Below are 115,343 nucleotides of genomic sequence, written 5' to 3' on the forward strand. Positions count from 1 at the left end.
AGCGTGCGCCCCGGCGTCGGCATCGAGGTGACGCGCGAGCCGGTCGGCGTCGTCGGCATCATCACGCCGTGGAACTTCCCGATCGCCATCCCCGCCTGGAAGATCGCCCCGGCGCTCGCCTACGGCAACACCGTGGTGTTCAAGCCGGCCGAGCTGGTGCCCGGCTGCGCCTGGGCCATCGTCGACATTCTCCACCGGGCCGGCCTGCCGAAGGGCGTGCTCAACCTCGTCATGGGCAAGGGCTCGGTGGTCGGCCAGGCGATGCTGGACAGCCCCGACGTCACCGCGCAGACCTTCACCGGCTCGGTCGCGACCGGCAAGCGCGTCGCCGCGGCCTGTGTCGAGCATATGCGCAAGTTCCAGCTCGAGATGGGCGGCAAGAACCCGCTGGTGGTGCTCGACGACGCCGACCTCGCCGTCGCCGTCGACTGCGCCGTCAACGGCGCCTTCTTCTCGACCGGCCAGCGCTGCACCGCCTCGTCGCGCCTCATCGTGACGGAGGGCATCCACGACCGCTTCGTCGCCGCCGTGACGGAGAAGCTGAAAGGCCTCGTCGTCGACGACGCGCTGAAGGCCGGCACCCACATCGGCCCGGTGGTCGACCCGAACCAGCTCGCGCAGGATCAGGATTACGTCGAGATCGGCCGGAAAGAGGGCGCGACGCTCGCCTTCGGCGGCGAGCGGCTGAACCGCGAGACGCCCGGCTTCTACCTGCAGCCGGCCCTCTTCACCGAGGCGACCAACGCGATGCGGATCTCGCGCGAGGAGATCTTCGGGCCCGTCGCGAGCGTGATCCGGGTCAAGGACTACGACGAGGCGCTGCAGCTTGCCAACGACACGCCGTTCGGCCTCTCGTCGGGCATCTGCACGACCAGCCTGAAGTACTCCACGCACTTCCGGCGCAATGCCGAGGCCGGCATGGTGATGGTGAACCTCCCCACCGCCGGCGTCGACTTCCACGTCCCCTTCGGCGGCCGCAAGGGCTCGAGCTTCGGCTCGCGCGAGCAGGGCCGCTATGCCGCGGAGTTCTTCACCACCGTGAAGACCGCCTATACGGCCGCAGGGTGAGCGACATGGCTGCGAGCGCTCCCGTCTACGCCCGCTACCCGGGCCTTGAAGGCAAGCCGGTGCTGATTTCCGGCGGCGCCACCGGCATCGGGGCGGCGATCGTCCGCGCCTTTGCCGCCGAGGGCGCGCGGGTCGGCTTCGTCGACCTCGCGGCGGCGGAAGGCGAGGCGCTCGCGGCCGAACTCGAGGCGGGCGGCGCGACCGTCCGCTTCGCCGCCTGCGACATCACCGATACCGACGCCTACAAGGCCGCGATTGCGGCGATCGAGGCGGCACACGGGCCGACGCTCGTGCTGCTCAACAACGCCGCCAGCGACACGCGGCACGACTGGGCGACGGCGACGCCGGCGTACTTCGACGGCCGCATCGCCGTGAACCTGCGCCATGCCTTCTTCGCCATCCAGGCGGTGGCGCCGGGCATGATCGCGGCGGGCGGCGGCGCGATCGTCAACTTCGGCTCGGTCGGCTGGATGATGGCGACGGGCGGCTACCCGGCCTATGCGGCCTCCAAGGCCGCGACGCACGGCCTGACCCGCTCGTTCGCCCGCGACCTCGGCAAGCACGGCATCCGCGTCAACACGCTGGTGCCGGGCTGGGTGATGACGCAGCGCCAGCTCGACCTCTGGGTCGACGACTCGGCCAACGAACTGATCGACCGCAGCCAATGCCTCGCCGGCCGCGTGCTGCCGGAGGACATCGCCCGCATGGCGCTGTTCCTCGGCTCGGACGATGCCCGGATGTGTTCGGCGCAGAATTTCGTCGTGGACGGCGGCTGGGTCTGACGCCGCCGCGGAACGTGCCGCCGGCGCGGGAAACGCCGATCCGGCCAGGAATGGGGATGCAGGGATGAGCTTCGTCAAGGCGGCCTGGCCGCGTGCGCTGCGATCGCAGGAATGGTTCGGCGGCACCGGCAAGAACGCGATCATGCATCGCTCCTGGATGAAGAACCAGGGACTGCCCGCCGACACCTTCGACGGGCGGCCGATCATCGGCATCTGCAACACGTGGTCGGAACTGACCCCGTGCAACGCCCACCTGCGCGACATCGCCGAGCGGGTGAAGCGCGGCGTCTACGAGGCGGGCGGCTTCCCGGTCGAGTTCCCCGTGTTCTCCTGCGGCGAGAGCACCCTCAGGCCCACCGCGATGATGTTCCGCAACCTTGCCGCCATGGACGCCGAGGAATCGATCCGCGCCAATCCGATCGACGGCGTGGTGCTGCTCGCCGGCTGCGACAAGACCACGCCGTCGCTGATGATGGGCGCCGCCAGCGTCGACATCCCGGCGATCGTCGTCTCCGGCGGCCCGATGTTGAACGGCAAGTGGCGCGGCAAGGACGTTGGCTCCGGCACGGCGATCTGGCAGTTCTCCGAGATGGTGAAGTCCGGCGAGATGACGCTGGAGGAGTTCATGGACGCCGAGCAGGGCATGGCCCGCTCCGCCGGCTCCTGCATGACGATGGGCACCGCCTCGACGATGGCCTCGATGGCCGAGGCGCTCGGCATGACGCTGCCGGGCAACGCGGCGATCCCCGCCGTCGACGCGCGCCGCCGTGTGCTGGCGCAGATGTCGGGCCGCCGCATCGTCGACATGGTGAAGGACGACCTGAAGCCCTCCGACGTGCTGACTCGGCAGGCTTTCGAGAACGCGATCCGCGTCAACGGCGCGATCGGCGGCTCGACCAATGCCGTGCTGCACCTCCTCGCGCTCGCCGGCCGCATCGGCATCGACCTGACGCTGGACGACTGGGACCGCCTCGGCCGCGACGTGCCGACCATTCTCAACCTGCAGCCGTCGGGCAAGCACCTGATGGAAGAGTTCTACTACGCCGGCGGCTTGCCGGTGGTGATGCGGGCGGTGGGCGACCTCGGCCTCTTGCACAAGGACGCGCTCGCCGTCACCGGCGCGCCGATCTGGGACGGGGTCAAGGACGTCGTCAACTACGACGACGACGTGATCCTGCCGCCCGAGAAGGCACTGACCAAGTCCGGCGGTATCGCCGTGCTCACCGGCAATCTCGCCCCGAAGGGCGCGGTGCTGAAGCCCTCCGCTGCGTCGGAACACCTGATGGTGCATCGCGGCCGCGCGGTCGTCTTCGACAGCATCGAGGACTACCACGCCCGGGTGAACGACGAGGCGCTCGACATCGACGCGAGCTGCATCATGGTGCTGAAGTACTGCGGCCCGAAGGGCTACCCGGGCATGGCCGAGGTCGGCAACATGGGCCTGCCGGCGAAAGTGCTGAAGACCGGCGTCAAGGACATGATCCGCATCTCGGATGCGCGCATGTCCGGCACGGCCTATGGCACCGTGATCCTGCACACCGCGCCGGAAGCCGCCGACGGCGGCCCGCTGGCGATCGTCGAGACCGGCGATTTCATCGAGGTCGACGTGCCGGCGCGCCGGCTGACGCTCGACCTGCCGCAGGCCGAGATCGACCGCCGGCTGGCGGCCTGGGTGTCGCCGGTGCCGAAACCCGTGGGCGGTTATGCCGAGCTCTACGTCAGCCGGGTGACGCAGGCCGACCAGGGCGCCGACCTCGATTTCCTCGTCGGCTGCCGCGGCAGCGCGGTCACGCGCGATTCGCACTGAGCCGCCGGCACGCCGGCCTTAGACCGGTGTTTGCGGCTACCGCAATGCAACCGGCGCCGGCCGCGGCGCCGAAGCCGGCGAAACGGCCGTCGCCTCGGCTGAAAGCCGGGATTTCCGCTGTTTCCAAAGCGTCATTTTCGCTTTCTCCCCTCCGGCACAGATGATATAGAGGCGGCGCTTCGGACCGGTCGCCACGCGGCCGGCCCTTGGCGGCTCGGCCTCGCGGGCGTGGTGGAACTGGTAGACACGCTGGATTTAGGTTCCAGTGGCGCAAGTCGTGGGGGTTCAAATCCCTCCGCCCGCACCAAGTCCGCCCCGCGTGGCGCCGCGCGACGTCCGAATGGCCGGTTTCCCAGCGAAACGGCGGCCATCGGCCCGTCGCCGCGCCGGAACCGTGCCGCTTCCGAGATTTGCGCATGAGCCGAAACGGCCGGACGCCGCGTCGCGCACGGTTCAGGACAGGGACGAAAGAACAATCGATGCAGGTCAACGAGAAAGTTTCCGACGGACTGAAGCGCGAACTCGAGATCGTGGTGCCCGCCAGCGAACTGGCGAGCCGTCTCGACAAGACGCTCGAGGACCTCAAGGGCCGCGTCCAGCTCAAGGGCTTCCGTCCCGGCAAGGTGCCGCTCGCCCACGTCCGCAAGCTCTACGGCAAGTCGGCCATGGCCGACATCGTCAACACCGCAATCGGTGATTCGAGCCGCAAGGCTCTGGAAGACCGCAACGAGAAGGCGGCGATCCAGCCGTCGATCGACCTGTCGGACGACAAGGCGACGGCCGTGATCGAGGGCGGCGCGGATCTCGCCTTCACCGTCACCTATGAAGTGATCCCGGACTTCGAGATCGCCTCGGTCGACGGCATCACCATCGAGCGCCCGATCGCCGACGTCGCCGACTCGGAGATCGACGAGCAGCTGAAGCAGATCGCCGAAGGCTCGCGCGAGTTCGAGCCGCGCGAAGACGGCGTCGCCGCCGAAAACGGCGACCGGCTGACGCTGTCCTACGTCGGCAAGCTCGGCGACGAGCCCTTCGAGGGCGGCAGCGACGACCGCGCCTATCTCGTGCTCGGCTCCAACCGCTTCATCCCCGGCTTCGAGGAGCAGCTCGTCGGCGCCAAGGTCGGCGACAAGAAGACGCTCAACGTGACGTTCCCGGCCGAGTACCCGGCCCCGAACCTCGCCGGCCAGGAAGTCACCTTCGACGTCGAGATCTTCGAGGTTTCGGCCCCGGGTGAGCTCGTGCTCGACGACGCCTTCGCCAGCAACCTCGGCATCGAGTCGATGGAGAAGCTAAAGGAGCTGATCCGCGGCCAGATCCAGAGCCAGTACGGCCAGCAGACGCGCCAGAAGGTCAAGCGCCAGCTGCTCGACGCGCTCGACGGGCTCTATTCCTTCGAGCTGCCGCCGACGCTGGTGCAGCAGGAGTTCGACATCATCTGGCGGCAGGTGACCACCGAAATGGCCCAGTCCGGCAAGACCTTCGAGCAGGAAGAGACCACCGAGGAGCAGACCCGCGCCGACTACATGAAGATCGCGGAGCGCCGCGTGCGCCTCGGCCTCGTGCTGTCGAAGATCGGCGAGGAGGCCGGCGTCAAGGTCAACGAGCAGGAGCTGCAGCGCGCGCTGATCGAGCGGGCCCGCCAGTTCCCCGGCCAGGAGCGCGAGGTCGTCGAGTTCTACCGCAAGGACGCCCAGGCGCTCGCCTCGCTGCAGGCGCCGGTGTTCGAGGAAAAGGTCGTCGACCACCTGCTGACCCTCGTCACGGTGAACGACAAGACCGTCGCCAAGGACGAGCTGTTCGCCGAGGAAACCGACGACATCGCCGCCTGATCGGCAACTGATTTGAAATCCGGGAAGGGCCGGGCGGCGACGCCCGGCCCTTTTTGTTGGATCCGTTCATTTTCGCGGCATCGGCCCGTCCGATCGCCCAAGGCGGTCGTCGGACATGTTGTCGCACCCCGCCGGCGCATGATCTAACTCCCAAAATCCTCGCCGGCCTGGTGCCGGCGTCTGAACGGGAGCCTTGAACGATGCAGATCGGAATTGTAGGTCTCGGCCGGATGGGCGGCAATATCGCCCGGCGGCTGCAGCGCGGGGGTCATGCGCCGGTGGTGTTCGACCGGTCGAGCGAGGCGACCGAGGCGCTCGCCGCCGAGGACATGGCACCCGCCGCCGGGCTGGCGGACATGGTGGCGAAGCTCGCGCGGCCGCGGGCGGTCTGGCTCATGCTGCCCGAGGGCGATGTCACGGAGACCGCCGTCGCGGAACTCGGCGAATTGCTCGATCCCGACGACGTCGTCATCGACGGCGGCAACACCTTCTGGAAGCACGACATTCGCCGCGCCGCCACCCTGCGTGAGAAGGGCATCCACTACATGGACGTCGGCACGTCCGGCGGCGTCTGGGGCCTCGAGCGCGGCTACTGCCTGATGGTCGGCGGCGACACCGCGATCTTCGCCCGGCTGGAGCCGATCTTCGAGACGCTGGCGCCCGGCTATGGCGAGGTCGCGCGCACCAGCACCCGCAAGCTCGCCGACGACCGCGCCGCGCGCGGCTACATCCACGCCGGCCCGGCCGGGGCGGGGCACTTCGTCAAGATGGTCCACAACGGCATCGAATACGGCCTGATGCAGGCCTACGCCGAGGGCTTCGACATCCTCTATCGCCGCGGCTCCGCCGACCTGCCCGAGAACGAGCGCTACGACTTCGAGGTCGCCGACATCGCCGAGGTCTGGCGCCGCGGCAGCGTCGTCTCGTCGTGGCTGCTCGACCTCACCGCCGAGGCGCTCGGCGGCGACGGCCGGCTCGAGGGCTTCCGCGGCGCGGTGCCGGACAGCGGCGAGGGGCGCTGGACGATCGAGGCGGCAATCCAGGAGGCGGTGCCGACGCCGGTGCTCGCGGCCTCGCTGTTCGCGCGTTTCCGCTCGCGCGACGAGCACACCTTCGCCGACCGGCTGCTCTCGGCGATGCGTTTCGGCTTCGGCGGTCACATCGAACGGCCGAAGTGAGCCCGGCGCACCGGACCGCGCCGGCGCGCTACAGCGCCAGCGCGGCGGTGTTCTTCACCTCTTCCATCACCGGATAGGTGTGCGTTTCGCGCACACCCGGCAGCGCCATCAGCACGTCGGAGAGAAACGCGCGATAATCCTCCATCGTGCCGACGCGCGCCTTGACGAGGTAGTCGAAACCGCCTGCAATCATGTGGCATTCGAGCACCTGCGGCGCCCGGGCGATCGCGGCGGCGAAGGTGGAGAACACTTCCGGCGTCATGCGATCGAGCTTGATCTCGACGAAGACAAGCAGGGCGCGGTTGAGCTTCGCCGGGTCGAGGCGGGCGGAATAGCCGAGGATGTAGCCCTCGCGCGTCAGCCGCTTCACCCGCTCGGCGGTGGCCGTCGGCGACAGGCCGACGGTGTCGGCGAGGTCGAGGTTGGTGATGCGGCCGTCGGCCTGCAGCGCCAGCAGGATCCGCCGGTCGATGCGGTCGAGGTCGACGACGGCAACGGCGTCGGACGGGGAGGTCATGCGGGGCGGGCCTTTCACTGACAGAAATTTGGAGTAAAGCGACTATCGCGGCCAAACCTGCCTCCTGCAAGATTTTACGCGGCATTTTGCGTCATCTTTGGCGAAACGCATGATCAGAAGACAGGTATTGTAGCGAAATCATCCAGCCTCACATTGCGCGGAGCGTCCATGTCGTCGCCCACTCCCTCGCTGTTCAAGCCGCTCGCGCCCGAGCCCAGGCCGGCCTTCACCGCGGCCTATGCGCCGCCGGACGAGGAGGTCGTGGCGGCCCTGCTCGCCGACGTCGGTATTGCGACGAGCGAGCAGCACGCCCGGGTCGACGCCGCGGCGATCCGCACCATCAACGGCATTCGCGCCCGCCAGTCGGCACTCGGCGGCGTCGAGGATTTTCTCCACGCCTACAGCCTCTCGACCAAGGAGGGGCTCGCGGTGATGGTGCTCGCCGAGGCGCTGCTCCGCGTGCCGGATGGGGCGACAGCCGACCGGCTGATCGAGGACAAGCTCGCCGCAGCGCAGTTCGACGGCTCCCGGAAATCCGGTGACCCGCTGCTGGTCTCGGCGTCCGCCTGGGCGCTCGGCATCACCACGCGCATCGTGCAGCCGGGCGAAACGCCGGACGGCGTGATCTCCGGCCTCGTCAAGCGCCTCGGCCTGCCGGCCGTGCGCACCGCGACGCGCCAGGCGATGCGGGTGATGGGGCACCAGTTCGTGCTCGGCGAGACGATCGAGGCGGCGCTGTCGCGCGCCCGGTCGCTGGAGGGCAAGGGCTACCGGCACTCCTACGACATGCTGGGGGAGGGCGCGCGTACCGCCCTCGATGCCGAGCGCTACTTCCTGTCGTATTCCAAAGCGATCGACGCGATCGGCCGCTCGGCCGGCAACGCCGCGCTGCCGAACCGGCCGGGCATCTCGATCAAGCTCTCCGCGCTGCATCCGCGCTATGAGATCGTCAAGCTCGACCGCCTGCAGCGCGAACTCTGCCCGCGCCTGCTCGATCTCGCCCGCGCCGCCAAGGCCTACGACCTCAACCTCACCGTCGATGCGGAGGAGGCGGACCGGCTCGCCCTGTCGCTGGAGATCATCGGCGCCGTCGCGGCCGATCCGAGCCTCAAGGGCTGGGATGGTTTTGGCCTCGCCGTCCAGGCCTACCAGAAGCGCGCGGTGCACGTCGTCGACTGGGTGCGCGACCTCGGCGCCGGCCTCGACCGCCGCTTCATGGTCCGCCTGGTCAAGGGCGCCTACTGGGATACCGAGGTGAAGCGGGCGCAGGAGCGCGGGCTGGACGATTTTCCCGTCTTCACCCGCAAGGCGGCGACCGACCTCTCCTATCTCGCCGCGGCGAAGCGGCTGCTCGACGCGCGGCCGCGCATCTTCCCGCAGTTCGCCACCCACAACGCGCTCTCGGTCGCCGAGGTGATCGAGATGGCCGGCGGACACGGCGCCGACAAGGCGAGCTTCGAGTTCCAGCGCCTGCACGGCATGGGCGAGGCGCTCTACCGCCAGGTGACGGAGAGCGACGGCCACCCTTGCCGCATCTATGCCCCCGTCGGCGGCCACCGCGACCTGCTCGCCTATCTGGTGCGACGCCTGCTCGAAAACGGCGCCAATTCGTCCTTCGTCGCCGGCGTCGGCGATCCCAATGTCGCGGTCGCGAGCCTGATCCGCCGGCCGCAGGAGGTGCTGGACGGCGGTCGCCATGCGCGGCACGGGGCAATTCCTAAGCCGGCTCATATCTTTGCCCCGCGCCTCAATTCACGCGGCGTCGAACTCGGCGACGACGCGGCGCGGACCGCGTTTTTTGCCGCCATCGCCGCCGCCGAAGCGCCGGGCCAGCCGGCAGCGCCGCTGATTTCGGGCCAGCCCGCGCCGGGTCGCCGCCGCTCCGTCGTCAGCCCGGCCGACGGGCGCACCGAGGTCGGCGTCGTCATCGAGGCGAGCGCCGAGACCGCCACGGCGGCGATCGCGGCGGCCCGTGCGGCGTTCCCCGCCTGGGCCGCGACACCCGCCGCCACCCGCGCCGCCGCGCTGGAGCGCGCGGCCGACCTGATGGAGGCGCGCCGCGAGCGCCTGATCGCGCTGCTCGCCGCCGAGGCCGGCAAGACGCTGGTCGACGGTCTCGCCGAGGTGCGTGAGGCGGTGGACTTCTGCCGCTACTACGCCGCCGAGGCGCTGCGCCTGTTCGGCGCCGACGCGCATCTGCCCGGCCCGACCGGCGAAGACAACCGCCTCTGCCACCGCGGCCGCGGCGTCTTCGTCGCGATCAGCCCGTGGAATTTCCCGCTGGCGATCTTCATGGGGCAAGTGACCGCGGCGCTCGCCGCCGGCAACACCGTCGTCGCCAAGCCCGCCGAACAGACCCCGCTGATCGCGGCCGAGGGCGTGCGCATCCTGCACGAGGCCGGCGTCCCGGCGGGCGCGCTGGCGCTGGTGCCCGGCGACGGCGCCGTCGGCGCCGCCCTGACCGCCGATCCGTCCATCGCCGGCGTCGTCTTCACCGGATCGACCGAGACGGCCTGGGCGATCAACCGGACGCTGGCGAACAAGCGCGGCCCGATCGTGCCGCTGATCGCGGAAACCGGCGGGCTCAACGCCATGCTGGTCGACGCGACCGCGCTCGGCGAGCAGGTCGCCGACGACGTCGTGCTGTCGGCGTTCCGCTCGGCCGGCCAGCGCTGCTCGGCGCTGCGGCTGCTGTTCCTGCAGGAGGACGTCGCCGACCACATGCTGGCGCTGATCGCCGGCGCCGCCGCGGAACTCACCGTCGGCGACCCGGCCGATCCGGCGACCGACGTCGGCCCGATCATCGACCTTGAGGCCAAGGCCGGCATCGACGCCCACGTCGACGCCGCCCGCACCGCCGGCCGCGTCCGCTTCGAAGGACGTCTGCCGGGCGGCACGCTCGCCCGCGGCACGTATGTCGCGCCGACCATCATCGAGCTCGCCGCGGCCAAGGACCTCGACCGCGAGGTGTTCGGTCCCGTGCTGCACGTCGTGCGCTGGAAGTCGAACGGGCTCGACCGGGTGCTCGACGACATCGCCGCCAGCGGCTACGGCCTCACCCTCGGCGTCCACTCGCGCATCGACGGCACGGTGAAGCGCGTCGTCGACCGGCTCGCCGTCGGCAATGTCTACGTCAACCGCAACATGATCGGCGCCGTGGTCGGCTCGCAGCCCTTCGGCGGGTCCGGCCTCTCCGGCACCGGCCCGAAGGCCGGTGGCCCGCTCTATCTCACCCGCTTCGCGCAGGAGCAGGTGGTCTCGGTCAACACCGCGGCCGCCGGCGGCAACGCGACGCTGATCGCGATGGGCGAGGAGTAGAGCGCACTGTGGGCGAGGGCTCAGCCCTGCCGCACGATCGTGCCGCTCATGTTGACGAGGATCCGCGCGGCGGTGATCGCCGAGAGGCCGCCGACGTCGTTGGGTGGATAGAGCTCGACGATGTCGCAGCCGACGATCTGCCGACGCGTGCCCGCGCCGGCGATCAGGTCGATCACCTGGGTATAGGTGAGGCCGCCCGGCGTACGCGCGCCGACGCCCGGCATGAAGCCGGGGTCGAGGCCGTCGCAGTCGAGCGTGACGACCACCCGCGCGCCCTCGGGGATATGCCGCAAGGCGGCCTCGACGCCGCCGGCGTGCACCTCGCGGGCGGTGACGAGGCGGCTGCCGAAGGCTTGTGCGTCGGCGATCTCGGCGTCGCGGGCGCTGCCGACGCTGCGCAGGCCGACCTGCACCATGCCGGCGACGTGCTTCATCTCGCTCGCCCGCCGCATCGGGCTCGAATAGCCGAGCCGTTCGCCGTGCACCTCGTCGCGCCAGTCGAGGTGCGCGTCGATCTGCAGGATCCAGATCGGCCCGTGCTTGGCGAACGCCTCGAGGAAGGGGATCGGCACCGAGTCGTCGCCGCCGAGGAGGATCGGCACCGCGGATCCCGCCAGCACCTCGCGCGTCTTCGCCGCGATCCGGTCCCGGTTGCCCGCATTGTCGCCCATCGTCGTCGGCACGTCGTCGGCGTCGACGCAGCAGATCGGCCCGCCCGCGAACAGCGGCCCGCCGAGATCGAAATCCCAGTTGCCCACGAGACCCGCATCGGCCTCGCTCGCCGCCCGGATCGCACTCGGCGCCAGCGCCAGGTCGCTGCTGTCCTTGCCGGGATAGGTGGTGCCGTGCCCGGCACCGAAGATCACCACACGGGGAGGATCGCCCGCGGCGAGGCGATCGGGGAAGCCGAGGAAGCTGGGCGAGGCGGTCATGGCGGTCCTTCGGATCTTGGAAGCGCAGCGAGTGTCGTCGAAGGGACGTGCGATTTGAAGATGGAAACCGGGAGGGACGAAGCAGCGGTCGTCATGGTCCGCGCAGGCGGGCCATCCACGAAGGCCCCACGGGTGGCCGTGCGCCGCGCCCGCTTCTGAACGAAGGATGGACAATCCATCGGAGCCGCGGTTCATGCGAGGCTGCGGGTCGTGGATGGTGCGCCTGCGCGGACCAAACGAGTGTTGTGCAGGCTTCGCTACGCCCGGTTCACATTCTTCCCGTTTCGTTCACCGCGACATGACAATTTCGCGCACGGCCATCGATCGGGGTGCTGCGGACTTGGCGTCTGGACCGCGGGTCGCGTAGACTCCTTCCGTCATGTCGATCTGGACCCGCCTTTCCGAACTCCTCGCCCGCCTGCCGGCCGTCACCGCCGTCAGTGGCTTCATCGACCATATCGTCACGCTGGTGCGCGAGACCTTCAGCGGCGAGACCCGGCGCGAGGTGGCCTTCACCGTGTCGATGATCGCGCTGGTCGCCAAGATGGCGAAGGCCGACGGCGTCGTCAGCGAGGACGAGGTCGAGATCGTCAAGAAGCTGTTCGTCGTGCCCGACGCGGAACGGCGCAACGTCGCGCGGCTGTTCAATCTCGCCAAGCAGGATGTCGCCGGCTTCGACCTCTATGCGGAGCGGATCGCCGCGATGCATACCGACGATCCGGCGATGCTGGAGAACATCCTCGACGGCCTGTTCATGATCGCCGCCTCGGACGGCGTCGTGCACGAGCGCGAGCTCGCCTTCCTCGAGGAGGTCGGCCGCATCTTCAGGATCTCGGAAGGCGCCTTCATGCGCACGCTCGCCCGCCACGTGCGGGCCGACGCCTCCGATCCCTACGTGATCCTCGGCATTCCCCGCGGCACCCATCCCGACGACATCAAGCGGCACTACCGTCGCCTCGTCGGCGAAACCCACCCGGACCGGCTGATCGGCCGCGGCGTGCCGGCCGAGTGCGTCCGCATGGCGACCGACCGCCTCGCGCGGCTCAACGGCGCCTATGAGCGGATCGAGCGGGAATTCGCCGTCTGATGGTCGATCCGTTCGACCTCGCCGTCGAGGAGCGGCCGTCGCCCAACCACGGGCCGCGGCCGGACGGCGCCGCCATCGAGCTCGTGATCCTGCACTATACCGGCATGCCGTCCGGGGAGGGCGCGCTGGCCTGGCTGTGCGACCCGCGCTCGCAGGTCTCGTCGCATTACTTCGTCCATGCCGACGGGCGACTGGTGCAGATGGTGCCGGAGGAGCGCCGCGCTTGGCACGCCGGCATCTCCAACTGGCACGGCAAGGCCGATATCAACTCGCGTTCGATCGGCATCGAGATCGAAAATCCGGGCCATGAACACGGTTACGCCGAATTTCCGCAGCCGCAGGTCGAGGCGGTGATCGCGCTCGTGCGCTCGATCATGCTGCGGCGCACCATTTTTCCACAGGCGGTCCTCGCCCATTCCGACGTCGCCCCCCTGCGCAAGCAGGATCCGGGTGAAAAATTTCCATGGGACCGGCTCGCCGCCGCGGGCGTCGGATTATGGGTGCCGCCGGCCCCGATCCGGGGCGGCCGCTTCTTCCAGCGCGGCGATCGCGGGCAGCCGGTCGAGGCACTGCAGGCGATGCTCGCTCTCTATGGCTATGGCCTTGAGCCGACGGGAGATTTCGACGAACTCACCGAGGCGGTGGTAACGGCCTTCCAGCGCCATTTCAGGCCCGAGCGCGTCGACGGCATCGCCGACGTTTCGACCATCGAGACACTCGCCGCGCTGCTGCGCCAGCTGCCACGCTTTGCCTGACGTCGGTGCAGTGCAGCGTCCCGCCTTGGAACGGCCGGGTCTGCTCCGTTTTTCTGCCATCATTGCGCATACAATCTCGCGCCCTTCCAAGTATTAACGAAATATAAATCCACACTCTTGGCGTTCGTTCTGCAACGCCTAGATCCGGGTCGTATTCCCGCCCGATTTTCTGTCCAGTAAGGCCGCCTCGTTATTGGATAGAGGACGGGCAATACGAAATGTGGGTGAAGACAAGGTCCTGCTCGGCGGCGTTGGCTGCTGTCATTCTGGTTGGAACGTCGATCGGCGTTCAGGCAGCGGAAACGGAGACGAAGGACAAGGTGCCCGCGGCCGAGGCCGCCGCCGAGAAGGCCGATGAGCGGCCGGTCGGCATCCTCGGCATGATCCGCGAGGCGAATGCCCGCAAGGAAGCCGAGACCACCGCTGCCCCGGAGGCGAAAGCCGAAGCCGTGGCCGAATCGGCGCCCAAGGCGAAGACTGCCAAGGCCAAGCGCCGGACCACCAAGGCGGCGAACGCCGGCGAGGTCGAGACCACCGGGTCGATCGCCCCGCCGCAGCGCACCGCCCGCAACGAGCACCGCGGCAAGTCCTACATCAAGTCGCTGATCCGCAAGCACGCCATCGAGAAGGGCGTGCCGGTGGAGTTCGCCGAGGCCGTCGTCATGGTCGAGAGCAACTTCAACCCGAAGGCACGCAGCCCGGCCGGCGCGGTCGGCCTGATGCAGATCATCCCGTCCACGGCCCGCGGGCTCGGCTACCGCGGTTCGGCCGCCGGGCTCTACGACCTCGAGACCAACATCCATTGGGGCATGACCTATCTCGCCGGCGCCTATGACCGGGCCGGCGGCGACACCTGCGGCGCCGTGCTGCGCTACAACGCCGGGCATTTCGCGACCCGCATGACCCGTGGCGTCCGCGCCTATTGCGCCAAGGTCAACCGCTACGTCGCATCGCTCTGAGAGACCGCCGCCGTTCGGCCTTGACGGCCGGGCGGTGGCGCTGTCTAACCGGCCCGCCAGCCGGTCGGACGACCGCCCTGACGAGACGCGAAAGCGTGTCCGGGAGGAAAGTCCGGGCTCCACGGAAACACGGTGCCGGGTAACGCCCGGCGGGGGCGACCCCAGGGAAAGTGCCACAGAGATCGAACCGCCCCGGGTCCGCCCGGGGTAAGGGTGAAAAGGTGGGGTAAGAGCCCACCGCGCTGCCGGCAACGGTGGCGGCATGGCAAACCCCACCGGGAGCAAAACCGAATAGGGGCGGCGCGGGCGCTTTTCAGGCGCCCAGTTCGTTTCCGAGCCAGTCGCCCGGGTGGGTTGCACGAGGCGTCCGGTAACGGGCGTCCCAGATGAATGGTCGTCGGACGGGGAAACCCGTCGCACAGAACCCGGCTTACAGACCGGCTGGCATTTTCCTTCGTTTCCCCGCACACCGCCGCCCATGCCCCCGATCCGCCTTGATGCGGGGCCATCGTCGGTTCAGCTCCGGTTCAGCTTGGCGCCGCTAGGATCCGTTCAACGCTGGAGGTCAGCGGCGATCGGATGAGCGGCCGGCGGGCCCGGGATCGCGAGGAGAAACGAAAATGGTCATGGTCATGATGTCGAAGGCGGCCGGACGCCGCGTGGTGCGTGGGGTGTCTTCGCTGCTCGTCGTCGCGCTTGCCGCGACCGGCATGTCGCTGGTGAGCGCCCCCTTGACGGTGTCCAGCGCCGAGGCGCGCGACCAGTGGCGCCGCTACCCCGATCAGCACCGCTATTACGACAACCGCCGCTACAACCACCGCCGCCACTACGACAGCGGCGCGGTCGTGGGTGCGGGCGTGGCCGGCCTCGCGGTCGGGGCGCTGCTCGGCACCGCGCTCGCGGCTCCGCCGCGCTATGCGCCGCCGCCCGTGACCTACGTCGCGCCGCCGCCGCCGCCGGTCTATTACGAAGCCCCGCCCGTCTATTACCAGGCGCCGCCGGTGGTCTACAGCTCCGCGCCGCCGGCCGGCGGCTACCCGGCCTATTCGGCCGGCTGGTACAGCTACTGCGAGTCGCGCTACCGCTCGTTCGACCCGCAGTCCGGGACCTTCGTCGGCTACGACGGCATGCGGCACTTCTGCCAGTAAACCGGGTATCGCCGCGCCGCATCCGGCGCCCCGCCCATCCCGATCGACGTCCATAACCGCCCCCGGGGAGCTTTCCCGGGGTTTTTTTTTACCGTCTGGACGGTTCAGCTTGGGTTCAGGTTGGAACTCCTAGGCTGCCGGCACGTTGTCGTCACAAGGCTCGGACCGTAAGGCCGGGGCGAGACGACGGGGAAAGAAACGAGCTGCAAGGAGGCCAACAATGGCTCAGGCAATCAATGGTACCGCTGCGACCCGGACGGGTGGACGGCGTATACTCTCGACGATGCTTGCCGCCGTGATCGCGGCGACCAGCCTCACCGTCGTGACCGTTCCGGTGACGGCGACGCAGGCCGAAGCGCGCGAGCGTCACAATGGCTACTGGAAGAAGCGTCCGCGTCATGTTCAGCGCCGCGACGATTTCCGGCGCCCGTTCTTCGCGGATCGCCGCGGTGACCGCTATCACGACCGCCGCCACTATTACCGTCGCCACAACAACAATGGCGCCATGATCGGTGCCGGCATTGCCGGCCTCGCCGCAGGCGCGATCATCGGCGGTGCGTTGGCACAGCCCGGCTATTCGCCGCCGCGGGTGACCTACAACAGCGCCCCCGCTGCAGGTGGCTATGCGCCCGGCAGCCAGGGCTGGTACCGCTACTGCAGCTCGAAGTACCGCTCGTTCGACCCGCAGTCGGGCACCTACATGGGCTACGACGGCTACCGTCACTACTGCCAGTAACCAACTGGCTCTAATCGCAAAAAACCCCGGCCACTGGCCGGGGTTTTCGTTTGCGTGGCGATCTTGGAACGCGTCAGCCGGCTTTCAGCAGCACATGCTTCTTGCGGCCGAACGACAGTTTGATCACCCGGTCGGCGTTGAGGTCGGCGGCAGTGAGCGTCGCTCGGGCGTCCGTCACCGCTGCGTCGTTCACCTTCAGCGCGCCGCCGTCGAGCGCCCGGCGAGCCTCGCCGTTCGAGGCGACGAGCCCGGCGCGCACGAAGGCGGTGAGAACCCCGAGCCCGGCCTCGAGATCGCCCGCGGCGATCGCCACCGTCGGCAGGTCGCTGCCGAGGGCGCCTTCCTCAAAGGTCCGGCGCGCGGTCTCGGCGGCGGCCTCTGCGGCCTCGCGGCCGTGCAGCAGCGCGGTAATCTCGCCGGCCAGCACCTTCTTCGCCTCGTTGATCTCAGCGCCCCCCAGCGCCGCGAGCCGGGCGACCTCGGACAGCGGCAACGTCGTGTAGAGCTTCAGGAAGCGCTCCACGTCGGCGTCCTCGGTGTTGCGCCAGTACTGCCAGAAGTCGTAGGGGCTAAGCTGGTCGGCATTGAGCCAGACCGCTCCGTTCGCCGTCTTGCCCATCTTGGCGCCCGACGAGGTGGTGAGCAGCGGCGAGGTGAGGGCGTAGAGCGACACGTCGTGCATGCGTCGGCCGAGGTCGATGCCGTTGATGATGTTGCCCCACTGATCGGAGCCGCCCATCTGCAGCACGCAGCCGAGCCGCCGGTTGAGCTCGACGAAGTCGTAGGCCTGCAGGATCATGTAGTTGAATTCGAGGAACGACAGCGACTGCTCGCGGTCGAGCCGCAGCTTCACCGAATCGAACGCCAGCATGCGGTTGACCGAGAAGTGCCGGCCGACGTCGCGCAGGAACTCGAGGTAGTTGATGCCGAGCAGCCAGTCGGCGTTGTTGACCATCAGCGCCTTGCCGCCGTCGAAGTCGAGGTAGCGGGCAAAGCAGCGCCGGATGCCGACGAGGTTCCGCTCGATGTCCTCAGGCGTCAGCAGCTTGCGCGCCTCGTCCTTGAACGAGGGATCACCGACCATCGAGGTGCCGCCGCCCATCAGCGCGATCGGCTTGTGGCCGGTCTGCTGCATCCAGTGCAGCATCATGATCTGGATCAGCGACCCGGCGTGCAGGCTGGGCGCCGTGGCGTCGAAGCCGATATACGCGGTGATCGGACCCTTCAGCGCCGCCGCGTCGAGACCTTCCGGATCGGAGATCTGATGGACGAAACCGCGCTCCGACAGGACGCGCAGGAAATCCGACTTGAACCCGCTCATGACACCTTGTTCCCTTGAGGTCGCCGGGCAACCGCGCGGCGTGGCGCGTCCTTAGCAGAGACGCGCAGGAAATTCACCGGGGAAGGAGCCACCGATGCATCGCGACGAGGCAAGGACTGCCGATTCGGCCGGGCGCGTGCTCGAGAAGCCCGTCTGGGCGCTCGGCCTGATGAGCGGCACCTCGATGGACGGCGTCGACGCGGCGCTGCTTCTCACCGATGGGCTGACCGTCACCGACATCGGCCCGACGCTGTTCCGCCCCTACGCCGGGGACGAGCGCGCCGCGATCGCCGCGGCGCTGCCGGCCGCGCGCGACGTGCTGGCGCGCACCGACCGTCCTGAGCCGATCGCCGCGGCGGAGCACGTCGTGACCGAGGCGCACATCGCCGTGGTCGCCGACCTCGTCGCCGCGGCGGCGCGCGCGGGCATCACCGCCGACGTCATCGGGTTCCACGGCCAGACCGTGTTCCATGCGCCCGAGCGCGGCCTCACCGTGCAGATCGGCGACGGCCAGCGCCTCGCGGCCGCATCCGGGCTGCAGGTCGTCTACGACCTGCGCGCCGCGGACGTCGCGGCGGGCGGGCAGGGGGCGCCGCTGGTGCCGATCTTCCACCGCGCCCTCGTCGCCCGCGCCGACCTGCCGCTGCCCGTCGCCGTGCTCAACGTCGGCGGCGTCGCCAACGTCACCTTTCTCGGTGACGCCGACGCGTTGTTCGCCTTCGATACCGGACCCGGCAACGCCCTGATGGACGACCTCCTGCGCCGCCGGGCCGGCCTCGGCTACGACGACGGCGGCCGGATCGCGGCCGGCGGCCGGGTCGACGAGGCCGTGCTCGCCGATCTGATGGAGCATCCCTTTTTCGCCGAGCCGTTCCCGAAATCCCTCGACCGCGACGCCTTTTCGCCGGATGCGGTCGAAAAGCTGCAAACCCCCGACGCGCTGGCGACGCTCGCCGCCTTCACGGCGGCGTCGGTCGCGGCCGGGATCAGGCTGCTGCCCAGCCCGCCGCAAACGATCGTCGTCGCGGGCGGCGGCGCGCGAAATCCGGTGCTGGTGGCGATGATCGCGGCGAGAAGCGGGATCCGGACGGTAACAGCCGACAGCGTCGGCATCGCGGGGGATTTCGTCGAAGCCCAGGCCTTCGGCTACCTCGCCGCGCGGCGCCTGGCCGGGCTGCCGGTGACGTTTCCGGGGACGACGGGGGTCATGGTGCCGACGGTGGGCGGAGTGATCGCGCATCCGTGAGGGGGAGGATGGGGCGTACCCCTCATCCGGCCTTCGGCCACCTTCTCCCGCGAGGGGAGAAGGGAACTTGGCAGCGATTTTCGATGAGGCTTCCGAGGCGCGGTCGGTGACCATGCACCGAACCCGCCGCGACCCCTTCTCCCCTTGCGGGAGAAGGTGGCCGAAGGTCGGATGAGGGGTGCGGCGCTTCCGCCGCCCCCGGACCCCGGCTTACGCCGACACCATCGCCAGGCGCCGATCCACGTAGTTGCCGCAGATGTCGATCAACTCGTCGAGCTGCTTTTCGAAGAAGTGGTTGGTCTGCGGCAGCGTGCGCTGCTCGATGACGATGCCCTTCTGGGTCTTCAGCTTGTCGACCAGCGTCTGCACGTCCTTCGGCGGCGCCACCTTGTCGGAATCGCCGTGCACGATCAGGCCCGACGAGGGGCAGGGCGCGAGGAAGGAGAAGTCGTGCAGGTTGGCCGGCGGGGCGACCGAGATAAAGCCCTCGATCTCCGGCCGGCGCATCAGCAGCTGCATGCCGATCCAGGCCCCGAACGAGAAGCCCGCCACCCAGCACGAGCGGGCGTCGGGATGCACGCCCTGCACCCAGTCGAGCGCCGAGGCGGCATCGGAGAGTTCGCCCGAGCCATGGTCGAACACGCCCTGGCTGCGGCCGACGCCGCGGAAATTGAACCGCAGCACCGCGAAGCCGCGCTCCTTGAACATGTAGAACAGGCGATAGGTGATCGCGTTGTTCATGGTTCCGCCGAACTGCGGATGTGGATGCAGGATCATCGCGATCGGGGCGTTGCGGCGGGTGGCCGGCTGAAAGCGGCCTTCGAGGCGGCCGGCAGGGCCATTGAAGATGACTTCGGGCATCGTTCTCTTCGGTGCTCGTGTGTCGGCCCGATGGCCCGCGGGGCCGGCCGCAGCACGGGGAAATGCTTAGCCCTCGCCTTGACTCGGCGACGGCCGTTGCCTAAAAGTTCTTTAGAACAATTCGAAACTGGAGCGCCAGTTCACCGACGGCTCGACTGCCGTTGCAGGAACGGGAAACTCCGGAACCGAATTGCGTGTTCGTCCCGCACATGCGGCGTGGCCGGGCCGCGCGTCAAGAAAAATCGATCCGGGGTCCGGGCCGGTTCGTACCGAGTTTGCCGACACCGGACCGGCATCGATCGTGTAGATGTGGTCGTTGCGCGGCAAGACAAGTCAGCCGCGCAAACGATCCCGGGAAGCTTCGGCCGCCGACTGCTGCGGCCATCGATTGCGGAGAACCATGCCAGAGCCGCGGCTATACCTCGATCACAACGCCGGTGCCCCGCTGCGCGACTGCGCGCGGGCGGCGATGATCGACGCGCTCGGCCGGGCCGGAAATCCGTCCTCCGTGCACGGCGAGGGGCGTCTCGCCCGCGCCACCGTCGCCGCGGCGCGGCGCGCGGTCGCCGGCCTCGTCGGCGCGGCGCCCGCCACGGTCACCTTCACCTCCGGCGGCTCCGAGGCGGCGGCGACCTTGCTGACGCCGGACTGGAGCTATGCCGGCAAGCCTGTCCGCTTCGACCGCCTGCTGGTCTCCGCGATCGAGCACGCCGCCGTCCTCAAGGGCGGCCGCTTCGCGCCCGCCGCCGTCGAGCAGGTCGCGGTCGACCGGGCCGGCCGGCTCGACCTCGCCGCCCTCGGCAGCCGGCTCGCGGCCGCGTCGGAGGCGGGCGAGCGGGTGCTGGTCGCGCTGATGCTCGCGAACAACGAGACGGGCGTCATCCAGCCGGTCGCCGAAGCGGCGGCCCTGGTGCACGCCGCCGGCGGACTGCTGGTCTGCGACGCGGTGCAGGCGGCGGGCAGGATCCCGGTCGACCTCGGCGCACTCGGCGCGGACGCGCTGCTGCTGTCCGCTCACAAGTTCGGCGGGCCCCAGGGCGCCGGCGCGATCGTGCGGGCGTCCGAACTCTGGAGCTTCGCGCCGCTCGTCACCGGCGGCGGCCAGGAAACCTACGCCCGGGCCGGCACCGAGAACGTCGCCGCGATCGCCGGCTTCGGCGCGGCAGCGACGGCCGCCGCCGCAGAAGTGGCGACGGACGGCTGGGACGGGCGCCGCGAACGGCTGGAGGCGGCGGTGCTCACTGCGACGCCGGATGCGGTCGTTTTTGGGGCGGGCGCCGAGCGGCTGCCGAACACGCTCTGTTTCGGCGTTTCGGGCCTCGGCGCCGAAAAGGCGACGATCGCTTTCGACCTCGCCGGGATCGCGGTGTCGTCCGGCTCGGCCTGCTCGTCGGGCAAGGTCGGCCCGTCGCACGTGCTTGCGGCGATGGGCTTCGATCACGATATGGCGAGGAGCGGCATCAGGGTGAGCTTCGGTCTGTCGACGACGGACGCGGATCTTGAGCGGTTCCTCGTGGTCTGGCGCCGGATCGGTGCCGACTTCTCCCGCTCCGCCGCCCCCGGCAATGGAGATATGAGCCCGCGGACTGGCGTTCGCGCGGCCTGAGTGTCATTTGAGTTCTGGAAATCCCGCGGTCCTTGAAACCGCCTCGGATGGAGTAACAAAATGCCTGCGGTTCAGGAGACGATTGCAACCGTCTCGGCCATCGACGTCGACAAGTACAAGTACGGCTTCACGACCGAGATCGAGTCCGAACGCGCCCCCAAGGGCCTCGACGAAAGCACGGTGCGCTACATCTCGGCCAAGAAGGGCGAGCCCGAGTGGCTGCTCGAATGGCGGCTCGACGCTTATCGGCGCTGGCTGACCATGACCGAGCCGACCTGGGCCCGCGTCGACTATCCGCAGATCGACTTCCAGGATCTCTACTACTATTCCGCGCCGAAGAAGACGGCTGGCCCGTCGAGCCTCGACGAGGTCGACCCCGAGCTGCTGGCGACCTATGCGAAGCTCGGTATTCCGCTGCGCGAGCAGGAAATCCTCGCCGGTGTCGAGAACGGCCAGCGCCAGGTCGCCGTCGACGCGGTGTTCGACAGCGTCTCCGTCGTCACCACTTTCCGCGCCGAGCTCGCCAAGCACGGCGTGATCTTCTGCTCGTTCTCCGAAGCGGTGCGCGAGTACCCTGAGCTCGTGAAGCAGTACCTCGGCTCGGTCGTCCCGACCTCGGACAACTTCTACGCGACGCTGAATTCGGCCGTCTTCTCGGACGGGTCGTTCGTCTACATCCCGAAGGGCGTCCGCTGCCCGATGGAGCTGTCGACCTACTTCCGCATCAACGAGAAGAACACTGGCCAGTTCGAGCGCACGCTGATCATCGCCGACGAGGGCTCCTACGTCTCCTACCTCGAAGGCTGCACCGCGCCGACGCGCGACGAGAACCAGTTGCATGCGGCCGTGGTCGAGCTCGTCGCCCTGAAGGACGCCGAGATCAAGTACTCGACCGTGCAGAACTGGTACCCGGGCGACAAGAACGGCAAGGGCGGCATCTACAACTTCGTGACGAAGCGCGGCGACTGCCGCGGCGACAGCGCGAAGATCTCGTGGACGCAGGTCGAGACCGGCTCGGCGATCACCTGGAAGTACCCGAGCTGCATCCTGCGCGGCGACAATTCGGTCGGCGAGTTCTATTCGATCGCCATCTCGAACGGCCGCCAGCAGGTCGACAGCGGCACCAAGATGATCCACCTCGGCAAGAACACCCGCTCGCGGATCATCTCGAAGGGCATCTCGGCCGGCCACTCGAACAACACCTATCGCGGCCTCGTCTCGGCGAACCGCAAGGCGACCAACGCGCGCAACTTCACCCAGTGCGACAGCCTGCTGATCGGCGAAAACTGCGGTGCACATACCGTGCCGTATATCGAGAGCCGCAACTCCTCCGCGGTGTTCGAGCACGAGGCGACCACGTCGAAGATCTCCGACGACCAGATGTTCTACTGCACCTCGCGCGGGCTCTCCGAGGAGGACGCCGTGGCGCTGATCGTCAACGGCTTCGTCAAGGACGTGCTGCAGCATCTGCCGATGGAGTTCATGGTCGAGACTCAGAAGCTGATCGGCATCAGCCTCGAGGGGAGCGTCGGCTGACGGCCGACGCATGGGGGCCGGCGCCGAGTTCAGGCGTCCGATGATGTGGTCATGGTCCGCGAAGGCGGACCATCCACGAAAGCCCCTCGGCAAGTCCGTCCCGGCCGAAACCTGGTGAACCTCGTGGATGGTCCGCCTGCGCGGACCATGACGTCCAGGACACAATGATTGACCACGGCCTCCGCCCTGGCGCGTCGAGGCCTCTGAACGGAAAGAAGACCCATGCTCGAAATCAAGAACCTGCACGCCCGCATCGCCGAGGACGGCACCGAGATCCTGAACGGCATCGACCTCGTCGTGAAGCCGGGCGAAGTGCACGCCATCATGGGGCCGAACGGCTCGGGCAAGTCGACCCTGTCCTACGTGCTCTCCGGCAAGGACGACTACGAGGTCACCGAGGGCGACATCCTGTTCAACGGCGAGTCGATCCTCGAGCTCGGCCCGGACGAGCGCGCCGCGGCGGGCTTCTTCCTCGCCTTCCAGTACCCGATCGAGATCCCCGGCGTCGCGACGATGACGTTCCTGAAGGCAGCGATCAACGCCCAGCGCAAGGCGCGCGGCGAGTCCGAGATCACGACGCCGGACTTCATGCGCCTCGTCAAGGAGACCTCGGCGAAGCTCAACATCTCGTCCGACATGCTGAAGCGTCCGCTCAATGTCGGCTTCTCCGGCGGCGAGAAGAAGCGCAACGAGATCATGCAGATGGCGCTGCTGCAGCCGAAGCTCTGCATCCTCGACGAGACCGATTCCGGCCTCGACATCGACGCGCTGAAGGTCGTCTCCGAAGGCGTCAACGCGCTGCGCTCGCCCGACCGCGCCTTCATCGTCATCACCCACTACCAGCGCCTGCTCGACCACATCGTGCCGGACGTGGTGCACGTGCTCTCCAAGGGCCGCATCGTGAAGACCGGTGGACCGGAACTGGCCCTGGAGCTCGAGAAGAACGGCTACGCCGACTTCGTCGACGTCGCGGCGTGAAGGACAGCACCATGAGCGCCGAACCCATCCGCATGAAGACGCCGGCCGAAGAGGGCTTTCCGGCCGTCTTCGACGCCGCCGCCGCCGGCCTGCCGGGCACGCCGGACATCGCCGCCGCGCGCCGCGCCGCGATCGCGCTGGTGCGCGACGAGGGCCTGCCGCATCGCCGCATCGAGGCCTACCACTACACCGACCTGCGCGCCCTGGTGCGCAGCGTCCCGCCGCTGGCGATCTTCGCCGCCGACGCGACCGGCGCTGCCCTGACGGATGCCGCCACCGTCATAGGCTTCACCAACGGCCGCCTGACGAAGACGCCCGAGGCGCTGCCCGCCGGCGTGATCCTGCAGAGCTTCGTCGAGGCGGCGAGCGCCGGCTCGATCACGCTGCCGACCCCCGCCGGCCTCGCCGACAGCGTAAGCAGCCTCAACACGGCGTTCGCCTCCGACGGCGCGATGCTCTACGTCGCCCCGGCCGGTGACGCGGCCGCGGTGATCGAACTGCAGTCGGCCGTGGTCGGCGGCGGTCAGGCCCATCTCGCCCACCGCGTCACGGTCGCGGCCGGCGCGAAGCTGCTGCTGATCGACCGCACCAGCGGCCCGGCCGACACCGACTACCTTGCCTCCGGTTCGCTGACCCTCGTCGTCGAGGACGGTGCCGAGGTGACGCTGGTCCGGCTGCAGCGCGAAGGCGACAAGGCGACCCGCTTCGACCGGCTCGACATCTCGCTCGGCGAAGGCTCGAAGATCGCCCTGCATTCGGTCTCGCTCGGCGCAAAACTCTGGCGTTTCGAGATCGGGCTGTCGATCACCGGCGACGACGCCGAGGCCCAGCTGTTCGGCGCCGGCCTGCTGCAGGGGCGCCAGCATGGCGACACCACGCTGTTCGTCGACCACGCGGCGCTGCGTGGCACCAGCAAGGAGACGTTCAAGAGCGTCGCCACCGACGAGGCGAAAGCCGTGTTCCAGGGCAAGATCCTCGTCCGCCCCGGCGCGCAGAAGACCGACGGCAAGATGATGGCGAACGCGCTGCTGCTCTCCGAGCGCGCCGAGTTCATGACCAAGCCTGAGCTGGAGATCTTCGCCGACGACGTCGCCTGTGGCCATGGCGCCACCTGCGGCGAGATCGACGAGAACCATCTCTTCTACCTGATGGCCCGCGGCGTGCCGAAACCGGTCGCCGAGCAGCTGCTGATCGCCGCTTTCGTCGAGGAAGTGTTCGACGACGTGCCGGACGAGGCGCTGAAGGCGGCGCTGGCGGCCGAGGTCGACGGCTGGCTCGCCGGCCGCGCGGCCGGCTGAAACGGCGCCGGGCGCGTGGCCGGCGCCCGGGCCACCGCCGGCAGGACGACGATGGACAGGCGGTCGCAGAGATCGCCGCACCCGGCAGGCTGCCGCCCGAAACCCCGGGCGGCCGGCGCCGGGTTGCAGGAGACCGACAAGATGGATGTCCTCGCAGAGACCTATGACGTCGAGCGGATCCGGCAGGATTTCCCGATCCTCTCGACCACCGTCTACGGCAAGCCGCTGGTCTACCTCGACAACGGCGCCTCGGCCCAGAAGCCGAAGCAGGTGCTCGACCGGATCATGCGGGCCTATACGGAAGAGTATTCCAACGTCCACCGCGGGCTGCACTACCTCTCGAACGCCGCGACGGACGCCTATGAAAAGTCGCGCGAGACCGTGCGCCGCTTTCTCAACGCCAGCAGCATCGACGAGATCATCTTCACCCGCTCCTCGACCGAGGCGATCAACCTCGTCGCGGCGAGCTACGGCGGCTCGGTGATCGGGGAGGGCGACGAGATCATCCTCTCGATCCTTGAGCACCATTCGAACATCGTGCCGTGGGATTTCCACCGCAAGCACAAGGGCGCGGTGATCAAGTGGGCGCCGATCGCCGAGGACGGCACCTTCCTGCTCGACGAATTCGAGAAGCTGATCACGCCGAAGACCAAGGTCGTCGCGATCACGCACATGTCGAACGTGACGGGCACCGTCGTCCCCGTGAAGGACGTCATCCGCATCGCGCACGCCCACGGCGTCAAGGTGCTGGTCGACGGCAGTCAGGGCGCCGTGCACCTCCCCGTCGACGTGCGCGACCTCGACGCCGATTTCTACGTCTTCACCGGCCACAAGGTGTACGGCCCGACGGGCATCGGCGTGCTCTACGGCAAGGCGGCGCTGCTCGCCGATATGCCGCCCTACATGGGCGGCGGTGAGATGATCCGCGACGTCACCGAGGACTACGTCTCCTACAACGAGCCGCCGCACCGCTTCGAGGCCGGCACGCCGCCGATCGTCCAGGCGATCGGGCTCGGCGCCGCGCTCGAGTATATGGAACAGGTCGGCCGCCGCGCGATTCTCGCCCACGAGGAAGGCCTGCGGGATTACGCCCACGAGCGCCTGTCGGCGATCAACGCGATCCGCATCTTCGGCACCACGCCGGAGAAGGGCGCCATCGTCGCCTTCAGCATGGAGGGTGCCCATGCGCACGACGTGGCGACCGTGATCGACCGCGCCGGCGTCGCGGTGCGCGCCGGCACCCACTGCGCCCAGCCGCTGCTCGCCCGCTACGGGGTCACCTCGACCTGCCGGGCGTCCTTCGGGATGTACAACATGCGCGCCGAAATCGACGTTCTGGCGGAAGCGCTGGAAAAGGCCCGGAGGATGTTCGCATGACGACGACCGACGAGACCAAGGCGCCGGAGACCGGCGCCGTGCCGGCGGCTTCGGCGATCCCGCCCGAGGAAATCGAGCGGCTGACCGACGACATCATCGCGGCGCTGAAGACCGTCTATGATCCGGAGATTCCGGCCGACATCTACGAGCTCGGCCTGATCTACCGCATCGACATCGAGGACGACCGCACCGTCGAGATCGACATGACGCTGACCGCACCGGGCTGCCCGGTCGCTGGCGAGATGCCGGGCTGGGTCGAGAACGCCGTCGGCGCCGTCGCCGGGGTCGGTGACGTCAAGGTGCGCATGGTGTTCGACCCGCCGTGGACGCAGGACCGGATGTCGGAAGAAGCGCAGGTCGCGCTCAACATGTACTGAGGATCTGCAATGGCTCCCCGCGTCACCGGCCTGCTCGAAACCTGCCTCTACGTTGCCGACCTCGGCATCGCCCGGCAGTTCTACGAGACGGTGCTGGGACTCGGCGTCATGATGGGCGACTACCGCTTCCTCGCGTTCGACCTCGGGCCCGGCAGCGTGCTGCTGCTGTTCATCGCCGGCGACACGACCGAGCCGGTCGAACTGCCGGGCGGCATCATCCCGCCGCACGACGGCCGCGGCCCGACCCACATCGCCTTCGCCGTGCCGGCGGGCAGTCTCGCCGACTGGCGCAGCCGCCTGGCGGACAACGACATTGCCATCGAATCGGAAGTGAGCTGGCCGAACGGCGGCCAGAGCCTCTACCTCCGCGACCCCGATCGCCATCTGGTCGAACTCGCGACGCCGGGCGTCTGGCCGAATTACTGAGCCGCAGGGCAGGGATCGCCACGGCGGTCTTGGGCGTAACGCCCGTCGATGCTATCTAAGGGATACGACGGATCGCATCCGGCCTTGAACCGGATCGGGATTTGCGAAGGATCAGACGATGGGTATCAGAGCCAAGCTCAATGTCATGTCACTCAGCGAGCGCGCCGCGGAGCGGGTGCGCGAGATCGTCGAGGATGCCGACGACGCGGTGCTCGGCATCCGCATCGGCGTGAAGAACGGCGGCTGCGCCGGCATGGCCTACACCATGGACTACGTCACCGAGGCCCGCGCCGGCGACGAGCGCGTCGAGGACAAGGGCGCCACCGTGTTCGTCGATCCGAAGGCGGTGCTGTTCCTGCTCGGCACCGAGATGGATTTCGAGACGACGGCGCTGAAATCCGGCTTCGTCTTCAAGAACCCGAACCAGGTGTCGGCCTGTGGCTGCGGCGAGTCCGTCAGCCTGAAGCCCGCCGAACACGCCTGACGATCGCCGGAACGATGCGCGTCTTCGAACGGCTGAAGGCTGCGGCCGGCGACGACTGGCGTAGCTATACCGAACACCGTTTCGTCGCCGGCCTCGGCGACGGTACGCTGCCCGCCGCGGCGTTTCGCACGTACCTCGTTCAGGACTATCTGTTCCTGATTCAGTTCGCGCGGGCCTATGCCCTCGCCGTGTTCAAGGGGCGCACCCTCGCCGACATGCGCTCGGCGCATCGCGGCGTCTCGGCGATCCTCGACGTCGAGATGGACCTGCACGTCAAGCTGTGCGCCGCCTGGGGCCTTTCGCCCGAGATGCTGGAGGCGACGCCGGAAGCCCGGGCGACCACGGCCTACACCCGCTTCGTCATCGATACCGGCCTGCGCGGCGACCTGCTCGATCTGCACGTCGCGCTGTCGCCCTGCGTGATCGGCTATGCCGAAATCGCGCGCCGGCTGGCCGCGGCGCCCGCCGGATCGGCACCTGAAAACCCCTACCGCGAGTGGATCGCCGAATATGCGGGCGACGCCTATCAGGATGTCGCGGCGTCGGCCATTGCCAAGCTCGACGACCTCGGTGCTTACTCGCTGACCGAGCGGCGCTTCGAGGGCCTCACTGCGATCTTCGCGCAGGCTTGCCGCCTCGAAGCCGATTTCTGGCAGATGGGGCTGGACGAGTCCCGCTGACGCCGAACCGGGCGGGGAGGGGTGGATGGCGGCCGGGCTCGACGACTACCTCGCCGAATTGCTCGAGCCGCTCGGCGGCGTGACGACCCGGCGCATGTTCGGCGGGATCGGCCTCTTTCACGACGGGCTGATGTTCGCGATCGTCATTCGCGACGTGCTCCACTTCAAGACCGATCCAGAGACGCGTCCGGCTTTCGAAGCCGAGGGCTGCGCGCCGTTTTCCTATGTCGCGGGCGAGCGCACGGTCGAACTCAGCTACTGGCGTGCGCCCGAGCGGCTGTTGGACGAGCCCGACGCGTTCCTCGACTGGGCGCGAACCGCCGTCGCCGTGGCGCGGCGGGCGGAGGCGACGCGGAAGGCCCCACGACGGCCGAAAAAGCCGACGGCCTGACCGGATGAGGTCAGGCCACCCGGCCCGGCGCGTTCCGGTCGAACTCGAGATCGACCTCGGTGCAGATGCGGTTGCGCCCGGTGCGCTTGGCGAGATAGAGCGCGGCGTCGGCCCGTTCGATGACCGACGCCGGCGTGTCGTGACGCCGATAGCACGAGACGCCGATCGAGATCGTGACGTTGCCGAGGTTCTCGTTGGTCGAGCGCTTGATCAGCTCCTTCGCCATCACCGCGACGCGGATCTGGTCGGCGACCGTCGCGGCTTGTTCCAGCGGCGTGCGCGGCAGAATGATCGCGAACTCCTCGCCGCCGTAGCGGCAAGCGATATCTTGGCCCTTGATGTTCTGCTTCACCGACAGGCCGACGAGACGCAGCACCTGATCGCCGGTCTGGTGGCCGTAACTGTCGTTGAACTTCTTGAAGTGGTCGATATCGGTCACGAGGAGCGAGAAGGTCTCACCCGACTCTTCCGATTGCTGGATTGAGCGCTCGATCGACTGGTCGAAATGCTTGCGATTGGCGAGCGTCGTCAGCTCGTCGGTCAGCGATTCGAAGCGGATGGCGTCGAGGCTCTCGTGCAGCTCGGCGATCTGGCGGCGGGATTCGGCGAGCTGGGCTTCGAGCTTGCGGTTCGTCGTCTCCGTCTCGCGCGTCGCGACGATCAGCGTATCGACGATGCGCCGAACCTCGCCGGAATCGGTCGCGTTGAGGGCGAGTTCGCTCGTGGCACCGTTCAGCGAGTTGCAATAGAGCGACGTGGAGGCGAGCGACGATTCCATCGCATCGACCACGCCGGTGATTTCCTTGGAGATCTTAGAGCCGACCTCGTCGATCCGGTCGCCGAGCCGATTGGGCGACAGGAACTGACCATAGATCTGATGTATTTCGTCGAGCGTGATCGATCCGCGCGTCCGGAGTATATCGTTCACAGCCTTGTTCAATGCGTGATTGAACCCGGCGCAATACGTATACCAAAGCTCGTAATGACGAGGGTAGGCCGGGATTTCATTCCGCTTCAACTGCCCGATGGCAGCCTCGCCATATACGATCGTTCTCTGGAATTCCTCGCGAGACGTCATTCTGACCATCCGTCGACGCCGCGGCCCTTCTGGCCGCTGCAAACGCATGTTGACCCGGAAACGCTGAAAGGCTGGTTAACTGAGCCTTCACCGACGTCGGTAACGGGTATGTTTCCGCGCTTGACAGAGCATTCTTAGACGACTGTTCAACTCCGGGTGCGCAGTCCGCACCGCAGCGCGCGAATAGGTTTCGTCCCGCCGATATTCCTGTCGCGCGACGCGGCCGTTCCACATTCCTCCGATTCGAGGCGGCTCGCACGCAAACGGCCGGCGCCTTGAAGGGCGCCGGCCGTTCGAAATCGCAATGCCCGACCGGATGGATCAGGAGGCCTGCTTCTCCACGCGCACCGGGCGCAGCAGGAAGGCCGGCACGTGATCGCCGAGGCCGATCACCTTGACGTCGTCCTCGAAGTCCGGACGGTGACGACGGCGCTGCTGGCCGAAGTCGTCGCGGCGGCCGGCCGGACGCTGCTCCTCGCGGCGCGGCTGGGCCGGCGGCTGCGGCGCGGCGGCCTGGGGGCGCCGGTCTTCGGGCTGCTGGCGCACCGGAGCCTCTGCCGGCGCGCGGCGCGGCGCGGCCGGCTCGGCCGCCTGGGCCCGGCGCGCAGGCGCGGGCTCGGCGGCCGGGGTACGGCGCGGCTGCGGGGCGGCCTCGGCCTTGCGCGGCTGCGGGGCGGCTTCCGGCTTCGGCGCGGCTTCCGCTGCAACCGGGGCTGCGGCGGCGGGGCGGCGTTCGCCGCGACCACCACCACGGCGGTTGCCGCCACCACCGCGGCTGCGATCACCGTCGCTGTCGCGATCGGCGCTGCCGGAGCCACGACGGCGCGAGCTCGTCGCCGGCGCGGCGGCCGCCTCTTCGGCAACCTCGGGCGCCTCGACCTCGGCCACGGCGACATCACCACCGAACCAGGTGATCGTCTCGCCGATCAGCTTCTCGATCCCGGCGATGTACTTCGTATCCGACGGCGCGACGAGGGTCATCGCCGTGCCGCTGCGCCCGGCGCGACCCGTGCGGCCGATGCGGTGGACGTAGTCTTCGGCGTGGGTCGGGACGTCGAAGTTGAAGACGTGGCTGACCTCGGGAATGTCGAGGCCGCGGGCCGCGACGTCGCTGGCCACCAGCAGCGTCAGCGTGCCCTTCCGGAAGGCATCGAGCGTCGCCATGCGCGCCCGCTGCTCCATGTCGCCATGCAGCGAGCCGACGTTGAAGCCGGACTTCTCGAGGCTACGGTAGAGCGTCGCGACGTCGCGCTTGCGATTGCAGAACACGATCGCGTTCTTGAGATCGGTGGCGCCGGCGATCAGTTCACGCAGGGCGTCGCGCTTGTCCTGCGGCTCGCGGCCGACCTTGACGAGATACTGCGTCACGGTCTTCGCGGTGGTCGCCGGGCGGGCGACCTCGATCTTGACCGGGTCGTTCAGGAAGGTGTCGGCGAGACGCTGGATCTCGGCGGGCATCGTCGCGGAGAAGAACAGCGACTGGTGCGGACGCGTGCAGAGCTTGCAGATCCGCTCGATGTCCGGAATGAAACCCATGTCCAGCATGCGGTCGGCTTCGTCGATCACCAGGATCTCGACGCCGTTCAGCAGCAGCTTGCCACGGCCGAAATGGTCGAGCAGGCGGCCCGGGGTCGCGATCAGCACATCGGCGCCGCGATCGAGCTTCTTCTCCTGCTCGTCGAAGGAGACGCCGCCGATCAGCAGGGCGACGGTCAGCCGGTGGTTGAGGCCGTACTTGACGAAGTTCTCTTCGACCTGCGCCGCGAGTTCACGCGTCGGCTCGAGGATCAGCGTGCGCGGCATGCGGGCGCGGGCGCGGCCCTGCTCGAGCAGCGTCAGCATCGGCAGGGTGAAGGACGCGGTCTTGCCGGTGCCCGTCTGCGCGACGCCGATCATGTCGCGGCGCTGCAGGACGTGCGGGATCGCGGCCGCCTGGATCGGCGTCGGAATCGTGTAGCCGGATGCCTCGACGGCGGTCAAAACCTTCGGGCTCAGTCCAAGTTCGGAAAATGTCATCGGGTCTTTCGGATTTGCGCCGGTTGCGGCGTCGGACGACGGTCTGATGTCACCGATCGCTCTCGCTGGTCCGGAGCTCGACGTGAACTTAGCGGGCCGGACGACACGGAACATAGGGATGCGCACTGTATTGTCAATCGTTTATGCCGGAAATCCGGGATTTTCCGCCGCATGGCGGACATGCGGACACACTTTCCGAGGTGTCCTGCGACCAAATACCCTGAGCCACGAAAACTTCCACACGATGAAGGACAGCGGACCATGCAATCAGCCGACCCGATCCTGATGATCCCCGGCCTCAACTGTACGGCTGCCCTCTATGCCGCCCAAACGGCGCGTCTGGGGTCGTCCGCGCCCGTCGTGATTGCCGATCATCGCCAGGACGACAACCTCGCCGCGATCGCTGCGCGGGTGCTCGCGGACGCCCCGCCGCGCTTTGCGGTGGTCGGCCTGTCGATGGGCGGCTACGTCGCCTTCGAGATCCTGCGTCAGGCACCGGAGCGTGTGGCAAAGCTCGCGCTGCTCGATACCACCGCACGCCCGGATACCGAGGAAGCCTCCGAACGGCGCCGCCGGCTGATCGCGCTGGCGGAGAAGGGGGGCTTTGCGGAGATCCCCGGGCTGCAGGTGCCGATGCTGCTCGGCCGCCGCGCCGCCGCAGATCCCGCCGCCGTCGGCCTCGTCCACAGCATGGCGCACGAGACCGGCGCCGCCGCCTTCGTCCGCCAGCAGCGGGCGATCATCGGCCGGCCGGATTCGCGGCCGCTGCTCGGCGCGATCCGCTGCCCCGTACTCGTCGTGGTCGGCGCCGAGGATCAGATCACGCCGCCGGACCTCGCCGCGGAGATGGCCGAGGCGATCCCCGAAGCCCGGAAAGTGGTCGTCGAGGACACGGGGCACCTCTCCACCATCGAGGCTCCCGACCGGCTCGCCGACCTGCTGGAAGACTTCCTGTCGAAGTGAGTTAGCCGGCTATACAACCGCATTTTCGGCCCGATTTTACACGTCTCCAGGTTGTGTTGACATGTAAAAAGCCAGCTGGCTCCGGGCGGCGCGAGCCGGCACGGTCCTCAAATACGATCGTCGGATCAGGGAGTTATTCGGGAGAGCACATGGATCTGCCGCCGGTTCGCACCGGGCGGCATCCATCGTCTCGCGAGAACGTTGCGCCCGGCCTAGAGCGCTTCCGTCGTCAGACCCTTGTAGATGATCGGCCCGGTCGGGCGGCCGGTCGGCGAGCCGGTGGCGGGCTCGAGGGTGATCTCGAACAATTGGCCCGCCGTCGGCGGCGGCAGGTCGCCGACCGCGAGGCCGGTCTGGCGGGCGCGGTCGATCAGGCCGATCGAGACCGGGCCGGTGGTGGGATCGGGCAGGGTCCAGACTTCCAGCGCCCGGCCCTCCGGCACCGGGATCTCGGCCAGCGGCAGCAGCCGCGCGCGGCCGTCGCTGCCGATCTCGACCAGCGCGCCAGGCGTCGTGGCCCCGTCGGCGACGAGCACGGCGACGAGACGGACGTCGCTCGCCGGCCGCTGTAGCAGCGTCACGCTCGCGACCGCGAGCAGGGCGCTCGCCAGCGCCCCCGCGGCGCCGACGCCGCGCCAGACCGGCAGACTGTCCCAGAGGCCGGCGAGCCAGCCGCGCGGCGCGGCCCTGGCCGGCGCGGGCCGCGGCTGCGGCGCAGCCGCCGTCGCCGCAACGATCCGCTGCCAGAGCGCATCGTCCGCCGGGAGTTCCGGCGCGGTGAGGTCGAGCTCGCCGAGCACACCGCGCCAGCGCCGGACGAGCGCCGCGAGCGCGGCATCGCGCGCCAGCACATCCTCGAAGGCGAGCGTCTCGGCCTCATTCATCTGGCCGAACAGATAGTCCGCCGCGGCGGCGTCGGGATCGTCGAACACGGTCATCCCATGCACTCCCTGAGCGACAGGAAGGCGCGCCGAATCCACGACTTGGCGGTCCCGAGCGGCACGGCGAGCCTCGCCGCGATCTCGCCGTGGCTCAGCCCGTGCGTATAGGCGAGCACGAGGCCGGCGCGCCGGCGCGGTTCCAGCCCCTCGAGGCAGCGGCGCAGGCGGCTGGTGTCGGAGAGCCGCGACACGATCGCTTCCGGGTCCGGCGCGTCGTCGGCGATCTCGCTCCCCATCGGGTCGGGCAGCAGGTCTTCGCGGCGCCCGTCGCGCAGGATGTTGAGCGCGCGATTGCGCACGATGGCGAACATCCAGGCCCGTCCATCGCCGCGGGCGGTGTCGAAGCTCGCCGCCTTGCGCCAGATCTGCACGAAGGCGTCCTGCACGGCTTCCTCGGCGAGATCGCGCCGCCGCAGGATGCGCAGCGCAATGCCGAGCATGCGCGAGGCTTCGCGGTCATAGAGCGCGCGCAGGGCGGCACGGTCTCCGCCGGCGCAGGCGAGCAGCGCATCGGCGTGGAATCGGTCGTCGTCGCTTGCGTCCGTCACCCGTCTTCTCCGGACAGTCATGAGGAATCGCCGGCAGCCTCGGCCGGGGGCGTTTTGGGAAAGTACACATTCGAGGCCGCTTCGGATGCACCTGAAAAAATTTTCGGCGCCCGCTGCATCCGTACGCCGACCTCGCGGGTATCCCCTTCGACCCCGCCAACGAGCGGGACCAATCAAAGGGAGACGAGCACCATGAAAATTCTCGCCGCCACTGCCGCCATGCTCCTCGCCGGCGCTGCCCCCGCCTTCGCCGCCAACGTCGCCGCGCTGGTGGGTGACGACACCATCGCCATCGTCGACACCGAGGCGAAGCGCGTTACCGGCTCGAATTTCGTCAGCGGCGTCGAAGGCCGCCTGCTCGGCATCGACGTGCGTCCCGCCGACGGCATGCTGTACGGCCTGTTCGAAGACGGCACCGTTGCCACCATCGACCCGATGACCGGCGCCGCCACCAAGGTGGAGACGCTGAAGATGGTGCCGACCGGCGCCGCCGCCGTCACGGTCGACTTCAACCCGGCTGCCGACGCCCTGCGCATCATGGCCTCGGACGGCGCCAACCTGCGCACCAAGATCACCGGCGGTGCCGTGACCGAAGACGGTCGCCACGCCTTCGCCGAGGGTGACATGCACGCCGGCGAGACCGCGAACATCATCGCGGGCGCCTACACCAATTCCTACGCCGGCACCGAGAGCACCGCGCTCTACAACATCGACGGCACCATCGGCGGCCTGATCCAGCAGGTTCCGCCGAACGACGGCACGCTGAAGGCGATCGGCAAGCTCGACGTCGAGCTCGGCGACACCGTCGGCTTCGACATCCAGTCGGACGGGCAGGGCGGCAACGAGGCCTGGCTGATGAGCGGCAACACGCTGTTCTCCGTCAACCTCGAGACCGGCGCTGCGACCGAAGCGGCGATGATCGAGGGCGTCGAGGGCAACGTGCGCGACATCGCGGTCCTGCCGCAGAGCTGATCCGCCACGGCCGGGCGACCGGCCACACGGGGATGGACGGGTGAAGCGCGACGCGCCGGGGGAGATCCTCCGGCGCGTTTAGCCGTTGCGAGGCTCGCAAGGTCCGTCCGTTCCTGAAACCGGGACGGCCCCGGCTGCGTAGATCACCGGGCGAAAGACATCGATCGCATGGAGACCAGCATGAAACCGATCGCCACCGATGAGACGACCCTCGCTCAGGCCCCCCGTCACGGCCGGCCCCGGGGCATCATTACGGTTGCCGTCGCGGCGCTTTCCGGCGTGCTCGCCTGCGCCACCGCACAAGCGGCGATGACGACCGACGAGATCAAGGAGACGGTCGCCGGCAAGCGCATCTACCTGCAGACGCCGCTCGGCGGCGAGTTCCCGCTGCACTACCAGACCAACGGCACGGTGGACGGTTCGGGCGAGGCGATCGGGCTCGGCCGGATGATGCGGCCGACCGATTCCGGGCGCTGGTGGGTGGAGGCCAACCAGCTCTGCCAGCAGTGGCAGACCTGGTACGACGGCAAGCAGCAGTGCTTCGTGCTCGAGCGCCGCAGCGAAACGATGCTTTACTGGAAGCGGGATGACGGGCTAGAAGGTGAGGCCCGGATCGGGGACTGACCACGTCGGTATGCTACCTGCATCTGTCGCGGCGTCGGTATCCGGGCCTGTTCGAGAGGGATCCGGAGGACGCCGCGAAGTCTCGCCGCAAGCACCATGTGCTTGACGGGAAAAGACCTGGCGCCTCTCTCCATTCCCATCGGGCGGATCGAGGACGGGGACGACCCCATCGAAGGACGGCACGTCCGGCGCTGCTTAAGAATTCCTTAAGAGGCAGCGTCACATTGTGCACGTCTCGATCGGGTGTCGTCGGATTCGAGGTTCGCTTCAGCTTGGCTTCGCGCCGCTGTGCTGGACCTTCCGGATCGGTGAGAGGCTGACAGACGCATGACGCAGTCCCAGGGCAACGCTCTGCAATCGAGCTCCGTATCGGGCCGGTTCCGTTTCTTTCACCTGGCGGCGACAGCGCTGATTGCTTCCCTTGGATTGGCGGGCTGTGCTTCCACCAGCGGCAAGATCGCGACGAAGACCGCGACCACGCAGACCGCCGCGAAGGTCGACCCGAAGCTCGGCGTCAAGGCCAGCCCCCGCGTCGTCGTCGCCGGTGCACCGATCCCCAAGGGCGGTGGCCGCGACATGGTCGGCAAACCCTACAAGGTCGCCGGCAAGCGCTACATTCCCCGGGAACAACCCGGCTATTCCGCCACCGGCCTCGCGAGCTGGTACGGCGACGCCTTCCACGGCCGCTACACGGCCAACGGCGAAATCTACGACATGAACCACCTGTCGGCCGCGCACACCACGATGCCGCTGCCGTCCTACGCCCGCGTCACCAGCGTCACCACCGGCCGTTCGGTCATCGTCCGCGTCAACGACCGCGGCCCGTTCCACGGCAACCGCGTGCTGGACCTCTCCAAGAAGGCCGCCGAGTTGCTCGGCGTGCGCCGCGCCGGTGTTGCCAAGGTCAAGATCGACTATGTCGGCCGCGCTCCGAAGGAGGGTGACGACACCGGCTATCTGATGGCCTCCTATCAGGGTCCGGCCGACGCGCTGCCGAGCAGCGCCCCGAGCACGATGTTCGCCAGCGCCCAGCCGCTGCCGGGCGTCGCGCGGAAGGCGGCCCCGGCGAAGGCGCCGGCCGCCGCGCCCGTCGTCGCCCAGCCGGCCCAGACCGTGCTGATCGCCGCCCTGCCGCCGCCGCGTCCGGCGCTGGCCGCGACCGGAGGCGACTACATCGTCGTTGCCGCCGCCGACCCGGCGGAAGCCTTCTTCGCCGCCGGCGCCGCGACCACGATGGTCGCCGCCGCGCCCGCCACGACCCTTGCGCCGACCCTCGTCGCCGCCAATGCCGACGAGCCGCTGCCGGTCATCCAGGCCTCGATGCGCGGCGCCGACGAGGCCGCCGCCATCATGGCGACGCCCGCCACCGCCTTTGACGCCGAACCCGCCGCCGCGGCGATGCCCGGCGTGATCGTGCCGCTGCCGCCGGAACTGCCCGCGCAGCGCAGCTCCTACGCCGCCGAGCGCATCGACGGTGCCTACGCCGCCGTCGACGGCTTCGACAGCGGCATGGAACTCTCCGATCTCGCCGCCCGCATGCAGCTGCGCGCCCAGCCCGCCGCCGCTGCGCCCAAGGCCGCCGGCGCGATCATCCAGCTCGGCGTCTTCGCCGAAGCCGCCAACGCCGCACGCGTCGCGGACCAGCTGGCCGCGTTCGGCCAGGTCTCCGTCGACGACGTCACCGCCGGCTCGCGTACCCTGAAGCGTGTGCGCATCGTCGCGCTCGCCGACGGCGTCAGCGTCGACACGGCGATGGCCGCCGCCGCCAGGGCCGGCGTCAGCGGCGCCAAGCTGCTGCGCTGAGACGAGGGTCGTGCCGAGTTTTTGCTGCTGCTAGCTTGGGCCCGGTGGTCTAGGCTGCGGGCTCGATAACCTCGGGGGCAGTGAACTTTTTGGTGATGGGCAGCGTCAAGACTGCGAAAAACTCGGGCGTCATTTCACCGAGAATAGATTTCAGCATGAATGTCTTGAGCAGACCGGCTCTGCTAAGCGTAGCAACCACCGTATGTCCAGCGCCTCGCAGATGCAGATGCATGGTAATGGATTGGGGAAGACGCTCGGCGTGACGCCGATCCTCCTCAAAATCAGGATCGTAAACGACGATTACGCTCGACGCTGATTGCGTTTCCTCTGCCGCGTCGGCGAACCGGCCGTCCCAGTTCTGGCGCCGTGCTTTGGCATATCGTTCGTCCCAAGGAACCCTTCGCTTATCCATGGTAGTCTGCGGGCTCGTGACGACCACCGTGGCACCGGGCGAGAGCGACGAGAAAACGCACGCACCGAAGCCGCCCATCGAAGGGCCGGTAAAGACCACCCGGTCGAAGTTTTGAAAAAAACCCGTCTCGGCAAGGGCTATCATGTGCGCTTGCAGATCCTTCGCGCGAAACCAATCTGGGTTTCTTGTCGTGATGCCGAGCAAGGACCATCCCTGTTTGCTGACAAACGCACTGGCCCAGGGCGTTTCTAGCTCGCGGGGTTTGCCGAGGTGATCGAACGTGACAACAAGGATCTTATTACCGGGGCGAAAGTGGATTATATGATTTCCAAGTTCCACGCGTGGTGCCGGCTCAATCATCGCCAGGTTGCTCCGTCCGGCCATTTTCTCGCAGTATTTTTTAGCGCCTAGAGTGAGTCAAGTCGGCTGTTCGAGCGCCTTGAAAAAAAGGGAGCTTAGCTGTGGGAATTGTTCGGTTTAGGCCCTTCGGTGATCTGTGGAACGGCGTCCGAGCAGCCCTGGTACTCGTCTTACTCATCTTGCTCGATAGTCTGAACCCCGCCGCCGCCCTCGAAACCGAGGCCGAGCGGATCCTCCTGCTCGATCTCGAAACCGGCACCTCGCTGATCGCGCGCGACACCGACGCAGCCTTTGCGCCCGGCAACTTCGCCAAGCTCGTCACCGCCGCCGTCGTGTTCGAGGCGATCGAGGCCGGTGAGCTCACTCTCGACACCCGCTTTCCCGTCACCGAACACGCCTGGCGCACCGGCGGCGCGCCCGCCCGCGTCACCACGATGTTCGCCCCGCTGAAATCGCAGCCGAGCGTCGCCGACCTGCTGCAGGGCCTCGTCGTGCAGTACGCCAACGACGCCGCGATCATTCTCGCCGAAGGCATCGCCGGCGACGAGGCCGGTTTCACGACCCGGATGAACGCGCTCGCCGGAAAGATCGGTCTGACGCACAGCCGCTTCGTCAATCCGACCGGACTGCCGCAGGATGGCGCCACCACCTCGATCGCCGACCTTGTCCGGCTCGCCGCGTGGATCCGCGACACCCATCCGGAACTCGCCGCGCTCTACGGCCAGCCCGAGTTCACGTTCAACAAGATCCGCCAGCTCAACAAGAGCACCCATCTGCGCGACCTGCCGGGCAGCGACGGCATGATGCTCGCCTTCGACGAGGCGGCCGGCTTCGGTGCGCTCGTCACCGCCGAGCGCGACGGCCGCCGCATCGTGCTGGCGATGAACGGCCTCAAGGGCGAGGAGCAGCGCCGGCGCGACATCAAGGCGCTCGTCGAGCAGGCGTTCACGGCCTATACGCCCGCCCGGCTGTTCGATGCCCGCCACAGCGTCGGCTCGGTTCGGGTCTATGGCGGCGCCGCGGCGCGTCTCGCCGTCGAGCCGGTCGAGGGGGTGAGCGCGACAATCCCGGCCGGCGACCGCTCCGGGCTTTCGGCGCGCATCGTCTACGACGGCCCGGTGATCGCACCGATCGCCGCCGGCACGCCGGTGGCCGAGCTCGAGATCCGCGACGCCGATACGGTGATCCGGCGGGTGCCGCTGGTCGCCTCGACCGACGTGCCGCTCGGCAGCCTTTCGAGCCGGGCGCGCGACGCGGTGGTCGAAAGCCTCGTCGGCTGGTGGTGACGCCGGCCGGTCTGCACTGCTAGAACGGCGGCGACCGCACCGGCAGGGGCCGGGGCAGGGCAACGGGATCGCGACGCGTGCCGAACAGCCGCCACGGGCGCTTCATCACCTTCGAGGGCGGCGACGGCGCCGGCAAGTCGACGCAGCTCCGCCGGCTCGCCGCCTGGCTGCAGGCGCGCGGCCACAGCGTGGTGGCGACGCGCGAGCCCGGCGGCTCGCCGGCGGCCGAGGCGATCCGCGGCCTGCTGCTGTCCGGCCGGGCCAAGCCGCTCGGCGCGCTCGGCGAGACCTATCTCTTCGCCGCTGCCCGGATCGACCACCTCGCCGAGACGATCGAGCCGGCGCTGGCCTCCGGTGCCATCGTGCTCTGCGACCGGTTCATCGATTCGACCCGGGTCTACCAGGGCATCGGTGGCGATCTCGACCCGGCCGTGCTCGCCGCGATCGAGGCGGCGACGATCGCCGGCCGGCTGCCCGACCTCACCCTCGTACTCGACCTCGCCGCCGAGCGCGGGCAACAGCGCGCCCGCGCGCGCAGCGACACACCCGACCGCTTCGAGAGCGCCGACCTGCCGCTGCTCGAAGCCCGGCGCCAGGGGTTTCTCGCCATTGCCGCGGCCGAACCGGCGCGCTGCACCGTGATCGACGCCGATCGCGACGCCGATGCCGTGTTCGCCGACGTCGCAAGCCGCGTCGCCGAGCTGCTCGGTTTGCCGGAGGGCCTCGGCGATGGCTGAGATCGGGGTCGAAGCCGATGCGCTCGACGGTCTGCCGCTGCCGCGCGAGCAGACGCATCTCTTCGGCCACACCGCCGCCGCGCGCGAACTGCACGAGGCCTACGCCGGCGGGCGCATGCACCATGCCTGGCTGCTCACCGGGCCGAAGGGCGTCGGCAAGGCGACGCTCGCCTTCCGCTTCGCCCGCTTCGCGCTCAGCCATGCCGACCCGGCGCGCACGCCGGCGGCGGGCACGGTGCCGCTCGAACCCGTCGATCCGCGCATTGCCGGCCAGGTGGCGCACGGGGCGCATCCGAACGTGCTGCATCTCGCCCGGCCGCTCGCCGACGACGGCAAGCGCTTCAAGACCCAGCTCACCGTCGACGAGGTACGCCGCACCGTTGGCTTCTTCGGCAACACCGCCGGCGGCAGCGGCTTTCGCATCGCCATCGTCGACACCGCCGACGACATGAACGCCAGCGCCGCCAACGCGCTGCTGAAGATGCTGGAGGAGCCGCCGGCCCGGGCGATGTTCTTCGTGCTCTCGAATGCCCCCGGCCGGCTGCTGCCGACGATCCGCTCGCGCTGCCGGCGGCTGGCCCTCGGGCCGCTCGATGCCCCCGCGATGGACGCGGCCCTCGCGGGTCTCGGGCTCGACGTGCCGGCGGCCGAACGCGACACGCTGTTCCGCCTTGCCGAAGGCAGCCCGCGCCGCGCCGCCGAGTGCCTCGAGGGCGACGCGCTGGCGCTCGCCGCCGCCTTCGACACGCTCACCCGCGATTTTCCGAAGCTCGACCGCCGCGCGCTGCACCGCTTCGCCGACATGGCCGCCGGCCGCAAGGGCAGCGATGCGCTGGGCATGGTCGGCGAATTCGCGCGGGCCTGGCTGACGGCCACGATGCGGGCCCGGGCGGCGGGCGGGGCAGGGGCCGTGCGCCCCTGTGCCGATGCCTGGCGCGAGGTCGATCGCATCCTCGCCGAAACCGAGGGACTGAACCTCGACCGCAAGCAGGCGGTGCTCGACATCGTCCAGTGCCTTGCCCAATGCCTTGCCCAATGCCTTGCGAAGACGGCCGCGGGTTAGTATCGAGGGCGCTTGCGGGCCGGAGCCCGCCGGGAAGGCACCTCACCCCATGAAGCCGACGTTCTATCTCACGACCGCGATCTCCTACCCCAACGGGTCTCCGCACATCGGCCACGCCTACGAGGCGATGGCGACGGATGCGATCGCGCGCTTCATGCGGCTCGACGGCTACGACGTGCATTTCCTGACCGGCACCGACGAGCACGGCATCAAGATGCTGCAGACCGCCCGGCGCGAGGGGCTGACCCCGGCCGAGCTCGCCGACCGCAACGCGCCGCTGTTCAAGGACATGGTCGCGCTGCTCGGCTGCTCGAACGACGACTTCATCCGCACCAGCGAGCCGCGCCACCATGCGGCGAGCAAGGCGATCTGGGAGCGGATGCAGGCGAACGGCGACATCTACCTCGACAGCTATGCCGGCTGGTACTCGGTGCGCGACGAGGCGTTCTACGGCGAGGACGAGACCATCGTCCGCGACGGCGTGCGCTATGGCGCGCAAGGCACGCCCGTCGAGTGGGTCGAGGAGAAGAGCTACTTTTTCCGCCTCTCGGCCTACCAGGAGCGGCTGCTGGCGCTCTACGAGCAGCATCCAGAGTTCATCGGTCCGGCGGAGCGGCGCAACGAGGTGGTGAGCTTCGTCAAGGGCGGCCTGAAGGACCTCTCGATCTCGCGCACCACCTTCGACTGGGGCATCCCGGTGCCGGGCGACCCGGAGCACGTGATGTACGTCTGGGTCGACGCGCTGACCAACTACATCACCGGCGCCGGCTATCCCGACGTCGAGGGCGAGAGCTTCAAGCGCTGGTGGCCGGCCGACCTGCACGTCATCGGCAAGGACATCGTCCGCTTCCACACCGTCTACTGGCCGGCGTTTTTGATGTCGGCCGGCCTGCCGCTGCCGAAGCGCGTGTTCGCGCACGGCTTCCTGTTCAACCGCGGCGAGAAGATGTCGAAGTCGGTCGGCAACGTGATCGGGCCGAAGGACCTCGTCGACGCCTACGGCCGCGACCAGGTGCGCTACTTCTTCCTGCGCGAGGTGCCGTTCGGCCAGGACGGCAACTACAGCCACGAGGCGATCGTCACCCGCATCAACGCCGACCTCGCCAACGACCTCGGCAACCTCGCGCAGCGCTCGCTGTCGATGATCGCGAAGAACCTCGACGGCACGCTGCCGGCCCCGGGTCCGTTCTCCGACGAAGACGCGGCGATGCTCGCCCGCGCCGACGCCATGCTTCCCGCCTGCCGCGAGGCGATGGCGATGCAGCAGGTGCATCAGGCGCTCAACGTCGTCTGGGCCGTCGTCGCCGACGCCAACCGCTATTTCGCAGGCCAGGCGCCGTGGGCGCTGCGCAAGACCGACCCGGCGCGGATGGAGACGGTGCTCTACGTCACCGCCGAGATCGTCCGCCAGGTCGCGATCCTCGCCCAGCCGGTGATGCCGGAGTCGGCCGGTCGCCTGCTCGACCTGCTCGCCGTGCCGGCGGACGCCCGTGACTTCACGGTGCTCGGCCCGGCCGGGCGGCTGCCCGGGGGGGTCGCGCTGCCGGCGCCGCAGGGCGTGTTCCCGCGGTACGTGGAGACGGACGAGGCGAAGGCGGCGGGGTGAAGGGGGAGGGACAGGGAGGGGGAAGGCCCCAAGGCAAGATCCCGCCTCCCTCCTCATCGCTCGACAGCCGTCCCGCCGGCAGCTATGTCAAAAGCTGATATCCGCGCCAATTGCATGACGGACCTGCCGTGCCCCCCATTCTGGTCGATAGCCACTGCCATCTCGATTTCCCCGACTTCGCCGAAGATCTCGACGGCATCGTCGCCCGTGCGCGAGACGCCGGGCTTGCCCGCATGGTCACGATCTCGACCAGGATCAAGCGGTTGCAGACGCTTCTCGCCATCACGGATACCTATCAGGACGTGTTCTGCTCGGTCGGGACACATCCTCACAATGCACATGAAGAGCTTGATGTAACCGTTGATGATATCGTTGGATTGAGCGCTCATCCCAAGGTCGTGGCGATCGGCGAGGCGGGCCTCGACTACTTCTACGACAGCGCACCGCGCGCCGCTCAGGCGGAGGGGCTGCGCAATCATATCGCCGCCGCGCGCATCACCGGCCTGCCGCTGGTCATCCATTCCCGCGACGCCGACGACGACATGATCGCCATCCTCATCGAGGAGATGGCCGCAGGTGCCTTCCCGGCGGTGCTGCACTGCTTTTCATCCGGGCGCCGGCTCGCCGAGGCGGGCATCGCGCTCGGGCTCTACGTCTCCTTCTCCGGCATCCTGACCTTCAAGCGCTCAGAGGAGCTGCGCGCGATCGCGGCCGACCTGCCGGCCGACCGGCTGCTGGTCGAGACCGACGCGCCCTACCTTGCGCCGCAGGCCTATCGCGGCAAGCGCAACGAGCCGGCCTATGTCGTGAAGACCGCCGAGACGCTCGCGGCGGCGCGCGGCACCGACCTCGCCACCATCGCGGCCGAGACGACGGACAACTTCTTCCGGCTGTTCGCCAAGGTGCCGAGGCCCTGAGCGGCATGGCCCGGCATCGCTTCACCATCCTCGGCTGCGGCTCCTCGCCCGGCGTGCCCCGCATCGGCAACGACTGGGGCGCCTGCGACCCCAATGAGCCGAAGAACCGCCGCCGCCGCGCCTCGCTGCTGATCGAGCGCTTTGCGGACAATGGCGACAAGACTGTCGTCGTCATCGACACCGGTCCGGACTTCCGCGAGCAGATGCTGGACGCCGGCATCGGCTGGGCCGATGGCGTCGTCTACACCCACGCCCATGCCGACCACATCCACGGCATCGACGACCTGCGCGCCTTCGTGCTCAACCGCCGCCGCCGGGTGCCGGTCTACATGGACGCGGTGACGTCGGTGCGGCTGCGCGAAGCCTTCGGCTACTGTTTCGAAACGCCGGCGGGTTCGAGCTATCCGCCCATCGTGACCGAGACGCGGATCCGGGCAGGGGAGGCGTTCGAGGTCAACGGGCCCGGCGGTTCGATCCGGTTGCTGCCGTTCCGCCAGATCCACGGCGACATCGACTCGCTCGGCTTCCGCATCGGCGATTTCGCCTATTCGAGCGACGTCTCGGCGCTGCCGGACGAAGCGCTGCCGCATCTCGAGGGCCTGAAGGTCTGGATCGTCGACGCCCTCCGGCCCGCCCCGCACCCCAGCCACCTGTCGCTATCAGAATCAATGGCTTACATAGCTAATATTAAACCTGAACATGCGATCCTGACGCATATGCATATCGACCTCGACTACGTTGAAACGAAAGCGAAATTGCCGCCTCACATTGAACCCGCGTACGACGGTTTGACGGTTGATCTTAATGTGATGGATTAGAATATGATGCAGCTGGTTCAAATTGCTGGTTAACTTATTGATCGGGAAACGCTTACGCCGTTGATCGACGCCGCCAGGCCAGTGCTGGATCGATCGGCCGGCTGCGCGACCGTCGATGAAGCCGCCCTCGGGCCGCGGTGAAATCTCATTCCGCTCGTCGCCGATCGGCGGGCACGCCCTTGACGTCAGGGTGCCGTTTGCCGATACGTCATGCCATGACGACGCAGCAGCGCTCCGGCGCCTTCGCCATGTTCGGTTGGATTATTTGCGGCTAGCAGCAAGCGCTGGCCCGGCCGATCGCGTCTGACCTCTTCGATCAGACCGGATGCGGATCACCCGGCCAGCGCGGGCGGGGACCCCATGACGCTCAGGCTCTTCAATACGCTGACGAAGGCGAAGGACGTCTTCACGCCGATCGACCCTGCCAACGTGCGCATGTACGTCTGCGGGCCGACGGTCTACGACTTCGCCCATATCGGCAATGCGCGGCCGATGATCGTGTTCGACGTGCTTTTCCGGCTGCTGCGCCACCGCTTCGGCACGGCGCACGTCACCTATGTGCGGAACATCACCGACGTCGACGACAAGATCAACGCTCGCGCCGCGCTGGAGCATCCCGGGCTGCCGCTGAACGAGGCGATCCGCGCGGTGACCTCGCTCACCGAGGCGCAGTTCCGTACCGACGTCGCCGAGCTCGGCTGCCTCGAGCCGACCGTGCAGCCGCGCGCCACCGAGCACATCGCCGAGATGATCGCGATGATCGAGCGGCTGGTCGCGGCCGGCCACGCCTATGCCGCCGAGGGCCACGTGCTGTTCGACGTGCCCTCGATGCCGGACTACGGCAAGCTCGCCCGCCGCTCGCTCGACGACATGCTCGCCGGCGCCCGCGTCGACGTCGCGCCCTACAAGCAGGACGCGATGGACTTCGTGCTGTGGAAGCCGTCGAAGCCCGGCGAGCCGGCGTGGGAGAGCCCCTGGGGGCCGGGACGGCCGGGCTGGCACATCGAGTGCTCGGCGATGTCGTGGAAGCACCTCGGCGAGACCTTCGACATCCACGGCGGCGGTATCGACCTCGTGTTCCCGCATCACGAGAACGAGCTCGCGCAGTCGACCTGCGCCTTCGGCCACGGCGTGATGGCCAACGTCTGGATGCACAACGGCTTCCTTCAGGTGGAAGGCGAGAAGATGTCGAAGAGCCTCGGCAACTTCCTCACCATCCGCCAGCTGCTCGACGACTGGCCCGGCGAGGTGCTGCGCTTCAACATGCTGCGCTCGCTCTACCGCCAGCCGATCGACTTCACGGTGAAGGGGCTCGAGGAAAGCTGGCGCGTGCTCGATGACTGGTACGGCATCGCCGGCGACGTCGCGGGCGATGTTCCGGCGACCACGGTGGTCGAGGCGCTGTCCGACGACCTCAACACGCCAAAGGCGATCGCCGAGCTGCACGGCCTGAAGTCCGATCCCGCCGGCCTCGCCGGCTCGCTGCGCCTGCTCGGCCTGCTCGCCGAGCCCAAGGCAGACTGGGCGGCGCGGCGTCCGGCCTCGACGGTGGATCAGGACCACGTCGCCGCGCTGGTCGCGGAGCGCATCGCCGCGCGCAAGGCAAAGGACTTCGCCGCGTCCGACCGGCTGCGCGATGAACTCGTCGCCCTCGGCGTCGTGCTGATGGACGGCAAGGACCCGGCGACCGGCGAACTGATCACCACCTGGGAACTGAAGCGATGAGCGACGAGGGCGCCGACAAGCCCGGCCGGCGCTCGGCGCCGAAGCCGGGCTTGCGCTCGCGCGGCATGCTCGGCGCGCCGGCGGTGACGACCGTGCGGCCGGGTGAAACCGCAGGGCAGGGCGCCGACCGCCCCGCGCCGCGGGCCAAGGGCTCGGTCGCCCCGTCGCCGACGGTGGCCCCCCTGGTGCCGGACCGGCGCGGCGGCGAGGGCTGACCGGGCAGGGCGAATCTGACCGGCGACAACGACCGGAAACGGCGAGGCAGGAGGGCGTCATGAGCAACGCGGGCGAGTTGGGCGAGAGCCGGTCGGGCGGCTGCCAGTGCGGCGCCGTGCGTTTCCGCATCGAGGGTCCGCTTGGCAAGGCGTCGATCTGCCATTGCCGCATGTGCCAGAAGGCGTTCGGCGCCTTCTATGCCCCGCTCGTCAGCGTGGCGAACGGCAGCGTGACGTGGACGCGCGGCGCTCCGGCGCACTACCAGAGCTCCAACCTGGTCCGGCGCGGCTTCTGCGCCGCCTGCGGCACGCCGCTCACCTACGAGGCGCCGGACGGCATCGCGCTGGCGATCGGCGCCTTCGACGATCCCTCAGACATCCGACCGGAAATCCAGTTCGGCGTCGAAGGCCGCATCGCCTTCGTCTGCGAGCTCGACGAGCTGCCCGAGCGGCGCACCGAGGACGATCTGGTCGCGGCGGCGTTCCTCGCCGACATCGTCTCCAACCAGCACCCCGACCACGATACCGAAATCTGGGGCCGGCCGAACGACCCGCCGGACGAGGCGGCAACACCGTTCAGCGCCGACCAGCTCGAAACCCGGGAGAACGACGCATGACCGAAGCCCGCCGCCGGCTCTATCCGCCGATCGAACCCTACGCTTCCGGCCACCTCGACGTCGGCGACGGCCATAGCGTCTATTGGGAAATCTGCGGCAACCCGGAGGGCAAGCCGGCGGTGTTCCTGCACGGCGGCCCGGGCGGCGGCTGCAATTCGGCGCAGCGCCGGCTGTTCGATCCGGCCCGCTACAAGGTGCTGCTGTTCGACCAGCGCGGCTGCGGCCGCTCGCGCCCGCACGCCGAACTCGAGGCGAACACCACCTGGCACCTCGTCGACGACATCGAGCGGCTGCGCGCCGTCATGGGCGTCGAGAGCTGGCTGGTGTTCGGCGGCTCGTGGGGCTCGACGCTGGCGCTGGCCTACGCCGAGAAGCACCCCGAGCGCGTCACCGAACTCGTGCTGCGCGGCATCTTCACGCTGCGGAAATCGGAGCTCGACTGGTACTACCAGAAGGGCGCCTCGCTGATCTTCCCGGACAAGTGGGAGCGCTTCCTCGCGCCGATCCCGGAGGAGGAGCGCGGCGACCTGATCGGTGCCTTCCGCAAGCGGCTCACCTCGCCCGACCGCGCCGTGCGCCTCGAGGCCGCCAAGGCCTGGAGCGTCTGGGAGGGCGAGACGATCACGCTGCTCCCCGACGCCGGCATGTCGACGAGCTTCGCCGCCGACGACTTCGCCGTCGCCTTCGCCCGCATCGAGAACCATTTCTTCATCCACGAGGGCTGGATGGAAGAGGGCCAGCTGATCGCCAACGCCGGCAGGCTCCGCGGCATTCCGGGTGTCATCGTGCAGGGCCGCTATGATATGGCGACCCCGGTGAAGACCGCCTGGGATCTGTCGAAGGCCTGGCCGGAGGCGGACCTCGTCATCGTCAGCGATGCGGGCCATGCCTTCTCCGAGCCGGGCATCCTGCACCACCTCATCGAGGCGACCGACCGCTTCGCCGGCTGAGCCGGCCCGAGAGCCAAGAAGAAGACCATGACCCGGGACCGCCTCTATCTCTACGACACCACGCTGCGCGACGGCGCGCAGACCCGCGGCGTCGATTTCAGCCTCGAGGACAAGATCCTCGTCGCGCGGCTGCTCGACGACCTCGGCGTCGATTACATCGAGGGGGGCTATCCCGGCGCCAACCCGATGGACGATGCCTTCTTCGCCGCGCCGCGGACGCAGCGGGCGACGTTCTCGGCCTTCGGGATGACCAAGCGCGCCGGTGTCTCGGTGTCGAACGACCCCGGCATCGCGACGCTGCTCTCCAACGCCGCCACCGCGGTCTGCTACGTCGCAAAAGCCTGGGACTATCATGTCGACGTCGCGCTGAAGACGACGCTCGAGGAGAACCTCGAGGGCATCCGCCTCTCCGTCGAGGCGGCCGTCGCCGCCGGCAAGGAGGCGATGGTCGACTGCGAGCATTTCTTCGACGGCTGGAAGGCGAACCGCGACTATGCACTCGCCTGCGCCCGCACCGCGCACGCGGCCGGCGCACGCTGGGTGGTGCTCTGCGACACCAACGGCGGCACGCTGCCCGACGAGATCGAGCGCATCGTCGCCGACGTCGCGACCGTCGTCCCCGGCGACCGGCTCGGCATCCACGCCCATGACGACACCGGCCAGGCGGTGGCGAATTCGCTCGCCGCCGTCCGCGCCGGCGTGCGCCAGATCCAGGGCACGCTGAACGGCATCGGCGAGCGCTGCGGCAACGCCAACCTGACGACGCTGATCCCGACCCTCGCCCTGAAGCCGGGCTACGCCGACCGTTTCGAGACCGGCATCGACGCCGTGGCGCTCGCCGGCCTGACGGCGACGTCGCGCGCATTCGACGAGATCCTCAACCGGGCGCCGGATGCCCACGCGCCTTATGTCGGCGCCTCGGCGTTCGCGACCAAGGCCGGCATCCACGCCTCCGCGATCCTGAAGGACCCGAAGACCTACGAGCACGTGACGCCCGAAAGCGTCGGCAACCGCCGCCGGGTGCTGGTCTCCGACCAGGCCGGCAAGTCGAACCTCGTCGCCGAACTCGCCCGCCTCGGCATCGCCGTCGACAAGGCCGACCCGAAGCTCGACACGCTCTTGGCGCGGGTCAAGGAGCGCGAGGCGCGCGGCTTTGCCTACGAGGCGGCGGATGCGTCGTTCGAGCTGCTCGCCCGGCGGACACTGTCGAGCGTGCCCGACTACTTCGACGTCACCAGCTACCGCGTGATGGTCGAGCGCCGCTTCAACGCCATCGGCGATCTCGTCACCGTCTCGGAAGCCGTGGTGAAGGTGTCGATCGACGGCGAGGTCCGCATGTCGGTCGCCGAAGGCAACGGCCCTATAAACGCGCTCGACCAGGCTCTGCGCAAGGACATCGGCAAATACCAGGCCGAGATCGAGAGCCTCGTGCTCGTCGACTACAAGGTGCGCATCCTCGACGGCGGCACCGGCGCCGTGACGCGCGTGCTGATAGAGAGCCTCGACACCCGCACCAACCGGCGCTGGATGACGATCGGCGTCTCGGAAAACATCGTCGACGCCTCGTTCCAGGCGCTGATCGATTCGATCACCTACAAGCTGGTCAAAAACGGCGCGGCGGGGCGTTGAAGGACCGATTCCCGGGCAGGGGGCCTTCCCTGCCCGTGGCTTCACATCCGTTCGAGCGAAGCCTTGTCACCCTCGAGCTCGGTCTCGGAGCGGCCGGCGACGGCTTCGAGGATCATCGGCACGATGCTGTCCGCCTCGGGCGCGACGAGGTAGCGCAGCTCGTAGCCGGGGCGGATGAACTGCTCGTGCGACATGTGCGCGAGCAGGTCGGTCAGCCGCGACCAGAAGCCGTTGACGTCGGCGAGCACGATCGGCTTGGCATGCCGGCCGAGCTGCGCCCAGGTCATCTGCTCGACGACCTCCTCCAGCGTGCCGACGCCGCCCGGGAGCGCGACGAAGGCGTCGGACTGCTCGAACATCAGCCGCTTGCGCGTGTGCATGTCCTCGACGATGACGAGATCGACGTCGCCTTCGAGCATCATCTCGCGGCGGACGAGGAATTCTGGAATGATTCCGGTGACTTCGCCGCCGGCTTCCAGCACGGCGCGGGCAACGGTGCCCATCAGCCCGATCGATCCGCCACCGTAGACGAGGCGGATGCCGGCGCGTGCCATGGCGATGCCCAGCGTTTCCGCTGCGGCCGTATAGGCGGGATTGCGACCGTCACTGGAGCCGCAGAAGACACAGATGCTCTGAACCGTAGCCATGTCCGGTTTCTGGCACTGCAGCATCAAGGCGTCAAGTCGCCGGCAACGGCCCGCGCAATGGTTGCGCCGCGCTGCGCGAAACGATGGTTTTCGGCACGAATAACAATGGGAAAGACCGTTTGCAGCGCACAGGCGCGGCTTGCTGCCGGGCGCGCCACGGTATAATCATGAATTGCGCTTACGAATGAAGAAGCAACGCGGCTGGGAACGTCCGTTCCTCCATGACGCTACAGGCGATCTTCTACAGGGCGCGTTTCCCGATCGGCGTCGATGAAACGCTTGGGGCGGACGGTCCTCGGGGCCGACCCGGGGGCCCGACCGGGGCGACCGATGGGGACTGAGTGCAGGGCTTGCGATGTCGAGGCAGGTGAAGACGGCGCTTTCCGTCGCGGTCGTGCTGATCGCGATCATTTTCGGTCTTTCTGCAACGGGGACGCTCGACGGTCTGTTGCGGACGCTCGATGTCGCGGCCACCGGGGAAACCTCGGTCGAGCAGACCCCGCCGACATCGGCCGGCGGCACGGCCGGGGAACCGTCCACCGGCGTGGACAGCGCGGAGGTCGCAGAGCAGGTCGTTCCGATCTTCGACCTGATCCGGGTCGAGCCGGACGGCGCCGCCGTGATGGCCGGGCAGGGCGCCCCGAACGCCACCGTGGAAATCCTTTCGAACAACGACGTCGTGGCGAGCGGCAAGGCGACGGCCGAGGGTTCCTGGGCGATCGTGCTCGAGGATCCGCTCGCCGCCGGCGCGCACGATATCCGCGTCCGCGCCACCTCGCCGGACGGCGGACCCGTCATCGAATCGGAGCAGCGCGTCGCCGTTTCCGTGCCCACGGGCGGCCAGGGCGAAGTGCTCGTCGTGCTGAACCAGCCGGGCACCGCCAGCGCCGTGCTGCAGCTTCCGGGCGGCGAGGGCAGCGCGATCACCGCATTGACGCCGCCGGCATCGACCGATCCGCAGTCGTCCGGCGCCGCCGCATCGACCGGCGCCTCGGTTGCGACCACCGTCGACACGCCGCCGGCCGAAGACGTCGCACCGCCCGCGACCGCCCAGCCGGCCGACCCGGCACCGGCCGCCCCGTCGGTGGCAACGGCCGATGCCGCAGCGGACACCGCCGCGGACGCGTCCACCTCTGCCGAAACCGCAGCGGCCCCCGAATCGGCGCCTCAGCCGTCGGCGAGCACGGAGACGGCAACCACCGACACTCCGCCCGCCGCGACCACGACAACGACAACGACGGCCTCGCAGGACGCGCCGGCCGCCGGCGCGGCCGATGCCGCCGCCTCCGCGACAGCGAGCGCCGAGGGCAACGCAGCCGAGGTTGCCAAGTCCGACGCCGGTGCCGCCGAAGGCGCGGCCGCACCCGGGGTTGACACCCCGGCCGCGAGCACCACGACCGATACCGCCGCGAACGATACCGCCGCGAACGGTGCCGTGGAACCTGGCACCACGCCGGCCGATGCCGCCGCCACAACACCGGACCCGAGCGGCGCCCCGGACAACGACGCCGGCGCCGAACAGACGCTCGCCGCCGTACAACCCGATTCCGCTGCCGAAGCGGGCGAGGGCGCGCCGACCGCGGGTGGGTCCGCCGCCGCCACGATCGGCGAGGCCGTGCCCGGCGCCGATGCGCCGGCCGCTCCCGCCGTGACCGTCGAAGCCGTCGAGATCGAGAATGCGACGATGCTGTTCGCCGCCGGCGCCGCACCGCGCGGCGCGCGCGTCCGGCTCTACATCAACGACCAGCCGGTCGGCGACGCGATCGCCGGTGCCGGTGATCGCTGGCTGCTGCAGCAGGTGATCTCGCCGCTGGCGCCGGGTGCCTACCGCGTCCGGGCCGACAAGCTGGACCCGGCCGGCGGCGTCTCGGCTCGCGCCGAAGTGCAGTTCGATTTCCGCGACGTGGCCCCCCCGGCCGAGGCGGCAGTCGCGGAGGCGCCCGGCACCGCGTCCGGCGCGGCCACCCCGTCACAGGATACCGTCACCACCGTCGTCTCCGGCAACGGCATCACCGTCGCCGGCAGTGGCACGGGCGCGGCCGCCGTCGGCAGTGGCGACGAGGGTGAAGCGCGCGTCGGCCAGCCGGCCAGCATCATCATCCGCACCGGCGACAATCTCTGGACCATCTCGCGCCGGCTCTATGGTCGCGGTGTGCGCTACTCGACGATCTATCTCGCCAACACGGACCAGATCCGCAGCCCGCACCTGATCTACCCCGGCCAGGTCTTCGTGCTGCCGGCCGGTGATGCCAGCTGGCCGGCCGACCCGGCGCCTGCAGCGGCCGCGACGCCGGCGCCCGCCTCCGACGGCTGACGGTGCCGGACGGCCGTGAAACCGTGCTGTCGGCCATTGCCGGCGGTCCGGCCACGCCGGGCGAGCCGGACGTCATCTGGTGGAGCTTCACCAAGACGCTGATCGCAGCCGGCGTGCTGCGGCTCGCCGAAGCCGGCCGTCTCGACCTCGACCGCGACCTCCGCGCTCCCGGCACGACGCCCCGCGCGCTGCTGCAGCAGCGCGCCGGCCTGCGCGACTACGGCGGCCTGCCGTCCTATCAGGCCGCGGTCGCCGCCGCCGGCCCGCCGTGGAGCGAGGCCGAACTGCTCGACGAGGTCTCCGATGTCCCGGTGCCGGGCCTGCCGTGGACCTATTCCAACGTCGGCTACATGCTCCTGCGGCGCTGCCTCGAACAGAGCTGCGGCACCGATCTGGCGACAGCCCTCGGAGACCTCGTGCTGCGGCCGCTCGGGCTGACGCGGGCCCGGGTCGCGCAGACGACCGGCGACCTCGCCGCGACCGCCTTGCCGCCGCCGGCCGGCTACGATCCGGGCTGGGTGTACCATGGCACCGTGATCGGCCCGCCGTCCGAGGCCGCCGCGGCGCTCGGCCGCCTGATGGACCGCCAACTGCTGTCACCCGCCACGCTGGATCTGATGTGCACGCCGCTGCCGCTCGGCGGCGCGTTGCCCGGCCGGCCATGGACCGCCACCGGCTACGGCCTCGGCCTGATGATCGGCAGCATGGCCGACCCCGCCGGCGGACCGGACATCCGCGTCGTCGGCCACTCGGCGGGCGGACCCGGCAGCGTCGGCGCGGTGTATCACGCCCCCGCCACGGGCCGCACCGCCGCCGCCTTCGCCGCGGGCGACGACGGCGGGATCCCCGAGCGCACGGCGGTTCGCCTGGTCGCCGGAGGCCGCGCGGACGGCGTCAGGACAGCGTGAAGGCGTCGCGGAAGCGGGTCAGCGCAACCTCGCTGTCGCCGGCCGGAAAGGCCTCGAGCCCGATGACGCCGCGATAGCCGATGTCGTTCAAGGCGCGGGCGATCGCCGGATAGGCGATCTCGCCGGTGCCCGGCTCATGCCGGCCGGGTACGTCCGCGACCTGGATCTCGCCGATCAGCGGCAGCGCCCGGCGGCAGAGTTCGATGAGATTCCCTTCGCCGATCTGCGCATGATAGAGGTCGAGATTGAGCCGCAGCGACGGGCGGTTGACGGCTTCCACCAGCGCGATCGTGTCGGCAGCCCGGGCGAACGGCACGTCCGGATGATCGACGGCGGTGTTGAGGTTTTCCAGCACGAAGGTGACGCCGTGCGTCTCGCCGAGGTCGGCGAGCCGGCGCAGCGTGTCCGCCGCCTTCAGCCACATCGGCCCCGTCACGACCTCGGACTTGACGATGGCCAGGCCCCGGCCGTCCAGCCCGGTGCCGTGCAGGTTGAGACGCGGACAGCCGAGCTCCAGCGCGACCGGGATCGACAGCGCCGCCGTGCGCAGCAGTTCGTCCGAGCCGGCATCGTCGGCGAGTGTTCCGGCGAGATAGCCCGTCATCGAGGAGAACGTCGCGCCGGAGCGCGCCAGTGCCTTGATGTCATGCCGCGACCAGTCCCAGATCTCGGCGAGAAACCCGGCGTCGGTGAGCCGCCGCAGCCGTTCCGGCACCGGCAGCTCGGCGAACACGGTTTCGACGCAGACGGCGAGTGTGAACGGCTGGATCATGGCGAGGCCTTGCTTGCGGGACGGATGCGGTGGGTGCCAGCGAAGCCAGCAATGCACATCGCCGCGCTCCTTGGAAGAGAACGAGAGAACGCCGAGGGCTGGCTGGTGTTCTTCGGGTCAGGCTGTGCCCCAGCGATGCCGGGCGAAGAGCTCGCGCTGCGCGGGATTGATCGACCGGTCGTCGAGGTCCACCTCGCGCTTCGACGCCGGGATATGCGGACGTCGTTCGACGTTGTCGAAGAACAGCGTGCCATGGATGCCGAGGGCGTCGCGCTTCAGCACCGGGCGGCACCACAGCGCGCCGAGCACGCGGCCGGCATCGGCGTCGCCAAGCCGCGCGATCAGGTCCTCGATCAGCTCCATGTCCCGGCCGTCCGGGAAGATCGCGGCATGCTCGTCGTCGGTCGCCTGGAATAGGCTGAAGGTCGCGTTGACCGCGCCGTCGATGATCTGGATTTTTTTCACGGGATCCGCTCGCACCTGTCGCCGTTGCGGGTGATGCACCGCCGAGGCCATGAGAGCATTGAGGCCCGCGCGGCCGCTGGATGCAACGTCGCGGGTCCACTACGGTCTGTCGAACAGCACATGTCGGTCGAGGCTCGGCCATGCCGGCAGACGCGAACCGATGATCTGTTCGCCGCGTCAGGGGCTTGCGGTAGCCGGATCAACCACGCGCGTCGCACGCGAGTGCGCTTGGCGGAGGCAAGTGACCGGAAACCGGCGCTGCCGAGCCCGATTTTCGAGGCCACCGGCAGAGCCCGACACCGCGTTCCGTATCCATTCTAGTTCCATAATATATCTTATGCGCGTTGGCGATTTGACCGCGGGATCGTTCGGCAGGCGCTTTGGCATCAGGCGTTGCAACCGCTTCCCTTGGCGTCCCCCTTCGCCCTTCGTCGCCACCTCGGTCGCTCGGCTTCCCGCGGCGTCCGCCCAGTGGACCGATCGGCTTCCCGAAGCAGCTGCCGCGACCCGCTCCGAACTTCCCCTCCGTCCCACCGACCGATGGTGCCGAGCCAAGCCTGCCAGACTGCCGTTCGCCGAAGGCCGGTTCGACGCAATGGACCTCGGCACCCCGATCCGTCGGGACCGCCTGCACCGCGACGCGGCCACCTTCACCAGCGCTGCCCCTACCAACGCTGCGATGGCCCGCGGCCCTGCCGGCGGCCGTCGCGCCGCGCGCCGGCGTCGTCTGGTGCGCCGTCGTCCCCTGGTGCGCTGGTGGCCGTCTCGTCGGCGTCGTCGCCCGGTTCCGCCTCGTCGTCCGCCTGCCGTTCCTTGCTGACCCGCTCCAGAGCCTGCCGCGCGACGGCACCGGAAAAGCCGCCGCGCATCACGGTCGCGAGGTCCTTGTGCCGGTCGCGCACGCTGCCCGGCCGCGCCGCCGGGCCGATGCGGCGGCGGACGATCAGGCGCATGGCGGCGGCGATCTCCGCCTCGTCGTCCTCCGCGTCGAGCCCGGCACGGACCAGGCCATCGTCGACGCCGTGTGCCTTCAGCGTTGCGGCGATTCGCCGGGCCGACCAGCCGCGGCGACGGCCCGACGCCGCCTTGGCCTCGACGTAGCGGCCGTCGTCGATCAGCCCCGTCCGCACGCAGGCCTCGACCACGGCGTCGATATCCCCCGCCGCCGCGGCCTTCCACGCCTGCCGCAGGTCCGCGGCGTCGGCGTCGCTGCCGGCGAGCGCCGGATCGGTCGCCATCGCCCGCCGCAAGCGCCGCTCCAGCACCCGCCTGAGATCCTGCTCGGACGCGAGATAGCGGTCGAGATAATGCAGCGCCGCCCGCTTCAGCCGCTCGCGGCGGCGCAGGTCAGCCCGGCTGCCGCCACGCTCGGCGGTGGATTCGCCAGCCCTGTCGTCCTCGTCCGTCAGCGTCGCCGGCCTCCCCGCCGCATTCCTGGAAACATCCTGAAAGAAACCCTGCCGCCGATCAGCCGGGTGCGACCCCGGCGCGCAGACCTTGGAACATAAAAGGAACGCGACCGAGCGTCCACCGGGAAAGCGCCGGTTTCGCGCGAACGCGCCTGATTTGCCGCATCGTCTGCGCTTAAGTTTTGTGGCTACAAAATGACGGCCGCTTCGTTCCAAGGCATCGGGTCCGAAGCCGGCTGACGCTCAAACTCCCGTGAACGCGCGGGTCCTCGCGAACAAACCCGGCGCCTCGCCGTTGTCGTTAGGAACATGGAAATGCCGCGTTCGTTAAGATCGCGGGTGAACGAAGCAAAACCCGGCGCCGGTCAACGGTAAGTCCGGATGAGGAGGAAAAGCGATGCTGCTGGCTTCTCTCATTGTTTGTGCTGTCATCACGGTGCTCATCGTGCGCGGTGCCATGGCCATGGAACGCGACTGGCATCGTCATGGCGAGAACAGCTGAGCTTGGTTTGCAGCGCAGCATATCCGCCTTGTAAGACCGCGTCATAGCCGACCGCCCCGCCGCGGGACGGTCGGCCTCCGTCAAGATCCCCCGACGATCAGTCGATCCAGTCAGAGCAGCGCGGCGCCTCGGCATCGCCCCACGGCATGATCGGCACGCTGGAGGTCGAGTTCTTCGGGCTGCCTTCGATCAGCTTGTCGGAATAGACGAGATAGACCAGCACGTTGCGCTTCACGTCGCAGCCGCGCACGATCTGCATCCGCTTGAAGATCAAAGATCGGCGCTGCGAGAACATCTCCTCGCCCTGCTCGAACTTCTTCTTGAACGTCACCGGCCCGACCTGGCGGCACGCGAGCGAGATGTCCGACACCTCCTCGGCGATGCCGACGAGGCCCTCGAGACCGCCCTTTTCCGGCACCGTGTAGTGGCAGGCGACGCCCTCGACCACCGGATCGTCGACGCCGTAGACGGCGAGCTTGTGGTCCGGTGTCAGGAACTTCCAGACGGTCGACTTCTTGAAGATCAGGTCCGGACCTTCGGCGAAGGCCGCCGTGGCCGAGACCGATGCGGTAGCCGCGATCACCGCGATCGTCGCCGCCCGTCCGATACGAGCCCATCCCGTCATCACCGTCATTCGTCTGCGCTCCTGATCAGCGTCCGTCGCCGCCGCTCCGGCAGCCGACGCGACCTTCAGATGGCGATCCGCGGCACCGGCTGAAAGACGTGTCCTAGCAGGATATTCACCGCCGACGACGAAATCGCGACGGCGAAAGAAACCGGGGATTCACGCCGATCATCCCTCCCCGCCGCCGCGTCCTATGATGCCGCTTCATTCCGGATCGCGATTGTGCGAGAAACGCCGCCCGGACCGTCGGTCCGGTCGACGCGGACCGCCGCCGCGCGCGCCTTGTTCCGGTTCTCCGATGACGCCTGTCGCCGACCAGCCGCGTGGCCTGTCACGTTCGTCTCGTCTCACCGGCATCGCGGCTGCCGTCGCGGCGATTTCATCGGTCGGCATCGCGCTCGGGCTCGGCCTGCCTCTGTTGTCGCTGGTGATGGAGTCGCGCGGCGTGTCCGGCGCCGCCATCGGCATCAACACGGCGATGGCCGGCATCTCGGCGATGGCGGTGACGCCGTTCGTGACGCCGCTCGCCCGCCGGATCGGCGCGGCACAGCTGCTCGCCATCGTCATCGTCATCACCGCGGCGAGCTTTCCGCTGTTCTTCGTCTTCGATTCGATGCTCGCCTGGTTCGTGCTGCGCATCGTGTTCCACGGCGCCGTCACCGCGGCCTTCATCCTGTCGGAGTTCTGGATCAACGCGCTGGCGCCGGAAAACAGGCGCGGCCTGATCATGGGCATCTATGCGACGGTGCTCTCCTTCGGCTTCGCGCTCGGCCCGGTTATCCTCAGCTTCACAGACGCCACCACCGCGATGCCCTTCATCGCCGGTGCCGCGATCCTGCTGCTGTCTGTGGTGCCGGTGCTGTTCGCGCTGAAGGCCAATCCGTCGCTGGAGGGCCAGTCGCAGCGCGGCTTCGTCCGCTTCATCGTGCTGGTGCCGATGGCGACCTTCGCCGCCCTCGCCTTCGGCGCCACCGAAAGCGGCATGATGGCGTTCATCGCCATCTATGGCCTGCGGATCGGGCTCGATTTCCAGTCGGCGGCGCTGCTCGTATCGGCGGTCGCCATCGGCAATATCGTGCTGCAGATCCCGCTCGGCATGCTCGCCGACCGGCTCGACCGCCGCTACATGCTGCTCGCCTGTGCCGCCGGCGGCGGGGCGATCATCGCAGCGACGCCGCTGATCGCGCATCTGCCGTGGGTGCTGTTTCCGGCGCTGATGCTGTGCGGCGGCCTGCTCGCCGGGCTCTACACCATCGGCCTCACCCATCTCGGCGCCCGCCTCGCCGGCGGCGACCTCGCCTCGGCCAATGCGGCGTTCATCTTCATGTATGCCGTCGGCATGCTGGTCGGCCCCGCCGCCGCCGGCGCCGGCCTCGACGCCTGGAACCCGCACGGCATGCCGCTGGTGATCGCCGCCTTCCTCGGTGCCTATGTGGTGCTGGCGGCGACCCGCATCCTCGCCCGCAGCGAGAGCGACCGCTGAGTGCGCCGGGCAATGCTGCGGGCATCCGCTGGCATTTCCCGGTTGCACCAATGATTGCCGCCTCGTAGCTTCCACCACGCCGCCGCCCAATTCATGGTGGATATGGCTGAATTCGACGAAGCGCATCGCAAGCTGCGGCCCCGCGGACGGTGCTTGGCGTCACGATTTTCTAAAGGGGCCGGAGGATATCTGATGCGTTTCGTTTCGCAGGCTCGCTGCGGCATTGCTCTCGCCGTCCTGACCGCGGCGCTCGCCGGCCCGGCGCTCGCCGCCACTGACGAGGAAATCACCGCCGCGCTGGTCGGTGCGCTGGAACAGAGCGGTGCCTCGGACGTGAAGTTCGATGGGCCGACGCGCGACGGCGACACCCTCACCTACGCCAACATGAGCTTCCGCCAGGCGAAGGACCCTGCCGCTGCGGCGGCCGGCGCGAGCGAGGTCTCGGTCGAGAGCCTCGACCTCACCGGTGCCGACATCCCCACGCCGGGCGCTTTCAGCGCGGATGTCGTGGAAGCGCGCGGCATGCAACTCGTCGACGGCGAGACGACGCTCAACGTGACCGCAGCCCGCACGGCCGGCATCCTGATCAGCGCGCCGCAGCCGGATGCGGCCCGCACCCAGCGCTATGACGAGCTGTCGGTCGACCAGCTCTCGGCGATCCGTGACGGCCGGGAAATGATCGGCATGGGACGGCTCTCGATCGAGAACGACGATTTCCTCGACAATTACCCGCGCAAGTTCGTGATGCAGATCGACGACGTCGTGTTCGACCCGTCGGCTGCGCCGAACGGAGCGGAGGCGATGGCGCAACTGAGCAGCCTTGGCTACGAGAAACTGGCCTTCGATTTTGCCCTCGACGGCACCTGGGACGATACGGAAGAGACCGCCCGCATCGCGCCGCTCAAGATCACCGGCACCGACATCGGCACGCTCGAACTGTCGCTGACGCTCGCCGGCGTCTCGCGCGAAGTGCTGGACGAGATGCAGAAGCCCGAGCCGTCCTTCGACCTGCTCACGGGGCTGGCGATCAGCGACCTCCGGCTGCGCTTCGACGACGGCTCGGTGACGAACCGCATCCTGTCGGCCCAGGCGGCCGAGATGGGCACCGATGCCGCCGGTCTCGCCGGCCAGCTCGCGGCCGCCCTGCCGCTGCTGCTGTCGCCGCTTCAAAACCCGCCGTTCCAGACCAAGGTCGCCACCGCCGCCGGCGCCTTCCTGCAGAACCCGCAGTCGATCACGGTGACCGCGAAGCCGACCGAGCCGGTCAGCTTCCTCGAGGTGATCGGCGCGTCCCAGGCCGCACCGCAGACCCTGCCCGACCTGCTCAACGCGGACATCACCGCGAACCAGTGAGCCGGCGACATCGGGCAGCGACCTTGCGCGGCGGGCGCAGCCGGTAGCGAAAGCCGGCTGCGCCCGCCGTTGTCGTTTCAAGTGACCGCCCGGCAAGACCATTCTGCGCCACCTCCGATTGCAGGTCGCCCTCGGCTCGGCTAGCGTGCCGTCGCAACGCTTGGTCGGGGGACGGGGCATGGCCGTGGGGCGGAGAAGCTGGGCGGTCTCGTGGCTCGTCGCGGTCGCGCTCTGGTCAGGGGCGCTCTGGACGGTGGCGCTCGGCCAAGCCGCCGGCGAGCCCAACGATCCCGCCCGGCAGGCGCAGCAGGACCAGCGGCTCGTCAGCGCGGTCGAATGGTCGCTCAATCGCAGCGGCGTGCGTGACCTGACCTTCTTCGGGCCGACCCGTTCGGGCGCCGTGGTGCATCTGCGTGACATCGGCTTCACGGTACCGGCCGGCGTCGTCGGGGATCTGCCCCTCCCCGCGGACCTCTCCGTCAGCATCGAGTCCATCGCACTGAACGCGCCGGTGCTCCTGAAGCGGAACGGGCTGCGCGCGACGAGCACGGTCGTGCGCGGGATCCGGCTGGCGGTCGGCGCGACGTCGGTTCGGATTGCGCGGCTGAAGCTCGGCGAAATCCAGCTACCGAGCCTTGCGCCCACCGATCTCCTGTCGCTGATCGCCACCCCCTTCGAGGTCGCCGGGCTTTCGGCCTTCCTCGCCGAACGGCCGTTCGTTTCCGTCGACGACGCCTATGGCTACGTCGAGGAGCCGGCCGGCGACGCGGACACTTTCACGATGCGCCTGCGGGCGACGGCCGGGACGCTGCACCTCACCTCGGTGCCGCGCGATACGCCGGTCGCCAGCTGGTTCCGGCGGCTCGGCTATGAGGATCTCGCTTTCAACTTCGACTTCATCGCGAACGTCGGCGAAGACTCCGTGTCCGTTGCCTTCGGCCCGTTCGTGCTACGGGTCCAATACGCCTTCGACGTCACGCTGGCGGCCTCGATCGCCGTGGCGACTGCCGACACCGCGGCGGGCGGCGTCGCCGACCCGCAGGCGATGCCGGGATCGACCATTACGAGTGCTTCGGTCAGCTTCGCCAACCAGGGGCTCGCCGAGCAGCTCATCCCCTGGCTCGCCGGCCAGCGCGGGATCGACGAGAGCGAGGTCCCCGCGGCGTTCACCGAAACGCTGTTCCCGCAGGCGCGCGCCACGACGCCGCGCCTGCGGCAGCTGCGAACCGCCCTGCTCGGCTTTCTCGAGCGTCGTTCGAGCTATGAGCTGAAGCTTGCGCCGGCCGGGCCGCTCAGCCTCGAGGCGTTCGAGCAAGCGGTCGCCTTGCCGCTGCCGGACGTGGCGGAGACCTTCGGGATGTCCGCCACGTTCGGCGAGTAGACCGGCGGCGGGGGACACCCGCCGACGACCCCTCCCCGGGCGCCGCGCCGCGGCGGCTTCGCCTTACGCCGGCTTCGCCACCCGGATGTGCAGCTCGCGCAGCTGCTTCGGGGTCGCCTCGGAGGGCGCGCCCATCAGCAGGTCTTCCGCGCGCTGGTTCATCGGGAACAGCGTGATCTCGCGCAGGTTCTGCGCGCCGCAGAGCAGCATCACGACGCGGTCGACGCCGGCCGCCATGCCGCCATGCGGCGGCGCGCCGTACTGGAAGGCCCGGTAGAGCCCGCCGAAGCGCTCCTCGACGTCGGCCTTGGTGAGGCCGGTGAGCTCGAAGGCCTTCACCATCGTCTCGGGGCTCTGGTTACGGATCGAGCCCGAGGCGATCTCGTAGCCGTTGCAGACCGCGTCGTACTGGTATGCCTTGATCGACAGCGGCTCGGCCGAGGTCAGTGCCTCCAGCCCGCCCTGCGGCATCGAGAACGGGTTGTGGGCGAAGTCGAGCTTCTTCTCCTCCTCGTCCCATTCGTAGAACGGGAAGTCGACGATCCAGCACAGCTCGTAGCGACCGGTATCGACGAGGTTGAGGTCCGTGCCGACCCGCGTCCGCGCTTCGCCGGCGAAGCGGTAGAACTTCGCCGGGTCGCCCGCGACGAAGAAGCAGGCGTCGCCCTCGGCGAGGCCGAGCTGGGTGCGGATCGCCTCGGTGCGTTCCGGGCCGATGTTCTTCGCCAGCGGGCCCGCGCCCTCGAGCGCGCCGTTCTCGCTGCGCCAGAAGATGTAGCCGAGGCCCGGCTGCCCCTGCCCCTGCGCCCAGGCGTTCATGCGGTCGCAGAAAGCGCGCGAGCCGCCGGTCTTGCCGGGGATCGCCCAGACCTCGGTCTTCGCGTCCGCCTCGATCATGCGCGCGAACACCTTGAAGCCGGAGCCGGCAAAATGCTCGGTGACCGCCTGCATCTCGATCGGGTTGCGCAGGTCCGGCTTGTCGGAGCCGTATTTGCGCAGCGCTTCGGCATAGGGAATGCGCGGGAAGCTCTGCGTCACCGGCTTGCCGTCGCCGAATTCCTCGAAGATGCGACGCAGCACCGGCTCCATCGTGTCCCAGACGTCTTCCTGGGTGACGAAGCTCATCTCGAGGTCGAGCTGGTAGAACTCGCCCGGCAGGCGGTCGGCGCGCGGGTCCTCGTCGCGGAAGCAGGGCGCGATCTGGAAATAGCGGTCGAAGCCGGCGACCATCAGCAGCTGCTTGAACTGCTGCGGCGCCTGCGGCAGCGCGTAGAAGGTGCCGGGATGGATGCGGCTCGGCACCAGAAAGTCGCGCGCGCCTTCGGGGCTCGAGGCGGTCAGGATCGGCGTCGTGTACTCGGTGAAGCCGATGTCGTTCATCTCGCGCCGCATCGCCGCGATGATCTTCGTCCGCTTGACGATGTTCCGGTGCAGCGTCTCGCGGCGGAGATCGAGGAAGCGGTACTTCAGGCGGGTGTCTTCCGGATAGTCCGGCTCGCCGAACACCGGCAGCGGCAGTTCCTTCGCCTGGCCGAGCACCTCGATCTCGTTGATGAAGATCTCCACCGTGCCGGTGGCGAGGTTCGGGTTGACGGTCTCGGGCGTGCGCAGCTTGACCGCGCCGTCGATGCGGATCACCCACTCCGAGCGCACCGTCTCGGCGAGCTTGAACGCCGGCGAGTCCGGGTCGGCGACGCACTGGGTGATGCCGTAGTGATCGCGCAGGTCGATGAAGAGCAGCCCGCCGTGGTCGCGGATACGGTGCACCCAGCCGGACAGACGCACGTTGCCGCCCGCATGGGACTCCCGCAGCTCGCCGCAGGTGTGGCTCCGATAGCGATGCATGGTCGACCTCTTGTCCGGTATTGGCGCGGATCCGTCCCGGCCCGCCGTTTGCGGCGGAAAAGGCATCTAACCGGCGGAGTTGTCAAGGCGGAGGGCGCGTTCCGGCCGGTTCCGCGCCGGCTTTCGGGCGCGGTTCGCCGCGTCCCGGCCGATCCGGGGGGCGACCGCCGTGGCATACTGTCGATAATGCCGGGTTGCGGGCGGCAAACGGCAATTTCCTGACGACAATTCCCACTCGACTCGTCTAAATTCCGCCACCATGACGATGATCACAACGACCGCCGAGCTCGCCGACGCCTGTGCCGAGCTCTCCCGCTTCGACTTCTGCACCGTCGACACCGAGTTCCTGCGCGAGACGACGTTCTGGCCAAAGCTCTGCGTCGTCCAGCTCGCCAGTCCCGAGCAGGCCTATGTCGTCGACGCGCTGGCGCCGGCGCTCGATCTCGCACCGTTCTTCGCCCTGATGAAGAACGAAGCCGTGCTGAAGGTCTTCCACGCCGCGCGGCAGGACATCGAGATCGTCTGGCACCTCGGCGGCTTCGTGCCTCACCCGGTGTTCGACACCCAGATCGCCGCCATGGTCTGCGGCTTCGGCGATTCGATCTCCTACGACCAGCTCGTCGGCCGCATCTCCGGCGCCTTCATCGACAAGTCGCACCGCTTCACCGACTGGTCGCGCCGGCCGCTGTCGGACGAGCAGCTCGAATATGCGATCGCCGACGTCACCCATCTCCGCGACGTCTACCGCTTCCTCGCCGACAAGCTGGAGAAGCAGGGCCGCAGCGACTGGGTGGGCGAGGAGATGGACGCCCTCACCGCCGTCTCGACCTATCACACCGAGCCCGAGGACGCCTGGCAGCGGCTGAAGCTGCGCGTGCGCAAGCAGCGCGAACTGGTGGTGATGCAGACCGTCGCCGCCTGGCGTGAGCGCGAGGCGCAGACCCGCGACGTGCCGCGCAGCCGCGTGCTGAAGGACGACGCGATCTACGAGATCGCCGCGCAGGCGCCCACCGATGCGCAGGCGCTCGGCCGGCTGCGCACCATCCCGTCGGGCTTCGAACGCTCGCGCGCCGGCGGCGAGATCGTCGAGGCGGTGAAGGCCGCCCTTGCCCGGCCGAAGGAAACCTGGCCGCCGATGCCGCGCGGCCGCGTCATGCCCGAAGGCTCCGGCGCCGCCGTCGACCTGATGAAGGTGCTCTTGAAGCTCGTCAGCGAGAACGAGGGTGTCGCGACCAAGGTGCTCGCCACCGTCGACGACCTCGAGCAGATCGCCGCCGACGACAACGCCGACGTGCCGGCGCTGAACGGCTGGCGCCGCGAGATGTTCGGCGAGACGGCGCTGCGCCTGAAGCGCGGCGAGATCGGCCTCAGCTTCGACGGCAAGCGCGTCGTCGCCATCGAGACCGGCCGCACCCGGGCGGTGAAGCCGCGCGACTGACCCGGGCATTGCCGACGAGGACACGACACGAGTCCTGCCGACGCCTCGGCTTTTCCCTCGCCCTTCGAGACAGGCGCTTCGCGCCTTCCTCAGGATGAGGGAAAAAGATAACTATCTGCAGCTAAAACCGAAAATCGCTGAGGCCTCATCCTGAGGAGGCCCGTGAGGGCCGTCTCGAAGGACGAGGCCGGGCGCGCTGACCTCTCTCAGGCGGCAAGAACTGGACTGCAGCAGTGCTGCCTGTCCCCTCCCCCTCAGCCCCTCGCTTTCTTCGCCGCCTGCAGCCCGATATAGCACTGCGCCACGGTGGCCCCGGCCAGCGCCGTTATGTCGGCGTGGTCGAACGGCGGTGAGACCTCGACGACGTCGCCGCCGACGAAATCGACATCGCCGAGCCCGGTGAGGATCGCGATCGCCTCCCGCGAGGACAGCCCGCCACACACCGGCGTCCCGGTCCCCGGCGCATAGGCGGGGTCGAGGCAGTCGATGTCGAAGGTCATGTAGGCTTTTGCTCCGCCCACCCGCGCCTTGATCCGCTCGATGACGCCGGCGACGCCGAGTCGGTCGATGTCATGGCCGTGCAGGATCTCGATGCCGCAGTCTTCCGGCGCGTGGGTGCGGATGCCGACCTGGATCGAGCGCGCCGTGTCGATCAGCCCGGCCCGCGCCGCCCAGCCGACGAAGGCGCCGTGATCGACGCGGTCGGTGTCGTCGATGTTCCAGGTGTCCTGGTGGGCGTCGAACTGCACCAGCGCCAACGGCCCGTGCCGGGCGACATGCGCCTTCAGCAGCGGCCAGGTGATGTAGTGGTCGCCGCCGAGCGTGAAGAGGTGGCAGCCGGCGTCGAGAATCTCGCCGGCCTGCGCCTCGATCGACGCACAGGCGTCCTGCTGGCGGCCGTAGTCGAGCGAGCAGTCGCCCCAGTCGATCACCGCGAGGCTTTCGAAAGCATCGACGCCGAAGGGATAGTTCGGGTCGCCCTCGATGATCGCCGAGGCGCGCCGGATCGCCTGCGGCCCGAAGCGGGCGCCCGGCCGGTTCGAGACGGCGCAATCGAACGGAATGCCCCAGACGACAAGGTCGGCGACCGAGAGGTCGCGGCTGAACCGGCGCCGGAGATAGGACTGCGCCCCGCCGTAGGTCGGCTCGATGGCGCCGCCGTAGAGCGAATCGCCCAGGAATGCGGTGTCGGTGGGGCGTGGCCGGATCCGGTCGCCTGTCATGCAGTGTCTCCCTCAGCGGTCGGCGGTGAGCAGTTCGTTCGGTCCTGCATAAGCCACTCGCGCGCTGCCCGGAAGATCGCGAACGGTCCGCGCCGGACATATGACAACCGCCGAAACCATGTTTGCGCGTTGGTCAATTGTTAGGCAAAGGCAAGGTAAATTTCCCGTACCGCAGCTCGGGATCAGAAAATGAATATCAAGGGCAAGATTCTCTCCATCGTCGGACTCGTCGGCGCCGTCGCCGTCGGTCTCTCGATCTCCGCCATCGACGCCATGCAGTCCTACAACGCCCGCGTCGAAGCCTACCGCACGGTCTCCACCGAAGTGCTGCTCGGCGAGCGCCTCAACCGTGCCGTGACCCTTGTCGTCATGGAATCGCGCGGCATCTACGCCGCCGCGTCCGTCGAGGCCGCCAAGCCCTTCGCAGAGGGGATTCACAAGGGACTCGACCGGATCGATGCGGTGATTGCCGAGTGGTCGCCGCTCGTCCACGACGGCGAACGCGCCGCCTTCGACGCCATGGTCGTCCGCGCCGCCGAATTCCGCAACTTCCGCACCGAGACGGCGCGGCTCGGCGCCGAGGTCTCGCCCGAGGCCGCCGGCCAGCAGGGCAACAACGACGGCAACCGCGCCAACCGCAAGGCCTTCCAGGCCGAGATCGACGCGGTGGTCGGCGCCAACGAGGCGCGCCTGCCCGAAATGCGCCAGGAGGTGGACAGCTTCTATGAGTCCCGCGTCAACCTGATGCTGGCGCTCACCGTCGGCGGCCTGCTGCTCGGCCTCGGCGCGGCGCTCTACATGGCCGTGTTCAAGATCACCCGGCCGCTGCGCGGAGTGACGGACGTGGTCGTGGCGGTCGCGGCGGGCAACATCGACGCTCCCGTGCCGGCCAAGCGTAGCCGCGACGAGATCGGCCAGCTCTGGACCGCCGTCGAAAGCCTGAAGACGTCGCTGGCCGATGGCCTGCGCGCCAAGGCCGACCAGGAACTCGCCAAGCAGCGCAGCGTGGAAGAAGGCCGCCGGGTGATGCTCGCCACGGCCGCGGAATTCGAATCCGTCGTCGGCTCGATCGTGCAGGAAGTCGCCGCCGCCTCGGCCCAGGTGCTCTCCGCCGCCCGCGTCGTCGCCGGCAGCGCCGACCAGACCACGCACCGCTCCGCGTCGGTCGCCACCGCCTCCGAGCAGACCTCCGCCAACGTCCACTCGGTCGCTGCGGCATCCGAGCAACTGTCGGCCTCGATCGAGGAGATCAGCCGCCAGATCGGCGACGCCACCCGCCTGATCAGCGAGACGGTGGGCCAGGCCCGCGAGACCGACGCCGACGTCCGGGCGCTGGCCACCAACGCCGAGAAGGTCGGTTCGGTCGTCGCCATGATCCAGGCGATCGCCGAGCAGACCAACCTGCTGGCGCTCAACGCCACGATCGAGGCGGCGCGCGCCGGTGAGGCCGGCCGCGGCTTCGCGGTCGTCGCCTCCGAGGTCAAGGCGCTCGCCACCCAGACGGCGAAGGCCACCCAGGACATCGAGCATCAGATGGCGGTGATCCAGGCGGCCACCGGCGGCGCCGTCGACAAGATCGCGGCGATCTCCCGCCAGATCGGCAACCTCGACCACATCGCCCGCACCGTCGCCGCGGCGACCGAGGAACAGGGCTCGGCGACCGGCGAGATCGCCCGCAACATCCAGGAAGCGGCGACCGGCGCTTCGGAAGTCGCCCAGCACCTCGACGGTGTCCGCACCGCCGCCAGCGACAGCGCCCGCGTCTCGCGCGACCTGCTCGGCGCCAGCGAGGCCCTGTCGTCGCAGACGCAGAACCTCAGCCGCCAGCTCGGCGGTTTCCTGCAGAAGATCCGCGCCGCCTGATCGCGGCGCGCCACTTCTCCTCTCGACAAGCAAAAAGGGCCGGATGCGATCTGCATCCGGCCCTTTTCGTTTCGATCCGGCAAAAGCCGGAAACGATCAGCGCTTCGAGAACTGGAAGCTGCGGCGGGCCTTGGCGCGGCCGTACTTCTTGCGCTCGACGACGCGGCTGTCGCGGGTCAGGAAGCCGGCCTTCTTGAGCACGCCGCGCAGGCCGGGCTCGTAGTAGGTCAGCGCCTTGGAGATGCCGTGGCGGATCGCGCCGGCCTGGCCGGAGAGGCCGCCGCCGGCGACGGTGGCGATCACGTCGAACTGGCCGTCACGCGCCGCGGCGTGCAGCGGCTGCTGGACGATCATCTGCAGCACCGGACGGCCGAAGTAGCCGGTGAAGTCCTTGTCGTTGACGATGATCTTGCCGGTGCCCGGCGTCAGCCAGACGCGCGCGACGGCGTCCTTGCGCTTGCCGGTGGCATAGGCACGACCGAAGGCGTCGAGCTTCTGGACGTAAACGGGAGCCTCCGGCTGAGCCGTGGCGATCTGGCCGCCCAGATCGGAAAGGGACTGGAGTTCGGCCATGGTCAGGCCCTCGCGTTCTTGGAATTCAGGGACTTGACGTCGAGCGCCACCGGCTGCTGCGCCGCGTGCGGATGCTCGGTGCCGGCGTAGACCCGCAGGTTGCCGAGCTGGCGACGGGCCAGCGGGCCCTCCGGCATCATCCGCTCGACGGCCTTCTCGAGCACGCGCTCCGGGAAACGACCTTCGAGGATCGAGCGCGCGGTGCGCTCCTTGATACCGCCCGGGTGGCCGGTGTGGTGGTAGTACTTCTTGTCGGAGTACTTGCGGCCGGTCAGCACGACCTTCTGCGCGTTGACGACGATGACGTTGTCACCATCGTCGACATGCGGCGTGAAGGACGGCTTGTGCTTGCCGCGCAGGCGCATGGCGATGATCGAGGCGAGGCGGCCGACCACGAGCCCTTCGGCGTCGATTACGACCCACTTCTTCTCGACCTCAGCCGGCTTGGCCGAAAAAGTCTTCATCTGTGCAACCGTTCGTTCGTTCCGCGCCGCGACCGGACGTCGGGCGGGCGGCGGAGCCATGAAAACGGCGGCCGAGGATGGCCGCCGCGATGGCTGTGCGTATACGTGAAGCGAACGACACGGTCAAGGCCGTCGATCGGCCTCTAGTCCAATGAATTCATGGGCTTATGGAGTACGGTATTCATATACCGCATGTCTTTTCGCTGTTCCGGCGGCGGGCGGGCCGCAAAACGGTCCGCCCGCCGTGTCGGATCAGGCGATCGGCGTCTTCTTCGACTTCGCCAGGATGTTGACGAACTCGACGCCGGCCGAGAAGGCCATCGCGAAGTAGATGTAGGCGCGCGGGATATGGAACCCGGCTGCATCCGCGATCAGCGCCACGCCGATGAGGAGCAGGAACGACAGTGCCAGCATCTTCGTCGTCGGGTGCTTGTGGATGAAGGCCGAAATCGGGCCGGAGGCGAGGTACATCACCGCCATGGCGATGATCACCGCGACCACCATGATCTCGACGTGCTCGGCCATGCCGATCGCCGTGATGATGCTGTCGACCGAGAACACCATGTCGATCACGATGATCTGCGCGATCACCGCGTTGAACGTCGCACCGACGGCACCGGACTTGGATTCTTCCTCGCCCTCGATGCCCTTGTGGATCTCGAGGGTCGCCTTGACGAGCAGGAACGCGCCGCCGGCGAACAGGATGATGTCGCGCCAGGACACCGGGTGATCGCCGATGCTGAACAGCGGCGCGCTGAGCCCGATCAGGAACGACAGCAGCATCAGGAGGATGATGCGGAACACCAGCGCGAGGCCGAGGCCGATCTGGCGCGCGCGCTTGGCCTGCTCCGGCGGCAGCCGGGCGGTCAGCACGGAAATGAAGACGATGTTGTCGATGCCGAGCACGATCTCCATCACGGAGAGCGTCAGCAGGCTGATCCAGGCATTGGGATCACTGAGAAGATGCATCGGGGGTTGATCCGTTTCATCGGGGGACCGGGAGGCAGGCGTAGGCACGCATGGGAACGGCGGCCGACGGGAGACGGCCGGCGAACCCGGATACGATCGAAACCACAGGATTGATCAAGGAAAGTGACGGTCCTCGGCACGGCACCAGTTGCCGGCGCTCTGCCGCCCCCGGATGCCCTGCCCCGTCAGGGGCGCGCGTTCAGGAGCTGCTGCACACCCGCGACCAGCGAGAGGTAGAGTGTCGTGACGAACAGCCCAACGCCGACGGCGGTCGGGGGTTCCAGGTCGAATGCAAGCGCAAGGCCGGCGAAGGCGAACCACAGCCCGGTGACCGCCAGCGTCAGCGGCCGCCAGCGCACCACGCGTACCGGATGCACGAAGGCGACCGGCATGAACGTCAGCACGGCCAGCGCCAGCGTGACGGCGACGACGACGCCAACGGGCGGCTGGAACACGAAGAACAGGAACACCACGCCGTTCCAGACCGCGGGAAAACCGCGGAACGCATTGTTCTTCATCTTCATGCGCGTGTCGGCGAAATACATCGCGCTGGTGAAGACGATGACGCCCGCGAGCGCCAGGGCAATGGCGGGCGAGGCAAAGCCGCCGGTCGCGAGCGCCATCGCCGGCAGGAACACGTAGGTGACGTAGTCGACGACGAAATCGAGCGCCGCGCCGGAAAAGGTCGGCAGGCGCTGCTCGACCGAGAAATGCCGCGCGATCGGGCCGTCGACGCCGTCGATGATCAGCGCGAAGCCGAGCAGGGCGAAGAATTTCGGCCAATCCTGCGTATAGGCGGCGACCGCCGCGAGCATCGCGATCACGATACCGCTTGCGGTGAAGGCATGGACCGCAAGGGCGATGAGGGCGTTCTGATGCTTCGTCACGATGGCCGCTGGCGTCACAGTCACGCTCCCGCAGGTCCGCGATTGGACCTGTAATCGTCTCGTATGGACTGAAAGCGCCAAGATTTCCAGCCGTCTTCGCCACTTTTCCAGTGCCGATGCTTGCGGCAAGGCGAAGCGAGGCCGCCGAAACGGCGGCTGCGACATTCTTGCCCGGTGCCCGCGCGGGCGAAGACGCGCACAATGGAGCCCTTGCCACCCCGGCGCCGTGTCCGCACGTCGTCGGCGGGACCACCGCAGGGATCCTGGACCGGTCATGGAAAATCTCGCGCTGCACGCGCCGTCGATCGCCGCCATCGTTGGGGGCGCACTGATCGGTCTCGCCGCTGCCCTCATCTGGTTCGTCACCGCCCGCGAGGCGGCGGTGTCCGAAAGCCTCGACGCCCTCGCCTCGGGTGATGCGGCGCCGTGGCATGCCGTCTTCATCGCGGCGCTGATCGCCGGGGCCCTCATCGCCGCCTGGGCGGTCGGCAGCCTCGACACCGCGGGCATCGTGCCGGCCGACGTGCTGCCCGGCGACACCTGGTTGCTCGCAGCCGGGGCCTTCCTCGTCGGCGCCGGCGTCCGCGTCGCCGCCGGCGGGCTCGCCGCGCACGGCATCTTCGGCATCGCCCGCCTCTCCGCCCGCTCGGCCGTCGCGATGGCGGTGGTGATGCTGGCGGCGGTCGCGGTCGCGACCCTCGTCGGATATGCCGCATGACCGTCGCCATGCTGCTGCGCCTCGCTGCGGTCGCGGCCGCGGGCCTCGCCTGCGGCGCCGGAATCGTGATCGCCGGGCTGCTTGACAGCGGCCGCACCCGCGCCTTCTTCGACCTCGCCCACGCCACGGCCTTCGGCTGGGACGACCGCCTGCTCGCCGTCGCGGCGACCGCCCAGCTCGTCGGCCTCGTCGGCATCCGCCTCGCCCAGAAGCGCAGCCGCCGGCCGCCGATCGACGCGGCCGCCGACGAGATCGACGCCGCCGACGCAGACCACGCCGACCGGCGCCTCGTCTGGGGCGCTCTGCTCTTCGGCGCCGGCATCGGCCTTGCCGGCGTCGGGCCGGCGATCGCGGTCGCCGGCCTCGGCGTCGCCCCGCTGAAGGCGTTTGCCGCGGTCACCGCGTCGATGCTTGGAATGCGGGTCGCCGACAGTATATTGCAGCGTCTCGGGTCGCCGGCGCGGCCCGAAAAGCGCGCCGCGCGCAGCTAGGGCCGAACCGGCCCGGTCGCCGGCGCGGGCACCGGAGGCGAGCCATGACCGCGCACACGACGACCGATCACCTCGACGACGTCGCCGTCGTCGGCGGCGGGCCAGCGGGCCTGATCGCGGCACTCGCCCTCGCCGCCGCCGGCCGCTCCGTCGTCCACCTCGCCCCGCCGCCGCCGACCGACCGGCGCACCAGCGCCCTGCTGCAGGGCTCGGTCGACCTGCTGGAGCGCCTCGGCGTCTGGGAGGCGGTGCGGCCGCAGGCGGCGGCGCTGCGCACCATGCGCCTCGTCGACGGCAGCCGACGCCTGCTGCGGGCGCCCGAAACGCGTTTCGACGCCAGCGAGATCGACCTCGACGCCTTCGGCTGGAACGTCGAGAACCACGTTCTCACCACCGCGCTGGCCGCCCGCGTCGCCGCCGAGCCGGCGATTCGCAGCCTCGACGCCGTCGCGCGCCAGGTCACGGTCCGCGGCGGCTTCGCCGAGATCCTGACCGGCGACGGCGACCTGCTGCGCGCCCACCTCGTCGTCGGCGCCGACGGGCGCAAGTCGCTCGTCCGCGACGCGGCCGGGATCGGCACCCGCGAGCGGCGCTACGATCAGGTCGCCCTGGTGCTCAACTGCCGCCACGACGGCCCGCACCGCGACACCTCGACCGAGTTTCACACCGAGACCGGCCCGTTCACCCTGGTGCCGCTCGGCGACGGCCGCTCCAGCATCGTGCTCGTCGAGCGTCCCGCCGTCGCCGAACGGCTCGCCGCCCTCTCCGATGCCGACCTCGGCGCCGAGCTGTCGCGCCGCTCGCAGCGCCTGCTCGGGACGATCGAGGTCGACGGGCCGCGGCAGACCTATCCGCTGAGTTCGCTCAAAGCCGCGTCGATGACCGCGCCGCGAATCGCGCTGGTCGGCGAGGCCGCGCACGCCTTTCCGCCGATCGGCGCCCAGGGGCTCAACCTCGGCATCCGCGACGTCGCGGATCTCGCAAAGGCCGTCTCGCGGACCGGCGACGACTGCGGCAGCGACGAGGTGCTCGCCGCCTATGGCCGCGCCCGCCGCTTCGATGTCGCCAGCCGCCAGGCCGGGGTCGACCTGCTCAATCGCTCGCTGCTGACGGATTTCCTGCCGGTACAGTTCGCCCGCGGCCTCGCGCTGCAGGCGGCAAGGACGATCTCGCCGCTGCGGCGCTTCCTGATGCGCGAAGGGCTGGCGCCGGACTATCGGCCGGCCGGCTCCTGACGGGCATCAGCGGCCGAACGGCGCGGTCGGCAGCAAGTCGAGGGTGATCAGCGTCAGCACACCCGTCACGGTGAACACCGACAGCACGGTCGAGATCACGATCGCCGTCGCCGCCCGGTTGACGTAGATGTCGTACTGCTGCGCCGCGACGAATGTGGTCGCTGCCGTCGGCAGGCTCGCCATCAGCACCGCCGTCTTGATCCACACCGGATCGAAGCCGCCGATCCAGGTCAGGATCAGCCAGGCGAGCAGCGGGTGCAGCACCAGCTTGATCGCGATCAGGATCGGCATCTCGACCGGGATCCGGCCGACCGGCTGCAGCGCGACCGTGACGCCGAGGGCGAACAGCGCGGTGGGCGCCGCCGACGAGCGCAGGAAGGTCACCATGGTGGCGAGACCCTGCGGCAGCTGGAACTCGATCAGCGCCGCGCCGACGCCGGCGAGGGTGCCGAGGATGAAGGGATGCAGCAGCACCCGTTTCACCACGCGCAGCGCCAGTTGCCCCGGGCTCATCGCCTCGGTGCCGCCGAGCGCCATCAGCAGCGGCGTCAGCGTGAAGACCAGCGCGACGTCGAAACAGAAGATCAGCGCGGTCGGCGCCGCCGCCGCGGTGCCGAGCGCGGCGAGCGTGATGCCCGGGCCCATGTAGCCGACGTTGGCATAGGAGCCGACGAGGCCCTGGATCGTCGCGAGTCTGAGGTCGCCGCGGCTGAGCAGCACGCCGATCACGAACGAGATCGCGAAGGCGACATAGGTCGAGAAGGTGGTCGCGAGGATGAACGAGCCGTGCGCCAGTTCCTCGACCGGCGTCTTCGACATCAGGTCGTAGAAGAGAGCGGGCAGCGCGACATAGACGAGGTAGAAGTCGAGCCACGCGAGCCCGCTGCGCGGAATCCCGGCGATCTTCCCGGCGCCGAAGCCGAGGAAGATGATGCCGAAGAACGGCAGTGCGAGGGAGAGGACCTCGAACATCGGCCTTTGGGGTATGGTGGACTGCGGGGCGGCGAAGCGCCCTGCCCCGCCGGAACGTCGGCCGGGCGACGGTCGCCGGGCTGGTATTCGACGCCGTAGACGGTTATCGACACCGGGTCAACGCCTTGCGCCGGCGTCCCTTGGCCGCCCCGCCCAATTGTCAGGGATCCTTTGACGAACGCTCCCCCGGAGACGCCCCCCGCCCCCGCGACGGCCCCGCGGCCGTCGCTCGTGCACCGGCTCGAGTATCGCGCCCTGGTCGCTGCCGACGCCTTGCTCCGGCTGCTGCCCGTCGATGCCGGCTCGGCGCTGATGGGCCGGCTCTGGCGCTGGTTCGGCCCGTTCAACCGCCGACACGCCCGCGCCGAAAAGAACCTCGCCGCCGCCATGCCGGACCTTCCCGTCGCGGCGCGCCGGCGGATTCTCGCCGGCATGTGGGACAATCTCGGCCGGGTCGCAGCGGAAACACTGCAGATCCGCCGCATCATTGCCGATCCGGCGCGCCTCACGGTCGCGATCGATCCTGCGGCGCTCGCCGCGATCCGGCCGGGCCGGGGCGCCGTGTTCGTGTCGATGCACAGCGGCAACTGGGAACTCGTCTCGGCCGCGATCCCGCAACTCGGGCTCGAGGCGGCCGCGGTCTACCGCCGGGTGAAGAACCCGCTGACCGAGGAATTCCTGCTGCAGCGCCGGCGCGGCCTCTATCCCGCCGGGCTGCTGCCGCGCAGCCACAGTGCCGGCCTGCGGCTGGCGGGCCTCGCCCGGCGCGGCGCCGGGATCGCCATGCTGGGCGACCTGCGCGACCGCCGCGGCACCGTCATCGACGTCTTCGGCCGGCCCTCCTATGTCTCCGTCGCGCCGGTCGCCCTCGCGCGCCGGCTCGACCTGCCGCTGATCGCCGCACGAATCGTCCGGCTGCGGGGCGTCCGCTTCCGGATCGAGGCCGAACTCGTCGACGTGCCGCGCACCGACGACGCCGAGGCGGACGTGCTGGCCGGCACCCGGCTGGTCAACGCGCGCTTCGAGACGTGGATCCGCGAATACCCCGCGCAATGGATGTGGATCCTGCGCCGCTGGCTGGACTGAGCACGGCTCAATCTCGGGCGCTGCGCCCATGCGACCTTCTTCCTGCGACGTTTTCCGCACTGCCGCATGGCGGCCGATCGCGGCATATCATCCAGCCGACGCGCGCGCCCCGCGCGCCTCGACCGCCCGCCGCCCGACGAAGGACGACAGCCGATGAAAACCCCTCGCGCCTACTGGAAGCCGCTCGCGATCGGCGCCCCCGAGCCGTTCCGCGACCTGCCCGTCAAGCTCGAGCGGATGATCCACTTCGTGCCGCCGCACAACGAGAAGGTCCGCGCCAAGCTGCCGGAACTCGCAAAGACGGTCGACGTGGTGCTCGGCAACCTCGAGGACGCCATCGCGGCCGACCAGAAGGAAGCCGCGCGCAAGGGCTTCATCGAGCTCGCGACCTCGGTCGACCTCGGCCGCGCCGGGCTCTGGACGCGCATCAACTGCCTGAACAGCCCGTGGATGCTCGACGACGTCACCGAGATCGTCGCCGCCGCCGGCGACCGGCTCGACGTCATCATGCTGCCGAAGGTCGAGGGGCCGTGGGATATCCACTACCTCGACCAGCTGCTCGCCCAGCTCGAAGCCCGCCACAAGCTGACGAAGCCGATCCTGATCCACGCGATTCTGGAAACCGCCGAGGGCGTCAAGAACGTCGAGGCGATCGCCACCGCCAGCCCGCGCATGCACGGCATGAGCCTCGGCCCGGCCGATCTCGCCGCCTCGCGCGGCATGAAGACCACCCGCGTCGGCGGCGGACATCCCGATTACGCCGTGCTGTCGGACGCGAACGGCGACGCCCCGCGCACCGCCTTCCAGCAGGACCTCTGGCACTACACCGTCGGCAAGATGGTCGACGCCTGCCTCGCCGCCGGCATCAAGCCGTTCTACGGCCCGTTCGGCGATTTCTCCGACGCCGCCGCCTGCGAGGCGCAGTTCCGCAACGCCTTCCTGATGGGCTGCGTCGGCGCCTGGTCGCTGCACCCGAGCCAGATCGACATCGCCAAGCGCGTGTTCAGCCCCGATCCGGCCGAGGTGAAGTTCGCGGCGCGGATCATCGATGCGATGCCGGACGGCACCGGCGCGGTGATGATCGACGGCAAGATGCAGGACGACGCCACCTGGAAGCAGGCGAAGGTCATCGTCGACCTCGCGCGCCAGGTCGCGTCCGGCGACCCGGAGCGGGCCGCGCTCTACGGCCTCGACTGACCGACGGCGACGGCCTCCGACAAGCCCTCGCGGCGTGCCGGAGGCTTTCTGTCGTGACGTGCGTTGAACAATTGCGCGGCGCATGGGAGACAGGATCGGATACCGACCGGTCCGGAGCGCTGCCAGCTTGCGTGACGAACTTCTCACCGCCATCGCCGACAACCAGCTCTTCCTGCAGTATCAGCCGCAGATGACGTCGGACGGGCGCAGCATGGCGTCCGTCGAGGCGCTGGTGCGCTGGCACCATCCGGAAAAAGGCTCGATCGGCCCGGGTGACTTCACGCCCGACGCGGAAGCGGCCGGCGTGATGAGCGAACTCGGGAACTGGATCCTGCGCCGGGCCTGCCGCGACTGCGCAAGATGGCCCCGGATCAGCGTCGCAGTGAACGTCTCGGCGCTGCAACTGCGCGATACGAACTTCGTCGAGACCGTGGTGGACATCGTCCGCGAGGAAGGCCTGGCGTTCGAGCGGCTGGAACTCGAAATCGTCGAAAGCGCCGTGATCGAGGATTTTGCGCGCGCGTCGGAGGCGCTGAGCCGCCTGCGGTCGCTCGGCATCCGCATCGCCCTCGACGATTTCGGCACGGGCTTCTCGAGCCTCACCTACCTGCGCCGGTTGCCGCTCGACAAGATCAAGATCGACAAGTCGTTCATCGACGACCTCGACAAGGTGCAATCGGCGGCGATCGTCCATGCCGTGATCGCGCTCAGCCGGGCGCTCGGGCTCAAGGTGACGGCGGAGGGCGTCGAGACCGAGGCACAGCAGCGTTTCCTGCGCTCGGCCGGCTGCCACTTCCTGCAGGGCTATCTGTTCTCGCGCCCGGTCGAGGCGGCGGAGATCGCGCGCCGGCTGGCGGAACCGCCACCGCTCGCCTGAGTCCGGCTGAAAACCGACAGCCGCGACCACACCGCACCTCGCCCCCGCGACCGCGTTCCCGCCGGACCGCCGGCGAGGTACTATTCGCGAAAACTCTTCACCACGTGACGTCTTGCGCCGGTCCTGCGATTCTGTATTGTTCGTGTACAAACATAAAAATAGTGGATCTCGCAAGGATCGTGACACCGGCAAAGCCGGGCACGCAACACAAAGGGGAACCGACATGAACAGACGCCAGACGCTGATTGCCGCCCTTTCGTTCACGACGGCGCTCGTTGCCGCCGGAATGGCCACCGCCATGGCCGCCGAGGTGCGCGTGCTCAACTGGAACGGTTACGGCACCGATGAAAAGTTCGCCGTCGAGGAGTTCGAGAAGCAGACCGGCATCAAGGTGGTGCACGACTACTTCACCTCCGAGCAGGAGATGCTGACCAAGCTGCGCACCAGCCCCGGCGCCTATGACGTCGTGCTGATCAACTCGACCTTCCTCAACGATGCCCGCGCCGAAAGCCTGATCGCGCCGGTCGACCCGGCGACGATCCCGAACCTCGCCGACGTGCAGAAGGGCATGGTCGAGGACCCGAGCGTCACCGTCGAGGGCCAGCTCTGGGGCGTGCCGTGGGTGTGGGGCGTCACCTCCTTCGCCTACAACACCGAAACGATCACCACGCCGATCACCTCGATCAACGCGCTGTGGGATCCGGCCTACGCCGGCCGCATCTCGTTCCGTGACGACGGCACCCTCGCGGTCAACCTCGCCGCCATCCTCACCGGCCAGGACATCAACCAGCCGGCCGACATGGCGGTGATCAAGGAGAAGCTGCTCGAGCTGAAGCCGCAGATCCGCCAGTTCTGGGCGTCCGAGGACGAGTGGATGAAGGGGATGGCGGCGAAGAACTTCGACATCGGCGTGATGTGGGCCGGCGGCGCCGCCCGCGCCGTGAAGACCTACAAGCTGCCCGTCGCCTTCGTCATTCCGGAGGAAGGCGCCGTCGGCTGGTTCGACACGCTGACCATCGCCGCCGGCGCGCCGAACCCCGAGGGCGCCGCCAAGTTCATCAACTACATGATCGAGCCGTCGTTCTACGTCCGCTGGGACACCGAGGTCGGCGCCGCCACCTCGGCGAACGAAAAGGCCGTCGCGGCGCTGCCCGACGACGCCTTCAACAAGACGGTCATGGGCGCACCGGAAGTCGCCAGCCGGCTGAAGTTCATGCAGCCGGTGCCGGAAGAGAAGCGCCAGGAAATCCAGGAGCTCTGGGCCGAGGTGAAGACCGAATACGCGCAGTGAGGCGCGGTCCGGTCACAGGCTGACTGTCCTTGCGGGCCGGGCGATCGTCCGGCCCGCATCCTTTGCGAAGCCCATTTCCCGCCGAAGGCCCGCCATGCTCCTCGACACCACGATTCCCGCCGCCCGGGCCTGGAACAGCTGGTCGGACCGGCCGGCCGAGATGGTGTTCCTGCCGCTCGGCGTCCGCCTGACGCCGGTGCTCTACGCGACCAGCCTGCGCAATGCGACGACGATCCGCGCCACTCCGGCCGACGGCACCCGCCTCGGTGCCCATGCCGCCGACGGGGCACTGGTCGAATTGACCACCCGGCACGGCGGTACCGAACTCGCGTTCAGCTATCGAAAGCCGGATCCCTACGTCGTGGTCGGCAGCTGGCGCGGCGTGACGCTCGGCGAATGGGGCCTGCGCTTCTGGGTGTCGCTGTGCCTGTCGGCCGAAGGTGGCGAGACCGTCGCCTTTGACGCGGCGGCGGGCGCCGCCGTCGTCAAGGTCGGCCGGCGCTGGGTCGCCCTCGTCAGCGCGGCGGCGCCGGTGCAGGTGACGGCGCACGACGACATCGCGGCCCTCATCGCCGACTTCGAGGCGAACGGCTACTTCTACACCGCCACCCGCGGCACCGACGCACCCGTCATCGCCCAGCGCTTCAATCTCGAAATGATGCGCGACAACCGCTTCGCCGCCGCCGTCGCCGACGACCGCGACCTCGCCGTCGCCAAGGCGAAGGCTGCGCTCTCCGCCAGCGATCTCTCCGTCCCGCTCCCCGGCCAGCGTGGCCGCTTCGACGGCTGCCTCGACGCGGTGCGTGATGTGATGGCCTGGAACACCGTCTGGGACGGCGTTAACAACCGCGCCTACACGGCGGTGAGCCGGATCTGGAACCTCGGCAAGTTCGCCGTCTGGTTCAACGACACCACCTATGCCGCGATGATGGGCGGCGTCATCGACGGCGCCCTCGCCGCGGACAACCTCGCCACCGCGATGGCGAGCGCGACACCGCAGGGCAACTTCGCCTGCATCGTCACCTCCAACGACGCCTGGGTCGACCGCACGCAGGCGCCGAACGGCGCGCTGATGGTGTGGCTGATGTACCTGCGCAGCCGCGACCGGTCGCTGCTGGACGCCGCCTACGGCCCGCTCGCCCGCAATCAGCGCTGGTGGCGGGCGAACCGCGATCCGGACGGCCGCGGCCTCGTCTCCTGCGGCAGCTCGGACGTCGGCGAGGCGCTCTACAAGGGCACCGCCTTCGGCGCCCGCAACGAAACCGGCATGGACAATTCGGCGACGCACGACGAGGCGCTGTATGAACCCGCGACGCGGACGCTGTCGACCCTCGACGTCGGCCTCAACTGCACGCTGGCGCTCGACGCCGAGATGCTGGCGCTGATCGCCGCCGAACTCGGCCACCACGACGAGGCGAAAGAGTTCGCGGCGCTCGCCGCCTCGAGCGCGGAAAAGATCCGCACCGAACTCTGGGACGAGGCGCGCGGCATCTTCGCCAACCGCCAGCGCGCCGCCGATCGCACCGGCAACGACGGCTTCGTGCGCAGCCTCGGGCCGACCAGCTTCTATCCGCTGATCTGCGGCGCGGCGTCGGCCGAGCAGGCGGAGCGCCTGCTGGCGCATCTCGCCGACCCCGCCACCTTCGGCGGCCGCTACGTCATCCCCAACGCCACCCGCGACGACCGGGCCTATGCCGACAACGTCTACTGGCGCGGCCGGATCTGGCCGAACGTCAACTGGTTCGTCTGGCACGGCCTGCGCCGCTACGGTTTCGACGCCGAAGCGAGCGCCTTCGCGGCGCAGAGCGTCGAGCTCTTCATGCAGTCGTGGCGCGAGCGGCGGATGTGCGGCGAGAACTACTCCGCCGAGACCGGCGCGATCGACGACCAGCCCGACACCGACCCGTTCTGCTCCTGGGGTGCGATGCTGGCGATGCTCGGCGTCGCCGAGGTGATGGACATCAATCCATGGACCGGCTGGGAGATCGTCAACACCGGCGAGGACGTCGAACTCGGCCCGGTTGCGAGCCCCGTCGGCGCGGTGACGCTGCGCGTCGCCGACGGGCGGCTGTCGCTCGCCAAGGGTGCGCTCGGCAGCGGCGCCGGCCAGGTGCTGTTCGCGACGGACTACGTCGGCCGCATCACGCAGCTGACGCTCGCCGAAGGCCTCGCCTGCTGCACCTTCCCGTCCGGCTCGGACGGCCCGGTCGCGATCGAGCTGCCGCAGCTCGCGGCGGCGCGCGTCGTCGCGGTCCGGCTCGACGGCACCGAGGTGGCATTCACCCCGGCCGGCGACGGCATCCGCATCGCCCTGCCCCGGCTGGCGGCCGGCGCGCGGCTCAGCGTCCACGCCCTCCCGACCACACCGTGAGCCGCACCCTGCCTCGGGCTGCGGCCGTCTCGATCGCCGCCGTGCCGCTGGCCCTCGGCGCCTTCGTGTTGTTCTCGCTGCAGGACGCCGGCGTGAAGAGCCTGCTCGGCGCCGGGCCGATCTGGCAGCTCTTGATGATCCGCGCCGCGGTGGTGCTGGTGATCGCGCTCGCCGTCGGCCGCACGAAGCTGCTGCTCGATCTCGTTCATTCGCGCAACAAGAAGCAGTTGCTCGCCCGCGCCATGATCATGCTGGTCGCCTGGCTCTGCTTCTACCAGGCGGCGCACGAGTTGCCGCTCGCCCAGCTCACCACCCTCTATTTCGTCTCGCCCTTCCTCGTGACTCTGGCCTCGGGGCCCCTGCTCGGCGAACGGCCGACGCGGCTGCAATGGATCGCGGTCGTGCTCGGCTTCACCGGCGTCGCGATCGCCGCCGGCGTGCAGGATTTCGTCTTCTCACCCGCGGTCGGCCTCGCGCTGATCGCTGCCGCCTTCTGGGCGACCGCGCTCCTGATGCTGCGGCGGATGGGGCCGGACGAAAGCTCGCTGGTGCAGATCGCCAGCAGCAACGGCGTCTTCCTGATGGCGACGCTGTCCGGGCTGGCGTTCCACCCGTTCGAGCCGGCGTTCGGTGAGGTGCGCTGGATGGCGATGGTGGCGCTCGCCGGCGGCATGGCGCAGTTCCTGCTCTATGAGGCGGCGACACGGGCTCCCGCACCGCTGATCGCGACGCTCGAATACACTGCGATCCTCTGCGCCTTCAGCTTCGGCTGGCTGTTCTTCGCCGAAGTGCCCGGCCCGAATGTCTTCGCCGGCGCGGCGCTGGTCGTCGTCTCCGGGCTGATGGTCGTCGCCGGCACCCGCTTTCGGCGGGGCTGATCGAGCCGGCACGACCTGCTAAGCTCCCGCCCGGTCGCCGCACCGATACGGCGCCGCCGGCAGATGCCGCCGCAAGCGCGGTCGCCGGAACCGCCCGCACCGGGCGCCGGGAGGATTTCGCCGTGACTGTCGCCACCTCGCCCCGCCTCGCGATCTCGTCGGACGGCGCCGTCCTGCGCCTCACGCTGGTCGATTCGGCCCGCCGCAACGCGCTGTCCGAGGCGATGATCGCCGACATCGCCGCCACCCTCGCTGCGGCCGCCGACGATCCGACCATCGGCGTCGTGGTGATCGCGGCCGAGGGCCCGGCGTTCTGCGCCGGCCACGACCTGAAGGAACTCACCGCCCACCGCTCCGCGCCCGATGCCGGCCGCGCCGCCTTCGCGCGGATCATGTCGGCTTGTTCGGCGCTGATGCTCGCGATCGTGCACTTCCCGAAGCCGGTGATCGCCGAGGTGCGCGGCGTCGCCACCGCGGCCGGCTGCCAGCTCGTCGCGACCTGCGACCTCGCCCTCGCCGGCCCGCACGCGCGCTTCGCCACCCCGGGCGTCAACATCGGCCTGTTCTGCTCGACGCCCATGGTGGCGCTGTCGCGGGCCGTGCCGCGCAAGGCCGCGATGGAGATGCTGCTCACCGGCGATATGATCGACGCGGAGCGCGCCGCCGCCATCGGCCTCGTCAACCGCGTCGTCGCCGACGACGACCTCACCGCCGAGACGATGGCGCTCGCCGGCAGGATCGCCGCGAAATCCGGCCGCACGCTGAAGATCGGCAAGGCCGCCTTCCAGGCCCAGCTCGACCTGCCGCTCGCCGACGCCTACGACCACGCCGCCGCCGTGATGGTGGAGAACATGCTGGAAGGCGACGCCTGCGAGGGCATCGACGCCTTCATCGCCAAGCGCCGGCCCGAATGGGCGCCGCGCGACTGATCCGGAGGCCGCTGCCGATGCCGATCCCGAAGCACATCCACCTCGTCACACTCGGCGTCGCCGACGTCGCGCGCGCGACCGCCTTCTACGAGCGGCTCGGCTGGACCAAGGCGGGTGCCTCGCAGGAGAGTGTCACCTTCATCCAGCTTTCCGGCCTCGTGCTCGGCCTGTTCGGCTGGAACGATCTCGCCGCCGACGCCGGCCTGCCCGCCGAGGGCAGCGGCTTTCGCGGCGTGGCGCTGGCGATCAACGCCGACAGCCCGGACGAGGTCGACGCGATCATCCAGGCTGCGGTGGACGCCGGCGCCAGCCTGGTGAAGGCGGCCGAGAAGGTGTTCTGGGGCGGCTATTCCGGCTACTACGCCGACCCGGACGGCCACCTCTGGGAGGTGGCGCACAATCCCTTCTTCGCGAAAGACGCCGCCGGGCACCTCGCGCTCGACTGACGACCCGCCCGCCCCGCCGCACGGATCCCGTCATGAACCACGACAGCTATTCCGACGCCTATATCCGCGGCATCCTCGAAAGCGTGCGGACCATCGCCGTGGTCGGCGCCAGCGCCAACGAGGTGCGCCCGAGCTTCTTCGTGACGAAGTACCTCGTCGCCAAGGGCTACCGCGTCTTCGCGATCAATCCCGGCCAGCCGCCCGGCGCCGAGATCGGCGGCGCCCCGGTGTTCGCGCGCCTCGCCGACGTGCCGGAGGCGATCGACATGGTCGACGTCTTCCGCAATCCTTCCGCCGCCGCCGGCGTGGTCGACGAGGCGCTCAGGCTCGATCCGCTGCCGAAGGTGATCTGGATGCAGCTCGGCGTGCGCAACGACGAGGCGGCGGCGAAGGCCGAGGCGGCCGGGCTTTCCGTCGTGATGAACCGCTGCCCGAAGATCGAGTACGGCCGCTTTTCCGGCGAGATCGGCTGGACCGGCTTCAACTCCGGCAAGCTCTCGTCGAAGAAGCCACTGCTCGCCGGCGGCTTCCAGCACCGCCGGCTCGGCGAGCCCGGCGAATCCGGCTCCTGACGGCGTCTCGGCCTGAAACCAGCATGCGCGGACGGTGCGATTTCGGGCCGAACGTTCCCGCGCCCGGCCCCGCCGCGCCATCGCCTTGCTTGTCCTTCGTTCCGGCGAGGCGATAGAAGATGACACCGCTTGAGAACGGGGAGGAAAAACCAATGAGCAACGACGGCATTCCGGGTTTTGCGACGCTTGCGATCCACGCGGGCGCCCAGCCGGATCCTGCGACCGGCGCGCGCGCGACGCCGATCTACCAGACGACCTCGTTCGTGTTCGACGACGTCGACCACGCCGCGGCGCTGTTCGGCCTGCAGGCGTTCGGCAACATCTACACCCGCATCACCAACCCGACGACGGCGGTGCTGGAAGAGCGCGTCGCCGCGCTCGAGGGCGGCACCGCGGCGCTCGCGGTCGCGTCCGGCCACGCGGCGCAGCTGCTCGCCTTCCACACGCTGCTGCAGCCGGGCGACGAGTTCATCGCCTCGAAGAAGCTCTATGGCGGCTCGATCAACCAGTTCAACCACTCGTTCAAGAACTTCGGCTGGAACGTGGTCTGGGCCGATCCCGCCGACCCCGCCTCGTTCGAGCAGGCCGTCTCGCCGAAGACCAAGGCGATCTTCATCGAGAGCCTCGCCAACCCCGGCGGCGTCGTGGTCGACATCGAGGCGATCGCCCAGGTGGCGAAGCGCGCCGGCGTGCCGCTCATCGTCGACAACACGATGGCGACGCCCTACCTCTGCCGCCCGTTCGAGCACGGCGCCGACATCGTCATCCACTCGCTGACCAAGTTCCTCGGCGGCCACGGCAATTCGATGGGCGGCGTGCTCGTCGACGGCGGCAAGTTCGACTGGTCGCGCGAGGGCCGCTATCCGATGCTGTCCGAGCCGCGCCCGGAATACGGCGGCATGGTGCTGCACGAGACCTTCGGCAACTTCGCCTTCGCCATCGCCGCCCGCGTGCTCGGCCTGCGCGACCTCGGCCCGGCGATCTCGCCGATGAACGCCTTCCTGATCCTCACCGGCATCGAGACGCTGCCGCTGCGCATGCAGCGCCATTGCGACAACGCCAAGGCCGTCGCCCAGTGGCTGTCGGCGCACGACGCCGTCGCCTGGGTGTCCTACGCCGGCCTGCCGGGTGACCGGCACCACAAGCTGCAGCAGAAGTACCTGCCGAAGGGCGCCGGCGCGGTGTTCACCTTCGGCCTCAAGGGCGGCTACGACGCCGGCATCGCGCTGGTGAAGAACGTCGAGCTGTTCTCGCACCTCGCCAACATCGGCGACACCCGCTCGCTGATCATCCACCCGGCCTCCACCACCCACCGCCAGCTTTCCGACGCCCAGAAGGTCGTCGCCGGCGCGGGACCGGACGTGGTGCGCCTCTCGATCGGCATCGAGGACGTCGCCGACATCATCGCCGACCTCGAGCAGGCCCTCGCCAAGGCGGGCTGACGCTGCCGCAGTCCCCGGTGCCGATCCAACGCGACCGGCTCCGGGGACTACGGGAAAGTACGGAATTTTCCTCGAATTCGCTGCGGTCCGGTAGCATGGTCTTCATGAAGTCAGGGCAATAACGGCGCGGAGGGCGGAGCTTGCGGCTTGCTCCGGCCCCGGCCAATCACCGCCCGATGATGCGTGGAGACATCCGCTGTGTGGAAACCGGGCCTGAGACTGGACGACGAGACGGAAGGACGGCGCCTCGAAGCGCTAGACGCCTGCGCCGTACTCGATGCGCCGCCCGACGGACGGTTCGCCCGGCTGACGCGGCTCGCCTCGCGCTATTTCGCGGCCGACACCGCCTTCATCACGCTGATCGACGACACCTATCAGTGGGTGATCGAGCGCACGACGAACCACGTCGACGCGCGCCTGACGCGCGACGAATCCCTTTGCAATCTCATGGTGGTGTCGGCGGAACCTCTGGTGATCGGCGATATCGCCTCCGACCCGCGAATCGCCGGCCATCCGATAACGTCCGGCTTTCCCCTGCGCTTCTATGCCGGCGCGCCGTTGCTCGCGCGGCCCGGCCTCGCGATCGGCTCGCTGTGCATCATGCGGCGCGAGCCCGGCGACCCGAACGACTTCGACCTCGAGGCACTGGTCGACTTCGCCGGCCTCGCCACCGACGAGATCGAACTCACCCGCCGCAACCGCGAACTCGCCCACCTCTCCGAAACCGACCCGCTGACCAGCCTGCTCAACCGGCGCGGCTTCGAGGCGAGCTTCGAACGGGCCCGCCGCCGCAGCCGGCGCACCGGACTGCCGCTGTCGCTGCTCCTCATCGACCTCGACCACTTCAAGGCCCTCAACGACAGCGTCGGCCACGAGGCGGGCGACGTCGCCCTGCGGCGCAGCGCCGCGATTCTCGGCGGTGCCGTCCGACGTCCAGACGATGTCGTGGCCCGGTTCGGCGGCGAGGAGTTCGTCCTTCTGCTGCCGGAGACCGGGGCCGAGGGCGCGCGCTTCATCGCGGAAGGCATCTGCACGGCCTTTGCCGCCGCCAATCTGCCCCATCCCGGCACCTGGTCGGGCCGCATCTCCGTCAGCATCGGCATCGCGACCTGTCGTGGCGAGGACGCCATGGACGAAGGTCTGCTGGCAAGAGCCGACGAGGCGCTCTACCGCGCCAAGCGCGGCGGGCGTGACCGGGTCGAGAGCGCCCCCTGAACCCGGCTCCAGGTGCACGAGGCCGAACCGGGCGGCACGGCCTCAGCCGAGCTCGAACAGCTTGCGCAGCACGCCCGGCGCCACCACCGACAGCGGGTTGATCGACAGCACCGGCTCGAGGATCGGCCCGCTCATCCGAAACGTCACCCCGACCAGCCCGGCCCGGCCGCCGGCAAACAAAGTCTGGCCGAGGATCGGTATCCGGCCGAGCAGGTTGTCGAAGGCGCCGGCCGGCATGTAGGAGCCGCTGAGCTGCAGCACCTCGCGGCGGAAGTCGACGTCGCCTTGCAGCGTCAGCCCCGCCGTCCGCGAGCGCACGATGCCGTCGGCGAGGGTGAGCCGGCCGTCGGCGAGGGCGAAGTCGACGATCAGGCGGCGGATGTCGACCACTTCGCCAGCGTCCCCGGCGTTGTCCGGCACGGCGTTCGCCAGATGGCTCAGCGCCGGCTCGCCGACGATCTGCCAGCGCTGGCCGTCGAGACGCGCCGCCAGCCCGCCGTTCCGGTCCACGGTGCCGTTTATCGTCGCGCGGCCGCCATAGGCGCGGCCGTAGGTGTCGAGGAAGCGCAGCAGCGCGCCCATGTCGCCGACCTCGACCGCAAGCCGGCGGCCGGAGCCCTCGGGCCTGAGGCTGGCCGAGGTCGCCGCGCCGGCGCCCGAATCCGCGGTCACCGACAGCTTGTCGACCTGTTCGCCGTCGAGCTCGACGTCCATGTTGACGCCTTCGAGCGAAACATCGCCGAAGCCCTGCACCGACCCGATCTCGACATCGACCACCGCGCGCGCCTTGCCGCCCGGCCCGACCCCCGTCTCGCCCGCGTCCTCGCGCCGGATCCTGGACTTGATCAGGTTGCGGGCATCGAAGCGGGCGCCGGCGAGGCGGATGCTGATCACGCCGTCGTCCTGCCGCGACACCCGCGCCGACAGCCGGTCGCCGGGCGCGAGGCGGAACACGGGGAAATTGGCGCTGAGCGGCTGTCCGTCCCTGTCGAGCGTCAGGGCCCCCTCGATGCGGGCGTCACGGGCGGCAAAGCGGAAGTCGTCGATGCGCGTGCCGCTCGCCGTCGTCGTCAGCGTGAACCTCGCACTGCCCTTGACGCCGCGCGCCTTGCGCCAGCCGAGCGGGCCCAGGGTCACCTCGGCCCCGGCGAGGTCGACGGTGGCGAGTTGGCGCGCCGTCCCATCGGCCGCCACCGCGCTGTCCAGCCGCACCTCGATCGGTCCCGAGATCAGCCCGGTGAGATCGAGACCGAGCTTCTTGCGGTCCTCGTCGCCGAGGCGGAGTTCCACCGTGGACGCCCCGGCCGCACCGGTCAGGGGCTGCGTCATGTCGATCGCGGCGTCGACGCCGTCGATATCGGCGCGGCCGGTGATTCGCGCGATCGCCTCCTTCAGCGTGATCCGGATCTCGCCGTCGTCGAGCCGCCGTCCGGCGATCGGCCGCTTGGAGGCGAGGCCGCCGAGCGCGACGCTGGCGTCGTAAGTGATCTGTTCCTGCTGCAGGTCCCCGATCAGCGGCATCGACACCGCGACGCGGGCCGTGCCCTCGCCACTGACGTCGCCCGGCGTCACGCCGAGTTCGATGCCGTTCGAGAGCGGCAGCCGCTGCCAGAGCGCCAGCATCGACCCGGCCGACCCGGCGAGGTCGATGGTCGCCGAGCCGTCCGGCGGGTCGAGCAGCACGTTGGGAACGTCGAACGTCGCAGCGGGCACCGCGAGCACGCGGCCGTCGCCGAGATCGACCTCGCCGGATTCCAGCGATGCCGTGAAGCGTCCGCCCTCGAGCCGGCCGGAGCCGACCGCCTTGCGGATCACGGGGCTGCCGCCGAACGGGGTGAAGGCGACGTCGTGGAAGCGGAACGTCAGCGTCGCGGTGCCCGTGTCCCCGGCCGGGTCGCCGATCGCGGCGGCGAGATCGACCTCGGCGTCGGTGATGGTGCCGCCCAGCAGGTGCTCCTGCACCCAGGAGCGCGCCGCCGGCTGCAGCGGTGCCGGCCAAAGCTGCTTCAGCCGGTCGACCGACATCGACCGGAACACGCCGGAGAGCCCCGCGACCGGCGGCCCGGACCGGTGTGACAGCCGCAGCGCCGCATTGAACACCGTGCCGTCGGCATCGACGACGAGGCGGTCGATGTCGAGTTCCGCGTCGGTCGGCACATAGCGGCCCTCGATTTCGGCCCGGCCGCGCTGCGGCGCGATGCCGTCCTCGCTGCCGCGGGTTGCGAGCGCGATTTTGAAACCCCAGGGCCCGCCCGGCTCGGCCGGCGGCGCGATCTGGCCGCTCGCCATGGCGCGGCCGTCCGGCAGCACCACCGACGACGGGCGGATCTCGATCCGCCGCGCGTCCGGCCGCCAGACCAGGGCGAGACGCCCCTCCTCCATGATGGTGGTCGGATCGTCGCCGTCGATGGCGATGCGGCCGGCCGTCAGCGTCGCCTCGGCGGCGCGCAGGCGGCCGTCGCGGTCCAGCTCCGCCTCGACCTCGACCGCGACCGGGCCGGCGAGCAGGGGTGATTCGTCGCCCATCCGGCGTCCGAGATCGGCGATGTCGATGCGGTCGGCCGAGAGGGCGATGCGGCTCGAGCGGCCGTCGGGCGCCGGGCTGAGCTGCATCCGCGCCATCCACGGGCCGGAGGCGCCGCTGCCGGCGATCTGGAAAACGATCGGCTCGCGCGCCACGGCGGCCTCGTCGGCCGGCGGCGGCGTCGCGAGGGTGACGGTGGCGTTTTCGAGCAGGGGCAACCGGCCACCATCGCCGCGATGGCCGTACACGGTCAGCCCGCCGGCCTCGGCATAGCCGATCCCCGAATGCAGCAGCTCCGCCTCGAAATAGGCGAGCGCGAGGAACGGGTCCGGCAGGTCGGCGGCGGGACCGGCGGCGGCGAGGTCGACCAGCACATGGTCGGCGACCAGCCGGCTGACCGCCGAATCGCGGCCGACGAGGGTTGCCCAGCCGATCCCGGCCTCGATGGTGTCGATCGAAACGGCGCTGCCGTCGCGCAGCGCAATCCGAAGGTCGCGCAGCACGACGACCGGTGCGAGGCCGTCGTCGACCCCGAAGCCGACGACCCCGACGCTGACCCGGGTGCCCTCACCCAGCGCTCCGGCGAGCGCGGCTTCGGCCCGCCCGGCGAGAAGGTCGGTGTAGATCGGTCCCGACGAGAGGCGCGCGGCCAGCGCACCGATCGCGACGACGAGGAGGACCGGCACCAGCAGCCACGGCCAGCGCCGACGACGCCGACGCCGGCGAGGCCTACCGTCCGCGGTGCCCGGGTGCGCAGCAACGGGAGCTGCGTCGGCGGGCGTCTCGCTGTCGGTGGTCCTCTCCTCGGTCACGCGGCATCAGCTCCATCATTCCGTCGGCAGGTAAAGCGGCATGGCCGGTGGCGTGTTCCGGACCCGGCGGGCACATCCGGCACGGCGACGCGCCTCCGAATCCTGTTTCGGCGCCGCGCGCCGCGACCGGGACGACGCCGGCCGATCCGGCCGGGCACCGCTTGCGTAACAAACTGCCCCCGTGGCAGATCACGTCAAGCTGACGAAAGGAAGGCCGTACATGACCGCTCAACCCGCCGAAGGCGATACCGCACCGGACTTCGCGCTGCCCGATGGCGCGCAAGGCACCGTAAGCCTCGCCGATCTCGCGGGAAAGCCCGTGGTCGTCTACTTCTATCCCAAGGACGATACCAGCGGCTGCACCGTCGAGGCGAAGGACTTCTCGGCGGCGAAGCCCGAGTTCGACGCCCTCGGCGTCACCGTGATCGGCATTTCGCCGGACGACGCCAAGAGCCACGCGAAGTTCCAGGCCAAGCACGGTCTCTCGATCGCGCTCGGCGCCGACCCCGAGCGCCAGGCGATCGAGGCCTATGGCGTCTGGGCCGAGAAGTCGATGTACGGCAAGACCTACATGGGCGTCGAACGCAGCACCTTCCTGATCGACGCGTCGGGCCGCATCGCGCGGGTCTGGCGCAAGGTCAAGGTGCCGGGCCACGTCGCCGAAGTGCTGGCCGCCGCCCGGGCGCTCTGACCGGCGAGCGATGAAGGGACCACGCATGACGGACGCAGGGACCACGGCGGGCGACGACACCCCGACGCCGGACACCCTGCGCGAGAGCGCGCGCCTCGTGGTCGCGACCGCCGATCTCGACGCCAAGGTCGACCTCGCCTATGCGACCGCGAAGGCATGGTTCTCGCGCCGGCTCGGCCGCGGCAGCGGCCGGGTCGGCCCGGCGCTCGCCGAGCGCCCCGGCCGGCCGGAGAAGCCGGTCTTGCTCGCCCCGCGCGACATGCCGCGGCGCTCCAGCGTCGGCCTCGCCGGCCGCATCGCCCTCGTCCACTCGCTCGCGCACATCGAACTCAACGCCGTCGACCTCACCTGGGATCTCGTTGCGCGATTCGTCGACCAGCCGGTGCCGCGCTCGTTCTTCGACGACTGGGTGCAGGTCGGGCTCGAGGAGGCGAAGCATTTCTCGATGCTCGCCGAGCGTCTGCGCGAACTCGGCGCCGCCTATGGCGACCTGCCGGCCCACGACGGCCTGTGGCAGGCGGCCGAGGCGACGGGATTCGATCTCCGCGCCCGGCTCGCGGTGATTCCCCTGGTGCTGGAAGCGCGGGGCCTAGATGTCACGCCGGTGATGGCCGACAAGGTGCGCGCCGGCGGCGACGACCGCACGGCGGCGATTCTCGACGTGATCTACCGCGACGAGAAACGCCACGTCGCCTTCGGCGCGAAGTGGTTCCGCTTCCTCTGCGACCGCGACGGCGTGCCCCCGGAACCCGCCTTCCACGACCTCGTGCGCCGCTGTTTCCGCGGCGCGCTGAAGCCGCCGTTCAACGACCGCGCCCGGTCGGAAGCCGGGCTGACGCCGGGCTTCTACAAGCCGCTCGCCGTGCTGAAGGGCTGAGGGCGAACGCGCGGCGAGGCATCGGTAAAAGCCCCAAGGTTGCCGTGAAATCCGGCAGTTGCAGGCGGGCGCAAGTCTTCGTTAACCCTAACCATCTCTAATCACGAGGGGTCCGCCAGAAGGCCCAGTGATTGGAGTTGGTTCCTCAGATGGCCCGCAAACACTCAGAGGATCGGTATCGCACCCGGGCGCCGGCGCGCCGGATCATCATCACCAACGGTGAAGACTACCGGACCTACCAGCTGCGGCCCTGGCTCGTTGCGCCGCTGGTGCTGCTCGGGACGCTGCTGTCGGTGGCCTACCTCGGCGCCACCGCCTATCTCGTCTTCCGCGACGACCTCATCGACGCCTCGATCGCCCGCACCGCCGACCTGCAGCAGGCCTACGAGGACCGCATCGCGTCGCTGCGCTCGGAGATCGACCGCATCGCCAGCCGTCAGCTGCTCGAACAGGTCGCCTACGATCAGAAGGTCGAGAAGCTGCTGTCGCGCCAGGCCGAGCTCGCCGAGAACCGGCGGATGATCGACGGGCTGATCGAATCGGCCCGCAAGGCCGGCCTCTCCATCGCGGCGACCGGGGGTGCGCCCGAGCCGGTCCCGACGCGGCGCCAGACCGGCAGCCTCGAGGCGCCGGACGTCACCGGCTCGCTCGGCAAGGCCGCCTCCGCCTATGCCCCCGCGACCCGCGCCGCCGGCGAGGACGCCTTTGCCGCCCTTTCAGCGCCTGTAATTCCCACCACGGCGGCCACCCCGCGCCTCGACCCGATCGGCGGCTCCACCGGGCAGGCGCTGCGCGGCAGCGATCAGGTGATCATCGCCGAAGCCGACCGGCCCGACCTCGGCGCCATGGCCCGCGAACTCGGCGCGCTCGACCAGGCCCAGGCCACCGCCGCCCAGGCGATCGCCGCCGCCGCCGACAGCAAGGTCGCCAGCGTCGACCGCGTCCTGCGCGGCATCGGCGTCAACCTGAAGCTCGCCCGCGCCAGCGAGGAACCGGCCGAGACCACCGACGTCGGCGGGCCGTTCCTGCCGCTCGGCAACCGCGAGGCGCTCACCGCCGCCGTCAGCGAAGCCGCCGGCGCCCTCGAATCACTCGGTCGCGTGCGCGGGGCGGTTCACCGGCTGCCGATCGCCAATCCCCTGCCCGACGCCACCATCACCTCGAAGTTCGGCTCGCGCTCCGACCCGTTCCTCGGCCGGCTGGCACTGCACTCGGGCATCGACTTCCGCTCGCCGACCGGTCGCTCCGTGCCGGCCACCGCCGCCGGCCGGATCGTGACCGCCGGGCGCAACGGCGGCTACGGCCTGATGGTCGAGGTCGACCACGGCAAGGGCCTCTCCACCCGCTACGCGCATCTCAGCCGGATCTCGGTCTCGGTCGGCGACCGCGTCGAGCGCGGCACCAAGGTCGGCGAAGTCGGTTCGACGGGCCGCTCGACCGGTCCCCACCTGCACTACGAGACGCGCGTCTCCGGCACGGCGGTCAACCCGCTTTCCTATCTCGAGGCCGGCCGCAAGGTGGAGGCGCTGCTGCGCTGACGCCGCCCCTCCGGACGAGGCGACACGAAAAAGCCCCGCAGGATCGACCTGCGGGGCTTTTCGTTGGCCCGGGGCTCGCGCCGGCTCCGGCTCAGTCGATGTCGGCGACCTCGGCCGGCTGCTTGCCGTGCACCCGGTGCGCGAGGGCCGCTTCCATGAAGGCGTCGAGGTCGCCGTTCAGCACGTCCTGCGGACTGGTGCTCTCCTGGCCCGTGCGCAGGTCCTTCACCAGCTGGTAGGGCTGTAGCACGTAGGAGCGGATCTGGTGGCCCCAGCCGATCTCCGTCTTGCCGGCGGCCTCGGCGTTCGCCTTCTGCTCGCGGATCTCGAGCTCGCGTTCGTAGAGCCGGGCGCGCAGCATGCTCCAGGCCGTGGCCCGGTTCTTGTGCTGCGAGCGCTCGCTCTGACATTGCACGACGATGTTGGTCGGCAGATGCGTGATGCGCACGGCCGAATCCGTCGTGTTGATGTGCTGGCCGCCGGAGCCGGACGCGCGGTAGGTGTCGATGCGGCAATCGCTTTCGTTGATCTGGATGTCGATCGAATCGTCGACCACCGGATAGACCCAGACGCTGGCGAAGCTCGTATGGCGGCGGGCCTGGCTGTCGTAGGGCGAGATGCGCACCAGGCGGTGCACGCCCGACTCGGTCTTGAGCCAGCCATAGGCGTTGTGGCCCTTGACGACGATGGTCGCGCTCTTGATGCCGGCCTCCTCGCCGTCGTGCATCTCGAGGATCTCGACCTTGTGGCCGCGCTTTTCCGCCCAGCGGGTGTACATGCGCAAGAGCATGTTGGCCCAGTCCTGGCTCTCGGTGCCGCCGGCGCCGGAGTTCACCTCGACGTAGCTGTCGTTGCCATCGGCCTCGCCAGCGAGCAGCGATTCCACCTCGAGCCGGGCGATCTCGTCTTTCAGCGCGCGCAGCGCGTTCTCGGCGTCGGTGATGACGGTCTCGTCATCCTCCATCTCGCCGAGTTCGATCAGCTCGACATTGTCGGTGAGGTCGCGGGAGAGACGCTCGATGCTGGTCAGCCGCGTCTCGAGGTCGGTCCGCTCACGCATGATCTTCTGCGCGCGGTCCGGGTCGTTCCAGAGGGTGGGATCTTCGACGAAGCCGTTCAGTTCCGCGAGGCGGGCCTGGGAGCGATCCCAGTCAAAGATGCCTCCTCAGCAGGGTGATGCCCTGCTTGATCTCGTCGACGATGCCTTCGATTTCGGCGCGCATCGGTGGTTCCCGTGGTTGGTGTCTGTCCCGGCGCGGCAGTCCGCCCGTCGCCGGCGCGGCGGAAGGTAGTGGCGGAGCGCGGCCATGTAAACCTCGCCGCCCGGCCCGCAGGCCCGATGCGGCGGGCTCGGCGGCGCCGGGCGCGGAGGCGGCCGGGCCGGCTTAGTAGAGGCCGCCCGTGCCGGTGACGGCCGCGCGGTCCGCCTCGGGGTTGACCGTGACGGGACGGTCGTAGGATCCGCCGGCGCTCTCGTAGCCGATCACCTCGAACGACGACGGCGGCTCGGTGCCGGGCTTGAACGCCTCGAGGATCACGCCCTCGCCGCTGCCGCCGGCGCGCAGGCCGGTGCGGCGGTCGATCGGGATCAGCGTCAGGCCGTCGGGCACGCGGAACTCCACCGGCGGCTCGCCGGCGAGCGCGATCTCGACGAAGTCGCGGAAGATCGGGGCCGCCATCTGGCCGCCGGTCGAACCCTTGCCCATCGGACGCGGCTGGTCGTAGCCCATGAAGACGCCGACGGTGAGGTCCGGCGTGAAGCCGACGAACCAGGCGTCCTTCTCCTCGTTGGTGGTGCCGGTCTTGCCGGCAACCGGCCGGCCGAGGCTCTTGACCACGGTCGCGGTGCCGCGCTGGACGACGCCTTCCATCATCGAGGTGATCTGGTAGGCGGTCATCGGGTCGAGCACCTGCTCGCGCTCGTCGACCACCTCCGGCTCGTCCTGCCCGCGCCATTCGTCAGCGTTGCAGTTCTCGCAGATGCGCTCGTCGTGGCGATAGATCGTCTTGCCGAAGCGGTCCTGCACGCGGTCGATCAGGGTCGGCTGCACGCGGCGACCACCGTTGGCGATGATCGAATAGGCGTTGGTCATCTTCAGCACGGTGGTCTCACCGGCACCGAGCGACATCGAGAGCACCGGCAGCATGTTGTCGTAGATGCCGAAGCGACGCGCGTATTCGGCGACCAGCGGCATGCCCATGTCCTGCGCGAGGCGCACGGTCATCACGTTGCGCGAGCGCTCGATGCCGGTGCGCAGCGTCGCCGGGCCGAGGAAGTTGCCGCCGTAGTTCTGCGGCCGCCAGACGTCGAGGCCCGGGCCCTGGCTGACCTCGAACGGCGCGTCGAGCGCCACGCTCGACGGCGTGTAGCCGTTGTCGAGCGCCGCGGCATAGACGAAGGGCTTGAACGACGAACCCGGCTGGCGCCAGGCCTGCGTCGCGCGGTTGAACTCGCTGTGGGCGAACGAGAAGCCGCCGACCAGCGCCTTGACGCGCCCCGTCACCGGATCCATCGCGACCATCGCGCCGCTGATCTCGGGCATCTGGCGCAGGCGATAGACGCCGCGGCCGTCGACGTCCTGCTCGATCCGCTCGACGTTGACGACGTCGCCGACCGACAGAACGTCGGAAGTCACCGAGACCTTGCGGCCGCGGCGGTCGCCGGTCGCCCAGCGGGCCCAGGTCATGTCGGCGACGCGGATGGTGCCGCGCTCGCGTTCCTCGACGACGGCGCCCGTCGGTGTCTTCTTCGGCTGCAGGCCGATCTCGGCGGTCTCGCCGTCGGTCGACAGCACGACGGCGAGCTGCCACTCGGGCACGTCGGTCAGCGCCGGCACCTCGCCGAGCGGAATGCCCCAGTCGCCGGCCGTCTCGATCGTCGTCACCGGTCCGCGCCAGCCGCGCGCCGTGTCGAACTTGATCAGGGCCTCGTGCAGCACCTTGCGCGCCGAGACCTGCAGGCCCGGATCCAGCGTGGTGCGCACCGAAAGGCCGCCTTCATAGAGACCCTTCTCGCCCCAGCGCCGGATCAGCTCGCGCCGCACTTCCTCGACGAAGTACTCCGAGGCGAACACCTGGGCGTTGAGCTGGCGCTGCGTGATCTTGATCGGCTCGGCCTTCGCGGCGGCCGCCTCGTCCGGCGTCGCGTAGCCGTTCGACACCATCTGGTCGACGACCCAGTTCCGGCGCTCGATCGCCTTGTCGTAATAGCGATAGGGATTGTAGTTCGTCGGCGCCTTCGGCAGCGCGGCGAGGTAGGCCGCCTCGGCGAGGGTGAGCTCGGGCGCGGACTTGTCGAAGTAGACCAGCGATGCGGCGGCGACGCCGTAGGCACCGAGGCCGAGGTAGATCTCGTTGAGATAGAGCTCGAGGATCTGGTCCTTGCTGAGCGCCTGCTCCATACGCAGCGACAGCAGCATTTCCTTGACCTTGCGGTCGACCGAACGCTCGTTGGTGAGCAGGAAGTTCTTCGCGACCTGCTGCGTGATCGTCGAGGCGCCGACGAGGCGGCGGTTGTTCATCACGTTGTCGACGTTGCGCACCATCGCCGAGCCGATCGACATCAGATCGACACCGGGGTGGCTGTAGAAATCCTTGTCCTCGGCCGAGAGGAAGGCTTCCTTCAGGCGCTCCGGGATCAGCTGGATCGGCAGGAACAGGCGCTTTTCGCGCGCATACTCGGCGACGAGCTGCCCGTCCGAGGCGTGCACGCGCGTCATCACCGGCGGTTCGTAGTTGCGCAGGCTGGTGACGTCCGGAAGCTCCGCCGACTCGCCCTGAATGTAGAGGGCGACGCCGCCGGCGACGACGAGTGCCATGAAGGCACCGATCGCGAACAGCCAGCCGAAGAACCGAACGAAAATCATGATCCGCTTTCTCTCGCTATGGAGCGGGGATACCGGACACCGCAATCCGGCCCCCGTGCACGTCCGCCGCCGCTGCGCTCGTCGAGGTCGATCCGACGCCGGCTCAGCCGCCCCGCCCTCGCCGGCTCGAACCGAATGGTCCGGACCGGCCGATCGTCCCGGCCACCGCATGGCCCGACGAGGCGATGCGGCCCGCTGATAGCGGCCCTCCGGCGGGAATTCCAGATGTCGATTCCCGCAATCGGACCGCTCTTCCTTGTCAGGGACCTTTGTGGCGAAGCTGGGATCGCAGCGTGACCATTATGCCACAACCGAACGACTCTCGCAGTCGATCAACCACCCTGCCCGCAATGTTTTTTCCGGCCCTCGCCCCGTCAGGGGCCGGCCACGTACTTCTGGCCGACGAAGCGCAGCACGGCGCGGGCGACGGCGTCCGAGACGCGATCGCGCCATTCCCCGTCGGTCAGCAGCTTCTCGTCCTGGGCGTTGGAAAGGTAGCCGAGTTCGAGCAGCACCGACGGAACGTCCGGCGCCCGCAGCACCTGAAAGCCCGCCGAACGGTGCGGGTTGCGGATCATTCGGGTCGACGCCGAGAGCTCCGAGACGAGTTCGCGCGCCACGACGTGGGAAAAGGTCTTCGTCTCGCGGCGGGCGAGATCGATCAGGATGTCGCCGACCTCGCCGCTTTCGGCCGTGAGGTCGAGCCCGGCGATGGCGTCGGACGAGTTTTCCTTGGCGGCGAGCCGGGCCGCGTCGCGGTCGGACGCCTGCTCCGACAGCGTATAGACCGTCGCGCCGCGGACGAAATCCTCTTGCGTCGAATCGGCGTGGATCGAGACGAGAATGTCGGCGCGGTGGTCGCGGGCGATGCGCACCCGCTCGCCGAGGCTGATGAAACTGTCGTCGTCGCGGGTCATCAGCACGTCGACCCGCCCCGACTTCTCCAGCCGCGCCTTGAGATCCCGCGCGAAGGTGAGCACGAGTTCCTTCTCGGCGAGACCGCTCACCGCAATGGTGCCGGAATCGATGCCGCCGTGGCCGGCGTCGAGCACCACGAGGGGCTTGGCGCGCGGGTTCGTCGTCGTCGGCAGCCGGTCGCCCTTGCCGACCTCGACTTCGGCGAGGGCCCGGCGCGCGACGCTGGTGCGCGACTGCTCGGCGAGGAACGCCTCGCGGGTGGTGCCGACGAGGTCGAGCACGAGCCGCGCCGGCTGGTCCTCGACCGCCGGCAGCACGAAGGCCCGGTCGATCGCCACCGGCCCGGTCGCATCGACGACGATGCGCGACTTGCCGCGCCCGATCAGGCCGTAGCGGAAGCCCGAAACGACGCCGCGGCCGACGACGCCGGCGTCGCGCGGCAGGTCGAAGCGGACTTCCGGCAGGTCGATGACGACGCGGTAGGGATCGGCGAGGGCGAAGGCGGCGATCTCGACGCCTTGCGACAGATCGAGCACGAAGCGGGTGCGGTCGGCGTCACCGGCGACCCGCGCGCCGCTGGCGACGGGCGGGGACTTGGCGATCACGTCGGGGCTCGCCTCGCCCGAGCCGACGGCGAAGACCGGCCCCGCGCCGAAAAGAGCGGCGCCGAAGGCGGCGAGCAGCAGGGCCACCCGGCAACCGGGCATGTCGAAGGGCATCGTCCGGATCTCCGGGCGTCTCGGATCGTCAGGCCGTTATAAACGCCTACCCGAGCTTGGTTAACCCTTCGTTGACGAAAGCGACGCCGCCGTGGCGCCGCGACAACAGATGTCCCCGCATCTTTCGAAAAGGCAGCCGGCGCAGCCGTAAATCGAACCAGCCGAGTATCTTGCAAAGCCATGCTCCAGTCCTTAAAAGGTTTCATAGGAGACCGAGTCCGAATTCGGCATCGTGTGTGGTTCCGAGCGCCCGTCCTTCTCCCGGAATGTCGCAAGCGTTCGTACTGCCGTCCGCCAGCGGCCTGTTTTGCCGCGCGCCTTCATCGCGGCTGACAGGCGCCTTTCTGGTCGTCCGGAACGCGACATTGCGGCCCGGGCGTCGAGGCGACAGCCGCGGCAATCGCTGCCATCGAGGGATCTCGGTTCCCTGTGCCGTCCGGCTTCCGCCTTCGAACCAGGTGGATGCAGCCGGACCGGCGCAGCGCGAAGCTTGTGGTGCGGCATTGGACAGCGGTCGCTCGAACCGCCGACGCCGACCCACCGGACCAGAACGCGAGTGGTCGGGTTTCCCGAAGACGGCAGGGTTCGAACCGTTTGAGGGAAGGAACCAGCGGCATCAGTGCCGGGTCCCGACTTTGACAGTTTTCGCCGGCCGCGTTTGCGGTGGGCGTACGAGACCGACGGACAAGAACAACGTGGCGAACGCGGGGCTTATTACATCGACGGGATCGGTGGCGACGGGACGGCCAGCCCGTCTGTCGCTTTGCCCCGGCGAGAGCCTCCGCCCGTTCCGGTCTGTCATTCCCATCCATTCAGACATCGACGGCCGCGCGACGGCCCAGCCCGCCGGTCCGAGGACCGGCGCCGGCCGCGCGCGCCGCGGAGATTTTTCTTCATGCCAAACAAGATGCTTATCGATTCCACCCACCCGGAGGAGACCCGGGTCGTGGTGGTGCGCGGATCGCGGGTCGAGGAGTTCGATTTCGAGTCCGCGAACCGCAAGCAGCTGCGGGGGAACATCTACCTCGCCAAAGTGACCCGGGTCGAACCGTCGCTGCAGGCGGCGTTCGTCGAGTACGGCGGCAACCGCCACGGCTTCCTCGCCTTCTCCGAGATTCACCCCGACTACTACCAGATCCCCGTCGCCGACCGGCAGGCGCTGATCGACGCCGAGGCCGACGAGCCGCACGAGGACTTCGAGCGCCCGTCCCCGCGCCGCAAGGCGCGTGAGCGCACCGAGAAGGCCGACTCGCCGTCGGTGAGCGAGGCCGCGACCACCGAGGGCGACGGCGAGGATCGTCCGAACGGCAACGTCGAGCAGATCCCCGACCACGCCGACGACGAGGACCACGTCGAATCGGTCGGCGCGGAAGACGCGCTCGAGGAGGTGCCCGAGCGCCGCCAGAAGCCGCGCCTGCGCAACTACAAGATCCAGGAAGTCATCAAGCGCCGCCAGGTGCTGCTGGTGCAGGTCGTCAAGGAGGAGCGCGGCAACAAGGGTGCGGCGCTCACCACGTACCTGTCGCTCGCCGGCCGCTATTCGGTGCTGATGCCCAACACCGGTCGCGGTGGCGGCATCTCGCGAAAAATCACCAACGTCGCCGACCGCAAGCGCCTCAAGGAAGTCGCCCAGGAGCTCGAGGTGCCCGAGGGCATGGGCATCATCCTGCGCACGGCCGGTGCCAGCCGCACCAAGGCCGAGATCAAGCGCGACTTCGAGTACCTGCTCCGCCTCTGGGAGAACGTCCGCGACCTGACGCTGAAGTCGGCGGCGCCGACGCTCGTCTATGAGGAAGGCTCGCTGGTCAAGCGCTCGATCCGCGACCTTTACAACAAGGACATCGACGAGGTTCTCGTCGCCGGCGACGACGCCTATCGCGAGGCGAAGGACTTCATGCGCATGCTCATGCCGAGCCATGCGCGCAACGTGCAGCCGTACCGCGACAGCGCGCCGATCTTCGCCCGCTTCGGCGTCGAGCCGCAGCTCGACGCGATGTTCTCGCCGCAGGTCACCCTGCGCTCGGGCGGCTACATCGTCATCAACCAGACCGAGGCGCTGGTCTCGATCGACGTCAACTCGGGCCGCTCGACCCGCGAGCACAACATCGAGGACACCGCGTTCCAGACCAACATGGAAGCGGCGGAAGAGGTGGCGCGCCAGCTGCGCCTGCGCGATCTCGCCGGCCTCATCGTCATCGACTTCATCGACATGGAAGAGGCGCGCAACAACAAGGGCGTCGAGCGCAAGCTCAAGGACTGCCTGAAGGACGACCGCGCCCGCATCCAGGTCGGCCGCATCTCGCACTTCGGCCTGCTCGAGATGAGCCGCCAGCGCATCCGCACCGGCGTGCTGGAAGGCTCGACCGAGGTCTGCCCGCACTGCCTCGGCGCCGGTATCGTCCGCTCGACCGACAGCGTCGCGCTGCACGTGCTGCGCTCGCTCGAGGACCAGCTGCTGAAGGGCGTCACGCACCACCTCACGCTGCGCACCCGCACCGCGGTGGCGCTCTACATCCTCAACCAGAAGCGCCGCCACCTCGGCGAACTCGAGGTCCGCTTCGGTCTCTCGATCACGATCAGCGCCGACGAGCACCTGAGCAGCCAGCACTACGTGCTGGAGCGCGGCGAGATCATCGCCAACCCCCTGCCCGCGCCGATCCAGATCCAGCCCGACACGATTCTCCCCGTCGACGAGGACGACGACATCGTCGAGGAGGAGGCCGAGGTCGAGACCGAGGCCCAGGCCGAGACGGAGACGCGGAGCGGCGGCGAGGAGCGGAACGGCGACGGCGACGGCCAGGGCCGCAAGCGTCGGCGCCGTCGCCGGCGGCGGCGGTCGGGCGAAAACGGCTCGTCGGCACAGGCGACCGAGAACGGCTCGTCCGGCGATGACGACGAGGACGATGACGACGACAACGACGCCGAGAACGGCGACAACGTCGACAACGGCGAGAGCGACGGCCGCGAGACGCAGGTCGTCTCCGGCGAGGCGACCGACGCCGACGCTGACGCCGACGGTGAGGACGCGCCGGGTGGCGACGAGGACCAGGGCGAGGAGTCCGGTCGTCCCCGTGGCCGCCGTCGCGGCCGCCGCGGCGGCCGCCGCCGGAACGGCAGCGAGGCCCGCGAGGGCGGCGACGCCGACGAGGCGACCGGCGAGCCGATGTTCGCCCGGGACGTCCCGGTGTTCGACGTCGCCGAGATGGAGGAGCCGCTGCTCGACCCGGTGCCGGGCGGCGAGCCGCCCCTCGACACCGCCGAGCTCGACGCCGACGAGGAGTCGCCGACCACGTCCGACGATCCGCAGGACGTGATCGAGCACGCCGAGACCGGCGAGATCGCGGCCGAAGCCGAAACCGTCGACACGGCGACCGAGATCGCGGCGCCGGCGGAAGAGGTCGCGGCGATGCCGGCGGACGAGGCGGCGACCGAAGTGGACGAAGCCGCGTCGCCGGACGAGGCCACCACCGAAGCAGCAACCGAGACCACGGCGCCGGAGCGCAAGCCCTTCGTGCTCGAGCCGACCCCCGAGCCCGACGACGCCCCCAAGCGCGGCGGCTGGTGGCAGCGCCGCTCGTTCTTCTGAGCGAGCGACCCCGGCCCAGGCGGCCATGCAGGATCAACAGAACGGGCGCCCTCGCGGCGCCCGTTTTCGTTTGGCCGGATGCTGAACCGGCGCTCCCCCCTACCGCCCGATCCACCCCGCGATGCGCGTCACGGCTTCGTCCATCTCCGGCGTGGTGCCGGCGAAGGACAGGCGGATGTAGCCGGCGCCGCGGGCGGGGTCGAAGTCGAGGCCGGGCGTGGTGGCGACGCCGGCCTCGGTCAGCATCCGGCGGGCGAAGTCCATGCTGTCGTTGGTGAACTTGCGGACGTTGGCGTAAATGTAGAAGGCGCCGTCGACGGGCAGCACGTCGTCGAGCCCCGCCTCCGGCAGCCGGCGCAGCAGCAGCTCGCGGTTGGCGGCATAGCCGGCTTTCACCAGCTCCAGCTCGTCCACCGCGTCGAAGGCGGCGAGCGCCGCGGTCTGCGACAGCGAATTGACCGAGATCGACAGGTTCTGCGCGATGCATTCGATCGCGCGCACCGCCGGCTGCGGCACCACCATCCAGCCGACGCGCCAGCCTGTCATGCAGTAGTATTTCGAGAAGCTGTTGACGACCACCGCCTGCTCGGTGAACGCCAGCGCCGTCGCGGTTTCGCCGCCATAGACGAGGCCGTGGTAGATCTCGTCCATGATCAGCCGGATGCCGAGCGCGTCGCAGGATTCGACCAGCGCCTTCAGCGCGGGCGGCTGGATCATCGTGCCGCTCGGGTTGGCCGGACTCGCGACGATCAGGCCCTTCAGTGGCCGGTCGCGCTGGATCTCGGCCAGCATCTCCGGCGTCACCGCCCAGCGCGTCTCCGGCCCGGTCGGGATCTCCACCACCTCGAGCCCGAGGGCGGCGAGGATGTTGCGATAGGCTGGGTAGCCCGGCGTCGGCATGCCGATGCGGTCGCCGGGATCGAAGAAGGCGAGAAAGGCGAGGTTGAACGCCGCCGACGAGCCGGTGGCGACCACGACGCGCTCGGGCGACACCGCGACGCCGTAGCGCTCGGCGTAGTGGGTGGCGATGCGCGCGCGCAGCGCCGGCGTGCCGAGCGCCTCGGTATAGCGGACGCGGCCGGACGCGATCGCCGCCATCGCCGCCTCGCGCACCACCCGCGGCGTCGGCGCCCCCGGCTCGCCGACCTCCATGTGGATGATGCTGCGCCCCTGTCGCTCGAGCGCAAAGGCGGCGGACATCACGTCCATCGCCCGGAACGGCTCGACGGCGCTGCGTTTCGAAAGCATCGGATGGCCTCGCAAGATTGGGAACCGTCAGGTCGGGCCGGCGGCGGCCCGGGTCAGGCGGCGGCGCGCGCGCCGAGCCCTCTGTAGCAGGCGTCGAGCTTATCGCCGATCAGCTTCGGGTCGAAGCGCTGCGCCGCCTCGTAGTTCGCCCGGCAGATCGCCGCGCGCTCGGCCGGCGCGAGCGCCAGCACCTCGTCGATCACGCGCTGCAAATCCGACGCGTCGTCGCCGCGGTAGAGGAAGCGCGTGCTCTCCTCGGGCAGGATCTCGCGGAACTGCGGCGCGTCCGCGGCGACCAGCAGGCCACCGACGCTCATCACGAGAAGTGCCATACCGGAGGTGAGGAAGACCTCGTAAGGCAGCACGACACAGGCCGAGCCGCGGATCAGCCCGGGCACCTCTTCGGTCGGCACATAACGCAGATCCCAGGCGACGTCGCCGCGGTGCGCGTGCGCGCTGCGCACGAGGTCCGCCTCCGGCCCCGCGCCACTGACGCGGATGGTGGCGCCGCGGTCCGCGAGATAGTCCGCCGGCAGCATGTCGATGAGCCGCCCGAAACCTTTCTGCCGCCGGACGGCGCCGAAGCAGAGCAGGGTCCGGTCCGCGGCCGCACCGATCGACGCTTCGGCCTCGGCCTTCGTCTCGTACCAGCCGGTAAAGGCCGGGCACGGCACGACGTGCACCTTGGCAGGATCGAGTTCGACCTGACCGGCGAGCATCGGCACGGCGCAGGCGTTGTGAACCAGCACGGCGTCGCTGAAGCCGGCGAGGAAGCGGCGGATCCGCAGGAAGGCTTCGATGTGGAGCATGTTGTGCGGGAGGAGGTTGTGCACCGTCCAGGCGGTCTTGCCGCCGAGGTCGCGGAACGCCCGCATCTGCGCCTCGAACCGGCCCGCCGCCGCGTGCGCATCCTCGGGCGTCGTGCATCCGCTGAGGATGAATTCTTCCCAGTGGATGTGGATGAGCACGTCTTCGCCGCGGCGGAGCCGTTTGATCGCCTTCACCGGCCAGGCGTCCTTGCCGAGCACCGGCGCGTAGCGGTCGGTGATTTCGCGAAAGATCTGCGGGATGTAGATGCTCTTGGCGTTGGCGGCGTAGCAATGGATCCTGGTCTGGGTCGTCATCCGCAATCGAACCTCGACGCTGGCCCCGAGCCGGGCCTGAGTCGGGCCTGAGCCTTCGATCCTTTACCCGGATCCCGCCCGGGCAAGAACCCCTCGCGCACGGATCACCCGCCCTCGCCCGTTTCCGCGGCGTTCGCGGCGCGGGAAAGGCGGCAGCGCCGGCCGCCGCCTTCCCTCTCGATGTCTCGCCGTCAGCGGCGCGACCAGATCGTCTGGTCGATCTCGCCGGCGAGTTCCGGATAGGCGCTCGCGTCGAAGCGCGGCTCGCCGGTCTTGCGCTGGGCGACGTAGTCCCGCGTCAGCTTGGCGACGACGCCCGACAAGAGCACGATGGCGATCAGGTTGATCGTCGCCATCAGGCCCATGGCGGCGTCCGCCGCGTTGAACACCGTCGCGACGCTCTCATACGCCCCCCACACCACCATCAGCAGCACCGCGGTGCGCAGCACGGTCATGCCGACGCGGTTGCCGATGCCGAGGAAGATCATGGCGTTCTCGGCGTAGGAGTAGTTGCCGATGATCGAGGTGAAGGCGAAGAACAGGATCGCGACGGCGATGAAGTAGCGCCCCGCCTCGCCGATGTGCGCGACCATCGCCTCCTGGGTGAGCGGCGTGCCGGTGAGCTGCGATTCGGGGCCCATGACGCCCGAGAGCAGGATCATGATCGCGGTCGCGGTGCAGATCAGCAGCGTGTCGATGAAGACGCCGAGCGCCTGCACGAAGCCCTGCGACGAGGGATGGTGCGGGTCGGGCGTCGCGACGGCGGCGATGTTCGGCGCCGAGCCCATGCCCGCCTCGTTGGAGAACAGGCCGCGCTTGACGCCGTTCAGCATCGCCGCGGCGATGCCGCCGCCGGCGGCGTCGAGGCCGAAGGCGCTGGAGATGATCAGCGACAGCACCGCCGGCACCTCGCTGAGGTGAGTGACGACGACGTAGAGCGCCATCAGCAGATAGATCACCGCCATGAACGGCACGACGATCTCGGCGACGCGGGCGATCGTCCGGATGCCGCCGAAGATGACGACGCCGGCGAGCGCCGCGAGCGCGATGCCGACGCCGATCTTCGGCAGGCCGAAGGCGCCTTCCATCGCGTCGGCGATCGAGTTCGCCTGCACCGCGTTGAACACCAGGCCAAAGGCGATGATCAGGCAGACCGAGAACACGGCGCCGGCCCACGGCGCTTTCAGGCCCTTGGCGATGTAGAACGCCGGGCCGCCGCGATAGCGCCCCTCCTCGTCCCGCGTCTTGTAGAGCTGCGCCAGCGCGCTTTCGGAATAGGCCGTCGCCATGCCGACGAGCGCCACCATCCACATCCAGAAGATCGCGCCGGGGCCGCCGAGGTAGAGCGCCACCGCGACGCCGGCGAGATTGCCGGTGCCGACGCGCGAGGCGAGGCTGGTACAGAGCGCCTGGAACGGCGTGATGCCCGAGCGGTCACCCTGCTTGGAGCCGATCACGGCCCGGAACATTTCGGGGAAATGGACGATCTGCAGGAAGCCGAGCCGCAGCGTGAAGAAGATGCCGACGGCGAGCAGTCCGTAGATGAGGACATAGCCCCAGAAGATGGTGTTCAGGAAATCGATGATGGGATCCATTGCGACCTCGCGCCTCTTGCGTGCGACAGGCGGATGCACCCTCACCGACGGTCTGTCCCCCGGGTCCTGACGTCGCCACCGTGACGTGCACGGACGGCGCCTGCAGGATCGAGGGGCCTCGGTCGGCTCCGAGGTCGGGCATATCCGTAGTTTATCGGACAATCTTCACCGCGATATGGCAAGCAGAAATTACCTGCTGCGCACGGCCGGCGGCCGCAACCGGTAATGCGTCGGGTGCGACACAACGCAATCGCCGGATCAACTTGGATCTTCAAGTTGTCATATCACGCCTGATCTCACGGCAAAAATGGTTGCTGCAACGCAAAATGGAATTTCTTTGCCGAGAAAATAATCAAATGATAGAGAAACACTGCTGACCCCGACCAGTTCATGGCGGGAGGACAGCGGGCCATGTATTCGTTTCTGGAATTCAACTCATGACATTCTCACGTCTCAAGATCTCCAGCATTGCCGTCGCAGCGACCGCCCTGCTCTGCGCGCACGAGGCCTCGGCGGCGACGCTGTGGCGCGGCACCGCCGTGGTGACGAATCGCAGCACCAATCCGGCCTGTGTCGCCGAGTACGACATCGGCGAAAGCTTCGATGTCGAGTACCGGCCGAGCTTCGGTCTGCCGGTCGACGAGGTGCTCGTTGCTTTTGGCCCGCACGGCGCCTTCATCATCGCCAGCGGCCCGGCCGACACCGACAAGAGCCTGCGCACCGGCAGCGTGACGATCCAGGGCGTCGCCTACGGCATCCGCTATTCGACGACGACGCCGTCGCAGACGCTGTCAATCTCGCCCGCCGCGATCACGCCGTCGACGGTGACGATCACCATCACCGGCGCCGTGCGCAACCTCGGCCTTCCGAACTGCAACGTCACGGTCCGCGCCTCGCTGCTCCCCATCGCCAGCCCGCTCTGACCCGCGCTTCCCACCCGGCGCCGGTGCCCGTACACGGCATCTGCGCCGGGCCCACGGCGTTGCTTGCGGAGCCCGGCCGAAGCCGATAGAAATCCGCGGGTGAACGCCGTCGGATCGCTCGGTCGGGGCATAGCTCAGCCTGGTAGAGCACCTGCTTTGGGAGCAGGGGGCCGCAAGTTCGAATCTTGCTGCCCCGACCACCGATCCGGGTGCGGCGCCCCTCACCGAGCGAGGAGTTGTCGAGCACCATGACGGCCCGAATTTACAAGCCCGCCAAGACCGCGATGCAGTCCGGTCAGGCCAAGACCAACCGCTGGGCCCTGGACTACGATCCGGAAGTGCCGCGCACCGTCGAGCCGCTGATGGGCTGGACCTCCTCGGCCGACATGAAGCAGCAGCTGCGGCTGTTCTTCGACACCGCCGAGGACGCCATCGCCTATTGCGAGCGCAACGGCATCCCCTACCGGGTACTCGAGCCGAAGGAACGCACGCAAAAGCGCGTCTCCTATTCGGACAACTTCAAGTTCAACCGCAAGGAAACCTGGACGCACTGACCCGGCCGCCGCCTTGGCGCGGCCGCGCGGCATCCTCAGGACCCCGTAGCTCAGCTGGATAGAGCAGCCGCCTTCTAAGCGGCAGGTCGCAGGTTCGAGCCCTGCCGGGGCCGCCAATTCTTTGTCCACGTACCGTTTCCCCGTCCCTGCATCGGGGCCGCGCAACTGATTCGGCATTCGATAAAATTCGATCGTTTCGCCGAACGCGTCTTCAAACTCTCCACGCTAGCTTTGGTCCCAAGGAACAAGACGCGCTGCGGCGCGCCAGCCAAGGGGACCGCTGTCATGATGGAATTCCTGTTCGCCATCCCGCTCGCCGTGCTCGCCTGGTCGGTGCTCAAGGGCATGCTCGACGGCGCGCACGAGATCGGCGGCAACGCCCCCCACATCCCGGTGCAGCCGTTCCTGCCCGATTTCGGTGAGCGCTCGATCGCGAAGTGAGGTCTGTGCGGCTGGTGTAGCCGGCAGCCCGTTCGATAGCTCGCCAGGATTCCTTTATCATTGGTGCAGCAGCGTGACGCGCGCCGGCGCACCCGACCTCGCCCTTCGAGACGGCCCGTTCCGGGCCTCCTCAGGATGAGGCCTGCGAGAGTTTTCTCAATTTTTCAAACGTTTATCCTTTTTCCTCATCCTGAGGAAGCCGCGCAGCGGCTGTCTCGAAGGGCGAGGGAAAAGCCGAGGCGACGGCCTCGTGGATCCCTGACCGGTCTAGATCATTAGCCGGCTACGTTATCAGTATCCGTTCGCGTCGCTGGCCCTGCCCGGCGTCTGGATTTCCCATAAATCCCCCCCGCCCTGCCCGGCCTTTGCCGGCTCAGTACCGCCGCTTCGCCGCGTCCACCGCGGCGAGGCCGCGCATGGCGTCGCGGTGGCCGGTGGCGGCGGCGGCCTCGAAGATGCGCCTGGCGTCGCCGTAGCGGCGCAGGCCCATGTAGGCGTAGCCGCGCAGCGTCATCAGGTCGTTCTGCTCGGGCACGATGCGGCTGCGTTCGTCGAGGGCGAGGATCGTCTCGACATAGCGGCCGGCCTCGAAGGCCGAGGTGGCGCGCTGCGCCAGGAGCGCGGCGTTGAGTTCGCCGACGCGCTGCTGCGACTGCGGCGCCTGCGTCGCGGCGACGGCCGCCTGGTCGGCGAGGCCGAGCCGAAGGTAGGCGAGGCTCTGTCCATAGGCGGCGTCCCGCCGCGTCTCCTCCGACCCGCCGCGCAGGGCGGCCGCGAAGGCGGCGGCCGCTTCCATCGGCCGGTTCAGCTCCATCAGGCACCAGCCGCGCGTCAGCGCCGCCGCGGGCGCGAGCGAATCCGGCGCGACGAAGCCCGTGCTGCAACCGCGCGGCGTTCTGCCGGCCGCCGGCCGCTCGGCCCGGCGGGCCGGTGCCGCGGCCTCCGCCGCCACCTGTCGCGGCGGACGCTGCTCTTCGCGCGGCGCCGGGCGCACGGCGGCGACGGCGGGGCGGGCCGTCTCGGCGACGCGCGGCTGCACGGCAACGGACGGCGAGGGCTCGGCGGCGACGGTCCCATCCGGCGGCGGCACCGCGCCGAGGCGGCGGGTCCGCTCGGTCTCCGGCTCGCCGAGCCGTGCGATCCGCTCGGAGCGCCCGGACCAGAGCCGCTGCACCTCGGCGACGCCGGCCTCATCGCCGAGCCGCGAGCGGACGATGGCGAGGCCGTAGGCCGCGCGCTCCTCGTCCGGCTTCCAGTAGAGCGTGGTCAGGAACCACTCGGCCGCCGTCTCGGTCTGGCCGATCGCTTCGGCATACCAGCCGAGCTGCTGGCCGGCGGTCGGGTCGCGCGTCTCGGCGATCTCGCCGACGATGCGCGCCAGCACCGAAGGCTCGATCGCCACCGGCGGCTCCACCGCGAGCAGGTTGATCATGGCGGCGTGGTAGACGGCGCGGATCTCGTCGGAGGTCTCGCGCCAGTCGTAGACGACGGCTTCCGCCTCGCCCGGCCGATCGAGTTCGACGAGGGCGAGCGCCAACCCCTGGGAGGCTTCCGCGCTGTTCTCGCGGTCACGCGACAGGCGGAACCAGCGCTCCGCCTCGCGCGCGTTGCCGCGCAGCAGCCGATACCAGCCGAGCAGCAGCGGATCGGAGGCGGTGTCGCCGGTGCGGGCGAGGTCCTCGACCTTGGCGACGTCGTCGGGCGCGATCACCGCGTCGGCCTGTTCGCTGCCGGTGGCGACGCTCTGGCGGGCGAGATCGTCGCGCACGGCGGCGAACTCCGGCTCGCCGTCGGGGCTGGTGCGCTCGCGCGCCAGCAACTCGTCGAGATCGGCGCGCGGCAGCAGCGGCAGCGCCTTCTGCAGCGTCGCGAGGCGCTCCGACGGGTTCTGGCAGGTATCGAGCACGTAGAGATAGGTGTCCTTCGCCCGCAGCATGCGCTCCGTGCCGGCGAAAGCCTCGGCGAGGCGCCACAGCACGTCGACCTCGGCGCAGGTCAGCAGGCTCGGATGTTCCGCGGCCAGCCGGACGACCGTATCGAACTGCTTGAGGTTGGAGGCATTGACGAGGCGCACGCGCGCCTCGGCGACGGCGAGGCGATCGAGCAGGTCGGGCGGCGGCGTCCAGGCGGGCTCGCTGGTCTGGCGTTCCGCGATGGCGCTGCGCAGCTCGGCGTAGCGGCTCTGGGCGTAGAGCTGCCACATCGCGTCGAGCAGCGGATCGGTCTCGGCCGGCACCGAGAGGAAATCATCCGGCGGCACCCAGTCGGGATAGAGCGCGCGCAACCGCGCGACTTCGGCCTCCAGCCGGCGAGTGTCGCCCTGGCGGGCGAAGAAGCGCAACGCAGTCTCGTCGACCTGCCGCGCCGGCGCGGCGCCGCCGTTGGCCGCGGCCGGCGGGGCCGCTGGCGCCACCGGGGCCGGCGCGGGCGCGGGCGCGGCCTGCGCCATCCGGATCGGCGCATTGATGTCGATGTGCCCGATGCCGGTCTCGCCGGCCGCCGGCCGGAAGTTGGTCCGCACCACCGGCGCCGCGCCCTGCGACCACGACAGCGGCCGCATCACGTCGTGCTCGGCCGCCGGCGCTGCCGTGCCGAGATGGGCGCCGGTGAGCGCCACATAGGCTCCGGCGCCGGTGCCGAGTGCGGCGAGGGCGAGCAGGACGGATTTCATCGGCAGTCCGGACGGTGGTCGGCGAGATAGGCGAGCGCGAGCAGATGCAGGGTCGACGGGTAGTAGGCCGTCGGCTGGAACTCCGCGAGGTCCGCCGGCAGCCGTGTTCCGTCGAGCACACAATCGACGAGGGCCGGGATGATTCGATAGCCCGGATCGGCGAGCTTCGCGGTCGCCCGGCCCGAGGCGATGTCGACGACGGCGACGGAGCCGTCGGCCTCGCGCATGCCGTGGCGGAACGGCTCGAGCAACGCGCGGTCCGTGATGCCGGCGCGGACGAGATAGAGCGGAATGCGGAAGGCGTTGTAGCCGAATTCGGCCGGGAACCCCTGCCCCGGCCGCGGCCGGCCCTTCAGCGAGGCCCAGTCCGGCGGCAGGTGGCGCGGCCCCATCGAGGTCTCGGCCACGAGCGCGAGGCCGGCCCGCGCGAGGCCGTCCCAGTCGGCGCCGGGGGCGAGTTCGCCCAGCACCGGCAGCGCCTCGAACACCCAGTAGGAGACGTTCACCACCGGCGCGTCGGGGCGGTTCTGCTCCCAGAAGCCGGCGGCGCCGGGCTTCATCAGCGTGCGCCCCTCGTAGCGGCGCAGCATGGTCGCGCCCACCGTCGTCGCGATGCCGGCGGCGGCGGTGTCAAGGTCGGGGCGTTCGAAGGCGCCCGCGCCGAGCGAAAGGCCATAGGCGATCAGGATGTCGCCGTCGGTGGCGTTGTTGACGTCGGTGACCGGCGGCCGCGACCGCGGGTCGTAGCGCCAGACCGCGAGGCCGTCGTCGCGCAGCAGCAGGTTGGTCTGCGTGAACGACCAGATCCGGTCGAACCCGGCCTCGTCGCCCGCCATCGCGGCGAGGATCAGCCCGTAGCCCTGCCCTTCGCTGTGACTGATGCCGCCGTTGCCGTCGTCGATGACGCGGCCGTCCGGCTCGACGAAGCGGCTCGAATAGGCCGCCCAGTCCGCCGCGGCCACGGTATCGGCATGGCCGGCCGGCACGATCGACATGAGGCCTCCGAGCGCGAGGGCCAGCACGCGGGCCGCGGCGGCGGGGCGGCTCATGGCGACTTCCTTCCGAGCGTGTTGAGCAGGACGATCGTGGAGAGCCCGAGCAGCACCGACGACAGCAGCAGCAACGCGGAGAAGGCGAGGATGTTGTCCGACAGCCAGTTGGCGGCCACGAGGCGCAGGTTGCCGATCGAGAGCGGCTGCGTCTCGAGGAAGCGGAAGGCGCCTATCTCGCGGCTTTCGAGGGTGCCCGTCGCGGCCTGATAGGTGCTGATGCTGCCGTCGATCTGGCGCCAGCGCTCCGCCGTGGTGACCGCGCGGACGCCCTCGTCGAGCTGCGCCTCGGACGGCGCGGCGATCACCGTCCACGCGCCGACGCCGCCCGGCGCCGCATTCTGGGCGATGATCAGCGACGCACCCGCCGGGGGCGTGAACTCGGTCTGCACGCCGGGCATCAGGCGGAGCGTGCCGAGCGAGATGTCGAAGTTGCGCACGAGCCAGTCCTCGAACGACGACACCTGCCCGCGCCAGCCGCCTTCGGCAAGCCGGTCGCGCCAGCGCTCGAAGCTCTCGCGCGTGTCGGTGCCGCCCTGGTCCAGCGTCGGCAGCCGCTGCGGCGTCGACGACCAGTCGCTGCGCAGCGTTTCGGGCAGGCCGACGGCGGTGAGGACGCCCGGCGGCATCTGGCTGATCGGGCCGATGAACAGCGCCGGCCCGTTGCCGATCCCCGCCGGCGACATCACCGGGTTGATCGCGATCGGCCGCCCCGCGGCCACCGAGAGCCGCGCAAACAACGTCGCCGCCGCCGACAGCGTCTCCGGCTGGCCGCCGCCGATCAGCGTCGGCAGCGCCTGCGCGTCGGCGTCGTAGGGAAAGCCCATGCCGGCGAACGCGGCGAGGTTCGGCTCCTGGCCGATGCGGGCATAGCGCGGCACGTCGAGCTGGCTGCTGTCGAACAGCACGAAGCGACTGTCGCCGAGCGCGGTCGCACCCGGCAGGCAGGCCGCGTCGGCGGCCGTCATCAGCACCGCCTCGAGGGTGATCACGTTGGCGCCGGGCTTCATGTGCTGCATCGTCACCGAGATCGGCAGATGCCGCAGGATCGCCCCGCCCTCGGAGGTGATCGGCACCGTCGCGGCGATGTTGTCGTTGACGTAGACGTCGATGTGGCTGCCGGGCAGCACCTCCGAGGAATAGGCGGCGTCGAGCAGCAGCGACACCTCGCCATAAGCGGTGGCGTAGAAGTCGGCCGGCAGGCCGAAGGCGAAGTCGGTCCGGAAGCGCCGTCCGGAGAATTCGTGCGTCCGAACCCCGAGCTGGGCCAGCGTCAGCGAGGTCGCGGCGGCGATCACCGGCGGCTCCGGCATGCGTGCGGACTGCATCGAAAGTGCAGCACGATCCGCGCCCGGTGTCCGGTCGACTGTGCCGACGATCCCCTCGACGGCGATCTCCACCGCGTCCCAGGTCGGGCCCGTGACGATGAGCGTCGAGGCGCCGAGACGTGGATCGTCGATGAAACCGGTCAGCGGACGCGACGTCGCCCCGTCCGGTAGCGCCGCCAGCACCGCGCCGAGTTCCGGCGCCGTGCCGAGCGCGACCGACAGCCGCCCCGGCCCTTCGACCGGCGCGTCGGGTGCCCCGGTGCGCACCCGCACCTCCTGGTTCGGCATGCCGGCGATCAGCGCGAGGCCCTCGGCGAGCCGGATCATCGGCGCGGTGATCGTCGGCTGGCCGAGCGAGGGCACCACGATCTCGATGCTGGTGACGCCGGCGGTGTTGACGCCGAGCGCCGCGATGTCGCCGATCCGGTGCAACCGGCCGGCATCCGGGCCTTCGAAGGCGATGAACGTCGCCGACTGGTCGATCGCGGTCCAGAGTTCATAGGTCGACTGGATCGAGCAGTCGGTGCGATGGCGCTGCTCGGCGCGGAAGCGGACGAGATTGGTGCCTGCGCGCAGCAGGCCCGGGCGCAGGTCAGCGGTCACGATGCCGGTCCGGTCGGAGATCCCGACCGGCGTGTCGATCACCAGTTCGCCGTTGATGAACACCTCGAGCCGCGAGATCTCGGGCGCGACGACGACGGCATTGCGGAAGCCGACGCTGAGCCGCGCGGTCGACGCGGCTTGCTCCTGCGTCAACGTCACCGCCCACGCCCGCTCGTCGGTCTCGCCCGCCAGCGACATCGTCTCGAACGGCACCAGCGGGCGCCGTGTCATCCGCGGCGCGGCCGGCGCGGCGGGCACGGCCGGTTCCGCTGCTTCCGCGGCCGGCGTCGGGGCGTCTGGCGATGGGGCGGTCGGCGTGGGCGCGACCGGCGTCGAGGCGCCGGGCGCAGGGGCGGCGGGCGCCGCCGGCGTTGCCGCTGGGGCCGGCGGCCGCGCCGGCCGGTTCGGGATCTCCAGACGTTCGCGCTCGGGCGACATGTCGAACGGCGTCGTCTGCGCGAAAAGCGGCACGCTCCCCGGCACGCTGAGCGCGCCGAGGAGCGTCAATCCGACGAGGGCCGGCCAGCGCCTCATCGCGGCACCCCGACGACCGGGGCCGGCGCCGGCACCGGGTTCTGGCCGCGCCGCTTGAAGAGATAGACGAGGCCGCGGCCGGTCTGGTAGGCGGCGAGCCAGAGGAACCACAGCGTGCCGCGCACCAGCCCCGGGTTGACGCGCCGCGACAGCTGGAACGCCGTCCACTGGGCGGAGTTGGCGAAGATCAGGTCCGAGACCAGGCGGTGATGATCGGGGCCCTTCGGGTCGTACTGGCAGCCGATCGCCATCCCCTGCTGGCTCGCCTGCAGGTTCCGCACCGTCACCGGGAGCTCGTTGGTCGGGATCTCCGAATGCGGCCGGAAGCGGATGCGCGTCTCGTGCAGCACCCGCACGTCCTCGGCGATGCGGCCGTGCACGATTACGCGCGCGCCGTTGACCGAGACGTCCTCGATCGTCGCCGGCAGCCACTCGCCGCCCGAGAGGAACTCGCAGCGCCGGCGCACCTGCACGCGTCGGCTGCTCTGCGGCTCGCCGCGCTCGGAGACGACTCCGAGGGCGCAGCCGGCGAGCAGCAGGTTGAGCAGGTTCCACGCGCCGACGACGAGGGTGACGTCGGCCTTGTACGGCTCGGTGATCACCCGGTAGATCGTCATCAGCACGCCGGCGCAGAGGATCGCGAAGATCACGAAGAACGGCGTGCCGATCTCCGACAGCCGGCTGCGATCGATCGATTCGTCCTTCGCCGTCACCTTGAAGGTCGGCTTGCGCGGGTTGAGGATCACCGAGACGACCGCCGGCAGCAGATGCACCGTCTGGACGTACTCGTAGAGCTCCGAAATCCACGGCCAGCGGAACGCCCCGTAGAGATAGTTCTGCATCATCAGGTTCACGACCATGTACGTCAGCGTATAGGCCATGAACTCGCCGCCGGAAGCGGTGAAGATCTCGAGGTCGAAG

The 115,343-nt window shown here is 69.4% G+C and carries 97 protein-coding genes, 3 tRNA genes and 1 other RNA gene (1 of these 101 running past the window's edge); 69 read left to right on the forward strand and 32 right to left on the reverse strand.

Translation table 11 applies throughout. The features are described from left to right. The 6 genes from I5731_RS15025 to gnd all read left to right on the forward strand — a co-directional run. A partial coding sequence (locus tag I5731_RS15025) for an aldehyde dehydrogenase family protein (RefSeq protein ID WP_197312232.1) occupies positions 1-1,068 on the forward strand: 1,068 nt, incomplete at its 5' end. A gap of 5 nt (positions 1,069-1,073) precedes the next feature. Next, positions 1,074-1,850 (forward strand): SDR family NAD(P)-dependent oxidoreductase, encoded by a 777-nt coding sequence (locus I5731_RS15030; RefSeq protein ID WP_197312233.1) that lies wholly within the window; start codon positions 1,074-1,076, stop codon positions 1,848-1,850. Between the two features lie 64 nt (positions 1,851-1,914). Beyond that, positions 1,915-3,657, forward strand: coding sequence for an L-arabinonate dehydratase (araD, locus tag I5731_RS15035; RefSeq protein WP_197312234.1), 1,743 nt, complete (start codon positions 1,915-1,917; stop codon positions 3,655-3,657). 222 nt (positions 3,658-3,879) lie between these two features. Continuing rightward, positions 3,880-3,964 (forward strand) — tRNA-Leu (locus I5731_RS15040). A gap of 172 nt (positions 3,965-4,136) precedes the next feature. After that, the gene (gene tig, locus I5731_RS15045) at positions 4,137-5,489 is read left to right on the forward strand and encodes a trigger factor (RefSeq protein WP_197312235.1); all 1,353 of its coding nucleotides are present in this window, start codon (positions 4,137-4,139) and stop codon (positions 5,487-5,489) included. A 200-nt stretch (positions 5,490-5,689) separates the two neighbouring features. Next, a complete protein-coding gene (gnd, locus tag I5731_RS15050) occupies positions 5,690-6,667 on the forward strand; it encodes a phosphogluconate dehydrogenase (NAD(+)-dependent, decarboxylating) (RefSeq protein WP_197312236.1) in 978 nt (325 codons plus the stop codon). 28 nt (positions 6,668-6,695) lie between these two features. Here the strand turns inward: gnd and I5731_RS15055 are convergent, their stop codons facing one another. Continuing rightward, positions 6,696-7,184: an Lrp/AsnC ligand binding domain-containing protein gene (locus I5731_RS15055; protein WP_197312237.1), complete on the reverse strand. Its 489-nt coding sequence runs from the start codon at positions 7,182-7,184 to the stop codon at positions 6,696-6,698. A 168-nt stretch (positions 7,185-7,352) separates the two neighbouring features. Here I5731_RS15055 and putA point away from each other — a divergent pair, with 168 nt between their 5' ends. Further along, complete coding sequence (gene putA / locus I5731_RS15060) at positions 7,353-10,502, forward strand: bifunctional proline dehydrogenase/L-glutamate gamma-semialdehyde dehydrogenase PutA (RefSeq protein WP_197312238.1); 3,150 nt, start codon at positions 7,353-7,355, stop codon at positions 10,500-10,502. Positions 10,503-10,522: 20 nt separating this feature from the next. Here putA and I5731_RS15065 read toward each other — a convergent pair whose 3' ends face one another. Continuing rightward, positions 10,523-11,434 carry an agmatinase gene (locus I5731_RS15065; protein ID WP_197312239.1) on the reverse strand — a complete coding sequence of 304 codons (912 nt, stop codon included), beginning with the start codon at positions 11,432-11,434 and terminating at the stop codon, positions 10,523-10,525. Between the two features lie 379 nt (positions 11,435-11,813). On the opposite strand from I5731_RS15065, the gene I5731_RS15070 reads away from it, so the two are divergent. From I5731_RS15070 to I5731_RS15095, 6 genes are all read left to right on the forward strand, one after another. Further along, complete coding sequence (locus tag I5731_RS15070) at positions 11,814-12,521, forward strand: J domain-containing protein (protein WP_197312240.1); 708 nt, start codon at positions 11,814-11,816, stop codon at positions 12,519-12,521. Then, on the forward strand, positions 12,521-13,276 hold the full coding sequence (locus tag I5731_RS15075) for an N-acetylmuramoyl-L-alanine amidase (protein WP_197312241.1): 756 nt from the start codon (positions 12,521-12,523) through the stop codon (positions 13,274-13,276). Before I5731_RS15070 ends, I5731_RS15075 begins: the two co-directional genes overlap by 1 nt. A 320-nt stretch (positions 13,277-13,596) precedes the next feature. Further along, on the forward strand, positions 13,597-14,235 hold the full coding sequence (locus tag I5731_RS15080) for a lytic transglycosylase domain-containing protein (protein ID WP_328838925.1): 639 nt from the start codon (positions 13,597-13,599) through the stop codon (positions 14,233-14,235). Positions 14,236-14,291: 56 nt separating this feature from the next. After that, an RNA gene (rnpB, locus tag I5731_RS15085) (RNase P RNA component class A) lies at positions 14,292-14,684 on the forward strand. A 213-nt stretch (positions 14,685-14,897) separates the two neighbouring features. After that, positions 14,898-15,383 carry a BA14K family protein gene (locus I5731_RS15090; protein WP_328838927.1) on the forward strand — a complete coding sequence of 162 codons (486 nt, stop codon included), beginning with the start codon at positions 14,898-14,900 and terminating at the stop codon, positions 15,381-15,383. Positions 15,384-15,603: 220 nt separating this feature from the next. Continuing rightward, positions 15,604-16,119 (forward strand): BA14K family protein, encoded by a 516-nt coding sequence (locus tag I5731_RS15095; RefSeq protein WP_235981828.1) that lies wholly within the window; start codon positions 15,604-15,606, stop codon positions 16,117-16,119. 73 nt (positions 16,120-16,192) lie between these two features. Here the strand turns inward: I5731_RS15095 and tyrS are convergent, their stop codons facing one another. Next, positions 16,193-17,440: a tyrosine--tRNA ligase gene (tyrS, locus tag I5731_RS15100; RefSeq protein ID WP_197312242.1), complete on the reverse strand. Its 1,248-nt coding sequence runs from the start codon at positions 17,438-17,440 to the stop codon at positions 16,193-16,195. Positions 17,441-17,534: 94 nt separating this feature from the next. Here tyrS and I5731_RS15105 point away from each other — a divergent pair, with 94 nt between their 5' ends. Continuing rightward, the gene (locus I5731_RS15105) at positions 17,535-18,686 is read left to right on the forward strand and encodes an anhydro-N-acetylmuramic acid kinase (RefSeq protein ID WP_197312243.1); all 1,152 of its coding nucleotides are present in this window, start codon (positions 17,535-17,537) and stop codon (positions 18,684-18,686) included. A 210-nt stretch (positions 18,687-18,896) separates the two neighbouring features. Here I5731_RS15105 and I5731_RS15110 read toward each other — a convergent pair whose 3' ends face one another. Next, positions 18,897-19,547, reverse strand: a complete 651-nt coding sequence (locus I5731_RS15110) for an alpha/beta hydrolase (RefSeq protein WP_197312244.1) — start codon at positions 19,545-19,547, stop codon at positions 18,897-18,899. A 400-nt stretch (positions 19,548-19,947) separates the two neighbouring features. Between I5731_RS15110 and I5731_RS15115 the strand changes: the two genes are divergently transcribed. The 10 genes from I5731_RS15115 (at position 19,948) to I5731_RS15160 (ending at position 28,700) form a co-directional block, all read left to right on the forward strand. After that, the gene (locus tag I5731_RS15115; protein WP_197312245.1) at positions 19,948-21,153 is read left to right on the forward strand and encodes a cysteine desulfurase family protein; all 1,206 of its coding nucleotides are present in this window, start codon (positions 19,948-19,950) and stop codon (positions 21,151-21,153) included. Between the two features lie 60 nt (positions 21,154-21,213). Further along, positions 21,214-22,689, forward strand: a complete 1,476-nt coding sequence (gene sufB, locus I5731_RS15120) for a Fe-S cluster assembly protein SufB (RefSeq protein WP_197312246.1) — start codon at positions 21,214-21,216, stop codon at positions 22,687-22,689. A gap of 222 nt (positions 22,690-22,911) precedes the next feature. After that, positions 22,912-23,667: a Fe-S cluster assembly ATPase SufC gene (gene sufC, locus I5731_RS15125; protein ID WP_197312247.1), complete on the forward strand. Its 756-nt coding sequence runs from the start codon at positions 22,912-22,914 to the stop codon at positions 23,665-23,667. Between the two features lie 11 nt (positions 23,668-23,678). Next, complete coding sequence (gene sufD, locus I5731_RS15130) at positions 23,679-24,965, forward strand: Fe-S cluster assembly protein SufD (protein ID WP_197312248.1); 1,287 nt, start codon at positions 23,679-23,681, stop codon at positions 24,963-24,965. 141 nt (positions 24,966-25,106) lie between these two features. Next, a complete protein-coding gene (locus I5731_RS15135; protein ID WP_197312249.1) occupies positions 25,107-26,342 on the forward strand; it encodes a cysteine desulfurase in 1,236 nt (411 codons plus the stop codon). Then, the gene (locus I5731_RS15140; protein ID WP_197312250.1) at positions 26,339-26,719 is read left to right on the forward strand and encodes an SUF system Fe-S cluster assembly protein; all 381 of its coding nucleotides are present in this window, start codon (positions 26,339-26,341) and stop codon (positions 26,717-26,719) included. Before I5731_RS15135 ends, I5731_RS15140 begins: the two co-directional genes overlap by 4 nt. Positions 26,720-26,728: 9 nt before the next feature. Beyond that, the gene (locus tag I5731_RS15145; RefSeq protein ID WP_197312251.1) at positions 26,729-27,145 is read left to right on the forward strand and encodes a VOC family protein; all 417 of its coding nucleotides are present in this window, start codon (positions 26,729-26,731) and stop codon (positions 27,143-27,145) included. Between the two features lie 118 nt (positions 27,146-27,263). After that, positions 27,264-27,629 carry a Fe-S cluster assembly scaffold SufA gene (gene sufA, locus I5731_RS15150; protein WP_197312252.1) on the forward strand — a complete coding sequence of 122 codons (366 nt, stop codon included), beginning with the start codon at positions 27,264-27,266 and terminating at the stop codon, positions 27,627-27,629. 14 nt (positions 27,630-27,643) lie between these two features. Further along, the gene (tenA, locus tag I5731_RS15155) at positions 27,644-28,309 is read left to right on the forward strand and encodes a thiaminase II (protein ID WP_197312253.1); all 666 of its coding nucleotides are present in this window, start codon (positions 27,644-27,646) and stop codon (positions 28,307-28,309) included. A 25-nt stretch (positions 28,310-28,334) separates the two neighbouring features. Continuing rightward, on the forward strand, positions 28,335-28,700 hold the full coding sequence (locus tag I5731_RS15160) for a TfoX/Sxy family protein (RefSeq protein WP_197312254.1): 366 nt from the start codon (positions 28,335-28,337) through the stop codon (positions 28,698-28,700). A 10-nt stretch (positions 28,701-28,710) separates the two neighbouring features. On the opposite strand, the gene I5731_RS15165 is transcribed toward I5731_RS15160, so the two are convergent. Together I5731_RS15165 and I5731_RS15170 are read right to left on the reverse strand one after the other, a co-directional pair. Next, positions 28,711-29,778: a GGDEF domain-containing protein gene (locus tag I5731_RS15165; protein ID WP_407941846.1), complete on the reverse strand. Its 1,068-nt coding sequence runs from the start codon at positions 29,776-29,778 to the stop codon at positions 28,711-28,713. Positions 29,779-30,099: 321 nt separating this feature from the next. After that, the gene (locus I5731_RS15170) at positions 30,100-31,794 is read right to left on the reverse strand and encodes a DEAD/DEAH box helicase (protein WP_197312256.1); all 1,695 of its coding nucleotides are present in this window, start codon (positions 31,792-31,794) and stop codon (positions 30,100-30,102) included. 261 nt (positions 31,795-32,055) lie between these two features. Between I5731_RS15170 and I5731_RS15175 the strand changes: the two genes are divergently transcribed. After that, complete coding sequence (locus I5731_RS15175) at positions 32,056-32,757, forward strand: alpha/beta fold hydrolase (RefSeq protein ID WP_197312257.1); 702 nt, start codon at positions 32,056-32,058, stop codon at positions 32,755-32,757. Positions 32,758-32,969: 212 nt separating this feature from the next. On the opposite strand, the gene I5731_RS15180 is transcribed toward I5731_RS15175, so the two are convergent. Beyond that, positions 32,970-33,695, reverse strand: coding sequence for an anti-sigma factor (locus I5731_RS15180; protein WP_197312258.1), 726 nt, complete (start codon positions 33,693-33,695; stop codon positions 32,970-32,972). Beyond that, positions 33,692-34,267 carry a sigma-70 family RNA polymerase sigma factor gene (locus I5731_RS15185; RefSeq protein WP_197312259.1) on the reverse strand — a complete coding sequence of 192 codons (576 nt, stop codon included), beginning with the start codon at positions 34,265-34,267 and terminating at the stop codon, positions 33,692-33,694. Before I5731_RS15185 ends, I5731_RS15180 begins: the two co-directional genes overlap by 4 nt. Before the next feature lie 171 nt (positions 34,268-34,438). Between I5731_RS15185 and I5731_RS15190 the strand changes: the two genes are divergently transcribed. The 3 genes from I5731_RS15190 to I5731_RS15200 all read left to right on the forward strand — a co-directional run bounded on the left by I5731_RS15190 (position 34,439) and on the right by I5731_RS15200 (position 37,645). Beyond that, a complete protein-coding gene (locus I5731_RS15190; RefSeq protein WP_197312260.1) occupies positions 34,439-35,218 on the forward strand; it encodes a DUF4394 domain-containing protein in 780 nt (259 codons plus the stop codon). 180 nt (positions 35,219-35,398) lie between these two features. Continuing rightward, positions 35,399-35,842 carry a hypothetical protein gene (locus tag I5731_RS15195; protein ID WP_235981829.1) on the forward strand — a complete coding sequence of 148 codons (444 nt, stop codon included), beginning with the start codon at positions 35,399-35,401 and terminating at the stop codon, positions 35,840-35,842. 426 nt (positions 35,843-36,268) lie between these two features. Then, the gene (locus tag I5731_RS15200; RefSeq protein WP_235981830.1) at positions 36,269-37,645 is read left to right on the forward strand and encodes a septal ring lytic transglycosylase RlpA family protein; all 1,377 of its coding nucleotides are present in this window, start codon (positions 36,269-36,271) and stop codon (positions 37,643-37,645) included. 49 nt (positions 37,646-37,694) lie between these two features. Here the strand turns inward: I5731_RS15200 and I5731_RS15205 are convergent, their stop codons facing one another. Then, on the reverse strand, positions 37,695-38,417 hold the full coding sequence (locus tag I5731_RS15205) for a hypothetical protein (RefSeq protein ID WP_197312262.1): 723 nt from the start codon (positions 38,415-38,417) through the stop codon (positions 37,695-37,697). A 179-nt stretch (positions 38,418-38,596) separates the two neighbouring features. On the opposite strand from I5731_RS15205, the gene I5731_RS15210 reads away from it, so the two are divergent. From I5731_RS15210 to cimA, 11 genes are all read left to right on the forward strand, one after another. After that, entirely contained in the window at positions 38,597-39,703 is a 1,107-nt protein-coding gene (locus I5731_RS15210; protein WP_197312263.1) for a D-alanyl-D-alanine carboxypeptidase family protein, read from the forward strand. A gap of 77 nt (positions 39,704-39,780) precedes the next feature. Next, positions 39,781-40,440, forward strand: a complete 660-nt coding sequence (gene tmk, locus I5731_RS15215) for a dTMP kinase (protein WP_197312264.1) — start codon at positions 39,781-39,783, stop codon at positions 40,438-40,440. After that, entirely contained in the window at positions 40,433-41,503 is a 1,071-nt protein-coding gene (locus I5731_RS15220) for a DNA polymerase III subunit delta' (RefSeq protein WP_197312265.1), read from the forward strand. The genes tmk and I5731_RS15220 overlap by 8 nt, the downstream gene beginning before the upstream one ends. 49 nt (positions 41,504-41,552) lie before the next feature. After that, complete coding sequence (metG, locus tag I5731_RS15225; RefSeq protein WP_197312266.1) at positions 41,553-43,109, forward strand: methionine--tRNA ligase; 1,557 nt, start codon at positions 41,553-41,555, stop codon at positions 43,107-43,109. 137 nt (positions 43,110-43,246) lie between these two features. After that, on the forward strand, positions 43,247-44,026 hold the full coding sequence (locus I5731_RS15230) for a TatD family hydrolase (RefSeq protein ID WP_197312347.1): 780 nt from the start codon (positions 43,247-43,249) through the stop codon (positions 44,024-44,026). 5 nt (positions 44,027-44,031) lie between these two features. Continuing rightward, positions 44,032-44,844: an MBL fold metallo-hydrolase gene (locus I5731_RS15235; RefSeq protein ID WP_197312267.1), complete on the forward strand. Its 813-nt coding sequence runs from the start codon at positions 44,032-44,034 to the stop codon at positions 44,842-44,844. 360 nt (positions 44,845-45,204) lie between these two features. Beyond that, a complete protein-coding gene (gene cysS, locus I5731_RS15240; protein ID WP_197312268.1) occupies positions 45,205-46,569 on the forward strand; it encodes a cysteine--tRNA ligase in 1,365 nt (454 codons plus the stop codon). Then, on the forward strand, positions 46,566-46,784 hold the full coding sequence (locus I5731_RS15245; protein WP_197312269.1) for a hypothetical protein: 219 nt from the start codon (positions 46,566-46,568) through the stop codon (positions 46,782-46,784). Before cysS ends, I5731_RS15245 begins: the two co-directional genes overlap by 4 nt. A 59-nt stretch (positions 46,785-46,843) precedes the next feature. Next, complete coding sequence (locus I5731_RS15250) at positions 46,844-47,401, forward strand: GFA family protein (RefSeq protein WP_197312270.1); 558 nt, start codon at positions 46,844-46,846, stop codon at positions 47,399-47,401. Continuing rightward, entirely contained in the window at positions 47,398-48,351 is a 954-nt protein-coding gene (gene pip, locus I5731_RS15255; protein ID WP_197312271.1) for a prolyl aminopeptidase, read from the forward strand. The genes I5731_RS15250 and pip overlap by 4 nt, the downstream gene beginning before the upstream one ends. Positions 48,352-48,378: 27 nt before the next feature. Beyond that, positions 48,379-49,980 carry a citramalate synthase gene (gene cimA, locus I5731_RS15260; RefSeq protein WP_197312272.1) on the forward strand — a complete coding sequence of 534 codons (1,602 nt, stop codon included), beginning with the start codon at positions 48,379-48,381 and terminating at the stop codon, positions 49,978-49,980. A gap of 41 nt (positions 49,981-50,021) precedes the next feature. On the opposite strand, the gene I5731_RS15265 is transcribed toward cimA, so the two are convergent. Beyond that, positions 50,022-50,627 carry an LOG family protein gene (locus I5731_RS15265; protein WP_197312273.1) on the reverse strand — a complete coding sequence of 202 codons (606 nt, stop codon included), beginning with the start codon at positions 50,625-50,627 and terminating at the stop codon, positions 50,022-50,024. 355 nt (positions 50,628-50,982) lie between these two features. Between I5731_RS15265 and I5731_RS15270 the strand changes: the two genes are divergently transcribed. Both I5731_RS15270 and I5731_RS15275 read left to right on the forward strand, forming a co-directional pair. Continuing rightward, complete coding sequence (locus I5731_RS15270; protein ID WP_197312274.1) at positions 50,983-52,941, forward strand: LysM peptidoglycan-binding domain-containing protein; 1,959 nt, start codon at positions 50,983-50,985, stop codon at positions 52,939-52,941. A 2-nt stretch (positions 52,942-52,943) separates the two neighbouring features. Further along, entirely contained in the window at positions 52,944-53,849 is a 906-nt protein-coding gene (locus I5731_RS15275; RefSeq protein WP_197312275.1) for a serine hydrolase domain-containing protein, read from the forward strand. Here I5731_RS15275 and I5731_RS15280 read toward each other — a convergent pair. The 4 genes from I5731_RS15280 to I5731_RS15295 form a co-directional block, all read right to left on the reverse strand. Further along, complete coding sequence (locus tag I5731_RS15280; RefSeq protein WP_197312276.1) at positions 53,836-54,621, reverse strand: TIM barrel protein; 786 nt, start codon at positions 54,619-54,621, stop codon at positions 53,836-53,838. The genes I5731_RS15275 and I5731_RS15280 overlap by 14 nt on opposite strands. Positions 54,622-54,738: 117 nt before the next feature. Continuing rightward, the gene (locus tag I5731_RS15285) at positions 54,739-55,086 is read right to left on the reverse strand and encodes a hypothetical protein (RefSeq protein WP_197312277.1); all 348 of its coding nucleotides are present in this window, start codon (positions 55,084-55,086) and stop codon (positions 54,739-54,741) included. A 665-nt stretch (positions 55,087-55,751) separates the two neighbouring features. Further along, positions 55,752-56,711: a regulatory protein RecX gene (locus I5731_RS19850; protein WP_235981833.1), complete on the reverse strand. Its 960-nt coding sequence runs from the start codon at positions 56,709-56,711 to the stop codon at positions 55,752-55,754. A gap of 383 nt (positions 56,712-57,094) precedes the next feature. Further along, complete coding sequence (locus I5731_RS15295; protein ID WP_197312278.1) at positions 57,095-57,631, reverse strand: CreA family protein; 537 nt, start codon at positions 57,629-57,631, stop codon at positions 57,095-57,097. A 289-nt stretch (positions 57,632-57,920) separates the two neighbouring features. Here I5731_RS15295 and I5731_RS15300 point away from each other — a divergent pair, with 289 nt between their 5' ends. The 3 genes from I5731_RS15300 (at position 57,921) to I5731_RS15310 (ending at position 61,839) form a co-directional block, all read left to right on the forward strand. After that, entirely contained in the window at positions 57,921-59,105 is a 1,185-nt protein-coding gene (locus I5731_RS15300) for an MFS transporter (protein ID WP_197312279.1), read from the forward strand. A 192-nt stretch (positions 59,106-59,297) separates the two neighbouring features. After that, the gene (locus I5731_RS15305; RefSeq protein ID WP_197312280.1) at positions 59,298-60,458 is read left to right on the forward strand and encodes a hypothetical protein; all 1,161 of its coding nucleotides are present in this window, start codon (positions 59,298-59,300) and stop codon (positions 60,456-60,458) included. Positions 60,459-60,576: 118 nt separating this feature from the next. Beyond that, positions 60,577-61,839 (forward strand): hypothetical protein, encoded by a 1,263-nt coding sequence (locus I5731_RS15310; RefSeq protein ID WP_197312281.1) that lies wholly within the window; start codon positions 60,577-60,579, stop codon positions 61,837-61,839. 63 nt (positions 61,840-61,902) lie between these two features. On the opposite strand, the gene aspS is transcribed toward I5731_RS15310, so the two are convergent. Further along, the gene (gene aspS / locus I5731_RS15315) at positions 61,903-63,684 is read right to left on the reverse strand and encodes an aspartate--tRNA ligase (protein WP_197312282.1); all 1,782 of its coding nucleotides are present in this window, start codon (positions 63,682-63,684) and stop codon (positions 61,903-61,905) included. 265 nt (positions 63,685-63,949) lie between these two features. Between aspS and rnd the strand changes: the two genes are divergently transcribed. Further along, positions 63,950-65,122, forward strand: a complete 1,173-nt coding sequence (gene rnd, locus I5731_RS15320) for a ribonuclease D (protein WP_197312349.1) — start codon at positions 63,950-63,952, stop codon at positions 65,120-65,122. A gap of 254 nt (positions 65,123-65,376) precedes the next feature. Here the strand turns inward: rnd and speB are convergent, their stop codons facing one another. Further along, positions 65,377-66,345: an agmatinase gene (gene speB / locus I5731_RS15325; RefSeq protein ID WP_197312283.1), complete on the reverse strand. Its 969-nt coding sequence runs from the start codon at positions 66,343-66,345 to the stop codon at positions 65,377-65,379. Between the two features lie 189 nt (positions 66,346-66,534). Between speB and I5731_RS15330 the strand changes: the two genes are divergently transcribed. Next, on the forward strand, positions 66,535-68,208 hold the full coding sequence (locus I5731_RS15330) for a methyl-accepting chemotaxis protein (RefSeq protein ID WP_197312284.1): 1,674 nt from the start codon (positions 66,535-66,537) through the stop codon (positions 68,206-68,208). A gap of 96 nt (positions 68,209-68,304) precedes the next feature. Here the strand turns inward: I5731_RS15330 and rpsI are convergent, their stop codons facing one another. The 4 genes from rpsI to I5731_RS15350 all read right to left on the reverse strand — a co-directional run bounded on the left by rpsI (position 68,305) and on the right by I5731_RS15350 (position 71,266). After that, positions 68,305-68,781: a 30S ribosomal protein S9 gene (rpsI, locus tag I5731_RS15335; RefSeq protein ID WP_197312285.1), complete on the reverse strand. Its 477-nt coding sequence runs from the start codon at positions 68,779-68,781 to the stop codon at positions 68,305-68,307. A gap of 2 nt (positions 68,782-68,783) precedes the next feature. After that, positions 68,784-69,245, reverse strand: coding sequence for a 50S ribosomal protein L13 (gene rplM, locus I5731_RS15340; protein WP_197312286.1), 462 nt, complete (start codon positions 69,243-69,245; stop codon positions 68,784-68,786). Positions 69,246-69,497: 252 nt separating this feature from the next. Further along, the gene (locus I5731_RS15345) at positions 69,498-70,214 is read right to left on the reverse strand and encodes a TerC family protein (RefSeq protein ID WP_197312287.1); all 717 of its coding nucleotides are present in this window, start codon (positions 70,212-70,214) and stop codon (positions 69,498-69,500) included. Between the two features lie 185 nt (positions 70,215-70,399). Continuing rightward, positions 70,400-71,266 carry a CDP-alcohol phosphatidyltransferase family protein gene (locus tag I5731_RS15350; RefSeq protein WP_197312288.1) on the reverse strand — a complete coding sequence of 289 codons (867 nt, stop codon included), beginning with the start codon at positions 71,264-71,266 and terminating at the stop codon, positions 70,400-70,402. A 109-nt stretch (positions 71,267-71,375) separates the two neighbouring features. Between I5731_RS15350 and I5731_RS15355 the strand changes: the two genes are divergently transcribed. From I5731_RS15355 to I5731_RS15365, 3 genes are read left to right on the forward strand one after another with little or no spacing between them, the layout of a single operon-like run. Continuing rightward, positions 71,376-71,819, forward strand: a complete 444-nt coding sequence (locus I5731_RS15355; protein WP_197312289.1) for a YeeE/YedE family protein — start codon at positions 71,376-71,378, stop codon at positions 71,817-71,819. Beyond that, on the forward strand, positions 71,816-72,310 hold the full coding sequence (locus I5731_RS15360) for a DUF6691 family protein (RefSeq protein WP_197312290.1): 495 nt from the start codon (positions 71,816-71,818) through the stop codon (positions 72,308-72,310). Before I5731_RS15355 ends, I5731_RS15360 begins: the two co-directional genes overlap by 4 nt. A 44-nt stretch (positions 72,311-72,354) precedes the next feature. After that, positions 72,355-73,545 carry a UbiH/UbiF family hydroxylase gene (locus tag I5731_RS15365; protein WP_197312291.1) on the forward strand — a complete coding sequence of 397 codons (1,191 nt, stop codon included), beginning with the start codon at positions 72,355-72,357 and terminating at the stop codon, positions 73,543-73,545. Positions 73,546-73,551: 6 nt separating this feature from the next. Here the strand turns inward: I5731_RS15365 and I5731_RS15370 are convergent, their stop codons facing one another. After that, entirely contained in the window at positions 73,552-74,517 is a 966-nt protein-coding gene (locus I5731_RS15370; RefSeq protein ID WP_197312292.1) for an AEC family transporter, read from the reverse strand. A 171-nt stretch (positions 74,518-74,688) separates the two neighbouring features. Here I5731_RS15370 and I5731_RS15375 point away from each other — a divergent pair, with 171 nt between their 5' ends. The 11 genes from I5731_RS15375 to I5731_RS15425 all read left to right on the forward strand — a co-directional run bounded on the left by I5731_RS15375 (position 74,689) and on the right by I5731_RS15425 (position 86,821). Then, complete coding sequence (locus tag I5731_RS15375) at positions 74,689-75,603, forward strand: LpxL/LpxP family acyltransferase (protein WP_197312293.1); 915 nt, start codon at positions 74,689-74,691, stop codon at positions 75,601-75,603. Between the two features lie 153 nt (positions 75,604-75,756). Beyond that, the gene (locus I5731_RS15380; RefSeq protein WP_197312294.1) at positions 75,757-76,800 is read left to right on the forward strand and encodes an HpcH/HpaI aldolase/citrate lyase family protein; all 1,044 of its coding nucleotides are present in this window, start codon (positions 75,757-75,759) and stop codon (positions 76,798-76,800) included. A gap of 127 nt (positions 76,801-76,927) precedes the next feature. Continuing rightward, positions 76,928-77,677: a putative bifunctional diguanylate cyclase/phosphodiesterase gene (locus I5731_RS15385; RefSeq protein ID WP_197312295.1), complete on the forward strand. Its 750-nt coding sequence runs from the start codon at positions 76,928-76,930 to the stop codon at positions 77,675-77,677. 223 nt (positions 77,678-77,900) lie between these two features. Further along, positions 77,901-78,968: an ABC transporter substrate-binding protein gene (locus I5731_RS15390; protein WP_197312296.1), complete on the forward strand. Its 1,068-nt coding sequence runs from the start codon at positions 77,901-77,903 to the stop codon at positions 78,966-78,968. Between the two features lie 94 nt (positions 78,969-79,062). After that, on the forward strand, positions 79,063-81,339 hold the full coding sequence (locus I5731_RS15395; protein ID WP_197312297.1) for an MGH1-like glycoside hydrolase domain-containing protein: 2,277 nt from the start codon (positions 79,063-79,065) through the stop codon (positions 81,337-81,339). Next, positions 81,336-82,217, forward strand: coding sequence for a DMT family transporter (locus I5731_RS15400; RefSeq protein WP_197312298.1), 882 nt, complete (start codon positions 81,336-81,338; stop codon positions 82,215-82,217). Before I5731_RS15395 ends, I5731_RS15400 begins: the two co-directional genes overlap by 4 nt. Positions 82,218-82,339: 122 nt before the next feature. After that, positions 82,340-83,146 carry an enoyl-CoA hydratase gene (locus I5731_RS15405; RefSeq protein WP_197312299.1) on the forward strand — a complete coding sequence of 269 codons (807 nt, stop codon included), beginning with the start codon at positions 82,340-82,342 and terminating at the stop codon, positions 83,144-83,146. Positions 83,147-83,163: 17 nt separating this feature from the next. After that, a complete protein-coding gene (locus I5731_RS15410; RefSeq protein ID WP_197312300.1) occupies positions 83,164-83,592 on the forward strand; it encodes a VOC family protein in 429 nt (142 codons plus the stop codon). Between the two features lie 32 nt (positions 83,593-83,624). Beyond that, positions 83,625-84,164 (forward strand): CoA-binding protein, encoded by a 540-nt coding sequence (locus I5731_RS15415; protein WP_197312301.1) that lies wholly within the window; start codon positions 83,625-83,627, stop codon positions 84,162-84,164. Positions 84,165-84,316: 152 nt separating this feature from the next. Beyond that, entirely contained in the window at positions 84,317-85,606 is a 1,290-nt protein-coding gene (locus I5731_RS15420; RefSeq protein ID WP_197312302.1) for an O-acetylhomoserine aminocarboxypropyltransferase, read from the forward strand. A gap of 198 nt (positions 85,607-85,804) precedes the next feature. Beyond that, positions 85,805-86,821 (forward strand): sensor domain-containing diguanylate cyclase, encoded by a 1,017-nt coding sequence (locus tag I5731_RS15425; RefSeq protein WP_328838947.1) that lies wholly within the window; start codon positions 85,805-85,807, stop codon positions 86,819-86,821. Positions 86,822-86,863: 42 nt separating this feature from the next. On the opposite strand, the gene I5731_RS15430 is transcribed toward I5731_RS15425, so the two are convergent. Then, positions 86,864-90,031 (reverse strand): hypothetical protein, encoded by a 3,168-nt coding sequence (locus I5731_RS15430; protein WP_197312303.1) that lies wholly within the window; start codon positions 90,029-90,031, stop codon positions 86,864-86,866. A 346-nt stretch (positions 90,032-90,377) separates the two neighbouring features. Here I5731_RS15430 and bcp point away from each other — a divergent pair, with 346 nt between their 5' ends. The 3 genes from bcp to I5731_RS20050 all read left to right on the forward strand — a co-directional run bounded on the left by bcp (position 90,378) and on the right by I5731_RS20050 (position 93,263). After that, positions 90,378-90,848 (forward strand): thioredoxin-dependent thiol peroxidase, encoded by a 471-nt coding sequence (gene bcp / locus I5731_RS15435; RefSeq protein ID WP_197312304.1) that lies wholly within the window; start codon positions 90,378-90,380, stop codon positions 90,846-90,848. A 25-nt stretch (positions 90,849-90,873) separates the two neighbouring features. Then, positions 90,874-91,725: a ferritin-like domain-containing protein gene (locus tag I5731_RS15440; RefSeq protein WP_197312305.1), complete on the forward strand. Its 852-nt coding sequence runs from the start codon at positions 90,874-90,876 to the stop codon at positions 91,723-91,725. Between the two features lie 149 nt (positions 91,726-91,874). After that, a complete protein-coding gene (locus I5731_RS20050; protein ID WP_197312306.1) occupies positions 91,875-93,263 on the forward strand; it encodes a M23 family metallopeptidase in 1,389 nt (462 codons plus the stop codon). 91 nt (positions 93,264-93,354) lie between these two features. Here I5731_RS20050 and prfB read toward each other — a convergent pair. From prfB to I5731_RS15460, 3 genes are all read right to left on the reverse strand, one after another. Continuing rightward, positions 93,355-94,486 (reverse strand): peptide chain release factor 2 gene (gene prfB, locus I5731_RS15450; RefSeq protein ID WP_197312307.1). Its coding sequence is split into 2 segments (ribosomal slippage): positions 93,355-94,416 and positions 94,418-94,486, totalling 1,131 coding nucleotides; the frame shifts between segments, so codons are not numbered across the junction. 162 nt (positions 94,487-94,648) lie between these two features. Continuing rightward, on the reverse strand, positions 94,649-97,129 hold the full coding sequence (locus tag I5731_RS15455; RefSeq protein ID WP_197312308.1) for a penicillin-binding protein 1A: 2,481 nt from the start codon (positions 97,127-97,129) through the stop codon (positions 94,649-94,651). Between the two features lie 374 nt (positions 97,130-97,503). Then, positions 97,504-98,766, reverse strand: coding sequence for an N-acetylmuramoyl-L-alanine amidase (locus tag I5731_RS15460; protein ID WP_235981834.1), 1,263 nt, complete (start codon positions 98,764-98,766; stop codon positions 97,504-97,506). 895 nt (positions 98,767-99,661) lie between these two features. Between I5731_RS15460 and I5731_RS15465 the strand changes: the two genes are divergently transcribed. After that, the gene (locus I5731_RS15465) at positions 99,662-102,352 is read left to right on the forward strand and encodes an Rne/Rng family ribonuclease (RefSeq protein WP_197312309.1); all 2,691 of its coding nucleotides are present in this window, start codon (positions 99,662-99,664) and stop codon (positions 102,350-102,352) included. A 99-nt stretch (positions 102,353-102,451) separates the two neighbouring features. Here I5731_RS15465 and I5731_RS15470 read toward each other — a convergent pair whose 3' ends face one another. The 3 genes from I5731_RS15470 to I5731_RS15480 all read right to left on the reverse strand — a co-directional run bounded on the left by I5731_RS15470 (position 102,452) and on the right by I5731_RS15480 (position 106,319). Next, entirely contained in the window at positions 102,452-103,600 is a 1,149-nt protein-coding gene (locus I5731_RS15470; RefSeq protein WP_197312310.1) for a pyridoxal phosphate-dependent aminotransferase, read from the reverse strand. 53 nt (positions 103,601-103,653) lie between these two features. Next, on the reverse strand, positions 103,654-104,724 hold the full coding sequence (locus I5731_RS15475; RefSeq protein WP_197312311.1) for a glycosyltransferase family 4 protein: 1,071 nt from the start codon (positions 104,722-104,724) through the stop codon (positions 103,654-103,656). A gap of 191 nt (positions 104,725-104,915) precedes the next feature. After that, entirely contained in the window at positions 104,916-106,319 is a 1,404-nt protein-coding gene (locus I5731_RS15480) for an alanine/glycine:cation symporter family protein (protein WP_197312312.1), read from the reverse strand. Positions 106,320-106,756: 437 nt separating this feature from the next. Here I5731_RS15480 and I5731_RS15485 point away from each other — a divergent pair, with 437 nt between their 5' ends. From I5731_RS15485 to I5731_RS15505, 5 genes are all read left to right on the forward strand, one after another. Beyond that, on the forward strand, positions 106,757-107,242 hold the full coding sequence (locus tag I5731_RS15485) for a hypothetical protein (RefSeq protein WP_197312313.1): 486 nt from the start codon (positions 106,757-106,759) through the stop codon (positions 107,240-107,242). A gap of 123 nt (positions 107,243-107,365) precedes the next feature. Next, positions 107,366-107,442: transfer RNA gene (locus I5731_RS15490), tRNA-Pro, on the forward strand. 48 nt (positions 107,443-107,490) lie between these two features. After that, a complete protein-coding gene (locus tag I5731_RS15495) occupies positions 107,491-107,796 on the forward strand; it encodes an ETC complex I subunit (protein WP_197312314.1) in 306 nt (101 codons plus the stop codon). Between the two features lie 39 nt (positions 107,797-107,835). Continuing rightward, a tRNA-Arg gene (locus I5731_RS15500) sits at positions 107,836-107,912 on the forward strand. 169 nt (positions 107,913-108,081) lie between these two features. Beyond that, positions 108,082-108,237, forward strand: a complete 156-nt coding sequence (locus I5731_RS15505; protein WP_197312315.1) for a hypothetical protein — start codon at positions 108,082-108,084, stop codon at positions 108,235-108,237. A 373-nt stretch (positions 108,238-108,610) separates the two neighbouring features. Here I5731_RS15505 and I5731_RS15510 read toward each other — a convergent pair whose 3' ends face one another. The 4 genes in view from I5731_RS15510 to bcsA are tightly spaced (each overlapping or abutting the next) and all read right to left on the reverse strand, a layout consistent with a single transcriptional unit that may run on beyond the window. After that, complete coding sequence (locus tag I5731_RS15510; RefSeq protein WP_197312316.1) at positions 108,611-110,908, reverse strand: tetratricopeptide repeat protein; 2,298 nt, start codon at positions 110,906-110,908, stop codon at positions 108,611-108,613. Continuing rightward, the gene (locus tag I5731_RS15515) at positions 110,905-111,957 is read right to left on the reverse strand and encodes a glycosyl hydrolase family 8 (protein ID WP_197312317.1); all 1,053 of its coding nucleotides are present in this window, start codon (positions 111,955-111,957) and stop codon (positions 110,905-110,907) included. Before I5731_RS15515 ends, I5731_RS15510 begins: the two co-directional genes overlap by 4 nt. Next, positions 111,954-114,422, reverse strand: coding sequence for a cellulose biosynthesis cyclic di-GMP-binding regulatory protein BcsB (locus tag I5731_RS15520; RefSeq protein WP_197312318.1), 2,469 nt, complete (start codon positions 114,420-114,422; stop codon positions 111,954-111,956). The genes I5731_RS15515 and I5731_RS15520 overlap by 4 nt, the downstream gene beginning before the upstream one ends. Next, a protein-coding gene (gene bcsA / locus I5731_RS15525) for a UDP-forming cellulose synthase catalytic subunit (protein WP_197312319.1) crosses the window boundary here: on the reverse strand, positions 114,419-115,343 show its end. Its footprint extends 1,268 nt past the window's final position; 925 of the gene's 2,193 nt are visible here — the last part of the coding sequence; its start codon lies off the right edge, out of view; it ends in the stop codon at positions 114,419-114,421. The genes I5731_RS15520 and bcsA overlap by 4 nt, the downstream gene beginning before the upstream one ends.

The organism is Methylobrevis albus (assembly GCF_015904235.1).
Classification (GTDB): domain Bacteria; phylum Pseudomonadota; class Alphaproteobacteria; order Rhizobiales; family Pleomorphomonadaceae; genus Methylobrevis_A; species Methylobrevis_A albus.

Excerpts from the sequence above, each read along its gene's own strand:
- I5731_RS15520 (WP_197312318.1), bottom strand. The coding sequence starts at position 114,422 with ATGAGGCGCTGGCCGGCCCTCGTCGGATTGACGCTCCTCGGCGCGCTC.
- tyrS (WP_197312242.1), bottom strand. The coding sequence starts at position 17,440 with ATGAGCGGGTTCAAGTCGGATTTCCTGCGCGTCCTGTCGGAGCGCGGT.
- sufB (WP_197312246.1), top strand. The coding sequence starts at position 21,214 with ATGCCTGCGGTTCAGGAGACGATTGCAACCGTCTCGGCCATCGACGTC.
- cysS (WP_197312268.1), top strand. The coding sequence starts at position 45,205 with ATGACGCTCAGGCTCTTCAATACGCTGACGAAGGCGAAGGACGTCTTC.
- I5731_RS15510 (WP_197312316.1), bottom strand. The coding sequence starts at position 110,908 with ATGAAATCCGTCCTGCTCGCCCTCGCCGCACTCGGCACCGGCGCCGGA.
- I5731_RS15295 (WP_197312278.1), bottom strand. The coding sequence starts at position 57,631 with ATGACGGTGATGACGGGATGGGCTCGTATCGGACGGGCGGCGACGATC.
- I5731_RS15345 (WP_197312287.1), bottom strand. The coding sequence starts at position 70,214 with ATGCATCTTCTCAGTGATCCCAATGCCTGGATCAGCCTGCTGACGCTC.
- I5731_RS15220 (WP_197312265.1), top strand. The coding sequence starts at position 40,433 with ATGGCTGAGATCGGGGTCGAAGCCGATGCGCTCGACGGTCTGCCGCTG.
- I5731_RS15165 (WP_407941846.1), bottom strand. The coding sequence starts at position 29,778 with ATGACGTCTCGCGAGGAATTCCAGAGAACGATCGTATATGGCGAGGCT.
- I5731_RS15485 (WP_197312313.1), top strand. The coding sequence starts at position 106,757 with ATGACATTCTCACGTCTCAAGATCTCCAGCATTGCCGTCGCAGCGACC.
- I5731_RS15110 (WP_197312244.1), bottom strand. The coding sequence starts at position 19,547 with ATGCCCGAAGTCATCTTCAATGGCCCTGCCGGCCGCCTCGAAGGCCGC.
- I5731_RS15305 (WP_197312280.1), top strand. The coding sequence starts at position 59,298 with ATGCGTTTCGTTTCGCAGGCTCGCTGCGGCATTGCTCTCGCCGTCCTG.
- I5731_RS15415 (WP_197312301.1), top strand. The coding sequence starts at position 83,625 with ATGAACCACGACAGCTATTCCGACGCCTATATCCGCGGCATCCTCGAA.
- I5731_RS15515 (WP_197312317.1), bottom strand. The coding sequence starts at position 111,957 with ATGAGCCGCCCCGCCGCCGCGGCCCGCGTGCTGGCCCTCGCGCTCGGA.
- I5731_RS15140 (WP_197312250.1), top strand. The coding sequence starts at position 26,339 with ATGACGACGACCGACGAGACCAAGGCGCCGGAGACCGGCGCCGTGCCG.
- rplM (WP_197312286.1), bottom strand. The coding sequence starts at position 69,245 with ATGAAGACTTTTTCGGCCAAGCCGGCTGAGGTCGAGAAGAAGTGGGTC.
- I5731_RS15365 (WP_197312291.1), top strand. The coding sequence starts at position 72,355 with ATGACCGCGCACACGACGACCGATCACCTCGACGACGTCGCCGTCGTC.
- bcp (WP_197312304.1), top strand. The coding sequence starts at position 90,378 with ATGACCGCTCAACCCGCCGAAGGCGATACCGCACCGGACTTCGCGCTG.
- I5731_RS20050 (WP_197312306.1), top strand. The coding sequence starts at position 91,875 with ATGGCCCGCAAACACTCAGAGGATCGGTATCGCACCCGGGCGCCGGCG.
- I5731_RS15205 (WP_197312262.1), bottom strand. The coding sequence starts at position 38,417 with ATGATTGAGCCGGCACCACGCGTGGAACTTGGAAATCATATAATCCAC.
- I5731_RS15195 (WP_235981829.1), top strand. The coding sequence starts at position 35,399 with ATGAAACCGATCGCCACCGATGAGACGACCCTCGCTCAGGCCCCCCGT.
- I5731_RS15115 (WP_197312245.1), top strand. The coding sequence starts at position 19,948 with ATGCCAGAGCCGCGGCTATACCTCGATCACAACGCCGGTGCCCCGCTG.
- sufA (WP_197312252.1), top strand. The coding sequence starts at position 27,264 with ATGGGTATCAGAGCCAAGCTCAATGTCATGTCACTCAGCGAGCGCGCC.
- tenA (WP_197312253.1), top strand. The coding sequence starts at position 27,644 with ATGCGCGTCTTCGAACGGCTGAAGGCTGCGGCCGGCGACGACTGGCGT.
- I5731_RS15070 (WP_197312240.1), top strand. The coding sequence starts at position 11,814 with ATGTCGATCTGGACCCGCCTTTCCGAACTCCTCGCCCGCCTGCCGGCC.
- I5731_RS15395 (WP_197312297.1), top strand. The coding sequence starts at position 79,063 with ATGCTCCTCGACACCACGATTCCCGCCGCCCGGGCCTGGAACAGCTGG.
- I5731_RS15135 (WP_197312249.1), top strand. The coding sequence starts at position 25,107 with ATGGATGTCCTCGCAGAGACCTATGACGTCGAGCGGATCCGGCAGGAT.
- I5731_RS15475 (WP_197312311.1), bottom strand. The coding sequence starts at position 104,724 with ATGACGACCCAGACCAGGATCCATTGCTACGCCGCCAACGCCAAGAGC.
- I5731_RS15440 (WP_197312305.1), top strand. The coding sequence starts at position 90,874 with ATGACGGACGCAGGGACCACGGCGGGCGACGACACCCCGACGCCGGAC.
- rnd (WP_197312349.1), top strand. The coding sequence starts at position 63,950 with ATGATCACAACGACCGCCGAGCTCGCCGACGCCTGTGCCGAGCTCTCC.
- I5731_RS15420 (WP_197312302.1), top strand. The coding sequence starts at position 84,317 with ATGAGCAACGACGGCATTCCGGGTTTTGCGACGCTTGCGATCCACGCG.
- I5731_RS15095 (WP_235981828.1), top strand. The coding sequence starts at position 15,604 with ATGGCTCAGGCAATCAATGGTACCGCTGCGACCCGGACGGGTGGACGG.
- I5731_RS15160 (WP_197312254.1), top strand. The coding sequence starts at position 28,335 with ATGGCGGCCGGGCTCGACGACTACCTCGCCGAATTGCTCGAGCCGCTC.
- I5731_RS15300 (WP_197312279.1), top strand. The coding sequence starts at position 57,921 with ATGACGCCTGTCGCCGACCAGCCGCGTGGCCTGTCACGTTCGTCTCGT.
- sufC (WP_197312247.1), top strand. The coding sequence starts at position 22,912 with ATGCTCGAAATCAAGAACCTGCACGCCCGCATCGCCGAGGACGGCACC.
- I5731_RS15495 (WP_197312314.1), top strand. The coding sequence starts at position 107,491 with ATGACGGCCCGAATTTACAAGCCCGCCAAGACCGCGATGCAGTCCGGT.
- araD (WP_197312234.1), top strand. The coding sequence starts at position 1,915 with ATGAGCTTCGTCAAGGCGGCCTGGCCGCGTGCGCTGCGATCGCAGGAA.
- I5731_RS15145 (WP_197312251.1), top strand. The coding sequence starts at position 26,729 with ATGGCTCCCCGCGTCACCGGCCTGCTCGAAACCTGCCTCTACGTTGCC.
- I5731_RS15185 (WP_197312259.1), bottom strand. The coding sequence starts at position 34,267 with ATGACTGTCCGGAGAAGACGGGTGACGGACGCAAGCGACGACGACCGA.
- I5731_RS15480 (WP_197312312.1), bottom strand. The coding sequence starts at position 106,319 with ATGGATCCCATCATCGATTTCCTGAACACCATCTTCTGGGGCTATGTC.
- I5731_RS15170 (WP_197312256.1), bottom strand. The coding sequence starts at position 31,794 with ATGACATTTTCCGAACTTGGACTGAGCCCGAAGGTTTTGACCGCCGTC.
- I5731_RS15175 (WP_197312257.1), top strand. The coding sequence starts at position 32,056 with ATGCAATCAGCCGACCCGATCCTGATGATCCCCGGCCTCAACTGTACG.
- I5731_RS15380 (WP_197312294.1), top strand. The coding sequence starts at position 75,757 with ATGAAAACCCCTCGCGCCTACTGGAAGCCGCTCGCGATCGGCGCCCCC.
- I5731_RS15355 (WP_197312289.1), top strand. The coding sequence starts at position 71,376 with ATGGAAAATCTCGCGCTGCACGCGCCGTCGATCGCCGCCATCGTTGGG.
- I5731_RS15455 (WP_197312308.1), bottom strand. The coding sequence starts at position 97,129 with ATGATTTTCGTTCGGTTCTTCGGCTGGCTGTTCGCGATCGGTGCCTTC.
- gnd (WP_197312236.1), top strand. The coding sequence starts at position 5,690 with ATGCAGATCGGAATTGTAGGTCTCGGCCGGATGGGCGGCAATATCGCC.
- I5731_RS15470 (WP_197312310.1), bottom strand. The coding sequence starts at position 103,600 with ATGCTTTCGAAACGCAGCGCCGTCGAGCCGTTCCGGGCGATGGACGTG.
- pip (WP_197312271.1), top strand. The coding sequence starts at position 47,398 with ATGACCGAAGCCCGCCGCCGGCTCTATCCGCCGATCGAACCCTACGCT.
- I5731_RS15370 (WP_197312292.1), bottom strand. The coding sequence starts at position 74,517 with ATGTTCGAGGTCCTCTCCCTCGCACTGCCGTTCTTCGGCATCATCTTC.
- I5731_RS15055 (WP_197312237.1), bottom strand. The coding sequence starts at position 7,184 with ATGACCTCCCCGTCCGACGCCGTTGCCGTCGTCGACCTCGACCGCATC.
- I5731_RS15265 (WP_197312273.1), bottom strand. The coding sequence starts at position 50,627 with ATGGCTACGGTTCAGAGCATCTGTGTCTTCTGCGGCTCCAGTGACGGT.
- I5731_RS15270 (WP_197312274.1), top strand. The coding sequence starts at position 50,983 with ATGTCGAGGCAGGTGAAGACGGCGCTTTCCGTCGCGGTCGTGCTGATC.
- I5731_RS15245 (WP_197312269.1), top strand. The coding sequence starts at position 46,566 with ATGAGCGACGAGGGCGCCGACAAGCCCGGCCGGCGCTCGGCGCCGAAG.
- rpsI (WP_197312285.1), bottom strand. The coding sequence starts at position 68,781 with ATGGCCGAACTCCAGTCCCTTTCCGATCTGGGCGGCCAGATCGCCACG.
- I5731_RS15350 (WP_197312288.1), bottom strand. The coding sequence starts at position 71,266 with ATGTCGCAGCCGCCGTTTCGGCGGCCTCGCTTCGCCTTGCCGCAAGCA.
- I5731_RS15330 (WP_197312284.1), top strand. The coding sequence starts at position 66,535 with ATGAATATCAAGGGCAAGATTCTCTCCATCGTCGGACTCGTCGGCGCC.
- I5731_RS15075 (WP_197312241.1), top strand. The coding sequence starts at position 12,521 with ATGGTCGATCCGTTCGACCTCGCCGTCGAGGAGCGGCCGTCGCCCAAC.
- I5731_RS15235 (WP_197312267.1), top strand. The coding sequence starts at position 44,032 with ATGGCCCGGCATCGCTTCACCATCCTCGGCTGCGGCTCCTCGCCCGGC.
- putA (WP_197312238.1), top strand. The coding sequence starts at position 7,353 with ATGTCGTCGCCCACTCCCTCGCTGTTCAAGCCGCTCGCGCCCGAGCCC.
- sufD (WP_197312248.1), top strand. The coding sequence starts at position 23,679 with ATGAGCGCCGAACCCATCCGCATGAAGACGCCGGCCGAAGAGGGCTTT.
- I5731_RS15505 (WP_197312315.1), top strand. The coding sequence starts at position 108,082 with ATGATGGAATTCCTGTTCGCCATCCCGCTCGCCGTGCTCGCCTGGTCG.
- I5731_RS15065 (WP_197312239.1), bottom strand. The coding sequence starts at position 11,434 with ATGACCGCCTCGCCCAGCTTCCTCGGCTTCCCCGATCGCCTCGCCGCG.
- cimA (WP_197312272.1), top strand. The coding sequence starts at position 48,379 with ATGACCCGGGACCGCCTCTATCTCTACGACACCACGCTGCGCGACGGC.
- tig (WP_197312235.1), top strand. The coding sequence starts at position 4,137 with ATGCAGGTCAACGAGAAAGTTTCCGACGGACTGAAGCGCGAACTCGAG.
- I5731_RS15460 (WP_235981834.1), bottom strand. The coding sequence starts at position 98,766 with ATGCCCTTCGACATGCCCGGTTGCCGGGTGGCCCTGCTGCTCGCCGCC.
- I5731_RS15105 (WP_197312243.1), top strand. The coding sequence starts at position 17,535 with ATGCATCGCGACGAGGCAAGGACTGCCGATTCGGCCGGGCGCGTGCTC.
- I5731_RS15030 (WP_197312233.1), top strand. The coding sequence starts at position 1,074 with ATGGCTGCGAGCGCTCCCGTCTACGCCCGCTACCCGGGCCTTGAAGGC.
- I5731_RS15410 (WP_197312300.1), top strand. The coding sequence starts at position 83,164 with ATGCCGATCCCGAAGCACATCCACCTCGTCACACTCGGCGTCGCCGAC.
- I5731_RS15280 (WP_197312276.1), bottom strand. The coding sequence starts at position 54,621 with ATGATCCAGCCGTTCACACTCGCCGTCTGCGTCGAAACCGTGTTCGCC.
- I5731_RS15180 (WP_197312258.1), bottom strand. The coding sequence starts at position 33,695 with ATGACCGTGTTCGACGATCCCGACGCCGCCGCGGCGGACTATCTGTTC.
- metG (WP_197312266.1), top strand. The coding sequence starts at position 41,553 with ATGAAGCCGACGTTCTATCTCACGACCGCGATCTCCTACCCCAACGGG.
- I5731_RS15465 (WP_197312309.1), top strand. The coding sequence starts at position 99,662 with ATGCCAAACAAGATGCTTATCGATTCCACCCACCCGGAGGAGACCCGG.
- I5731_RS15190 (WP_197312260.1), top strand. The coding sequence starts at position 34,439 with ATGAAAATTCTCGCCGCCACTGCCGCCATGCTCCTCGCCGGCGCTGCC.
- speB (WP_197312283.1), bottom strand. The coding sequence starts at position 66,345 with ATGACAGGCGACCGGATCCGGCCACGCCCCACCGACACCGCATTCCTG.
- aspS (WP_197312282.1), bottom strand. The coding sequence starts at position 63,684 with ATGCATCGCTATCGGAGCCACACCTGCGGCGAGCTGCGGGAGTCCCAT.
- I5731_RS15250 (WP_197312270.1), top strand. The coding sequence starts at position 46,844 with ATGAGCAACGCGGGCGAGTTGGGCGAGAGCCGGTCGGGCGGCTGCCAG.
- I5731_RS15360 (WP_197312290.1), top strand. The coding sequence starts at position 71,816 with ATGACCGTCGCCATGCTGCTGCGCCTCGCTGCGGTCGCGGCCGCGGGC.
- I5731_RS15390 (WP_197312296.1), top strand. The coding sequence starts at position 77,901 with ATGAACAGACGCCAGACGCTGATTGCCGCCCTTTCGTTCACGACGGCG.